Origin of the sequence: Bacillus sp. LK2, from assembly GCF_001043575.1 — a bacterium.
In the GTDB taxonomy this organism is placed as follows: Bacteria; Bacillota; Bacilli; order Bacillales; family Bacillaceae_G; genus Bacillus_A; species Bacillus_A paramycoides.
Genome location: NZ_LDUK01000021.1, coordinates 1 through 115343, shown reverse-complemented (window position 1 = coordinate 115343; position 115343 = coordinate 1). Strand labels below are relative to the sequence as shown.

General features: G+C 37.2%; 108 protein-coding genes and 1 other annotated feature (1 of these 109 running past the window's edge). Of the genes, 100 read left to right on the top strand and 8 right to left on the bottom strand.

What is annotated here, in order from left to right; translation table 11 throughout:
- Positions 1-238, bottom strand: partial view of a nucleotidyltransferase gene (locus tag VK90_RS15465; protein WP_048374015.1) — the start only. 944 nt of this gene lie to the left of the window's left edge; only the first 238 of its 1182 coding nucleotides appear in the window; the start codon lies at positions 236-238; the stop codon falls past the left edge of the window.
- Between the two features lie 213 nt (positions 239-451).
- On the opposite strand from VK90_RS15465, the gene VK90_RS15460 reads away from it, so the two are divergent.
- From VK90_RS15460 to VK90_RS15450, 3 genes are all read left to right on the top strand, one after another.
- Entirely contained in the window at positions 452-952 is a 501-nt protein-coding gene (locus VK90_RS15460; RefSeq protein WP_048374014.1) for a YceD family protein, read from the top strand.
- A gap of 61 nt (positions 953-1013) precedes the next feature.
- Complete coding sequence (gene rpmF / locus VK90_RS15455) at positions 1014-1187, top strand: 50S ribosomal protein L32 (RefSeq protein WP_001984764.1); 174 nt, start codon at positions 1014-1016, stop codon at positions 1185-1187.
- A 128-nt stretch (positions 1188-1315) separates the two neighbouring features.
- Entirely contained in the window at positions 1316-1834 is a 519-nt protein-coding gene (locus VK90_RS15450; RefSeq protein WP_048374013.1) for an RsfA family transcriptional regulator, read from the top strand.
- Positions 1835-1868: 34 nt separating this feature from the next.
- On the opposite strand, the gene VK90_RS15445 is transcribed toward VK90_RS15450, so the two are convergent.
- Complete coding sequence (locus tag VK90_RS15445) at positions 1869-2342, bottom strand: N-acetyltransferase (RefSeq protein WP_048374012.1); 474 nt, start codon at positions 2340-2342, stop codon at positions 1869-1871.
- A 301-nt stretch (positions 2343-2643) separates the two neighbouring features.
- Between VK90_RS15445 and panE the strand changes: the two genes are divergently transcribed.
- The 39 genes from panE to pyrE all read left to right on the top strand — a co-directional run bounded on the left by panE (position 2644) and on the right by pyrE (position 46315).
- Positions 2644-3525 (top strand): 2-dehydropantoate 2-reductase, encoded by an 882-nt coding sequence (panE, locus tag VK90_RS15440; RefSeq protein WP_048374011.1) that lies wholly within the window; start codon positions 2644-2646, stop codon positions 3523-3525.
- A 79-nt stretch (positions 3526-3604) separates the two neighbouring features.
- Positions 3605-5221: a bacillithiol biosynthesis cysteine-adding enzyme BshC gene (gene bshC, locus VK90_RS15435; RefSeq protein ID WP_048374010.1), complete on the top strand. Its 1617-nt coding sequence runs from the start codon at positions 3605-3607 to the stop codon at positions 5219-5221.
- A gap of 368 nt (positions 5222-5589) precedes the next feature.
- Positions 5590-6522, top strand: coding sequence for a 16S rRNA (cytosine(1402)-N(4))-methyltransferase RsmH (rsmH, locus tag VK90_RS15430; protein ID WP_002173165.1), 933 nt, complete (start codon positions 5590-5592; stop codon positions 6520-6522).
- Positions 6523-6537: 15 nt separating this feature from the next.
- Positions 6538-6900, top strand: a complete 363-nt coding sequence (gene ftsL, locus VK90_RS15425) for a cell division protein FtsL (protein WP_002173164.1) — start codon at positions 6538-6540, stop codon at positions 6898-6900.
- Between the two features lie 22 nt (positions 6901-6922).
- Positions 6923-9070 carry a penicillin-binding protein gene (locus tag VK90_RS15420; protein WP_082147939.1) on the top strand — a complete coding sequence of 716 codons (2148 nt, stop codon included), beginning with the start codon at positions 6923-6925 and terminating at the stop codon, positions 9068-9070.
- An 81-nt stretch (positions 9071-9151) separates the two neighbouring features.
- Positions 9152-11068 (top strand): stage V sporulation protein D, encoded by a 1917-nt coding sequence (locus VK90_RS15415; protein WP_048374008.1) that lies wholly within the window; start codon positions 9152-9154, stop codon positions 11066-11068.
- A 211-nt stretch (positions 11069-11279) separates the two neighbouring features.
- Positions 11280-12755 (top strand): UDP-N-acetylmuramoyl-L-alanyl-D-glutamate--2,6-diaminopimelate ligase, encoded by a 1476-nt coding sequence (gene murE / locus VK90_RS15410; protein WP_048374007.1) that lies wholly within the window; start codon positions 11280-11282, stop codon positions 12753-12755.
- A gap of 22 nt (positions 12756-12777) precedes the next feature.
- On the top strand, positions 12778-13752 hold the full coding sequence (gene mraY, locus VK90_RS15405; RefSeq protein WP_025147782.1) for a phospho-N-acetylmuramoyl-pentapeptide-transferase: 975 nt from the start codon (positions 12778-12780) through the stop codon (positions 13750-13752).
- Positions 13753-15105 (top strand): UDP-N-acetylmuramoyl-L-alanine--D-glutamate ligase, encoded by a 1353-nt coding sequence (gene murD, locus VK90_RS15400; protein WP_048374006.1) that lies wholly within the window; start codon positions 13753-13755, stop codon positions 15103-15105. It abuts the gene before it with no gap.
- 90 nt (positions 15106-15195) lie between these two features.
- Positions 15196-16287, top strand: a complete 1092-nt coding sequence (spoVE, locus tag VK90_RS15395; RefSeq protein ID WP_048374003.1) for a stage V sporulation protein E — start codon at positions 15196-15198, stop codon at positions 16285-16287.
- A gap of 102 nt (positions 16288-16389) precedes the next feature.
- The gene (gene murG, locus VK90_RS15390) at positions 16390-17484 is read left to right on the top strand and encodes an undecaprenyldiphospho-muramoylpentapeptide beta-N-acetylglucosaminyltransferase (RefSeq protein ID WP_025147785.1); all 1095 of its coding nucleotides are present in this window, start codon (positions 16390-16392) and stop codon (positions 17482-17484) included.
- A gap of 60 nt (positions 17485-17544) precedes the next feature.
- On the top strand, positions 17545-18450 hold the full coding sequence (gene murB, locus VK90_RS15385; RefSeq protein ID WP_033719437.1) for a UDP-N-acetylmuramate dehydrogenase: 906 nt from the start codon (positions 17545-17547) through the stop codon (positions 18448-18450).
- Positions 18451-18548: 98 nt separating this feature from the next.
- A complete protein-coding gene (divIB, locus tag VK90_RS15380) occupies positions 18549-19319 on the top strand; it encodes a cell division protein DivIB (RefSeq protein WP_048374001.1) in 771 nt (256 codons plus the stop codon).
- Between the two features lie 401 nt (positions 19320-19720).
- The gene (gene ftsA / locus VK90_RS15375) at positions 19721-21022 is read left to right on the top strand and encodes a cell division protein FtsA (protein WP_025147787.1); all 1302 of its coding nucleotides are present in this window, start codon (positions 19721-19723) and stop codon (positions 21020-21022) included.
- A 39-nt stretch (positions 21023-21061) separates the two neighbouring features.
- Complete coding sequence (ftsZ, locus tag VK90_RS15370) at positions 21062-22213, top strand: cell division protein FtsZ (protein WP_048373997.1); 1152 nt, start codon at positions 21062-21064, stop codon at positions 22211-22213.
- 295 nt (positions 22214-22508) lie between these two features.
- Positions 22509-23426 (top strand): sigma-E processing peptidase SpoIIGA, encoded by a 918-nt coding sequence (gene spoIIGA, locus VK90_RS15365; protein ID WP_048373994.1) that lies wholly within the window; start codon positions 22509-22511, stop codon positions 23424-23426.
- Between the two features lie 19 nt (positions 23427-23445).
- Positions 23446-24165, top strand: a complete 720-nt coding sequence (gene sigE, locus VK90_RS15360) for an RNA polymerase sporulation sigma factor SigE (protein ID WP_000976947.1) — start codon at positions 23446-23448, stop codon at positions 24163-24165.
- A gap of 158 nt (positions 24166-24323) precedes the next feature.
- Entirely contained in the window at positions 24324-25103 is a 780-nt protein-coding gene (gene sigG / locus VK90_RS15355) for an RNA polymerase sporulation sigma factor SigG (RefSeq protein WP_000197755.1), read from the top strand.
- A 250-nt stretch (positions 25104-25353) separates the two neighbouring features.
- The gene (locus tag VK90_RS15350; RefSeq protein ID WP_048373989.1) at positions 25354-25632 is read left to right on the top strand and encodes a YlmC/YmxH family sporulation protein; all 279 of its coding nucleotides are present in this window, start codon (positions 25354-25356) and stop codon (positions 25630-25632) included.
- A gap of 118 nt (positions 25633-25750) precedes the next feature.
- On the top strand, positions 25751-26560 hold the full coding sequence (gene pgeF, locus VK90_RS15345; RefSeq protein WP_048373986.1) for a peptidoglycan editing factor PgeF: 810 nt from the start codon (positions 25751-25753) through the stop codon (positions 26558-26560).
- A 5-nt stretch (positions 26561-26565) separates the two neighbouring features.
- Positions 26566-27240 (top strand): YggS family pyridoxal phosphate-dependent enzyme, encoded by a 675-nt coding sequence (locus VK90_RS15340; RefSeq protein WP_002173149.1) that lies wholly within the window; start codon positions 26566-26568, stop codon positions 27238-27240.
- Positions 27241-27259: 19 nt separating this feature from the next.
- The gene (locus VK90_RS15335) at positions 27260-27730 is read left to right on the top strand and encodes a cell division protein SepF (RefSeq protein ID WP_002173148.1); all 471 of its coding nucleotides are present in this window, start codon (positions 27260-27262) and stop codon (positions 27728-27730) included.
- A 6-nt stretch (positions 27731-27736) separates the two neighbouring features.
- Positions 27737-28000 carry a YggT family protein gene (locus tag VK90_RS15330; RefSeq protein WP_002173147.1) on the top strand — a complete coding sequence of 88 codons (264 nt, stop codon included), beginning with the start codon at positions 27737-27739 and terminating at the stop codon, positions 27998-28000.
- 15 nt (positions 28001-28015) lie between these two features.
- Positions 28016-28783: a YlmH family RNA-binding protein gene (locus tag VK90_RS15325; protein WP_048373984.1), complete on the top strand. Its 768-nt coding sequence runs from the start codon at positions 28016-28018 to the stop codon at positions 28781-28783.
- A gap of 89 nt (positions 28784-28872) precedes the next feature.
- Positions 28873-29379 (top strand): septum site-determining protein DivIVA, encoded by a 507-nt coding sequence (gene divIVA, locus VK90_RS15320; protein WP_001131611.1) that lies wholly within the window; start codon positions 28873-28875, stop codon positions 29377-29379.
- Between the two features lie 51 nt (positions 29380-29430).
- Positions 29431-29655: a binding site (T-box leader), on the top strand.
- A 72-nt stretch (positions 29656-29727) separates the two neighbouring features.
- The gene (gene ileS2, locus VK90_RS15315; protein WP_048373982.1) at positions 29728-32493 is read left to right on the top strand and encodes an isoleucine--tRNA ligase; all 2766 of its coding nucleotides are present in this window, start codon (positions 29728-29730) and stop codon (positions 32491-32493) included.
- A 157-nt stretch (positions 32494-32650) separates the two neighbouring features.
- Positions 32651-32980: a molecular chaperone DnaK gene (locus VK90_RS15310; RefSeq protein ID WP_048373980.1), complete on the top strand. Its 330-nt coding sequence runs from the start codon at positions 32651-32653 to the stop codon at positions 32978-32980.
- 124 nt (positions 32981-33104) lie between these two features.
- On the top strand, positions 33105-33563 hold the full coding sequence (gene lspA, locus VK90_RS15305; protein WP_048373978.1) for a lipoprotein signal peptidase LspA: 459 nt from the start codon (positions 33105-33107) through the stop codon (positions 33561-33563).
- Between the two features lie 4 nt (positions 33564-33567).
- The gene (locus VK90_RS15300; RefSeq protein ID WP_048373976.1) at positions 33568-34476 is read left to right on the top strand and encodes an RluA family pseudouridine synthase; all 909 of its coding nucleotides are present in this window, start codon (positions 33568-33570) and stop codon (positions 34474-34476) included.
- Positions 34477-34680: 204 nt separating this feature from the next.
- Positions 34681-35223, top strand: a complete 543-nt coding sequence (gene pyrR, locus VK90_RS15295) for a bifunctional pyrimidine operon transcriptional regulator/uracil phosphoribosyltransferase (protein ID WP_025148299.1) — start codon at positions 34681-34683, stop codon at positions 35221-35223.
- Between the two features lie 146 nt (positions 35224-35369).
- Positions 35370-36653: a uracil permease gene (uraA, locus tag VK90_RS15290; RefSeq protein WP_048373975.1), complete on the top strand. Its 1284-nt coding sequence runs from the start codon at positions 35370-35372 to the stop codon at positions 36651-36653.
- Between the two features lie 148 nt (positions 36654-36801).
- Positions 36802-37716, top strand: coding sequence for an aspartate carbamoyltransferase (gene pyrB, locus VK90_RS15285; protein ID WP_000018850.1), 915 nt, complete (start codon positions 36802-36804; stop codon positions 37714-37716).
- Positions 37700-38986, top strand: coding sequence for a dihydroorotase (gene pyrC, locus VK90_RS15280; RefSeq protein WP_001108374.1), 1287 nt, complete (start codon positions 37700-37702; stop codon positions 38984-38986). The genes pyrB and pyrC overlap by 17 nt, the downstream gene beginning before the upstream one ends.
- Positions 38983-40080: a carbamoyl phosphate synthase small subunit gene (locus VK90_RS15275; RefSeq protein WP_000828670.1), complete on the top strand. Its 1098-nt coding sequence runs from the start codon at positions 38983-38985 to the stop codon at positions 40078-40080. Before pyrC ends, VK90_RS15275 begins: the two co-directional genes overlap by 4 nt.
- Positions 40065-43283: a carbamoyl-phosphate synthase large subunit gene (carB, locus tag VK90_RS15270; protein ID WP_048373970.1), complete on the top strand. Its 3219-nt coding sequence runs from the start codon at positions 40065-40067 to the stop codon at positions 43281-43283. Before VK90_RS15275 ends, carB begins: the two co-directional genes overlap by 16 nt.
- Positions 43280-44059, top strand: a complete 780-nt coding sequence (gene pyrK, locus VK90_RS15265; RefSeq protein WP_048373967.1) for a dihydroorotate oxidase B electron transfer subunit — start codon at positions 43280-43282, stop codon at positions 44057-44059. The genes carB and pyrK overlap by 4 nt, the downstream gene beginning before the upstream one ends.
- Positions 44056-44985, top strand: a complete 930-nt coding sequence (pyrD, locus tag VK90_RS15260; protein ID WP_001081053.1) for a dihydroorotate oxidase B catalytic subunit — start codon at positions 44056-44058, stop codon at positions 44983-44985. Before pyrK ends, pyrD begins: the two co-directional genes overlap by 4 nt.
- Positions 44970-45686 (top strand): orotidine-5'-phosphate decarboxylase, encoded by a 717-nt coding sequence (pyrF, locus tag VK90_RS15255; protein ID WP_002173136.1) that lies wholly within the window; start codon positions 44970-44972, stop codon positions 45684-45686. The genes pyrD and pyrF overlap by 16 nt, the downstream gene beginning before the upstream one ends.
- Positions 45683-46315: an orotate phosphoribosyltransferase gene (gene pyrE, locus VK90_RS15250; RefSeq protein WP_000711455.1), complete on the top strand. Its 633-nt coding sequence runs from the start codon at positions 45683-45685 to the stop codon at positions 46313-46315. Before pyrF ends, pyrE begins: the two co-directional genes overlap by 4 nt.
- A gap of 43 nt (positions 46316-46358) precedes the next feature.
- On the opposite strand, the gene VK90_RS15245 is transcribed toward pyrE, so the two are convergent.
- The 4 genes from VK90_RS15245 to VK90_RS15230 all read right to left on the bottom strand — a co-directional run bounded on the left by VK90_RS15245 (position 46359) and on the right by VK90_RS15230 (position 49200).
- Positions 46359-47036, bottom strand: a complete 678-nt coding sequence (locus tag VK90_RS15245; RefSeq protein WP_048373965.1) for an HAD family hydrolase — start codon at positions 47034-47036, stop codon at positions 46359-46361.
- Between the two features lie 22 nt (positions 47037-47058).
- Positions 47059-47313: a YbeF family protein gene (locus VK90_RS15240; protein ID WP_048373963.1), complete on the bottom strand. Its 255-nt coding sequence runs from the start codon at positions 47311-47313 to the stop codon at positions 47059-47061.
- A 207-nt stretch (positions 47314-47520) separates the two neighbouring features.
- Positions 47521-48045: a DinB family protein gene (locus VK90_RS15235; protein ID WP_048373961.1), complete on the bottom strand. Its 525-nt coding sequence runs from the start codon at positions 48043-48045 to the stop codon at positions 47521-47523.
- An 84-nt stretch (positions 48046-48129) separates the two neighbouring features.
- Complete coding sequence (locus tag VK90_RS15230) at positions 48130-49200, bottom strand: M24 family metallopeptidase (RefSeq protein WP_048373960.1); 1071 nt, start codon at positions 49198-49200, stop codon at positions 48130-48132.
- Positions 49201-49659: 459 nt separating this feature from the next.
- Between VK90_RS15230 and VK90_RS15225 the strand changes: the two genes are divergently transcribed.
- Complete coding sequence (locus VK90_RS15225; protein ID WP_048373958.1) at positions 49660-50841, top strand: lysozyme inhibitor LprI family protein; 1182 nt, start codon at positions 49660-49662, stop codon at positions 50839-50841.
- Positions 50842-50892: 51 nt separating this feature from the next.
- Here VK90_RS15225 and VK90_RS15220 read toward each other — a convergent pair whose 3' ends face one another.
- Positions 50893-52602: an Rqc2 family fibronectin-binding protein gene (locus VK90_RS15220; protein WP_048373957.1), complete on the bottom strand. Its 1710-nt coding sequence runs from the start codon at positions 52600-52602 to the stop codon at positions 50893-50895.
- Between the two features lie 105 nt (positions 52603-52707).
- Between VK90_RS15220 and VK90_RS15215 the strand changes: the two genes are divergently transcribed.
- From VK90_RS15215 to spoVM, 17 genes are all read left to right on the top strand, one after another.
- A complete protein-coding gene (locus VK90_RS15215; protein WP_048373955.1) occupies positions 52708-55431 on the top strand; it encodes a calcium-translocating P-type ATPase, SERCA-type in 2724 nt (907 codons plus the stop codon).
- Between the two features lie 99 nt (positions 55432-55530).
- Positions 55531-56406 (top strand): YicC/YloC family endoribonuclease, encoded by an 876-nt coding sequence (locus tag VK90_RS15210; RefSeq protein ID WP_002173129.1) that lies wholly within the window; start codon positions 55531-55533, stop codon positions 56404-56406.
- Between the two features lie 67 nt (positions 56407-56473).
- Positions 56474-56737, top strand: a complete 264-nt coding sequence (gene remA, locus VK90_RS15205; RefSeq protein ID WP_002173128.1) for an extracellular matrix/biofilm regulator RemA — start codon at positions 56474-56476, stop codon at positions 56735-56737.
- Positions 56738-56750: 13 nt separating this feature from the next.
- Entirely contained in the window at positions 56751-57368 is a 618-nt protein-coding gene (gene gmk, locus VK90_RS15200; RefSeq protein ID WP_002173127.1) for a guanylate kinase, read from the top strand.
- Positions 57369-57370: 2 nt separating this feature from the next.
- Positions 57371-57583 carry a DNA-directed RNA polymerase subunit omega gene (gene rpoZ / locus VK90_RS15195; RefSeq protein WP_000933964.1) on the top strand — a complete coding sequence of 71 codons (213 nt, stop codon included), beginning with the start codon at positions 57371-57373 and terminating at the stop codon, positions 57581-57583.
- Between the two features lie 200 nt (positions 57584-57783).
- Entirely contained in the window at positions 57784-58989 is a 1206-nt protein-coding gene (gene coaBC / locus VK90_RS15190) for a bifunctional phosphopantothenoylcysteine decarboxylase/phosphopantothenate--cysteine ligase CoaBC (RefSeq protein WP_048373951.1), read from the top strand.
- Positions 58986-61391 carry a primosomal protein N' gene (priA, locus tag VK90_RS15185; RefSeq protein WP_048373949.1) on the top strand — a complete coding sequence of 802 codons (2406 nt, stop codon included), beginning with the start codon at positions 58986-58988 and terminating at the stop codon, positions 61389-61391. Before coaBC ends, priA begins: the two co-directional genes overlap by 4 nt.
- 11 nt (positions 61392-61402) lie before the next feature.
- A complete protein-coding gene (gene def / locus VK90_RS15180; RefSeq protein WP_002173124.1) occupies positions 61403-61873 on the top strand; it encodes a peptide deformylase in 471 nt (156 codons plus the stop codon).
- A gap of 23 nt (positions 61874-61896) precedes the next feature.
- Entirely contained in the window at positions 61897-62841 is a 945-nt protein-coding gene (fmt, locus tag VK90_RS15175; RefSeq protein ID WP_048373946.1) for a methionyl-tRNA formyltransferase, read from the top strand.
- Positions 62838-64172: a 16S rRNA (cytosine(967)-C(5))-methyltransferase RsmB gene (rsmB, locus tag VK90_RS15170; RefSeq protein WP_048373943.1), complete on the top strand. Its 1335-nt coding sequence runs from the start codon at positions 62838-62840 to the stop codon at positions 64170-64172. The genes fmt and rsmB overlap by 4 nt, the downstream gene beginning before the upstream one ends.
- 4 nt (positions 64173-64176) lie before the next feature.
- Positions 64177-65265 carry a 23S rRNA (adenine(2503)-C(2))-methyltransferase RlmN gene (gene rlmN / locus VK90_RS15165; protein ID WP_025148315.1) on the top strand — a complete coding sequence of 363 codons (1089 nt, stop codon included), beginning with the start codon at positions 64177-64179 and terminating at the stop codon, positions 65263-65265.
- Between the two features lie 4 nt (positions 65266-65269).
- Positions 65270-66022: a Stp1/IreP family PP2C-type Ser/Thr phosphatase gene (locus VK90_RS15160; protein WP_048373939.1), complete on the top strand. Its 753-nt coding sequence runs from the start codon at positions 65270-65272 to the stop codon at positions 66020-66022.
- An 8-nt stretch (positions 66023-66030) separates the two neighbouring features.
- A complete protein-coding gene (gene pknB, locus VK90_RS15155) occupies positions 66031-68004 on the top strand; it encodes a Stk1 family PASTA domain-containing Ser/Thr kinase (RefSeq protein ID WP_048373937.1) in 1974 nt (657 codons plus the stop codon).
- 270 nt (positions 68005-68274) lie between these two features.
- Positions 68275-69156 (top strand): ribosome small subunit-dependent GTPase A, encoded by an 882-nt coding sequence (gene rsgA / locus VK90_RS15150; RefSeq protein WP_002173118.1) that lies wholly within the window; start codon positions 68275-68277, stop codon positions 69154-69156.
- A gap of 2 nt (positions 69157-69158) precedes the next feature.
- Complete coding sequence (rpe, locus tag VK90_RS15145; RefSeq protein ID WP_002111395.1) at positions 69159-69803, top strand: ribulose-phosphate 3-epimerase; 645 nt, start codon at positions 69159-69161, stop codon at positions 69801-69803.
- 100 nt (positions 69804-69903) lie between these two features.
- Positions 69904-70584, top strand: a complete 681-nt coding sequence (locus VK90_RS15140) for a thiamine diphosphokinase (protein ID WP_048373934.1) — start codon at positions 69904-69906, stop codon at positions 70582-70584.
- A gap of 66 nt (positions 70585-70650) precedes the next feature.
- The gene (gene spoVM / locus VK90_RS15135) at positions 70651-70731 is read left to right on the top strand and encodes a stage V sporulation protein SpoVM (RefSeq protein ID WP_001213599.1); all 81 of its coding nucleotides are present in this window, start codon (positions 70651-70653) and stop codon (positions 70729-70731) included.
- Positions 70732-70804: 73 nt separating this feature from the next.
- Here the strand turns inward: spoVM and rpmB are convergent, their stop codons facing one another.
- Positions 70805-70993 carry a 50S ribosomal protein L28 gene (gene rpmB, locus VK90_RS15130; RefSeq protein WP_000124776.1) on the bottom strand — a complete coding sequence of 63 codons (189 nt, stop codon included), beginning with the start codon at positions 70991-70993 and terminating at the stop codon, positions 70805-70807.
- Positions 70994-71370: 377 nt separating this feature from the next.
- Here rpmB and VK90_RS15125 point away from each other — a divergent pair, with 377 nt between their 5' ends.
- The 40 genes from VK90_RS15125 to VK90_RS14930 form a co-directional block, all read left to right on the top strand.
- Positions 71371-71733 (top strand): Asp23/Gls24 family envelope stress response protein, encoded by a 363-nt coding sequence (locus tag VK90_RS15125; protein WP_002173116.1) that lies wholly within the window; start codon positions 71371-71373, stop codon positions 71731-71733.
- A 22-nt stretch (positions 71734-71755) separates the two neighbouring features.
- Positions 71756-73432 (top strand): DAK2 domain-containing protein, encoded by a 1677-nt coding sequence (locus tag VK90_RS15120; protein WP_048373932.1) that lies wholly within the window; start codon positions 71756-71758, stop codon positions 73430-73432.
- Positions 73433-73745: 313 nt separating this feature from the next.
- Positions 73746-75794 carry an ATP-dependent DNA helicase RecG gene (gene recG, locus VK90_RS15115; RefSeq protein ID WP_048373930.1) on the top strand — a complete coding sequence of 683 codons (2049 nt, stop codon included), beginning with the start codon at positions 73746-73748 and terminating at the stop codon, positions 75792-75794.
- Between the two features lie 88 nt (positions 75795-75882).
- Positions 75883-76476 (top strand): transcription factor FapR, encoded by a 594-nt coding sequence (gene fapR / locus VK90_RS15110; protein WP_000747352.1) that lies wholly within the window; start codon positions 75883-75885, stop codon positions 76474-76476.
- Positions 76473-77465, top strand: a complete 993-nt coding sequence (gene plsX / locus VK90_RS15105) for a phosphate acyltransferase PlsX (protein WP_048373928.1) — start codon at positions 76473-76475, stop codon at positions 77463-77465. The genes fapR and plsX overlap by 4 nt, the downstream gene beginning before the upstream one ends.
- A 14-nt stretch (positions 77466-77479) precedes the next feature.
- Entirely contained in the window at positions 77480-78424 is a 945-nt protein-coding gene (fabD, locus tag VK90_RS15100; RefSeq protein WP_025148324.1) for an ACP S-malonyltransferase, read from the top strand.
- Positions 78424-79164, top strand: a complete 741-nt coding sequence (gene fabG, locus VK90_RS15095; RefSeq protein ID WP_048373926.1) for a 3-oxoacyl-[acyl-carrier-protein] reductase — start codon at positions 78424-78426, stop codon at positions 79162-79164. The genes fabD and fabG overlap by 1 nt, the downstream gene beginning before the upstream one ends.
- Positions 79165-79233: 69 nt before the next feature.
- A complete protein-coding gene (gene acpP, locus VK90_RS15090) occupies positions 79234-79467 on the top strand; it encodes an acyl carrier protein (protein WP_000786062.1) in 234 nt (77 codons plus the stop codon).
- A gap of 57 nt (positions 79468-79524) precedes the next feature.
- The gene (gene rncS, locus VK90_RS15085) at positions 79525-80262 is read left to right on the top strand and encodes a ribonuclease III (protein ID WP_048373923.1); all 738 of its coding nucleotides are present in this window, start codon (positions 79525-79527) and stop codon (positions 80260-80262) included.
- Between the two features lie 148 nt (positions 80263-80410).
- On the top strand, positions 80411-83980 hold the full coding sequence (gene smc / locus VK90_RS15080; RefSeq protein WP_048373921.1) for a chromosome segregation protein SMC: 3570 nt from the start codon (positions 80411-80413) through the stop codon (positions 83978-83980).
- Between the two features lie 14 nt (positions 83981-83994).
- Positions 83995-84984 (top strand): signal recognition particle-docking protein FtsY, encoded by a 990-nt coding sequence (gene ftsY / locus VK90_RS15075; RefSeq protein WP_002173107.1) that lies wholly within the window; start codon positions 83995-83997, stop codon positions 84982-84984.
- Between the two features lie 133 nt (positions 84985-85117).
- The gene (locus VK90_RS15070) at positions 85118-85450 is read left to right on the top strand and encodes a putative DNA-binding protein (protein WP_000891061.1); all 333 of its coding nucleotides are present in this window, start codon (positions 85118-85120) and stop codon (positions 85448-85450) included.
- Positions 85451-85462: 12 nt separating this feature from the next.
- Complete coding sequence (gene ffh, locus VK90_RS15065; RefSeq protein WP_002173106.1) at positions 85463-86812, top strand: signal recognition particle protein; 1350 nt, start codon at positions 85463-85465, stop codon at positions 86810-86812.
- Positions 86813-86913: 101 nt separating this feature from the next.
- Positions 86914-87186: a 30S ribosomal protein S16 gene (rpsP, locus tag VK90_RS15060; RefSeq protein ID WP_000268750.1), complete on the top strand. Its 273-nt coding sequence runs from the start codon at positions 86914-86916 to the stop codon at positions 87184-87186.
- 14 nt (positions 87187-87200) lie between these two features.
- Positions 87201-87428 carry a KH domain-containing protein gene (locus VK90_RS15055; protein WP_000737397.1) on the top strand — a complete coding sequence of 76 codons (228 nt, stop codon included), beginning with the start codon at positions 87201-87203 and terminating at the stop codon, positions 87426-87428.
- Positions 87429-87549: 121 nt separating this feature from the next.
- Positions 87550-88065, top strand: coding sequence for a ribosome maturation factor RimM (gene rimM, locus VK90_RS15050; RefSeq protein WP_002173105.1), 516 nt, complete (start codon positions 87550-87552; stop codon positions 88063-88065).
- The gene (trmD, locus tag VK90_RS15045) at positions 88065-88799 is read left to right on the top strand and encodes a tRNA (guanosine(37)-N1)-methyltransferase TrmD (RefSeq protein ID WP_002173104.1); all 735 of its coding nucleotides are present in this window, start codon (positions 88065-88067) and stop codon (positions 88797-88799) included. Before rimM ends, trmD begins: the two co-directional genes overlap by 1 nt.
- A gap of 146 nt (positions 88800-88945) precedes the next feature.
- Entirely contained in the window at positions 88946-89290 is a 345-nt protein-coding gene (rplS, locus tag VK90_RS15040) for a 50S ribosomal protein L19 (RefSeq protein ID WP_001186517.1), read from the top strand.
- 101 nt (positions 89291-89391) lie between these two features.
- Positions 89392-89943, top strand: coding sequence for a signal peptidase I (gene lepB / locus VK90_RS15035; protein WP_025148333.1), 552 nt, complete (start codon positions 89392-89394; stop codon positions 89941-89943).
- Between the two features lie 20 nt (positions 89944-89963).
- Positions 89964-90854 (top strand): ribosome biogenesis GTPase YlqF, encoded by an 891-nt coding sequence (gene ylqF / locus VK90_RS15030; protein WP_002173102.1) that lies wholly within the window; start codon positions 89964-89966, stop codon positions 90852-90854.
- A 56-nt stretch (positions 90855-90910) separates the two neighbouring features.
- On the top strand, positions 90911-91684 hold the full coding sequence (locus VK90_RS15025; protein WP_002173101.1) for a ribonuclease HII: 774 nt from the start codon (positions 90911-90913) through the stop codon (positions 91682-91684).
- A 194-nt stretch (positions 91685-91878) separates the two neighbouring features.
- Positions 91879-93039, top strand: a complete 1161-nt coding sequence (sucC, locus tag VK90_RS15020; RefSeq protein WP_002173100.1) for an ADP-forming succinate--CoA ligase subunit beta — start codon at positions 91879-91881, stop codon at positions 93037-93039.
- A 19-nt stretch (positions 93040-93058) separates the two neighbouring features.
- On the top strand, positions 93059-93961 hold the full coding sequence (gene sucD / locus VK90_RS15015) for a succinate--CoA ligase subunit alpha (protein WP_000115186.1): 903 nt from the start codon (positions 93059-93061) through the stop codon (positions 93959-93961).
- A gap of 88 nt (positions 93962-94049) precedes the next feature.
- Complete coding sequence (gene dprA / locus VK90_RS15010; protein ID WP_048373916.1) at positions 94050-94919, top strand: DNA-processing protein DprA; 870 nt, start codon at positions 94050-94052, stop codon at positions 94917-94919.
- 144 nt (positions 94920-95063) lie between these two features.
- Positions 95064-97142 (top strand): type I DNA topoisomerase, encoded by a 2079-nt coding sequence (gene topA, locus VK90_RS15005; RefSeq protein ID WP_002173098.1) that lies wholly within the window; start codon positions 95064-95066, stop codon positions 97140-97142.
- Between the two features lie 48 nt (positions 97143-97190).
- Positions 97191-98495, top strand: coding sequence for an FADH(2)-oxidizing methylenetetrahydrofolate--tRNA-(uracil(54)-C(5))-methyltransferase TrmFO (gene trmFO / locus VK90_RS15000; protein ID WP_048373913.1), 1305 nt, complete (start codon positions 97191-97193; stop codon positions 98493-98495).
- 71 nt (positions 98496-98566) lie between these two features.
- On the top strand, positions 98567-99466 hold the full coding sequence (gene xerC / locus VK90_RS14995; RefSeq protein ID WP_082147959.1) for a tyrosine recombinase XerC: 900 nt from the start codon (positions 98567-98569) through the stop codon (positions 99464-99466).
- A gap of 42 nt (positions 99467-99508) precedes the next feature.
- Positions 99509-100051 (top strand): ATP-dependent protease proteolytic subunit HslV, encoded by a 543-nt coding sequence (gene hslV / locus VK90_RS14990; RefSeq protein WP_002173095.1) that lies wholly within the window; start codon positions 99509-99511, stop codon positions 100049-100051.
- Positions 100052-100073: 22 nt separating this feature from the next.
- Entirely contained in the window at positions 100074-101465 is a 1392-nt protein-coding gene (gene hslU, locus VK90_RS14985) for an ATP-dependent protease ATPase subunit HslU (protein WP_048373910.1), read from the top strand.
- A 77-nt stretch (positions 101466-101542) separates the two neighbouring features.
- On the top strand, positions 101543-102322 hold the full coding sequence (gene codY, locus VK90_RS14980; protein ID WP_000421290.1) for a GTP-sensing pleiotropic transcriptional regulator CodY: 780 nt from the start codon (positions 101543-101545) through the stop codon (positions 102320-102322).
- Between the two features lie 351 nt (positions 102323-102673).
- Positions 102674-103375 (top strand): 30S ribosomal protein S2, encoded by a 702-nt coding sequence (rpsB, locus tag VK90_RS14975; RefSeq protein WP_000111485.1) that lies wholly within the window; start codon positions 102674-102676, stop codon positions 103373-103375.
- A gap of 103 nt (positions 103376-103478) precedes the next feature.
- On the top strand, positions 103479-104366 hold the full coding sequence (gene tsf / locus VK90_RS14970; RefSeq protein WP_001018579.1) for a translation elongation factor Ts: 888 nt from the start codon (positions 103479-103481) through the stop codon (positions 104364-104366).
- Positions 104367-104432: 66 nt separating this feature from the next.
- Positions 104433-105155 carry a UMP kinase gene (gene pyrH / locus VK90_RS14965; RefSeq protein WP_002173093.1) on the top strand — a complete coding sequence of 241 codons (723 nt, stop codon included), beginning with the start codon at positions 104433-104435 and terminating at the stop codon, positions 105153-105155.
- A 2-nt stretch (positions 105156-105157) separates the two neighbouring features.
- Positions 105158-105715, top strand: a complete 558-nt coding sequence (gene frr, locus VK90_RS14960; protein ID WP_000531505.1) for a ribosome recycling factor — start codon at positions 105158-105160, stop codon at positions 105713-105715.
- Between the two features lie 85 nt (positions 105716-105800).
- Complete coding sequence (gene uppS, locus VK90_RS14955) at positions 105801-106577, top strand: isoprenyl transferase (protein WP_002173092.1); 777 nt, start codon at positions 105801-105803, stop codon at positions 106575-106577.
- Between the two features lie 17 nt (positions 106578-106594).
- Complete coding sequence (cdsA, locus tag VK90_RS14950; RefSeq protein ID WP_002173091.1) at positions 106595-107386, top strand: phosphatidate cytidylyltransferase; 792 nt, start codon at positions 106595-106597, stop codon at positions 107384-107386.
- Positions 107387-107409: 23 nt separating this feature from the next.
- Positions 107410-108552, top strand: coding sequence for a 1-deoxy-D-xylulose-5-phosphate reductoisomerase (gene dxr, locus VK90_RS14945; RefSeq protein WP_002173090.1), 1143 nt, complete (start codon positions 107410-107412; stop codon positions 108550-108552).
- A gap of 17 nt (positions 108553-108569) precedes the next feature.
- Positions 108570-109826 carry an RIP metalloprotease RseP gene (gene rseP / locus VK90_RS14940; protein WP_002173089.1) on the top strand — a complete coding sequence of 419 codons (1257 nt, stop codon included), beginning with the start codon at positions 108570-108572 and terminating at the stop codon, positions 109824-109826.
- A 109-nt stretch (positions 109827-109935) separates the two neighbouring features.
- Positions 109936-111636 (top strand): proline--tRNA ligase, encoded by a 1701-nt coding sequence (locus tag VK90_RS14935; RefSeq protein ID WP_002173088.1) that lies wholly within the window; start codon positions 109936-109938, stop codon positions 111634-111636.
- Between the two features lie 124 nt (positions 111637-111760).
- Positions 111761-115343 (top strand): PolC-type DNA polymerase III (locus VK90_RS14930; protein ID WP_048373902.1); only part of this gene is annotated, 3583 nt, incomplete at its 3' end.

The window sequence follows — 115343 nt, the reverse complement described above, 5'->3', positions numbered from 1 at the left end:
AACAAATTTCAGAAACACGAAGGGCGTTTAAAATGGAAATTGCGCCATTTGCGAATGTTTCAGCCTTTTGTGTTGCAAATGCATAAGGAAGCTCTACAACAAGGTCTACGCCGCTTGCTAAGGCCATTTTGGTACGATACCATTTGGAGGTGAGTGCAGGCTCACCACGCTGTAAAAAAGGACCGCTCATAACGGCAATAATAATATCAGACTGTGTTAACTTTTTTGTTTGTTGCACATGATAAGCATGACCGTTATGAAAAGGGTTATATTCAACAACAATACCACTGGCTTTTATGGTAATCTCTCCTTTCGATGTAGCATCTTTTTGGAAAACGTGATAATCTATATATTATTTCCTATGATGACTTCATTATAGTGTAAAGAAAAAACATTGACAAATATAAAATGGCTAGCTATAATTTTGTTTGTTGCCTTGAGGTGATATGATATGAAATGGTCCATCCATCAATTGAATAAATTGAGAAATAAAGGATTGACATTGGATGAGATGGTAGATGTAAGTGAGCTAAAAGAGGTCGAGAAAGATATTCGTGAAATTAATCCTGTTCATGTAACAGGAAGAGTTGATTTTGGCTCCGGTAAGTTTACGTTTCATCTACATATAACTGGAAGCATGGTTTTACCATGTTCTCGCTCTTTAGTAGATGTGACATTACCATTTGACATTAAAACAACTGAGGTGTTCCAAACTTCTGAAGAGGAGTTTGAAACAGAAACTGAAATTCATTGTTTAGAAGGAGAAGTACTTGACTTACTGCCCGTAATCAAGGAAAATATACTTTTGGAGATTCCAATGCAAATTTTCAGTGATGATGTTTCTGGTGGAGCACCGACGCAAGGTCAAGACTGGCAAGTGATTTCGGAAGAAAACAAAGAAAAGCCTGTTGATCCAAGATTGGCAGGACTTGCAAAGTTTTTTGACAAATAATCGGAAGACTGGTTCAGGCCTTCATATGAAAATAACTATTTCTTTTAAGGAGGTGGGAAGAATGGCTGTACCTTTTAGAAGAACTTCTAAAACAGTAAAAAGAAAGCGTCGTACGCATTTCAAATTATCAGTACCTGGTATGGTAGAGTGCCCAAGCTGTGGTGAAGCGAAATTAGCTCACCGTGTATGTAAAGCATGCGGTACTTACAAAGGTAAAGAAGTAATCAGCAAGTAATTGCAAAAAATAAACGTAGAAGATATCTTCTACGTTTATTTTTTTTGTCTTATTCTTTATTTGTTGTATTCTATCTTTTCTAGTAACTGCATATGCTTAATAAAAAATGCATAGGGAGGACTAGAGAGATGGCGACAACAAGACAAGATGCTTGGACTGATGATGAAGATTTGCTTCTGGCAGAAGTAGTACTCCGGCATATTCGTGAAGGTGGAACGCAACTTTCCGCTTTTAAGGAGGTGGGAAGACATTTATCTCGTACACCTGCAGCGTGTGGATTTAGGTGGAATTCTTACGTTAGAAAGCAGCACAGAGAACGTATTGAAGAAGCGAAACAACTGCGTAAAGTGGAAAATTATGAAGTGAAAGAGACAAAGATAGTGGAGGCGCCTACGTCTCTTACATTAAATGATGTCATTGATTTCTTACAAAGTTATAAAAACGAAAAAGATTCAACTGTGTTGCAGCAACAAATTGAATCATTACAAACCGAAAGAGCGCGTCTTCTGGAGCGATTATCAGTATATGAGGAAGAGTATAGAACATTACTTGATTATATTGATCAAAAAAGAAGTGTAATGGTATTAGAGGGAAAAGAAAGAGATGTTGTTCGTACGAATGAAAAATTGGAGAAGTTAAAGAAATAAAAAAACAGCTGCATGACAGCTGTTTTTTTATTTCTTAAGCAGATTCTTCGTTTGTAACCGCATTCAAATTTGTTTCTGGTTGCCAAATGTAAAATTCACCATCGGTTACTGATACTTTTTGGAAATTTAATTTATCCCAAAAACCTGCTGATTGGACACGTGCTATCGTTTTAATCGGGAATTGTAGTTGCTTCGCGTAATTAACGAGCATTTGTCCAAATCCTTGTTTTTGAAAAGTTGGTAACACCTCGAGTTTATAGAGTTCTATATAAGGACCAGTGATTTCGAAATTTTCTCCACCGTTCCTTTTCATATATAGACTCATACGCGCGATTAGTGATCCTCCATAGTAAATACCATAAAATGGAGATTCGCTATCATTTTCAATAATATTTGCCTGTAATTCTTCAAGCATGGATAACTCTAAAGCTCCGCAGCCTTTAAACTTTTTAAATTCATCTAACGTTTTATAATTGATGAGCAAACGCTCAACTTTTGGGAATATCATGACATCACATCCCTTTCTTATCTTGTTGAATGCAGAAAAGTATAAATATTTATAATAATAGTATAACTCATTTTTTAATTTTTATGAAGAAGATAGAATATTTCTTTCATTATTTTTTTGAGGATTTGCTAAACTAAGAGTAGAACTATGTATATAAGTAGTATATACATAGTGAAAGAAGAGGTTGCATTAGTTACAAGATAATTGAATCCTCAACTATGTTATTGTAATTTAGTAAGATGTAAAGGGGGGGGGACAAGGAAACTTATGTAAATTACTATTATGAGTTCCTTGTGTAAAGATGAAAATTGGAATTGTTGGACCGGGGGCTATTGGTCTCCTATATGCATTTTATTTACAAAAAAGCAATCAAGATGTTACGTTGTTTACAAGGACCGCTAAGCAAGCGGAGGAATTAAGCTTAACGGGTGTAACTTGTATTAGGAATGGAGAACGTGAAACAGTGTTTCCGTCTATTTTACCGATAGAAAGTATGCTGAATAAAAAGTTAGATTATACATTTATTGCTGTAAAGCAATATCACATAACTGACATATTACCTTTTATGCAGGGAGAATCGTCATTAATCTTTTTACAAAATGGAATGTCCCACCTTCATGTTATGGAAAAATTAAGGAATGAACGTATAGCGGTCGGGATTGTGGAGCATGGTGCAAAAAAAGAGGATGGACATACAGTTCATCATACTGGAATAGGTGTTACAAAATTTGGTGTAGTGCGCGGTCAATCTAGTTGTTTTAAAAAGGTATTTAATTGTTTTCCTTTTGATTATTTTCCGATTCAGATAGAAGATGATTGGAAGGGGATTATGCGCAATAAATTAGTAGTCAATGTGTGCATTAATCCATTGACGGCATTATTGCAGGTTCAAAATGGAGAGTTAATTTCAAATCCTTATTTTTATCAAATGATGGAGCAAGTATTTCAGGAAGTTGCATTCCTTCTTAAAGAAGAAGAGAAAGAAACGGTATGGCAACTGGTACGCCGGGTATGTGAAAGAACATCTCATAATACATCATCTATGTTAGCGGATGTAAGAGCGAATAGACCAACGGAAGTTAATGCAATTATTGGATATGTATTAGAAGAAGCTAAGGAACAACAACAATCAGTTCCGACACTACAATTTCTGTTCAAGGCAATAAAAGGAATGGAAGCATAAGTGTTATTCTTTGCTTTTACGTGAAACATTGACTACAATGTGGGTTGGTGAGAGAACAGGATACGAAAGGAAGAATTATATGGAGATAAAAGAAATCTCTGTTCCACTACAAGGAGTTGTAGCGGACTATATGAACGGTAAAAAAGAGATACAGTCATGTTTTGACTATATGTTAACAGAAGATGCTTTTAAACAGCGTATACATGATTTGCGCGAGAGAAAGTTTTTCCGTCAAGATTTAGTAACGCATTTATTAGAATATAATACACAATTACAAGCCGGAGAATTTACAATTCAAAATATAAAAGCGCTTGAAGATGAAAATACATATGTAGTTATAGCTGGACAACAAGCGGGGTTATTAACGGGACCGCTTTATACAGTGCATAAAATTATTTCAATTTTACAGCTTGCGAAAGAAAAAGAAGAGAGCTTAGGGGTTCGAGTTGTTCCTGTCTTTTGGATTGCTGGTGAAGACCATGACATGGATGAGATTAATCACACTTTCGTAACGAAAAATAAAAAAATAAAAAAGACTATTTTTCATGATCGTCATCCGAAAAAGGCGAGTGCTTCTGAGTCTGAGCTTTCTATTGAAGACTGTAGAAAATGGATTGAGGAGATTTTTAAAACATATCCAGAAACTAATTTTACAAAGGATGTATTACAATTTATTGATGATGCTTTGAATAAATCGAATACGTATGTAGATTTCTTTGCTTACCTTATTATGAAATTGTTCGCGAATTCTGGTTTAATTCTTGTAGATTCACATCATCCTGCATTAAGAAAATTAGAAGTGCCGTTCTTACAACAAATTATAAGTAAATATAAAGAAATTCAAGTAGGACTTCATAATCAACAGGAAGTAATTAAGGAACTAGGATTTAAACCGATTATTGAAACGAAGTCTAACGCGGTGCATATATTCATGGAAATTGATAATGAGCGAGTATTGCTTGAAGAGGATCAAGGGAAGTTTGTTGGAAAAGATGGAGTACATTCATTTTCTTATGAAGAATTGATGGAAGAGATGGAAAGAAGTCCAGAGCGTTTTAGTAATAACGTTGTCACACGCCCTCTTATGCAAGAGTATATGTTTCCTACGTTAGCGTTTATTGGCGGGCCAGGGGAGTTAGCTTATTGGAGTGAATTGCAACAAGTGTTCCATACAGTCGGTTTCCAAATGCCGCCTGTTGTTCCGCGTCTTACAGTTACTTATATGGAGCGAGATATTGCGACAGATTTATACGATTTAGATTTGCAAGAAAGTGATCCGTTTTTTAATAATGTAGATAAACTGCGTGAAAACTGGTTGTCTAATCAAATAGAGGAACCGATTGATGATTGTTTTATAGAGGCGAAAAAAGAAATCATTGATATTCATACATCATTACAGCAATTTGTGAAGAAAATAGACCCAGGATTAAGTGCGTTTGCAGGAAAAAATGAACTGAAAATTAATGAACAAATTGAACTATTAGAAAGAATGTTGAAAAGAAATGTTGAGAAGAAACATGAGGTTCAGTTAAATAAATTCCGCCGTATACAATTTGCGCTTCGTCCGTTAGGGGCACCGCAAGAACGCGTGTGGAATGTATGTTATTATTTAAATCAGTTTGGTCTTGATTTTGTTGACCGAGTAATGAAACAATCCTTTTCGTGGGATGGAAAACATCATGTAATAAAACTATAGAATCTTGCTCTTTGGAGCAGGATTTTATTTTTATTCTGTTGAATTAACTGTGAAGTGAATTTTTTCTGAATTGTCACTCTTATATTAATGTACGGAATCGCTATGGAGCAGATTTATATATATGACAAAATAGCACAAAATGTAAACGGATTATTATCTTTTTCGACAGGTTTTTGTTTAAATTCCCGCAAAAGATGATAAAATTTAGTATATAATAAAATAAAATAGCGATTTGTATAGTATGCTGCCTTTGTTGGCAAGTTAAATGAGTCGTTTTTTAGTAGCATTTCGTTCTCTAATAGTAAAATATGCGTTTAGAGGAAGAGATGCATTCAACATAACTAATTGGAAAAAGAGTAGGTGCAACAATGTTTAAACACGTAACAGTACTTTTAAAAGAAACAGTAGATGGCTTAGATATAAAGCCGGGTGGTACATATGTAGATTGTACACTGGGTGGAGGAGGACATAGTTCTTATTTATTATCTCAGCTAACTGATGGCGGAAAATTAATAGCGTTTGATCAAGATGAAATAGCGATTCAAAATGCGAAGGAAAAGTTTTCTTCTTATGGTGAACAATTTGTAACAGTGAAGAGCAATTTCCGTTATTTATCTGAAAAACTACATGAATTAGGTATCACAGAAGTAGACGGGATTTTATTCGATTTAGGTGTTTCATCCCCACAATTAGATACACCAGAGCGTGGTTTTAGTTACCATCATGATGCGCCGTTAGATATGCGGATGGATCAAGATGCCCCATTAACAGCATATGATGTTGTGAACAGCTGGTCATATGAACAACTCGTAAGAATTTTCTTCCAGTACGGTGAAGAGAAATTTTCAAAGCAAATCGCAAGGAAGATTGAAGCGTATCGCGAGAATAAAGCGATTGAAACGACAGGAGAGTTAGTGGAATTAATTAAAGAAGGTATTCCAGCTCCGGCCCGTAGAACAGGTGGACATCCTGCGAAGCGAGTATTCCAGGCGATTCGTATCGCTGTAAATGATGAATTAAAAGTATTTGAAGAAGCGTTGGAATCTGCAATTGAGATGGTCAAGCCTGGTGGAAGAGTTAGTGTTATAACATTCCATTCTTTAGAAGATCGTATTTGTAAAACGACGTTTAAGCGAAATAGTACAACACCGCAATTACCACCAGGACTACCGATAATCCCAGATGAATTTAAGCCGAAATTAAAACTTATTACAAGAAAACCGATTTTACCTTCTGATATTGAATTAGAAGAAAATAATCGAGCGCGTTCTGCGAAGTTGAGAATCGCTGAAAAAAGATAAAAAGGAGAGAGAGGTATGACTAATTTAGCTGTTAAGTACAAACAACAAGCGCAAGAAGAGGTACAAATTCAAACGCCACCACAGCAGATGGTTAAGCCAAAGGTAAAAGCGAAAATTACAAGAATCGAAAAGCTGTTGTATGTAGCGTTTATTGGCTTTTTAATATATGCCTGTGTAGCTTTTATTGGCAATAAAGCGGGTCTTTATCAAGTTAATGTAGAAGCAGCGACGATAGAAGAACAGATTGTGAAGCAACAAAAAGAAAATCAAGAATTGCAGGCTGAAGTGGAGAAGTTAAGTCGTTATGAACGTATTGCTGAAGTTGCAAAAAAACACGGGCTAGAAATTAATGCGAATAATGTGAAGGGCCTGAAGTAAGGCAAGTAGGTGTGAAGAAAAGATGAAGAGAAATATGACCAAATTTCATACCAATAAAGGAGCAGGTTATTTTATGATATTTTTCCTCCTGCTCTTTTTGCTGTTATTAGCCCGATTTTTTTACATACAAGTAACAGGAACAGTGGATGATCATGATTTAAAGAAACTTGCTGAGCAAAAACATAGTAAAAAAGGAGTTCTCGAAGCGAATCGAGGAACAATTTATGATCAAAATGGCCATGTGTTAGCGCAAGATGCAAATTCCTATAAAATTGTAGCGGAATTAAAAGGTGCTAAACCTGTTGAGAATAAAGAAGACACTGCAAAGAAAATCGCTGGAGTACTCGGAAAAGGCGAAGATCAGATTTTAGCCGCTTTAAATAAAGATAAAAGTCAAGTGGAATTTGGAGCGTTAGGCAAGGACTTGACGAAAGAACAGAAAGAACAAATAGAAGCATTGAAATTGCCGGGGATTTCTTTTATTACGGAAAATGCGAGAGTGTATCCAAATGGAGATTTCGCATCTTACGTCATAGGTCATGCGAAACCGGATGAACACGGAATCTCAGTAGGTCAATTTGGCTTAGAGAAGAGTTTGGACAAGTATTTAGGTGCCTCTAATGGTGAGGTAGCCTATACAGGCGATCGTAAAGGAGTATCTCTTGACGGTGGAAAAGTGAATGTAAAGGCACCTAAAAATGGAGATAACGTATATTTAACGCTTGATCAACGTATTCAAAGTTATTTAGAAGACGCAATGAAAGAAGCGAGTAAACATTATGATCCAAAAAGTTTAATAGGAATTGTTGCGGATCCGAAAACGGGAAAAATATTAGCGATGTCTAGTAAACCTAGTTACGATCCAAATCAACGTAATATTGATTATTATTTTAATGATGCAATTGCAAATGCATTTGAACCTGGATCAACAATGAAAATTTTCACATTAGCGGCAGCTATTAATGAAGGTGTGTATAAGGGACAAGACTTTTATCAGTCTGGTACATATCAAGTGGGTAATCGCAAAATAAAAGATCATAATGGCGGCGCTGGATGGGGCTCTATCACATTTGATGAAGGGGTAGAGCGTTCTTCAAACGTAGCGTTTGCGATTTTAGGCGATCAAAAACTTGGTCCAGAACGTTTCCGAAAATATATTCATAGTTTTGGATTAGACGAAAAAACGAATATTGATTTACCTGGTGAAGGGTCAAATACAATTTTATTTGATCAACAAATACAGCAAGTAACAACAGCGTTTGGACAAGGTTCTACAGTGACACCAATCCAACTCGTGCAAGCTGCAACAGCGATTGCGAATGATGGGAAAATGATGAAACCTTATACAATTGATAAAATTGTGGATCCAATAACAGGTAAAGTACAGTTAGAGCATAAACCAGAAGAAGTAGGAAAACCTGTTTCAAAAGAGACAGCAGCGCAAGTAAGGCAATTACTAGAACGTGTTGTTACATCACCGAAAGGAACAGGAACTGCATATAAAGTTGATGGGTATTCAGTCGGTGGTAAAACAGGTACAGCACAAATTCCTGACGGAAAAGGTGGCTATATGACAGGAAGAGAGAATTATATATTCTCATTCCTAGGTATGGCACCGATGGACGATCCGCAACTTGTTGTGTATTTGGCCGTTAAACAGCCGAAATTAAAAGATGATGAAAACGGGGCTCAACCTTTAGCTGATATCTTTAAATATGTAACGAAAAATAGTTTAGAGTATTTAAAGATTAAGCCAAATGAAGTAAAAGATCCGAAAAAATATGTGAAAGAGCAACAAACTGTCGTTCCAGATGTAACCGGAAAAACGATGGAAGAAGCGAAAAAAGCAATTGATAAAGCAAAACTTCGTCCAATCGTATTAGGTGAAGGGAAAGTGCAGCAACAAGTGCCAAAAGCGACTGAACAAACATTGAAGGGTGATCGAGTCTTCTTAGTAGGAGATAAGCCTACAATGCCAAATATACAGGGATGGGCACTGCGTGATGTTATGAATTTAGCAAAAACATTAAAGCTTAACTTAAAACCTTCTGGTACAGGGTATGTAACGGAACAAAGTGTGGCGGAAGGAACATTGTTACAACCTGGTACAGAATTAGGTGTAACACTCGTACCACCACTTGAGCCGCAGCAAGAAGCAGAAAAGCCATAATGGTAATAGGGAAGAAGTTCTAATTAAATAAGTACAAGCATATATTGGAACAAGCTAGGCGTAAGGGAGGCTTGTTCCAATATGCGTGTATCAAATGTAACAGTTAGAAAACGACTTATTTTTATACTTATATCGGGAATACTCGTTTTCACCATCATCGATATTCGTCTTGGATATGTGCAATTTTTTCTTGGGAATATGTTAACGGATCGTGCGAAAGATTCATGGAGTCGTAATATTACTTTTGAACCAGAGCGAGGGAAAATTTTAGATCGAAATGGTGTGGAGCTTGCTACGAATAAAAGTGCACCGACCGTCTTTGTTGTGCCGAGGCAAATTGAAAAACCAGCAGAGACTGCAGAGAAGTTAGCTGCAGTATTAGGTGTGGAAAAAGATGATATTTATAAGCGGATTACAAAAAAAGAGTCGATTGTAAGGCTTGATAAAGGCGGAAGGAAAATATCGCATGATAAAGCGAAAGAAGTACGAGGGTTAAGCTTAAAGGGTGTTTATATCGCAGAGGATTCTATCCGGTACTATCCATTTGGTAACTTTTTATCACACGTATTAGGATTTGCGGGCAGTGATAATCAAGGGCTTATGGGACTAGAGAAATATTATGACAAAGAGCTAAATGGTGATAAAGGTCATGTGCGATTTTTTGCAGATGCGAAAGGGCAGAGAATGCCTAACGTTGGTGATGATTTTAAAAAACCAGAAGCCGGCTTGAATTTAGGATTAACAATTGATTCACGCATTACAAGGATTATGGAAAGAGAAATGAATATTGCGGAATCGACGTATAATCCAGACGGTATGATAGCAATTGCGATGAATCCGAAAAATGGTGAAATTTTAGGTATGTCAAGTCGACCAAGTTTTGATCCAGCAGACTTTCAAAGTGTTTCTCCGGAAGTATATAACAGAAACTTACCTGTATGGAGTACGTATGAGCCTGGGTCAACATTTAAGATTATTACATTAGCCGCAGCCTTGAATGAAAATTTAGTAGACTTAGAGAAAGATACGTTTTATGATGATGGAGCAGCTGAAGTTGGTGGAGCTAGGTTGCGATGTTGGAAAGCTGGAGGTCATGGTAGCCAAACGTTTTTAGAGGTAGTTCAAAACTCTTGTAACCCGGGATTTATTGAACTCGGTGATCGTCTTGGTAAAGACCGATTGTTTAAATACATTCGCAATTTCGGATTTGGACAGAAGACCGGAATTGACTTGCAAGGTGAAGGTAGCGGGATTTTATTTAACTTAGATAAAGTTGGTCCAGTCGAGCAAGCAACGACTTCATTCGGGCAAGGTGTTTCGGTTACACCAATTCAACAAGTAGCGGCAGTAGCGGCTGCTGTAAATGGTGGAACTTTGTATCAACCATATATAGCGAAGGAATTTATTGACCCGAAGAATAATCAAGTTGTCAGCAAAAAAACGCCTGTTGCGAAAAGAAAAGTTATTTCCAAGGAAACTTCAGAGAAAGTTCGTTATGCATTAGAGAATGTTGTAGCGAAAGGGTCCGGTAAAGGTGCTTATATTGATGGATATCGTGTAGGTGGAAAAACCGGAACTGCTCAAAAGGTGAAAGATGGAAAATATTTAGATAATAACTATATTGTATCTTTTATCGGTTTTGCTCCAGCAGATGATCCACAAATTGTTGTTTACGTTGCTGTTGATAATCCGAAAGGAGTCACTCAATTTGGTGGAGTTGTTGCGGCTCCAATTGTTGGGAATATTCTTCGAGATGCACTTCCTGTTATGGGAGTGGAGCCGAGAAAAGAGCAAGTTGAGAAAGAATATAAATGGGGCGATACACCAACTGTGGAAGTTCCAAATTTAATTGGTATGAAGAAGAAAGATTTACAAACACAACTTGTCGATTTGAAGCTTGATATAAGTGGTGATGGAGAGAAAGTAATTAAACAATCACCAGAAGCTGGAGCGAAAGTTAAAGAAGGTTCGAAAATTAGAATTTACTTCGGGAATTAAAGGTAACCGATTGTGTTTTATGGTACAATTGGTGGAAGTGAGTTCTTTTTAGAAGAGTTGCTTTATTTGAGACGAAAAGTGTCTCGATAATAAACAAGTCTATTTATTAGACTGTAGTAGCACTTACCTCCAGTTTTTATATAACTAGGAGGTAACGTGTTACTTACTTAAAATAAGAGATAAATAAACAATGTAGAGAGGGTTTAGTGAAATGAAGTTGCATACACTTGTATCATGTTTGCATGATTTTCCAGTTGTTCCAAAAGAAAATCCAGAAATAACATCTATTGAAGCTGATTCACGTAAAGTGAGAGAGGGAAGCTTATTTGTATGTATGAAAGGATATACGGTTGATAGCCATGACTTTGCTAAGCAAGCAGCCGCACAAGGAGCGGCTGCTATTGTTGCGGAAAGACCAATTGATGTTGACGTTCCAGTTGTACTTGTGAAAAATACTTTTCGTTCGTTAGCGGTTTTAGCTGATTACTTTTATGGCCAACCAACACACAAGTTACATTTAATCGGTATTACAGGTACAAATGGAAAGACAACAACATCGCATATTATGGATGAAATTATGCGCGCACATGGTCATAAAACAGGGCTAATTGGAACGATTAATATGAAAATCGGTGATGAAACATTTGAGGTGAAAAATACAACACCAGATGCACTAACACTTCAACAGACGTTTTCAAAAATGGTTGAACAAGGTGTGGATAGCACAGTAATGGAAGTTTCGTCTCATGCTTTAGATCTTGGTCGTGTACACGGATGTGATTATGATGTTGCAGTATTTACGAATTTAACACAAGATCATTTAGACTATCATAATACGATGGAAGAATATAAACATGCGAAGGGATTGCTTTTTGCACAGCTTGGCAATAGTTATAATCATAATCGTGAAAAGTACGCTATATTAAACAGCGATGATCCAGTCACGGAAGAGTATATGAGAAGTACAGCAGCTACGGTCGTTACATACGGTATAGAGGTTTCGAGTGATATTATGGCAAAAGATATCGTTATGACGAGCGGTGGCACGACATTTACACTTGTAACACCTTATGAAAGTGTAAATGTTACGATGAAATTAATTGGTAAGTTCAACGTATACAATGTATTAGCTGCTACAGCAGCGGGGCTTGTTTCAGGCGTGAACTTACAAACAATTATTGATGTAATTAAAAAGCTAGCTGGAGTTCCTGGCCGTTTTGAAGTTGTTGATGGCGGACAGAATTATACAGTTATTGTCGATTATGCACATACACCGGATAGCCTGGAGAACGTACTGAAAACTGCGAAACAGTTCGCAAAAGGTGATGTATATTGTATTGTTGGTTGCGGTGGTGATAGAGATCGGACGAAAAGACCGGTGATGGCAAGTGTCGCAACAAAATATGCAACTCACGCAATCTACACATCAGACAATCCAAGAAGTGAAGATCCAGTGGCTATTTTAGATGATATGATAGACGGTGCAAAAGGGAATAATTATGAAGTAATTGTTGATCGGAAAGAAGCGATACGCTATGCGATTTCGAAAGTGAAAGCAGAAGATATTATTATTATTGCTGGTAAAGGGCATGAAACGTATCAAATTATTGGTAAAGAAGTTCATCATTTTGACGATCGTGAAGTCGCTAAAGAAGCAATCACGGAGCGTTTAAACAACGAAGAGTAACAGCATGAGAGGAGGACTACATGTGCTTGAACAAGGTTTATTAGTAACGGCTGGGGTAGCATTCTTAATTTCGGTTGCCCTTTCGCCATTATTTATTCCATTTTTAAGAAAGTTAAAGTTCGGACAGAGTATTCGTGACGAAGGACCGAAGTCACACCAAAAGAAATCAGGAACACCAACGATGGGTGGTATTGTCATATATGTATCTATGATGGTGACTACGCTTATTATGGCGATTAAATTTAATCATTTAGGTGCAGAAGTATCATTGTTATTATTAGTTACATTCGGGTACGGGTTAATCGGATTTTTAGATGACTACATAAAAGTAGTTAAGAAAAGAAATCTTGGTTTAACATCAAAACAAAAATTGATTGGTCAACTTGTAATTGCTATTGCGTTCTTTTTAATTGGAAAAGGGCAAGCATTTCACACGTATATCATGATTCCTGGAACTGATGTTAAATTCGAACTGGGCTGGGCATATTTTGTTCTTGTATTATTTATGCTTATTGGTGGATCGAATGCGGTTAACTTAACAGATGGTTTAGATGGTTTATTATCAGGGACAGCTGCTATTGCATTCGGAGCATTTAGTATTATTGCTGTAGCTCAAGAACAATTTGGGGTAGCGATTTTCTGTATGGCAGTTGTAGGAGCTGTACTTGGCTTTTTAGTATTCAATGCGAATCCAGCGAAAGTATTTATGGGGGATACGGGTTCTCTAGCTTTAGGTGGTGCAATTGCAGCTGTAGCGATTTTGTTAAAACAAGAATTGCTACTTGTTATTATTGGCGGCGTATTCGTAATGGAGACTTTATCTGTTATTATCCAAGTTATTTCGTTCAAAACAACAGGAAAGCGTGTCTTTAAAATGAGTCCATTACATCACCATTATGAATTATGTGGTTGGTCAGAGTGGCGCGTTGTTGTGACGTTTTGGTCTGTAGGATTTTTATTAGCTGTGCTAGGAATTTATATCGGGGTGTGGATGTAATTGAAAACTGTAACTGAATATCAAAATAAAAATGTTCTTGTATTAGGTATTGCTAAAAGTGGTTATGCAGCAGCTACTTTATTAAAAAAATTAGGGGCAAACGTCATTGTAAATGATGGGAAACCATTAGCGGGTAATGTACTTGCAGCTGAGTTACAAGCGGAAGGAATGGATGTTGTATGTGGTGGACATCCGTTAGAATTGCTGGAGAGAAACATTTCACTTGTCGTAAAAAATCCAGGAATTCCATATTCTAATCCACTATTAGTAGCGGCGAAAGAAAAGCAAATTCCAATTGTAACTGAGGTTGAATTAGCATATCGTATTTCAGCAGCACCGTTTGTTGGGATTACAGGATCTAACGGTAAAACAACAACGACTATGTTAACGTTTGAAATGTTGAAAGAAGGACAAAAGCACCCAGTTATTGCGGGGAATATCGGTACTGTAGCTTGTGAAGTTGCGCAATCCGCGATAGAAAATGAAGTTGTCGTTACAGAACTTTCATCGTTCCAATTGATGGGAGTAGAATCGTTCCAACCAAAAATTGCAGCCTTTTTAAATTTATTTGAGGCTCACTTAGATTATCATGGGACGAAGAAAGAGTATGGTTTAGCGAAAGCAAATATTTTCAAAAACCAAACTGAAACAGATTATAGTGTAATTAATGCAGATGATGCAGATGTGATGGCTTTATCTGCTTATAGTAAAGGTCAAAAAATACTATTCTCGACAACGAAAGAAATTGAAGATGGTGCGTGTATAAAAGATAACGCTCTTTATTTTAAAGGTGAAAAAGTTGTTGAAGTAAGTGATATCGTTTTACCTGGTAAGCATAATTTAGAAAATATTTTAGCGGCAATGAGTATTGCTAAATTACTAGGTGTTTCTAATGAAGCAATTATTGCTGTATTAAAACGTTTTACAGGCGTAAAACATCGTTTAGAATATGTAACAACTATTAATAAACGTAAGTTTTATAATGACTCAAAAGCAACGAATATGTTAGCGACTGAGAAAGCTTTATCTGCGTTTACACAACCGATTGTGTTATTAGCAGGCGGGCTTGATCGTGGAAATGAATTTGATGATTTAATTCCGTATTTCAAAAATGTAAAGGCGATTGTAACATTTGGACAAACTGCACCTAAATTAGTAAGAGCGGCAGAAAAAGCGGGATTAGATGTAATTGAAAGTGTCGATACTTTAGATGAAGCAGTAGTGAAAGCTTATGCTCATTCTACAGATGGCGATGTAATTCTTCTTTCTCCAGCATGTGCAAGCTGGGATCAATTTAAAACATTTGAAGAAAGAGGAGACATTTTTATACAAGCTGTGCATAAACTTATATAAAGTAAATCAAAACATCAGTAGGCTAACACCTACTGATGTTTTGTTACATAGGGCAAAAGGTTCTGCCCAAAGAGGTGGTGTTCATGGGTAATGAAGAAAACGCCTGATTTTATTCTCATCATCGTTACACTTGCGTTGTTAACAATCGGAATGATTATGGTTTATAGTGCGAGTGCGGTTTGGGCCTCTTATAAAATGGGGGATTCATTCTTTTTTGCAAAAAGACAATTGCTGTTTGCAGGTCTTGGTGTAGTGGCTATGTTTTTTATAATGAAAATTGATTATTGGGTGTGGCGTACTTATTCAAAAGTAATTTTGCTAGTTTGCTTCATTCTACTTATTCTCGTTCTTATCCCTGGAGTAGGTCTTGTTCGTGGTGGGGCACGAAGTTGGATTGGAATCGGGGCATTTTCCATTCAGCCGTCAGAATTTATGAAGTTTGCGATGATTATTTTCTTAGCAAAATTTTTAGCGGAACGACAAAAATTAATTACATCTTTTAAACGTGGTTTACTACCAGCTCTTAGTTTTGTATTTCTTGCTTTCGGGATAATTATGTTACAACCAGACCTTGGTACGGGAACAGTAATGGTTGGGACATGTATTATTATGATTTTTGTTTCGGGAGCGAGGGTCTTTCACTTTGCAATGTTTGGTTTGCTTGGTGTAGCAGGGTTTGTAGGGTTAATTGCATCGGCACCCTATCGAATGAAGCGGATTACATCTTATTTAGATCCATGGTCAGATCCGCTTGGAAGCGGATTTCAAATTATCCAATCGTTACTCGCAATTGGACCTGGTGGTTTATTTGGGCTTGGACTTGGACAAAGTAGACAAAAATTTCTTTATTTGCCTGAACCACAAACAGATTTTATATTTGCAATCTTATCCGAGGAATTAGGTTTTATTGGCGGTTCATTTGTGTTATTATTATTTAGTCTATTACTATGGCGCGGGATTCGTATAGCATTAGGAGCGCCAGATTTATATGGTACGTTTTTAGCAGTAGGTATTGTGGCGATGATTGCGATTCAAGTAATGATTAATGTTGGTGTTGTAACAGGACTAATGCCTGTTACGGGTATTACTTTGCCGTTTTTAAGTTATGGTGGATCAAGTTTGACCTTAATGTTAATGGCAGTAGGTGTATTATTGAATATAAGTCGCCATTCTCGCTATTAAACCCTGTTTATAAGACAGGGTTTTTCGTATGTGTGTGAAAATACAATATGTATATAGAAATAAATACGATTGAATAAGAACAGGGAAGTGGAGGAATTTGTAGTGCGAGTATTAGTTAGTGGTGGGGGGACTGGAGGACATATTTATCCAGCTCTTGCTTTAATTAGAGAAATAAAAAAATTAAATCCGGAAGCAAGGTTTTTATACATTGGTACGGAAAATGGGTTAGAGAGTACTATCGTACCGAAAGCAGGTATACCGTTTCAATCTATTGTTATCAGTGGATTTAAACGAAAAATATCTCTCGATAATGTAAAAACAGTGATGCGTTTCTTAAAAGGTGTTCAAGATAGTAAACGATATATTCGTCGTTTTAATCCTGATATTGTTATTGGCACTGGTGGATATGTATGTGGTCCAGTTGTTTATGCTGCGGCCAAATTAGGTATTCCAACTATTGTACACGAACAAAATAGTGTACCTGGTGTAACGAATAAATTTTTAAGTCGTTATGTTGATAAAGTTGCTGTTTGCTTTGAAGCAGCTGCAGAGCATTTTCCTGAGTCAAAAGTGGTTATGACAGGTAATCCACGTGCATCAGAAGTAATGGATCAAAATGGAATGAAAGGGAAACGTTCAGTAGGACTATCTCTTCCTAAAAAATCCGTACTTATTTTTGGTGGGAGTCGCGGAGCTAGACCGATTAATGATGCTTTTGTAGAAGCGATTGAACAATTTGGGAATAAAAGTTACGAAGTATTATATGTAACCGGTGAAGTACATTATGATAAAGTTATGGAAGCCGTGAAACAAAAAGGGAATCCGAATAATGTTATTATTAAACCTTTCATTCATAATATGCCGGAGGTACTGACTGGTGTAGATCTTGTTGTTTCAAGAGCAGGAGCTACAACGCTTGCGGAATTAACAGCATTAGGAAAGCCGAGTGTATTAATTCCAAGTCCGTACGTAACAAATAACCATCAAGAAAAAAATGCACGTTCAGTTGTTGATAAAGGAGCAGCTAAAATGCTACTTGAAAAAGATTTAACATCTGAAACGCTTATTCGTGATATTGATGAAATTTTATTAGATGCACAAACATTACAAAACATGAAACTGGCTGCTAAGCAACTAGGTATTCCAGATGCAGCAAATAAGCTGTATGAAGTAATGAACAAGCTTATTAAAAAATAACATTAGGTGAACGCCCTGCATATTACTGTAATAAGGAGACTTAATATGGGGGAGATTGTTATGGAACAATTAGTAAAAGAGCTTTTAGAAGCAAATGTTGGTCGCGTGTTAGTTAACGAACCGTTAGCGCGTTACACGACTATGAAAATAGGTGGACCAGCTGATATTTTAATTGTGCCAAAGCATGTTGCCGGTATTGAGAAAACGCTAGAGTTAGTAAAGAAATATAAGAAAGAGTGGACTGCAATTGGTCGCGGTTCAAACCTTCTCATATCTGATCAAGGTATAGAAGGTGTCGTTATTCGTTTAGGAGAAGGATTAGACCACTTAGAAGTCGAAAAAAATAGAGTAAGAGTTGGTGGTGGATATCCCCTTATTAAATTGTCAACTTTACTTAGTCGCCAAGGATTAGCTGGATTGGAATTTGCAAGTGGTATTCCAGGAAGTGTTGGTGGTGCAGTATATATGAATGCAGGGGCTCATAACTCAGAGATATCGAATATATTAACGAAGACTCGTATTTTGTTTGAAAATGGTACAATTGACTGGCTGACGAATAATGAAATGGAATTTTCCTATCGTACATCTGTATTACAAAGGAAACGTCCTGGTATTGTTTTGGAAGCTGAGTTTCAATTACAGGCAGGAGAGCGTGAGGAAATTATAAGTAGCATGCAAAAGAATAAAGATTACCGCCGTGAAACGCAGCCGTGGAATCATCCTTGTGCAGGAAGCATATTTCGAAACCCAATCCCGTATTTTGCAGGAAATTTAATAGAAAAAGCAGGGCTTCGTGGTTATAAAATAGGTGGGGCTCAAATTTCTGAAATGCATGGGAATTTTATTATTAATACTGGGGCTGCATCAGCGCAAGATGTATTAGATTTGATTGCATTGATAAAGCATACAATTAAAGATAAATTTGGTGTAGATATGCATACAGAAGTAGAAATCATTGGAAGATAACGGTTATTCGTTCCGCTCATTATCATTTATGTTATAATAAGAAGATAAGAACGGCATGAAGAACATGCCGTTCTTTATGTTACGTAGGGGGATCGTACATGAAAAATAGTAAAGTGATTAAACTACAAGATCGTGTACCAAAATTAAAGAATCAAAAGAAAAAGAATAAAAAACCTGTTAATCATCGTTTAATTTTATACATATCAATTTTATTTTTATTAGTACTCTTTTTAATTTATTTTCGGTCTCCGCTTAGTAATATAAAAAAGATAAGTGTGTTTGGAAATCATTATATGACAGATGAACAAGTTATGAAGGAATCTGGTGTGACCTATGATACAAGTTATTTCCGAGTAACAGCACATAAAGCAGAAGAAAACTTAACGAAACGAAAAGAAATTAAAGCGGTAAATGTAAAAAAACGTTTTCCTAACAAAATTGACGTTCATATTGAAGAATATTTAACGATTGGTTATATAAACAAAGATGGAAAATTACAACCGTTGTTAGAAAACGGGAAAACACTCGATGTACTTCCGAATGGTAAACTTCCTGTTGCAGCACCAATTTTTGAACCTTTTAAAGAGGAGAAAATGAAGGAGTTAATTGCAGAACTAGAAAAATTAACACCGGCTATTTTAAGGTCTATTTCTGAAATTCGTTATACACCAACGAGCGCAAATGAAGACCATCTTACTTTATATATGAATGAAGGATATGAAGTAAGCACCACTATTCAAAATTTCGCAAAGCGAATGGAAGCTTATCCACTTATTATAAAAACAATTGAACCTGGTAAGAAGGTTTTAATTGACTTAGAAGTAGGCGCATATACGAAGGATTTAGGTGCTGAAGAAAAAAAAGAATAGAATGGTAGTTTTCACGACGTTATTACGGATAAAATGAAACGAATGTTCTTTTATATGCATACTAATTTACGAGAATGCTTCATTTGATGAAAAATATGTAAATTTTCTTAGATTCATACTAGGATTGGTACAAGTTTCACTTTTCTACAAGTACATCTTAGTGTAGACTTATACTTGGCGGTAAACTTTACGCTTGAAATAGAATTATTTCAAGATAAAGCAGTTATTCACAGTTTACTGAGATATTCTTAAATGAATGTTAAATAAAAATAAGAAAAATATAGGGTTAAAAAAGGGAAACGTATAAAGACGTTGAATATTTTTCTTATAAATAGCAAAGTTGCGATTGTTGTTCCATATATCGAGTTGTATGGTATAAATAAAGAAGGAGGTGCCAAAGAATGAACAGCAATGAAATATATGTTAGTCTTGACATCGGTACATCCAATGTTAAAGTCATCATTGGTGAAATGGTTAATGACAGCTTAAACATTATTGGTGTTGGAAACGTAAAATCAAATGGTTTGAAGAAGGGATCGATAGTTGATATAGACGAGACTGTTCGATCAATTAAAAAAGCAATTGAACAAGCTGAGCGCATGGTGGGGATCCACATTGAGCAAGTTGTAGTAGGTGTCAATGCAAACCAGGTACAGTTGCTCCCTTGTCACGGAGTAGTCGCTGTATCAAATGAAGATCGTGAAATCGGGAATGAAGATGTCTTACGCGTTCTAGATGCAGCACAAGTTGTGTCGATTGCTCCTGAACGTGAATTTATTGATGTGGTACCTCGACAGTTCATTGTAGACGGTCTTGACGAGATTAACGATCCACGCGGGATGATCGGTGTAAGATTAGAAATGGAAGGTACACTTATTACAGGCTCGAGAACTTTACTACATAACCTACTTCGTTGTGTAGAAAAAGCAGGTCTTGAAATTGTTGATATTTGTCTGCAACCTTTAGCTGCTGCGACAGTTGCCTTATCTTCGGATGAAAGAAATAGAGGAGTAGCCCTTGTTGATATTGGTGGAGGATCTACTACGTTATCTATTTTTAAAGATGGAGAGCTGCAAGCAACGAGCGTATTGCCATTAGGTGGAGATCATATAACGAAGGATATAGCGATTGGGCTGAAAACTTCGACAGAAAATGCAGATCAAATTAAGCTGAAATATGGACATGCTTTTTATGATACAGCATCTGAAGAAGAGATGTTTACGGTTCCTATTATGGGAAGCGATCAAACAGAACAATATTCTCAATTGGAATTATCGGATATCATCGAGGCTCGTGTAGAGGAAATTTTAATGTTTGTTCAAGATGAAGTGCGTAAGCTAGGAGTAAAACAAGTAGCTTCTGGATATGTACTAACTGGTGGAATTGCTTCTATGCCAGGTGTTCTTGATCTTGCGTATGATATTTTACATGAAAATGTTCGTATAGCAACTCCTGATTATATTGGTGTTCGTGAGCCTCAATATACAATTGGAGTTGGATTAATTAAACACTCTTATCAAAAAGCTAAATTACGTGGGAAAAATGTGCAGGAAAAGCAAGAGCATTTTGAACCAGTACCAGCGCCAACGCCGGTACAACAGCAACCTGCAAAGCAAAAAACTCGTAATCAAAACAATAATAATCAAAATGATGACCGTATGATGTCAAAAGTAAAACGTGTATTCCGTTATTTATGGGATTAAAATTGGACACGAAAAATGAGGTTCTAGGGGGATTTCGACATGTTAGAGTTTGATACTACTCAAGATCAATTAGCGAATATAAAAGTTATCGGTGTCGGCGGTGGCGGAAACAATGCTGTAAACCGTATGATTGAACACGGTGTACAAGGTGTAGACTTTATCGCTGTGAATACTGATGCACAAGCATTAAATCTATCAAAAGCTGAAACAAAAATGCAAATTGGTGGAAAATTAACGCGTGGACTTGGTGCAGGCGCAAACCCTGAAGTAGGGAAAAAAGCTGCAGAAGAAAGTAAAGAACAGATCCAAGAAGCACTTCGTGGTGCGGATATGGTCTTCGTAACTGCTGGTATGGGCGGCGGAACTGGAACTGGTGCAGCTCCAGTTGTTGCTCAAGTTGCAAAAGAATTAGGTGCGTTAACAGTTGGTGTTGTAACACGTCCATTTACATTTGAAGGACGTAAGCGTGCAACGCAAGCAGCATCTGGTATTGCGGCATTTAAAGAAAATGTAGATACACTTATTGTAATTCCAAACGATCGCTTATTAGAGATTGTTGATAAAAATACGCCAATGTTAGAAGCATTCCGTGAAGCTGATAACGTATTACGTCAAGGTGTTCAAGGTATTTCTGATTTAATTGCTACACCAGGTCTTATTAACTTAGACTTTGCAGACGTAAAGACAATTATGTCTAATAGAGGTTCTGCTTTAATGGGTATCGGTTCTGGTAATGGTGAAAATCGTGCTGCTGAAGCTGCGAAAAAAGCGATCTCTAGTCCATTACTAGAGACATCTATTGATGGAGCTCAAGGTGTTATTATGAACATTACGGGTGGAGCAAACTTAAGTTTATATGAAGTGCAAGAAGCGGCAGATATTGTAGCTTCAGCTTCGGATCCAGAAGTAAATATGATCTTCGGTTCTGTTATTAATGAAGGGTTAAAAGATGATATCGTTGTAACTGTAATTGCAACTGGTTTTGATGATAGCGCTGCGACGCAGCCACCAAAACCAATTATCCGTCCGAATGTGAATCATGCACAACAGCAACAACCAGTAGCTCAACCTTCAAAACAGCGTGAAGTAAAACGTGAAATGAAACGTGAAGAGCCGATTGTACATGAGCGTCATACAGATTCAGATGATATCGATATTCCAGCATTTTTACGTAACCGTCGTAGACGATAAAAAAAAGGAGCTTTCATGCTCCTTTTTTTGTTGTCTAAATGCAAAAGATCTGCTAAGCAGGTCTTTTTTTATTGCTTGTCAATGGAGACCTTTATATTTTTGTGTACATATAGTTCACTTCATATGTATACAAGTAAGAAATCTATATTATTCTATGAAAAAAATATTTTTATTTATTACCGACAGATTATGTCTAGAAATCACAAAATAACAAAAAAACCCCTCCGCAAATTGACACACTTTCCTAGTGGATATGCATTATACTAGTCTCAACTTAAAAAAAGAGGTGAATTGTTTGGTTGTTTACGCCGACGTTGTTTGGTTGTTAAACGCCTGCATTGATTTTCTTTTACTTTTATTAACAGCTACCGTGTTGAAAAAGAGGATCAAAAGATGGAGGCTAGTGTTAGGGGCATTTATAGGTTCGACCATTGTTATTTTCGCCTTTACTCCCTTTGCTTCTATGATGACACATCCAATTATGAAACTACTGTACTCGTTACTTATTGTGTATACAGCATTTGGATTTTCAACGTTTAGAAATTATGCACAAACTGTTTTTACTTTTTACTTTGTAACTTTTATGGTTGGCGGAGGATTAATTGGAACTCATTTCTTTTTGCAAACAAATGAAATGGTAAATGGATTAGTTCAAGCGAAATCGATTTCTTATGGAGATCCTGTCAGTTGGTTATTCGTTTTTCTTGGTTTTCCGATTATTTATTATTTCTCCAAGAAACGTATTGAAAGTGTAGAAGTTACAAAAATACATTATGATCAAATTGTAAAGGTAAAGATCCAATTAGCAGAGTATGAATTGGAATTAGACGGTCTAATTGATAGTGGGAACCAACTTCACGATCCTTTAACCAAAACACCTGTTATGATTATGCATATTTCATCATTAGAGCATTGTTTACCAACTTGGTTGACAGCGCAGATTTATTCCAAAACAGAAATCCCTCAAATACCAGAAAATGATTCTGGATGGGCGACAAGGTTGCGTTTAGTTCCTTTTCGGGCAGTAGGGATAGAGCATCAATTTTTATGGGCGATTAAGCCAGATAGTGTTCAAGTTTATCACGAAGGAAATGCTGTGGTTGTAAATAAGGTTCTGATTGGGCTAAACACACAGCAATTGTCCACGAATGGAGAGTATCAATGTATTGTACATCCGAAAATGTTGATTTCACAAAAAGTGGTAATCGCTTAATTATGAGAGGCGGGATAATATGATGAAATTGAAATTTTATTTAGTATACCTTTGGTATAAAGTATTATTGAAACTAGGAATTAAGACCGATGAAATTTATTACATAGGTGGAAGTGAAGCACTGCCACCTCCTTTAACGAAAGAAGAAGAGGAAGTTCTTTTGAATAAATTGCCAAAAGGAGATCAAGCGGCGAGGTCACTGCTTATTGAACGTAATTTACGTCTTGTTGTATATATAGCGAGAAAGTTTGAAAATACAGGGATAAATATCGAGGATTTGATAAGTATAGGAACAATCGGCCTTATTAAAGCAGTGAATACATTTAATCCAGAAAAGAAAATAAAATTAGCAACATATGCATCTCGTTGTATAGAAAATGAGATTTTAATGCATTTGCGTCGAAATAATAAAAATCGTTCGGAAGTTTCTTTTGATGAACCACTTAACATAGATTGGGATGGCAATGAATTGTTGTTATCAGATGTTTTAGGTACAGATGATGACATTATTACAAAAGATTTAGAAGCTACTGTAGATCGTCATCTTTTGATGAAAGCATTGCATCAATTAAATGATCGTGAAAAACAAATTATGGAGCTTCGATTTGGGCTCGCTGGTGAAGAAGAAAAGACACAAAAAGACGTGGCGGATATGCTCGGAATTTCGCAGTCTTATATTTCTCGTTTGGAAAAAAGAATTATAAAAAGATTACGAAAAGAATTTAATAAAATGGTGTAAAGAATAAGACCAGCTTGGGATCCAAGCTGGTCTTATTCTTTTTTGTTGCATTAGGAAATGAAACGTTTATGAAAAATGATGAGAAAACCATATGCATAAAATCCCCTTCAAAGGAAATACTTTACACTGTACAGCAACTCCCGATAGGAGGGAACACTTTGACGAGAAACAAAGTAGAAATTTGCGGTGTTGATACAGCTAAACTTCCAGTACTAAAAAATGAAGAGATGCGTAAATTATTTCGTGAAATGCAAAGTGGAGAGATAAGCGCAAGAGAGAAATTAGTGAATGGAAACTTACGTCTTGTACTGAGCGTCATCCAAAGATTTAATAACAGAGGAGAATATGTTGATGATTTATTTCAAGTTGGCTGCATTGGACTTATGAAATCCATTGATAACTTTGATTTAGGCCAAAATGTTAAATTTTCAACATATGCTGTGCCGATGATTATTGGGGAAATACGCAGATATTTGCGTGATAATAATCCAATTCGCGTATCTCGCTCATTGCGCGATATTGCGTATAAAGCATTGCAAGTAAGAGAAAAGTTGATTGCTGAAAATTCAAAAGAACCAACAGCAATGGATATTGCAAAAGTTCTCGAAGTGACACATGAAGAGATTGTTTTTGCGCTAGATGCGATTCAAGACCCAGTTTCATTATTTGAACCAATTTATAACGATGGAGGAGATCCTATCTTTGTTATGGATCAGTTAAGTGATGAAAAACAAAAGGACGAGCAGTGGGTTGAAGAACTAGCGTTGAAAGAAGGGATGAAGCGTTTAAATGATCGTGAGAAAATGATTATTCGAAAACGTTTCTTCCAAGGAAAGACACAGATGGAAGTTGCTGAAGAAATTGGGATTTCTCAAGCGCAAGTATCACGTTTGGAGAAGTCTGCTATTAAGCAAATGAATAAGACGATTCAAGGATAAGGCCCTCACCAGTTATGGTGAGGCCTTTTTATATGTAATGGAGTTGACGCTCATAGTAGGGGGGACGGATTCATATAATGAAAACGATATGGAGTTTCTCTTAGTAGCGGTTACTTCCTGTAAAAGCCCGATTGGTGAGGGCTAATAATCAGTGGGGGATGAACAAAACCCCCACTGATTAAAGTTTTACTTTATGTGAGAAATAATGGTCTACGTACTTACAATTTGCGATATAAGGGAGAAGATGAATATGATACGGATTTCGGAGTTTCAAATGAAGGATGTTGTAAATGTTTCAGATGGAAAGAGACTTGGGAATATTGGAGATATTGATATTGATATAGACACAGGAAAGATTAGGGCGGTTATTATTTTTAAACAGGCACGAATGCTTGGACTCTTTGGGAAGGAAGTAGAATTTGTAATTCCCTGGGAACAAATTATGAAAGTTGGGGAAGATGTCATACTTGTAAAAGTAGATCATGTTAATTCTGTAACAGAATCAATACAAATACCGACAATTTCTTAAAGAATATTACAAATTCCTCTTTTTTTTCTGTTGTCATTATGAAAAAATAAAAGTATGGTAAAATAGACAGGAAGTACCATGCTTTTTTTCTGTTATTTTAATTAAAAGGAGCCGCTTTATGAGAGAACCATTTAAATATGTGGACGGTATACTGTATTTACAAGCGTGGAAAGAACTTGGAAACATTACTGCTGGATTTACGACAAAAGATGGTGGGGTAAGTACAGGCTCCTTTCATGCGATGAATTTAGGATTACATGTGAATGATATCGTGGAGAATGTTCATGAAAACAGACGCATTTTAGCGAATAAGTTACAAAAACCATTAGAAAAATGGATTTGTTCTGAACAAGTTCATGATCATCATGTTGAAAAAGTAGGGCAACAAGAAAAAGGAAAAGGCGTCTATTTATATGAAGACGGTATTCCAAAAACGGATGGCATTTATACAACTAATACAGATGTACTCTTAACATCTTGTTACGCGGATTGTGTTCCACTCTACTTTTATGCACCATCACGTGGTATGATAGGACTTGCACATGCTGGATGGAAAGGAACTGTAAAAGAGATTGCGAAAGAAATGATTCAAAAGTGGAATGCAGAAGGTGTTTCAAGTGATGAAATTCATGTTGCAATTGGGCCAGCAATCGGATCATGTTGTTATGTTGTTGATGATCGAGTATTAACAGCAGCTCAGCAAGTAGTAAACGGTCCTGTTCCTTATAAAGTAATTTCTGATGGACAGTATGCAATTAATTTAAAAGAAGTTAATCGTATATTATGTGTACAAGCAGGTATAAAAGAAGAACATATTGTAATGTCATCTCTTTGTACAAGCTGTGAAGAACAATTCTTTTTCTCTCATCGTCGTGATCAAGGTAAGACAGGGAGAATGTTGAGTTTCATAGGTTTTAAGGAGGAGTGAAGCAAGTGACAGTACAAGGAAATCTAGCAGTTGTAAACGAGGCGATTACAAAATCTTGTGCACGAGCTGGACGTTCGGTGAAAGATATTAAGCTCGTTGCAGTTACAAAAACTGTAGGAATTGAAAAAACAAACGAAGTAATTGAAGCTGGAATTATCGATTTAGGTGAAAATAGAAATGAAGGTTTTTTACAAAAATATGAGCATTTCGGCTCAAAAGTGAATTGGCATTTTATTGGCTCATTGCAAACGAGAAAAGTAAAAGAAATCATTAATGAGATTGATTATTTACATTCATTAGATCGTCTTTCGCTTGCAAAAGAAATTCAAAAACGTGCTGAAAAGAAAATTCAATGCTTTATTCAAGTGAAAACATCATCTGAAGAATCAAAGCAAGGATTGGCGATAGAAGAAACAATTTCTTTTATTCAAAGTTTGCAAGAATTGGATAAAATTGAAGTGGTAGGATTGATGACAATGGCTCCGTTTACAGAAGAAGAGGAAGAGATTCGTCGCTGCTTTAAGGAATTGCGCATGCTACAAAAGCAAGTTCAGGAGCTAGAATTATTACATGCACCATGTAAAGAATTATCAATGGGAATGTCCAATGATTACACGATTGCAATTGAGGAAGGTGCTACATATATTCGTTTGGGAACGGTTCTAGTAGGAAAAGTGTAAAAGGAAGGAGAGAGTTATTATGAGTTGGTCAAAAGTAAAATACTTCTTTTTTGACACACCGGAAGAAAAAGAAGCAGCTCAATATGGTTATGAAAAGGAGCAAACAGACATGAAAAAACAACAAGATCCCCCAGAACAACAAGATGTTCCGTTTGCGAAAGTGCAACCGAAGCAAAATGTTGTGAGTATTGAAACAGCAAAGCAACCTTCAAAAGTTGTTTTACTAGAACCACGCACATATTCGGAAGCACAAGGCATTTCGGATCACTTAAAAGGTAGACGAGCTGTTGTAATTAATTTGCAGAGAATGTCTACAGATCAAGCTGTACGTATCGTTGACTTTTTAAGTGGTACTGTATACGCTATAGGCGGGGATATTCAAAAAATAGGCCCGAAAACATTTATGTGTACACCTGAAAATGTAGATATTGTTGGTGCAATTTCAGAGTTGTTCGGTGAAGAAGAAGAGACGAATATAAAGAGGTGGTAATACGCCATGATAACAGTTCTAACAGTATTGCATTATGCTATTCAAATTTATTCCTATGCGCTTATCATTTACATTCTTTTGTCTTGGTTCCCAGGTGCAAGAGAATCAGCATTTGGTGATTTTCTTGCACGCATTTGCGAACCTTATTTAGAGCCTTTTAGGAGATTTATTCCACCGCTTGGTATGATTGATATTTCTCCAATTGTCGCGATTTTCACATTGAATCTTGCTGGTAGAGGATTGGCGAGTTTATTTCTTTATTTTGTTTAGCGAGAGGTTACATGCATGAGCATCTACGAGCATTTTAGACCTGATGAAGAGGTCTTTGTGGATAAAGTATTAGAGTGGAAACAGGCAGCTGAGTACCATCAAGTCAAGTTAACGGACTTTCTTGATCCAAGACAGCAACAAATTGTTTCTATGGTAATAGGACAAGGAGATGTAGCTGTACGGTTTGATGGTGCGATGCCTGAAGCCGAACGGAAAAGAGCACTAATTTATCCAGACTATCTAGAATTAAATGAAGAGGAATTTCAAGTAGAAGTATTAGAAATTGACTATCCTTCCAAGTTTTATACGCTAGAACATAGGCAAATATTAGGTGCATTCATGTCGCTTGGTTTAACAAGGGAAAAATGTGGTGATATTTTGCTGCAAGAAGATCGTGCCCAAATTGCAGTTGCGAAAGAAGTTGTATCGTATATTGAAATGAACTTACAATCAATAGGGAAAATGAAAGTCACACTTTCTCCTATACAAGTAGAGCAAATTTTGCAGGTAAGTGAAAAATGGGGAGAAAAATCTGGTACTGTTTCGTCACTTCGTCTAGATGTTTTATTAGCTGAAATGTTACATATATCTAGGCAAAAAGCACAACCCCTCATAAAAAATGGTCTAGTAAAAGTCAATTGGAAAACAGTAGAGCAAACTTCGTATGAATGTTTTCCAGGGGATGTTTTCTCGATTAGAGGGTATGGACGAAGTAAATTATTTTCCGTAGAAGGTAGAACGAAGCGCGACAAATGGAGAGTTTTGTATGGTATACTAAAATGATTGGTTTTTTAGAAGGAAATTCTCTTATTTTGTCGAAGAAAAGATATAATTGAAAGAGGAAATTTAGATAACTACTTGGAGGTGGCGTTGTGCCGTTAACACCATTAGATATTCATAACAAAGAATTTGGTCGCGGATTCCGTGGCTATGATGAAGATCAAGTAAATGAGTTTCTTGATCAAATCATCAAAGATTATGAATTAGTCATTCGTGAGAAAAAAGCTTTAGAAGAAAAGGTTGCACAATTAGAAGGAAAGTTAGATCATTTTTCTAATATTGAAGATACGCTGAACAAATCTATCGTTGTCGCACAAGAGGCTGCTGAAGAAGTGAAGCGTAATGCACAAAAAGAAGCAAAATTAATTGTACGTGAAGCAGAAAAAAATGCAGATCGTATCATTAACGAAGCGTTAGTGAAATCAAGAAAAGTTGCTTTTGATATTGAAGAGTTGAAGAAACAAGCGAAAGTATTCCGAACTCGTTTCCGTATGTTATTAGAAACACAACTTGAAATGTTAAACAACGACGATTGGGATAAACTAATTGAGTTAGAAGACGAAGTAGACGAGCTGTTGAAAAAAGAAGAAACAGTGTAAGCTTGACGTTTTTCTCATTATTACATATAATTTTAAACAACATATTTATTAAGAAAAACGAAGATAGGGATAAGTACCTTTTTCATACCTTATATAGCGAACTGAGGATGGTGTAAGCTCAGGATAAGGAGATAATGGGAATATCACCCTGGAGTTCCACGCTGAACATTTGTAGTAAGCGTAGGCGTATATTCGCGTTAAGAATATAAAGAGGATCCTATACATTTGTATATGGTCTACTAGGGTGGTACCGCGGGAGACTTTCTCGTCCCTTTTTGGGATGAGAAAGTCTCTTTTTTATTCCGTTTTTTAAGGTCTTTCTTTTATACATTCAAGGAGGAATTGAGCATGGAGTACAAAAATACATTACTAATGCCAAAAACAGAATTCCCTATGCGTGGGAATTTACCAAAACGTGAGCCTGCAATGCAAGAAAAATGGGCTGAAATGAACATTTATGAAAAAGTGCAAGAGCATACAAAGGGTCGTCCTTTATTTGTACTGCATGATGGACCTCCATATGCGAATGGTGACATTCATATGGGACACGCGTTGAATAAAGTGTTAAAAGACTTTATCGTTCGCTTTAAATCAATGACAGGATACTGTGCACCGTATGTACCAGGTTGGGATACACACGGTTTACCAATTGAACAAGCTTTAACGAATAAAGGTGTAAAGCGTAAAGAAATGACAGTTGCTGAGTTCCGTAAGTTATGTGCAGAGTATGCATATGAACAAGTAGAACGTCAACGTGAACAATTTAAGCGTATAGGTGTACGTGCAGATTGGGACAATCCATATATTACTTTAGAGCCAGCTTATGAAGCACAACAAATTAAAGTGTTTGGTGACATGGCGAAAAAAGGTTATATCTATAAAGGACAAAAGCCAGTTTATTGGTCTCCAACGAGTGAATCAGCTTTAGCAGAAGCTGAAATTGAATATCAAGATAAAAAATCAGCATCTATTTACGTAGCATTCCCTGTAAAAGACGGAAAGAACGTATTAGAAGGCGACGAAAAATTCATTATCTGGACAACAACACCTTGGACGTTACCTGCAAACTTAGGTATTTCTGTTCACCCAGAACTTGAATACAGCATTGTAAAAGTAAATGATGAAAAATATATCATTGCTTCTGAACTATTTGAGACAGTTGTAAAAACGTTAGAGTGGGAAAGTGCTGAAGTTGTGAAAACGGTAAAAGGTAGCGAACTTGAGTATACAGTTGCAAAACATCCATTCTACGATCGTGATTCATTAGTTATGCTAGGAGATCACGTAACAACAGATGCAGGTACAGGTTGTGTTCATACAGCACCAGGACACGGGGAAGATGACTTCGTTGTTGGTAAAAAGTATGGATTAGAAGTACTTTGCCCAGTTGATGATAAAGGTGTATTAACAAATGAAGCACCTGGATTTGAAGGCTTATTCTATGATAAAGCTAACAAGCCAATTACAGAAAAATTAGAAGAAGTAGGCGCGTTACTGAAACTAACATTCATTACGCATTCATATCCACATGATTGGAGAACGAAAAAACCAATTATTTTCCGTGCGACAGCACAGTGGTTTGCATCTATTGAAGCATTCCGTAAAGAGTTATTAGAAGCTGTTGCGGAAACAAAATGGGTACCAGCATGGGGAGAAACTCGTCTTCATAATATGGTTCGTGACCGTGGTGACTGGTGTATTTCTCGTCAGCGTGCATGGGGTGTGCCAATTCCTGTATTCTATGCAGAGAATGGTGATCCAATTATTACGGATGAAACAATTAACCACGTAGCAGATTTATTCCGTGAACACGGTTCTAACGTATGGTTCGAGCGTGAAGCGAAAGATCTATTACCAGAAGGATTTACACATCCAGGTAGCCCAAATGGTGAATTCCGTAAAGAAACAGACATTATGGATGTATGGTTCGATTCAGGTTCTTCTCACCAAGCGGTATTAGAAGAGCGTGATGACCTACAACGCCCAGCAGATTTATATTTAGAAGGATCTGACCAGTATCGTGGTTGGTTTAACTCTTCATTATCAACAGCGGTTGCTGTAACAGGTAAAGCTCCATATAAAGGCGTACTAAGCCATGGTTTCGTATTAGATGGTGAAGGACGTAAAATGAGTAAGTCGATCGGAAACATCGTCGTACCGAAGAAAATTATGGATCAATTAGGTGGAGATATTTTACGCTTATGGGTATCTTCTGTTGACTATCAATCTGACGTACGTATTTCAGATGATATTTTAAAACAAGTAGCAGAAGTGTATCGTAAAATCCGTAATACATTCCGTTTCTTATTAGGAAACTTAGATGACTTTAAGCCAAGTGAAAATACAGTAGCGGTAGCTGAACTTCGTGAAGTAGATCGTTACATGTTAGTGAAATTAAATGACTTAATAACAAAAGTAAAAGAAGCATATGAGACATACGACTTCGCTGCTGTATATCATGCAATTCATAACTTCTGTACAATTGATTTAAGTTCATTCTACTTAGACTTTGCAAAAGACATTTTATACATTGAAGGTGCAAACCATGAAGATCGTCGTGCAATTCAAACTGTATTATATGATGTTCTTGTTGCATTGACGAAACTTGTAACACCAATCTTACCGCATACGGCTGATGAAGTATGGCCATACATTCCAGGTGTAACAGAAGAAAGTGTACAATTAACTGATATGCCAGAAGCTGTACAATTAGATGGTGCGGAAGAATTAAAAACAAAATGGGATGCATTTATGACATTGCGTGATGACGTATTAAAAGCGTTAGAAGTGGCTCGTAATGAAAAAGTAATCGGTAAGTCATTAAATGCAAGTATTACGCTATATCCAACTGCAGAAATGAAAACTATGTTAGAGTCTATTAGCGAAGACTTAAAGCAATTATTCATCGTTTCTGAGTATAAACTTGGTGGCATGATGGAAGAAGCGCCAGCAGATGCACCGAAGTATGAGCATACAGCGGTTGTTGTTGCTCAAGCAACTGGTGAAACATGTGAACGTTGTTGGGTAGTTTCAGAAACAATTGGTAAAGATGCTGAACATGAAACATTATGTGAGCGTTGTGCAACAGTTGTTAAAGAAAACTATGTAAAATAATAAAAAAACTGACTGTGCGTAAGTGCAGTCAGTTTTTTTATTGATGATATATTAGAATAACTTTCACTCTCTTTCCTATGAAGGAAAAATGTGTGTGAGGTAAGCATAGAAATTTCGGACACACTAATCGTACATTGCAGCTGGGAGGAATGTACACGTGAATGAAATTTATATGGAAATAAAAGAAGAATTACAATTGATGAGAAAAGAGTTGCAAGAGAGATTGGCTAAAGAAGTAATGCACACATATTATATGGAATTTGGGCAAGAACTTGGATATGAAATAAAGGAAGAGACAAAGAAAAAATTGCTATTACATGATATAAAAGAGGATTTAAAAGATGTAGAACGTGCATTGTTTAAAATGGAAATAGATATGTACGCTATTTGTGAAGAAACTGGGAGAGTGATTCCTGCAAAACAAATGAAAACGATGCCGACTGCCCGTACCATTCATGAATTTTTCTATGAAAAAGTAAATGTATGAATGTGCACAACGATATTATATTACCTTTTTTTAATTTATTTTATTCTTCTATAAAGGTTCATTGTGAAAAGGTTGCAGCTATGCTAAAATTTTGAGGTACACTGTCTTTGTGGGGGAAATGAAAATGATATATTATGTAATAGCGTTATTTGTCATTGCCATCGATCAAATATCGAAATGGCTAATTGTAAAGAACATGGAATTGGGTACGAGCATTCCGATTATCGATAATGTATTATACATAACATCACATCGAAATAGAGGAGCTGCCTGGGGGATTTTGGAAGATAAAATGTGGTTCTTCTACATTATTACAGTCGTTTTTGTAGCATTTATCGTAATTTATATGAAAAAATATGCGAAAACAGACAAACTTCTAGGGATTTCATTAGGTCTAATATTAGGCGGAGCAATTGGTAATTTCATTGATCGTGTATTTAGACAAGAAGTAGTGGATTTCATTCACGTGTATATTTTCTCGTACAACTATCCAGTATTCAATATAGCTGATTCAGCATTATGTATTGGTGTTGTATTAATTATTATTCAAACATTATTAGAAGGCAAGAAAACGAAGGAGTAATTGAATGAGTGAAGTAGTACAAGTAACAGTTGCAGAAGAACAAAAAAGCGAGCGAATTGATAAATTCGTTGCAGAAATAAACAGTGAATGGTCACGTTCACAAGTACAGCAATGGATTAAAGATGATGTTGTAACAGTTAATGGGAAATCGGTAAAAGTAAATTATAAAGTTAAAGAAAATGATGAAATTACAGTAACGATTCCTGATCCGGAAGAGTTAGATATTCAAGCAGAAGATATGAACTTAGAAATTTATTATGAAGATGCAGATGTACTTGTTGTAAATAAGCCACGTGGTATGGTTGTACATCCAGCACCAGGTCATACAAGTGGTACACTTGTGAACGGTCTTATGCACCACTGTACAGATCTATCAGGCATTAACGGTGTAATGCGTCCTGGTATCGTGCATCGTATTGATAAAGATACATCTGGCCTATTAATGGTTGCTAAAAATGATATGGCGCACGAATCACTTGTAAATCAACTTGTAGCAAAAACAGTAACAAGACGTTATAAAGCGATTGTGCACGGTGTTATTCCGCATGATAAAGGAACTATCGATGCTCCGATTGGTCGTGATAAAAAAGAACGTCAAAGTATGACAGTTGATGAAAATGGTAAGAACGCTGTTACACATTTCCAAGTATTAGAGCGATTTAAAGATTTCACACTTGTAGAATGTCGCTTAGAAACAGGACGTACACATCAAATTCGTGTTCATATGAAATATATTGGCTATCCACTTGCAGGAGATCCAAAGTATGGTCCGAAGAAAACGTTAGATATGAATGGACAAGCACTTCATGCAGGTATTTTAGGGTTTGACCATCCTCGTACTGGTGAATATATTCAGTTTGAGGCACCGATTCCAGAAGTATTTGAAGAAACACTAAATATTTTACGAAAATAGTATTGACAAATCATAAGAAAACTGAGATACTGACAACAGTTAAATAATGATCCTTTAACACAGCCCCGTGAGGTTGAGAAGGTAACGGTTTGAAATACTTAGGGTATGCTGTACCCTTTTTTCAAAAGTCCTCTCGCACACGCTGAGAGGACTTTTTTTATACCATTACTCTCACGCAAGAAAAAGAGCTTGGAGGTGTAGAGCATGCAAGAGAAAGCTGTAGTTTTAGATGACCAAATGATTCGCCGCGCTTTAACACGAATTAGTCATGAAATCGTGGAACGAAATAAAGGTGTCGATAATTGTGTTCTTGTCGGAATTAAAACACGTGGAATTTTTATTGCACAACGTTTGGCAGAACGAATTGGTCAAATTGAAGGAAAAGAGATGGAAGTAGGAGAGTTAGATATTACGTTATATCGTGATGATTTAACACTACAATCCAAAAATAAAGAACCACTTGTAAAAGGTTCTGATATCCCTGTAGATATTACGAATAAAAAAGTTATCCTTGTGGATGATGTATTATATACAGGAAGAACAGTTCGAGCAGCAATGGATGCTCTTATGGATTTAGGTAGACCATCGCAAATCCAACTGGCTGTCCTTGTTGATAGAGGACATCGTGAATTACCAATTCGCGCTGATTATGTAGGAAAGAACATTCCAACATCAAGTGAAGAGCGTATCGAAGTTGATTTGCAAGAGACAGATCAACAAGATCGAGTAAGCATATACGATAAGTAAAGCCCTTTTAAATGTAGTCCTGTGAGGCTGCCAAAGGGTCTTGGCTTTCATATGTCAAATTTGGCATACGAAAGTATAGGACTCTTTGTGCACAGGCACAAAGAGTTTTTTTATTGCAAAGAATTAGACTGAAGGAGGATGTAACAATGGAACAAAAGCCAGTGTTAGACGTTAATGAAGTACCGAAACCGGGAAAATGGTTATTTTTAAGTATACAACATTTGTTCGCGATGTTTGGATCAACAGTGCTTGTTCCGTTTTTAACAGGATTGAATCCGTCAGTGGCGTTAATATCAAGTGGATTAGGAACGCTAGCGTTTCTTCTTATAACGAAAGGTCAAGTACCAGCCTATCTAGGATCATCATTCGCCTTTATTGCACCAATTATTACAGCAAAAACAGCAGGTGGACCTGGAGCGGCAATGCTTGGTGGCTTGCTAGCCGGACTTGTGTACATCTTAATCTCAATCGGAATTAAGAAGTCTGGATCAGAGTGGATTATGAAATTACTCCCACCAATCGTAGTTGGTCCGGTAGTAATGGTAATCGGTCTAGCTTTAGCACATACAGCAGTTAATATGGCGATGAACGGTGCGGATGGTAAGTATAGCTTTACACACTTTTCAGTAGCGCTAGTAACATTAGCGATTACAATTATCTGCTCTATATTCGGAAGAGGATTTTTCAGTATCATACCAGTGTTACTTGGCATTATCGGCGGATATATCTTCGCTTACTTCCAAGGGCTAGTAGACTTAAAGCCGGTAGCTGAGGCAAAATGGTTTGTTGTACCAGATTTTACAGTACCGTTTGTAACATACACTCCAGAGTTTTCATGGAAGATTGTACTTTTAATGGTACCAGTTGCACTAGTAACAATTTCAGAACATATCGGACATCAAATTGTACTTGGAAATGTTATTAAAAGAGATTTAATTGAAAAACCAGGCTTACACCGTTCAATCTTCGGTGATGGTATAGCAACATTGATCGCATCACTAATAGGTGGACCACCGAATACAACATACGGTGAAAACATCGGTGTGCTAGCAATTACGAGAGCATACAGTGTATACTTATTCATCGGCTCAGCAGTGTTCGCAATCATGTTCGGATTTATCGGTAAGATTTCTGCACTGATTCATTCGATCCCAACACCAGTTATGGGTGGTGTATCAATCTTACTATTCGGTGTAATCGCATCAAGTGGATTACGCATGATGGTAGATGATAAAACAGACTTAAGTGACAAACGAAACTTAATGATTGCATCAGTAATACTAGTAATCGGTATTGGTGGAGCGGTACTTCACGTAGGAGAATCGTTCCAAGTAGAAGGAATGGCACTAGCAGCAATTGTAGGCGTACTGTTAAATCTACTACTACCGGAAACGAAACAAATAAAACAATCTAAGCAGATTGCTTCATAATAATAACCTTTTAATTCAGTCCTGTGAGACCGGAAAGGGTGGCTTCTTTCTTGCACCCTAGTCTCACATGACTAGGGTATTTTTATGCAAAGGTTGTTATAAAAATACAAAAGTGGTAACATAAAAATCAGAAAGATGAGGGATGACGATGAGCCATTTGTTAACGATGAGTGAATTATCGGAAGTAGAAATTTCAGAAATCCTAAAAGACGCAGAAGATTTTGCGAATGGGAAAGAGAGCAAAACGACAGAGCAAACTTTTGTTGCGAACTTGTTCTTTGAGAATAGTACGAGAACGAGATTTAGCTTTGAAGTTGCTGAGAAGAGATTAGGACTTGATGTTTTAAACTTTTCAGCTGATGCATCTAGCGTACAAAAAGGAGAAACTTTATACGATACGATAAGAACACTAGAATCAATCGGAACAAAAGCGGTGGTCATCCGCCATGAGCAAGATCGCTACTTCGATGAGCTAAAAGATCAGGTGAATATCCCGATCTTAAACGCTGGAGATGGATGTGGAAACCACCCAACGCAGTGCCTACTCGACCTTCTTACAATTAAACAAGAGTTTGGAAGATTTGAAGGTTTGAAGATTGCAATAGTAGGAGATGTTCGTCATAGCCGAGTAGCACGTTCTAATGCAGAAGCATTAACGAAGCTGGGTGCAACAATTTACTTTGCAAGTCCAGAAGAGTGGAAAGATGAAGACAACACATTTGGAACATACAAACCATTAGATGAACTAGTTCCAGAAGTGGATGTAATGATGTTACTTCGTGTACAACATGAGCGTCATGATCATTATGAAACAGACATTATGAAAGAGTATCATGAAAAACACGGATTAACAGTAGAAAGAGAAAAGCGTATGAAAGAAGGAAGCATTATTATGCATCCAGCTCCTGTAAACCGTGATGTTGAAATTGCAAGTGAACTTGTTGAGTGTGAGCGTTCACGCATATTTAAACAAATGGAAAATGGAGTTTACGTAAGAATGGCTGTACTAAAACGCGCCTTACCAAATGTATTAGGAGGAATGAAACATGAATTACTTGTTTAAAAATGGTCGTTATATGAATGAAGAAGGAAAAATCGTAGCAACAGATCTTCTCGTACAAGACGGTAAAATCGCTAAGGTGGCAGAAAATATTACGGCAGATAATGCTGAAGTAATCGATGTGAACGGAAAGTTAATCGCACCTGGATTAGTAGATGTACACGTACATCTTCGTGAACCAGGTGGTGAACATAAAGAAACAATTGAAACAGGTACACTAGCAGCGGCAAAAGGTGGATTCACTACAATTTGTGCAATGCCAAATACACGCCCAGTACCAGATTGCAGAGAACATATGGAAGACTTGCAAAATCGTATTAAAGAAAAAGCGCATGTCAACGTACTACCATACGGAGCAATTACAGTACGTCAAGCAGGTTCTGAAATGACAGATTTCGAAACATTAAAAGAACTTGGAGCATTTGCTTTCACTGATGACGGTGTAGGCGTACAAGATGCTAGCATGATGTTGGCTGCTATGAAGCGTGCAGCGAAATTAAATATGGCAGTAGTTGCGCACTGTGAAGAGAATACTCTTATTAATAAAGGTTGTGTACATGAAGGGAAGTTTTCTGAGAAACACGGATTAAACGGTATCCCATCAGTATGTGAATCTGTACATATTGCAAGGGATATACTGCTTGCTGAAGCGGCAGATTGTCACTATCACGTATGTCACGTAAGTACGAAAGGCTCTGTACGCGTAATCCGTGATGCAAAGCGCGCTGGAATTAAAGTAACAGCAGAAGTAACACCTCATCACCTAGTGTTATGTGAAGATGATATCCCATCAGCTGATCCTAACTTTAAAATGAACCCACCGCTTCGTGGAAAAGAAGATCACGCAGCACTAATTGAAGGTTTATTAGATGGAACGATTGATATGATCGCAACTGATCATGCACCGCATACAGCGGAAGAGAAAGCACAAGGAATTGAAAGAGCACCATTCGGAATTACTGGTTTTGAAACAGCATTCCCACTGCTATACACAAACCTTGTGAAAAAAGGAATTATTACATTAGAGCAGTTAATTCAATTCTTAACAGAAAAGCCAGCTGATACATTCGGCTTAGAAGCAGGTCGCCTGAAAGAAGGTAGAACAGCTGATATTACAATCATTGATTTAGAACAAGAAGAAGAGATTGATCCAACAACATTCTTATCAAAAGGAAAAAATACACCATTCGCAGGTTGGAAATGCCAAGGATGGCCGGTAATGACAATCGTTGGTGGTAAGATCGCATGGCAAAAGGAGAGTGCATTAGTATGAAAAGACAACTTATCTTAGAAGATGGAACAGTATTAATTGGAAAAGGTTTCGGAGGAGAAATCGAAAAGTCAGGTGAGGTTGTATTTACAACAGGAATGACTGGATATCAAGAAACATTATCTGATCCATCATATTGCGGTCAAATCGTAACATTCACGTACCCATTAATCGGAAACTACGGCATCAACCGTGACGATTTCGAATCGATTCACCCATCTGTAAATGGTTTAATCGTAAACGAAATTTGTGATCACCCATCAAACTTCCGTAATGAAATTTCGTTAAATGATTACTTAAAAGAAAGAAACATCCCAGGGTTAGCAGGAATTGATACGAGAAAATTAACGAGAAAAATTCGTCAATACGGTACATTACGTGGACGTCTATGTAACATGGATGCAGATGTAGAATACATCGTGAGCCAATTAAAAGCGACAGTATTTACAGATCACGTGAAACGCGTATCAACGAAAGATCCATACCCAAGTCCAGGCCGTGGACACCGAGTTGTACTTGTAGACTTCGGAATGAAACATGGTATTTTACGAGAATTAAATAAGCGTGACTGTGATGTAATTGTAGTACCTTACAATACAACAGCAGAAGAGATTTTACGCCTTAGCCCAGATGGAATTATGTTAAGTAACGGACCTGGGGATCCAAAAGATGTACCAGAAGCAATTGAAATGTTAAAAGACATTATCGGTAAAGTTCCTTTATTCGGAATTTGCCTAGGACATCAATTGTTCGCTCTAGCATCTGGTGCGAATACAAGTAAGTTAAAATTCGGTCACCGTGGTTTAAATCATCCAGTAAAAAATCTTGCAACTGGAAAAGTAGCAATTACATCTCAAAACCATGGTTACGCAGTAGAAGAAGAATCAGTTGAAAATACAGAGCTTGAAATTACACATGTTGCTTTAAATGATGGAACAGTAGAAGGTCTTCGTCATAAGAAGTTCCCAGCATTTACAGTACAATACCATCCAGAAGCTTCAGCAGGACCAGAAGATGCAAATGATTTATTCGAAGATTTCTTAGCAATGATTGAAAACTTCAAGAAAGAAGGGGAAGAGTTATGCCAAAACGCCTAGACATTAACACAATTTTAGTAATCGGATCAGGACCAATTGTAATTGGGCAAGCAGCAGAGTTTGATTACTCTGGTACACAAGCTTGTCAATCTCTTAGAGAAGAAGGTTACAAAGTAATCCTTGTTAACTCTAACCCAGCAACAATTATGACAGATACTGCAACAGCAGATAAAGTATATATAGAACCATTAACATTAGAATTCGTAAGCCGTATCATTCGTAAAGAACGTCCAGATGCAATCCTACCAACATTAGGTGGTCAAACAGGGTTGAATATGGCTGTTGAACTTGCGAAATCAGGCATACTTGAAGAGTGCGGAGTTGAAATTTTAGGAACAAAATTATCAGCAATCGAGCAAGCGGAAGATCGTGATTTATTCCGTACATTAATGCAGGAATTAAATGAACCAATTCCATCTAGCACCATTATTCATACGCTAGAAGAAGCACATGAATTTGTAAAAGAAATTGGTTATCCAGTTATTGTTCGCCCAGCATTTACAATGGGGGGAACAGGTGGCGGAATCTGTAGTAATGAAGAAGAACTAATTGAAATCGTATCAGGTGGATTAAAACATAGTCCAGTAACACAATGTTTATTAGAAAAGAGCATTGCTGGTTGTAAGGAAATTGAATATGAAGTAATGCGTGATTCGAATGATAACGCGATTGTAGTATGTAACATGGAAAACATCGATCCAGTTGGTGTTCATACAGGTGATTCTATCGTTGTAGCACCGAGCCAAACATTAAGTGATCGTGAGTATCAAATGTTACGAAATACTTCATTAAGAATTATTCGTGCACTAGGAATTGAAGGTGGATGTAACGTTCAGCTTGCACTAGATCCATATAGCTTCCAATATTATGTAATCGAAGTAAACCCGCGTGTAAGTCGTTCATCTGCACTAGCATCTAAAGCAACTGGATATCCAATTGCGAAGCTAGCAGCGAAAATTGCAGTCGGTTTAACATTAGATGAAATTGTAAACCCAGTAACACAAAAAACATACGCTTGCTTCGAGCCAGCATTAGACTATGTTGTTTCAAAAATTCCACGTTGGCCATTTGATAAGTTTGAATCAGCAAACAGAACACTTGGTACACAGATGAAGGCAACTGGTGAAGTTATGTCAATCGGACGTAATCTAGAAGAATCATTATTAAAAGCGGTTCGTTCTTTAGAACTTGGTATCTATCACTTAGAATTAGATCACTTAAAAGAGCTTGACAAAGAAACAATGAAAAAACGCATTATTAAAGCCGATGATGAGCGACTGTTTATTGTAGCAGAAGCAATTCGTCAAGGTGTAACGAAAGAAGAAATCAACGAATGGTGTGAGATGGACTTCTTCTTCTTACAAAAAGTTGAAAACATCGTAAACATGGAACGTGAAGTAAAAGCGAATGTAGGAAATATGGAAGTACTACAATCTGCGAAAGAAATGGGCTTCAGTGACCATTACATCGCAGCTGCTTGGAACAAAACAGAGCGTGAAATTTACGATATGCGTAAAGAAAGCAATATGACTCCTGTTTATAAAATGGTAGATACTTGTGCGGCAGAGTTTGAATCTGCAACACCATACTACTACAGCACATATGGTGACGAGAATGAATCGATTGTAACAGATCGTAAGAGTGTAGTTGTACTAGGATCTGGTCCAATCCGTATTGGTCAAGGTGTTGAGTTTGACTATGCAACAGTTCACTCTGTATGGGCAATTAAAGAAGCTGGATATGAGGCAATCATTGTTAATAACAACCCAGAAACAGTTTCAACAGACTTCAGTATTTCTGACAAATTATACTTTGAACCACTAACAATCGAAGATGTAATGCACATTATCGATTTAGAAAAGCCAGAAGGTGTTATCGTCCAATTCGGTGGACAAACGGCAATTAACTTAGCTGCTAAATTAGAGGCTCACGGTGTGAAAATCTTAGGAACATCACTTGAAGATTTAGACCGTGCAGAAGATCGTGATAAGTTTGAAGCAGCGTTAACGCTGCTTGGTATCCCGCAACCAGTTGGTAAAACAGCAACGACTGTAGAGCAAGCGGTAGCAATCGCTGACAAAATTGGTTACCCAGTATTAGTAAGACCATCTTACGTACTTGGTGGACGTGCGATGGAAATTGTATATCGTCAAGAAGAACTACTGCACTATATGAAGAACGCGGTTAAAGTTCATGCGGATCATCCAGTATTAATTGACCGCTACATGGTTGGTAAAGAAATTGAAGTAGATGCAATTTCAGACGGTGAAAATGTATTCATTCCAGGTATTATGGAACATATTGAACGCGCTGGAGTTCACTCTGGAGATTCAATTGGAGTATATCCACCACAAAGCTTATCTGAAAAACTAAAAGAACAAATTATTGAACATACAATTGCACTTGGAAAAGGTTTAAACATTGTTGGATTACTAAATATCCAGTTTGTAGTATTCAAAGATGAAGTGTATGTAATTGAAGTAAATCCACGTGCGAGCCGTACAGTACCATTCTTAAGTAAAATTACAGGCGTACCGATGGCGAATGTTGCAACGAAAGTTATTTTAGGTCAAAACCTTGTAGAACAAGGGTATGGAACTGGCTATCACCCAGAAGAGAAGGAAGTGTATGTAAAAGCACCAGTATTCTCATTTGCGAAACTACGCTCAGTTGATACAACATTAGGACCTGAAATGAAATCGACAGGGGAAGTAATGGGTAAAGATTTAACGCTTGAAAAAGCATTATACAAAGGGTTAGTTGCTTCTGGAATTAACATTCCGACGCACGGATCAGTAATCATTACTGTAGCGGATAAAGATAAAGAAGAGGCAATGGAAATTGCAAAACGTTTCCACGAAATCGGTTATAACTTATTAGCAACAGCTGGAACAGCACAAACGTTAGCAGAGCAAAATATTCCAGTGCAAGTTGTAAACAAAATTGATTCTGAAGACTACAACTTACTTGATATTATCCGTCAAGGAAAAGCACAGTTTGTAATCAATACATTAACAAAAGGAAAACAACCAGCGCGTGATGGTTTCCGCATTCGCCGTGAATCAGTAGAAAATGGTGTGGCTTGCTTAACATCACTTGATACAACGAGAGCAATATTACGAGTATTAGAATCTATGACATTCTCAGCGCATTCAATGAAAGAAATTACGCAAACGAAGCGTCACGAGGTGGTGCATGCATGATGCAAAAGCAAAATATGATCGTCGTTAACCAAAAAGAAATCGCAAAAAACATTTACGAATTAGTGCTTCAAGGGGATCTGGTGCAACAAATGAACGATCCAGGGCAGTTTGTACACATAAAGGTAGCAGAGGGCATTACGCCCCTTCTGCGCCGCCCAATTAGTATTTGTAATGTCGATCAAGACAAGAACGAATTTACAATGCTATATCGTGCGGAAGGACAAGGAACAAAAACATTAGCAAAAAGAAAACAAGGTGAACTTGTAGATGTGTTAGGACCACTTGGTCATGGATTTCCTGTAGAAGAAGCGGAAGCTGGACAAACGGCTTTATTAGTAGGCGGGGGAATTGGTGTACCACCACTATATGAATTGTCGCAGCGTCTTGTAGCAAAGGGAGTACGCGTTATTCACATCTTAGGTTTTCAAACGAAAGATGTTGTCTTCTATGAAGAGAAATTCGCAGAGCTTGGTGATACGTATGTTGCAACAGTTGATGGTACGCACGGTACGAAAGGGTTTGTAACAGATGTAATTGATAGCTATGGAATTGACTTTGACATTCTATACTCATGTGGACCTTTAGCAATGCTTCGTGCATTAGAAGGACGCTATAAAGAGAGAAAAGCCTACATTTCATTAGAAGAACGTATGGGCTGTGGCATCGGAGCATGTTTCGCATGTGTATGCCATTTGCAAGCAGATTCGAGTGGACATTCTTACAAGAAGGTGTGTAGCGACGGACCAGTATTTCCAATCGGGGAGGTTGTACTATGAACAGATTGCAAGTTGAATTACCAGGGTTATCATTAAAAAATCCAATCATCCCAGCATCTGGTTGCTTCGGATTTGGTCGTGAGTATGCACAGTTCTATGATTTAAGTGTACTTGGATCAATTATGATTAAAGCGACGACGGAACAGCCTCGTTATGGAAACCCAACGCCTCGTGTTGCTGAAACACCAGGTGGAATGCTAAATGCAATTGGGCTTCAAAATCCTGGATTAGAAAAGGTAATGAATTCTGAATTACCTTTTCTCGAGCAATTTGATCTTCCGATTATTGCAAATGTTGCTGGTTCACAAGCTGAGGATTACGTAGCGGTTGCGAAGGAAATCTCAAAAGCACCAAATGTTCATGCGCTAGAATTAAATATTTCTTGTCCAAACGTAAAAACGGGTGGTATCGCTTTTGGTACAAATCCTGAAATTGCTGCTGATTTAACGAAGCGAGTAAAAGAGGTTTCTGAAGTGCCGGTATATGTGAAATTGTCACCGAACGTGGCAAACATTGTGGAGATTGCAAAAGCAATTGAAAATGCAGGTGCGGACGGTTTAACGATGATTAATACATTGCTTGGTATGCGTCTAGATTTAAAAACTGCAAAACCAATTTTAGCAAACCGTACGGGTGGACTATCAGGGCCTGCGATTAAGCCAGTAGCAATTCGTATGGTACATGAAGTAAGTCAAGCGGTTAACATTCCGATTATCGGAATGGGTGGTATTGAAACTGCGGAAGATGTAATTGAATTCTTCTATGCTGGCGCAAGCGCAGTTGCAGTAGGGACAGCGAACTTTATTGATCCGTTCGTTTGTCCAACGATCATTGAAGAGTTACCTGCATTACTAGATGAGTTAGGATTTGACCACATTTCGGAATGTCAAGGAAGGAGCTGGAAGCAAACATGTCACAGTCGTTAATCGTTGCACTGGATTTTCCAGGTAAGAAAGAGGTAGAACAATTTTTACATCACTTTGAAGGGGAAGAGTTATTTGTCAAAGTTGGTATGGAGTTGTTTTATAAAGAGGGACCTGCAATTATTACGTACTTAAAGGAAAAAGGACATAAAATCTTTCTAGATTTAAAGCTTCATGATATTCCGAATACAGTAAAAAGCGCTATGCGCAGCCTAGCTAGTCTAGATGTTGATATGGTAAATGTTCATGCTGCTGGGGGAAGCAGTATGATGAAAGCTGCGATCGAGGGATTAGAGGAAGGTAAGCAAGAAGGAAAAGAGAGACCGATTTGTATTGCAGTTACACAACTAACAAGCACTTCGGAAGCTATGATGAAAAAAGAGATTGGTATTGAGAAAACGTTAGAAGAAGCGGTTGCTCATTATGCCAAATTAACGAAAGAAAGTGGACTTGATGGAGTTGTTTGTTCAACACTTGAAGTACCAAAATTACGTGAAGTATGCGGGGAAACATTTGTAACAGTAACACCGGGGATTCGTCTTGCAAGTGATGATGTGAATGACCAAGTGCGCGTTGCAACACCGAAACGTGCGAGGGAACTTGGTTCAAGCTACATCGTAGTTGGACGTAGTATTACAAAAGCAGAAAATCCGCTTGAAGCGTATAAAACAGTAAAACAACAGTGGGAAGGTGTAACAGTATGAAAAAAGAAATTGCATCGCATTTATTAGAAATTGGAGCAGTATTTTTACAACCGAATGATCCATTCACTTGGTCTTCTGGTATGAAATCACCAATTTATTGTGATAATCGTTTAACTTTATCTTATCCAAAAGTACGCCAAGCGATTGCAGCTGGATTAGAAGAGTTAATTAAAGAGCACTTCCCAACTGTAGAAGTTATTGCAGGAACAGCAACTGCTGGTATTGCACACGCTGCATGGGTAAGCGATCGTATGGATTTACCAATGTGCTACGTACGTAGTAAAGCAAAAGGACACGGTAAAGGGAACCAAATCGAAGGAAAAGCTGAAAAAGGTCAAAAAGTAGTTGTAGTAGAAGATTTAATTTCAACTGGTGGTAGTGCAATTACATGTGTAGAAGCACTTCGCGAAGCTGGTTGTGAAGTATTAGGAATCGTATCAATCTTCACATACGAGCTTGAGTCAGGAAAAGAGAAACTAGAAGCAGCAAACGTAGCATCATATTCTTTAAGTGATTACAGTGCATTAACTGAAGTTGCAGCAGAAAAAGGTATGATCGGACAAGCTGAAACGAAAAAATTACAAGAGTGGCGTAAAAATCCAGCTGACGAGGCTTGGGTTACAGCGTAACACGAAAAAAGACGATCGCGGGGGGGGAACGCGGTCGTCTTTTTTATATCATTGTTAAAATTTCATGTAAAGAACATATAGTAGGAACATCGCACTTGAGCTGCGAGTTATCCCGATTTAACCATATCCCTTGCATTCCAGCTATTGTACTACTAATTGCATCTGTTTCTAATCGATCGCCAATATAATAGCAATCTTTTAGTTCAAAATTAGATTGTAATCCGGCCATTTGAAAAATTGCTGGATCGGGTTTTGAAATCCCGATTTTACTAGAAGTAAAAATATAGCTGAAATATTGTAGAATATTTAAAGCGGTCAACTTTTCAATTTGTTGTTCATAATCGCCGTTACTAATGATACCTAATGAATATCCTTTTTGCTTTAAGGATTGTAATGTATATAGTACATCTTCAAATGCAATCCAGTTTTTTTTATACAGTTCGATATATTGATTGAATCTTTGCTTAGATTCCTTAAGTGATAAATGTACTTCATATGCTTTAAATAAATGATACATTCGCAATGCTTGTTGCTCACGAAAGGATAATTGATTGGATAAAAATTTATTGAAGTATTGTTCGGATAATTCATGCCACAGTTTCGTAGCCTCTAATTCGTTTCCTAGAAAAATATCATTATACTTCTGGAAGAAATGTGAAATGCCATTTCTCTCAGCGGCTTCATAATCAAGTAGAGTTCCATCGATATCAAAGAAAATCATATTAAAATCTCCTTACTACTAACTACTTATTGCTTTCTGCAACTTCATATCCTCGCACAAATAATAGAGTCATATAAGAAACGATAAATGAGAAGATGCTGTACATACCAACCCAAAAGAAAAATTTTGGAGTAAAGGCGATAACACCTATTATTAAAAAACTAGCAAACGTTACAATTGGCATTACGTAATACGTTCTTGTTCTACGAGTTCCAATTATTGAAACAATAAAGATAAGTACTGGACAAATTAATAAGACGAAAATCAATTCATTCATAGTTATGTCCCCTTTTTTAGTAGAAGTTATTTGTTTCTCATAAACGTTTTGAATAATTGCTCTCCTAAAATAATTTCGCTAAGTGACAAAAAACACCTTTTGCAAGTCGTATCTTTTCTAAGAATAAAAAAAGTAATGATAGTGAGTAAATAAAATAATATTTGCTAATGAATAGAAGAAAGTGCCACCGGATAAGGTGGCACTTTCTTACTTTACTGAATGAGCTTTTTGCATCTTTTTAATCATACGAATCTGTCCGCGATGATTGATTTCATCTTCAAATACGTGAAACCATTTAAAGTAGTTATTTGCTGGTTTGTCATACCAAAAGTCTGTCTTTTTAAATAACCATTCGTTAGGTAAAGACTGAAATGTTTCGATCGTTTTAGAGCGTACTTCTTGTAGTGTGTTGATGTAATAATCTATGGAGTTTCCTTTTATTTTTTGGCGGCCTAAATTACCTAATTCAATTCCTGGTAACCAACGTTCTAATTCAGCCTCCGTTGGTTCTCGATCTTCAAAAGTATGAATTTGATAAAAATATTCGACAGCCGCCATGTGATACAATAGCATACCAATTGAATTTGCTTCATCATCAAATAAATAATCAAGTTCTTCAATTGTTAAGCCTTCCACCGCTTGCATTGTTGTATAACGGGCGTAATTCATCATGGAAACAAGTTTTGAAAATTCAATTTGTAAACCATCTATCTTATCGATTACAAAGTTCAATTAAAATTCCCCCTCTTTAAACAATTGCTCCAGAGAAAGAATTCTATGTGCAAAGAAAAACTCCTGTTAAAAAGATTGTGATTTTTAACAGGAAATAACAATTAGCTCCCTATTTGCTTTTGTAATAACTTCATAACCGTCTTTTGTAATGACGATATCGTCTTCAATTCTACAACCGCCCCAGTTTGGTATATAAATGCCTGGTTCCACTGTAACAACCATACCTTCTTCTAAAGTAGCTTTACTTTCTTGTGATAGGCGAAGAGGCTCATGTATTTCTAGACCAAGTCCATGTCCAGTAGAGTGGCCAAAATATTGACCATATCCGTGTTCTGTAATGTAATCTCTTGTTATATCATCGATACTTTTCGCAGTTTCGCCGGGCTTAATTGCTTCGGTTCCACGTTTTAATGCTTCTCGTACAACATTGTATATTTTTTTGAATTCTTCGGATGGCTCGCCAATCGCTACAGTCCGTGTTATATCGGAACAATAGCCATTGTAAAGTGCACCGAAATCTAATGTAACGATATCGCCGCGCTCGATTATTTTATTTGATGCGACTCCGTGGGGGAGAGAAGAACGAACACCAGAAGCCACAATGATTTGAAATGATGAGGATGTAGCTCCTTTTTTTCGCATGAAAAATTCTAATTCATCTCGGACATCAGTCTCACTTATTCCTGGTTTTAGAAATTGAAGGATGTGGTGAAATGCTTCGTCAGCAATATGAGCTGCAAATTTCATTATCTCTATTTCGGGAGTGTCTTTAATAATACGAATATCTTCGATGATTTCACACACCTGAACTATTTCCGCATGTATATATTTTTGTAAGTTCTTATATTGTTGCAATGTCATGTTGTTTTCTTCAATTCCAAGTTTTTGAATGTTTAATTTCGATACTTGATTTGCAATTTCTTCTTCTAAATTTCCTTTATGCATAATAATTTCGGCTTCTTTTATTTGTGATTTCGCTTGATCTACATAGCGAAAGTCGGTTATAAAAATAGCTTTATCCGCAGAGATTAAGACGACGCCAGCGCTACCTGTAAAGCCTGTTGCATATTGACGATTTTCTTTTTTTGTAATAAGTAATCCATCAATTCCGTAGTTATGTAGTTGTTTTTGTATTTTATTAATTCTTAAAGTCATGTTAATGCCCCCTTTTCACAGTATTGAATAAAGCAAGTAGCGTGCCAAAATATATATTTAGAGAAAAGATAGTGGGAATTGCATATATTTTAGAGAAGGTAAGAAATTTAGCCCACTATTTGTGGAAGGTGGGCTGCTCGTGAAATACAGATTGCTTCAATTATCAGTGGGGGAATGAAAAATACATCGATTCAAGATTCACTTTCTTTACACACTGTAAAAAAATTTATACAAATACGAAATGACATGTCAAATTTTTTGACAATATTGAAGTTAGGAAAGAAAAGTATAAGTGATTTTTAGATTATATATTTGGAAAAGTAGTATGATTCCTTTTATATTTGAATATAAAATTTAATATATAAATAGATGATGATTATTGATATAATAGGTAATTGTTGGATTTCTCTCGAAGATAGGAATACGTAACGAATATAAATGAATAAGGAATGTGAGTACATGAAGAAATTAAGTAAATTAATGTCATTTTGTTTAGCGGCTAGTATGCTTGTTGTAACAGGCTGTGAAAAAAGTAATAACAACGTTCAACTCAATGAAAAAGTTGATCAGCTGGATGAAGCGCCAGAGGTGACAGAGAAAGAAGCTAAAAAGATCGTAAGAAAGAGTGTAGATGAAATTGCAAACTCTTTTAGTGAAATGGAAAAAGAAAATGGATGGAGTAGAAATAATCCTGGAGATTTGGATACAGCGAAAAAAGGGGTTAAGGGATTAGTTTCAAATAAGTTTGTAGAGAATCAGCTTCCTGGATTACTTGATACATTTAATAGGTCAAGAGAAACGGATATGTTGCCATTTCCTATTCATATTGAGCCAGAAGTGAGGCTAACTTATTCGCAGAAAAATGATGTTTTAAAGATTGAGACACTCACCCTTGCAAATGATATGGGGAATGAAGCGGAGACGTGGGAATTTATTTTAGTTTATAAAGATGGAAAATGGTTAATGGATAGATGGTCATCAAATACTCCAGCAGATTTAAAGTTAACTAAAGAAGAAGCTAACGAACTTCTTAGAGTTCAAGGTTTCAAGAATGTCTCTTTTGTTAGAGAAGAGAATAGTGGCGATAAGAAATATATTTTTAAAGAAGGTAACGGAGTAGTTGCTGTGGACGCCCAAACATCTGTTATTACATATAATGTAGATGATAAAAAACAAGAAAAGATAACGAAAGAAGATGTTATTCAAGAACAAGAAACAGCTAAGAGAAATGATTCCAGTACGTATACTAGCTCAAAAGAAGAGAAGCAGCTCAAAAAAGAATCTTCTTCAGCATTAGGTAAAACTAAGGTTCTAAATGAGTTAGCAGCTCTAGAAAATCAAGAAAAACATACGAACGTTATGACAACAAACGATATAGTAAATGAAATAGAAGGAAATTATCAATTGTGGGATAGTAAATTAAATGAAATTTATAACACATTAAAAAATACTATGTCCCCTGATGCATTTCAGTCGTTAAAAACGAAACAAATTGCGTGGGTTAAAGAAAAAGAAAGTAAAGTTAAAGCAATTGGTACTGATCCAAACAATGGAACGATGAGACGTATAGAAGCTTCAGAAGAGAAATATAAGATGACAAAAGAAAGATGTTACGAATTAGTTAATGGATATATGAACTAAACTAAAAACATAAAAAAATGCGTTGCTTACAAGCAACGCATTTTTAAGTATTTACGCTTTTAATTTCATTACTGTGTCGGCATCTGGCGTTACATATATTGTTTGTTGATTATCATATGTAACAAATCCCAGTTTTGCACCGCTCGGTTTTTTGACATGGCGTATTTTTGTGAAATCTACAGGAACAGAGCTAGAATCTTTTGCTTTACTGTAATAAGCGGCTATTTTAGCAGCTTCTAGTAAAGTTTCTTCAGCAGGCTCCAAAGAACGAATGACAACGTGAGACCCAGGTATGTCTTTCGTATGTAACCAAATCTCATCACGACGAGCGAATTTCGTTGTTAAATAATCATTTTGTTTATTATTTTTACCGACGAAAATTTCTGTGCCATCACTAGCCAAATATTTATCCAATATTGGTTTAGTTGGTTTTTTCTTTGCATTCTTCGTCTTACGACTACGCACATAACCTTCTTCAGCTAGTTCCTCACGAATTTCTTCAATGTCTTTTGAAGAAGCAGCTTCCATTTGTTGCAGTAAGCTATCAAAATAAAGAATTTCTTCATTTGTTTTTTCGATTTGTTCTTCTACAATAGCAACCGAATTTTTCGCTTTTTGGTACTTTTGGAAATAGCGCTGTGCATTTTCAGATGGTGATTTTAAAGGATCTAATGTGATTTTTACAGTTCCACTATTTTCGTCGTAATAGTTAACAACTTCAATATCTTTATCCCCTTTTTTTAAAGCATACATATTGGCTGTAAGTAGCTCTCCAAATAATTGATATTTATCTGCTTTTCCAGCGTCTTGTAATGTTTTTTCTAGTTTAATTAGCTTCTTTTCATTTTTTGACTTTTCATTTTGCATAAATCGTTCTAAATCGTGAGCTTGTTGTTTTACACGATCGCGCTCTGCTTTACCAAAGAAGAAACGATCCAACAATTCACTAACAGACGAAAATGCTTTTTCATTTCCTTGCAAGTGAGAAAGAGGGAATAGGTAAAAGAACTCTTTTCCATTTGCAGTTATCATTGTTGGCACGTACTGATGCGTTAGTAGGTTTTTTTGCAAGATGAAGAAAGCTTCAGATAATGCTTTTTCATTTACCATACCTGCTTTTTTCACTACTTCTTTTGCAAAGAGTGGGGAAATCCCCATAAAAGCTCCGACAAGCTGTTTATCCATATTTCCAGATAAAAAGTCTAGTGGTCTAATAAAATCATCCGCATTTTCAATGTGCAGTGGGTTGATTTTATGTTGGGCTGGTGGTGCAACATATTCAGCTCCCGCATATACAGTTCGATGACGGTTTACGGCTAAAGAAACGTGTTTTAAGCTATCTAAAATAACATTTGTTTTCGTATCTACTAAGATAATGTTACTGTGTCGTCCCATTATTTCGATTACTAATGTTTTTAAAGATTCGTCTCCGATTTCATTACGACTGCGAACTGTAATTTGAATAATACGTTCCAAGTCAATTTGTTCAATTTTTTCAATAAACCCACCTTCTAAATGTTTGCGAAGAAGCATACAAAACATCGGCGGTATCGCTGGTGAATCATAGTTTTGATTCGTTAAGTGCATACGCGCATATGTAGGATGAGATGAAAGAATCAGCTTTTGGTTTTTTCCGTTTGCTCGAATATGTAATAAAATTTCATATTTTGAGGGTTGATATATTTTTGAAATTCTTCCTGTTTGAAGAGAATTTGCAATTTCATGTGTAATCGCTCTTGTGAATAATCCATCGAATGCCATGAATGAACACTCCTTTCTAACTAAAAGTTAATTATAGCATTTTTTTGGACGAGGCTGAATAAGCTTTCATTAGAGTATGTCTGGAATCAGGAGGTCGATGGCAGAATGAACTGGTATGAAATGCGTGCACATGAAGTGGAGGAAAGAACGAATACGAATGTGGAGGTAGGTCTTACAGAGCAAGAAGCAGAGGGGCGATTAAAGAAATTTGGTACAAATGAATTGGAAGAAGCAAAGCGCCCTTCTGCGCTTATGGTGTTTTTAGCGCAATTTAAAGATTTTATGGTGCTTGTTTTATTTGGTGCTACAATTATTTCGGCTTTTTTAGGAGAGTATATCGACTCTATTGCAATTGTTGCAATCGTTATTATTAATGGTATCCTAGGTTTCTTTCAAGAGAGGAAAGCTGAAAAATCGTTGGAAGCTTTAAAAGAATTGGCCGCTCCTCAAGTTACTGTACTAAGAAATGGAAAGTGGATAAAGGCACCGTCTAAAGCGCTTGTACTAGGTGATATTATTAAGTTTTCAAGTGGTGACCGTATTGGCGCGGATGTTCGACTTGTGGAATCCTCAAGTTTATATATTGAAGAGTCGGCTCTTACAGGAGAGTCAGTGCCTGTGCAAAAGAAGGTAGAGGCGTTACAAGGTCAAGATGTTTCAATTGGGGATCAAAAAAACATGGCATTTATGGGGACGATGATAACGAGAGGTGCTGGAACAGGAGTAGTCGTAGCAACTGGAATGAATACAGCTATGGGGCAAATTGCAAATATGTTGCAAAATGCTGAGCAAATGGAAACGCCATTACAAAGAAGATTAGAACAGCTTGGGAAAATTTTGATTATTGTCGCTCTTATTTTGACAGCTCTTGTTGTACTAGCCGGTGTATATCAAGGGAATGAAGTGTATCACATGTTTTTGGCTGGGGTTTCGCTCGCTGTTGCGGCTATTCCGGAAGGATTGCCAGCAATCGTTACGGTTGCGTTATCACTTGGCGTACAGCGCATGATTAAAAAGAAGGCGATTGTGCGAAAGTTGCCGGCTGTAGAAACATTAGGCTGCGCCTCTGTTATTTGCTCAGATAAAACAGGAACAATGACACAAAATAAAATGATGGTAACGCATATGTGGTCAGGTGGAGAATTGTGGAAGGTAACAGGTCAAGGTTATGAGCCAACAGGTTCGTTTATGAAGGGTGAAAAAGTAATTGACCCTGCTAAGACGAAATCACTTTATCAACTACTTACATTTGGCTGTTTATGTAATAATGCGAATGTTATTCAAAAGAAAAAGACGTATGTGTTAGATGGAGATCCAACAGAGGGAGCTCTCGTTGCAGCAGCAATGAAGGCGGGGATATCACGTGAAGCTCTTAAAGGAAAGTTTGAAGTCATTCGTGAATTTCCTTTTGATTCAACTAGAAAAATGATGAGCGTTATTGTTCGTGATCGTGAAGGCAAAAAATTTGTTATTACAAAAGGAGCACCAGATGTTCTTTTGCAAATGAGCCAAACAATTTTATGGGGAAATAAACAGCAGCCTTTAAGTGAACTGTACCGAAAAGAAGTACAGGCAGCGATTCATAGTTTGGGAAGTCAAGCTTTACGAACGATTGCGGTGGCATTTAAACCGTTAAAAATTACAGATTCAATTGAACATGAAAGAGAAGTCGAGCAGGATTTTATGCTTGTTGGAATACAAGGAATGATAGATCCGCCAAGACCAGAAGTTGCACGAGCAGTGAAAGAGTGTAAGGAAGCTGGTATTAGAACGGTAATGATTACGGGAGATCATAAAGTGACAGCAATGGCAATTGCGGAACAGTTAGGGGTTTTACCACCGGGTGGACGCGTTGTAGAAGGAGTAGAACTTGCGAATATGGATGTGGAGGCATTAGAAAATATTGTAGAAGATACGTATGTATTCGCTCGTGTGTCTCCTGAGCATAAATTGAAAATTGTTAAGGCATTGCAAAATAGGGGGCATATAGTAGCTATGACAGGTGATGGAGTGAACGATGCTCCAGCTATTAAAACAGCCGATATAGGGATTGCGATGGGGATTACAGGGACAGATGTTGCAAAAGAAGCTTCTTCACTTGTGTTGTTAGATGACAACTTCGCCACGATTAAATCGGCGATTAAAGAAGGTAGAAACATATATGAAAATATCCGGAAGTTTATTCGGTATTTGTTAGCATCTAATGTTGGTGAAATTTTAGTTATGTTATTTGCGATGTTACTTGCTTTGCCATTGCCGATGGTTCCGATTCAAATTTTGTGGGTGAACTTAGTTACTGATGGTTTACCAGCGATGGCATTAGGGTTGGATAAAGCTGAAGGAGATGTGATGAAGCGAACGCCACGCCATCCGAAAGAAGGAGTATTTGCTAGAGGGCTTGCGTGGAAAATTATAAGTCGTGGTTTTCTAATCGGAGCAGTGACATTAGTAGCGTTTATTATTGCATTTAACCAGCATCCGAACGAATTGAAGTATGCACAAACGGTAGCATTCGCAACATTAGTACTTGCTCAGCTTATTCATGTATTTGATTGTCGCAGTGAACATTCTATATTTCATCGCAACCCATTTGGAAATATATATTTAGTAGGAGCGGTTATTATTTCCTTATTGTTAATGCTTGTAGTTATTTATTATCCGCCATTACAACCGATTTTTAGCACATTGCCGATACAAGCACGAGATTGGTTGTTAATTGGAGGGTTATCATCTATTCCGACATTCTTATTAGTAGGATCCTTATTAACAAGAAAAAAAGAGGAAAAGAAAAAACCACTGTTATATAAGAAGGGATTAAACTTGAAATAGTCAATAATATGAAAATGTGATATAATTTACAGAAGGTAGTAGAGTTGCATCTCTATTACCTTTTTCATTGAGTTATTTCATGGCTTGGATGTGATAAAGATGATTTGTAGTATGACAGGATTTGGAAGGTCGAAAGTAGAAAACGATACTTTTCAAATTACAGTAGAAATGAAGTCGGTGAACCATCGCTTTTTAGAAATGAGTATTCGACTTCCGAAGCAAATGATGGTGTTTGAAGATAAAATTCGTAAAATAATTGCAGAACAAGTTCGCCGTGGACGTATTGAAGTGTCTATTAGTATAACAGGTGAAGGGCTTGTTGAAAGAAAATTAAGTGTGAATTGGGAGCTTCTTGAACAGTACCAATCCATTATGGAAGATATAAAAGGAAAATTTCAATTACAAGATTCTATTACACTTCAACAATTAATGGGTATGCCAGAAGTAACGGCAATTGAAGAAATAGAAAATGTAAATGTACAATTTGAAAACAGTTTATATGAGGCTGTTCGCCAAGCTGCTCATATGTTGAAAACGATGAGAGAGGGCGAAGGAGAACGATTACATAAAGATATAGCGTATCGTTTGCAAGAGATTCACAATTGTGTAAATGCAATTATCCCACATGCGCCAATTGTTACACAAAAATATCGTGAACGATTAGAAAATCGCTTAAAAGAATTACATAATCAAGATTTAGATGAACAACGATTGCTAACAGAAGTGGCAATATTTGCAGAGCGTTCAGATATTCACGAAGAACTAGTACGCTTACAAAGTCATTTAGATCAATTTCGTGAAGCACTGCAAATTGAAGAGCCTGTTGGAAGGAAAATGGACTTCATCGTGCAAGAGATGCATAGAGAAGTTAATACGATTGGTTCTAAGGCAAATGACTTAACAATTTCAAAATATGTCGTAGAAATGAAAAATAACCTTGAAAAAATTCGTGAACAAGTACAAAATATTGAGTAGCTTTCAAAAAATATATAAAGTTATACGTGGTGGAGAAATCGGATAGACTTACTAGGAGGCGCAAACTATGGCCATGAGGTTTTTAAATATTGGATATGGAAACATTGTATCTGCTCATCGAATTATTGCTATTGTAAGTCCGGAGTCAGCTCCTATTAAACGAACAGTACAGGAAGCACGTGAACATAATGCTTTGCTTGATGCTACGTATGGGAGAAAAACAAGGGCGGTTATTGTTATGGATGATGGGCATATTGTATTAAGTCCAATTCAGCCAGAGACGATTGCACATCGTTTGAATAATAAAGAAGATTTAAGTGAGGAAGGGTAGGTTTTACATATTTATGAGAAGTAGAAGAGGATTGCTCATCGTTCTTTCAGGACCTTCTGGGGTCGGGAAAGGAACGGTTCGAAAAGAGCTGTTTAGCCATGAAGATACGCGTTTTCAGTACTCTATTTCAGTAACGACACGTAAACCGCGTGAAGGTGAAGTAGATGGTGTGGATTATTTCTTTAAAGAGAGAGAAGAATTTGAAGAAATGATTCGTAATGAGAGGTTACTTGAATGGGCTGAATTCGTTGGTAATTATTACGGAACACCAATTGATTATGTTGAAAAAACATTACAAGAAGGAAAAGATGTGTTCCTAGAAATTGAAGTGCAAGGAGCAATTCAAGTTAAAAAAGCCTTTCCTGAAGGTGTATTTATTTTCTTAGCACCTCCAAGTTTATCTGAACTAAAGAACCGAATTGTCGGTCGTGGTACAGAAACTGAAGATGTTATTGAAAATCGTTTAACGGTAGCGAAAGAAGAAATCGAAATGATGGACGCTTATGACTATGTAGTAGAAAACGATCAAGTTGAATTAGCTTGCGACAGAATTAAAGCAATTGTGGTTGGCGAACATTGCCGCCGCGAAAGAGTAGCAAAATATTATAAAGAAATGACGGAGGGTCTATAATTATGTTAAATCCATCAATTGATTCATTATTAACAAAAATCGATTCTAAATATACACTTGTAACAGTAGCTGCGAAGCGTGCTCGTGAAATGCAACTTGCTGACAACTGTGTTATTGAACAACCTGTTTCTCATAAATGTGTAGGTAAATCATTAGAAGAAATCGATGCAGAAGTATTAAAATATGTACCAAGCGAAGACAAAATAATTGATTAAGACCATCTTTTCGACAAATTAAAACATAGACATTATAATTTTCTATGTAACGGTAACAACCTATTTACAAGTAGGTTGTTATTTTTTTACGACAGAGCTGAAAAGAACTTGTATAAAGAAGAAACGAAATACTAGCACTGACGAGCTGGAAAAATTCCATTTCAGCAGAATAAGTTTGAAAAAGAAAGAGGACGAGTCATATGCTAAAAGGGAAAAAGATACTTCTATGTGTAACAGGAGGCATTGCGGTTTTTAAAGCAGCTGCGTTAACAAGTAAAATGACACAAGCGGGGGCACTTGTAAAAGTGATGATGAGTGAGTCAGCAATGAAGTTTGTTACTCCTCTTACATTTCAAGCCCTTTCTCGTCATGATGTATATACAGATACATTCGATGAGAAAGACTCGGCGGTTATCGCTCATATTGATTTAGCAGATTGGGCGGATGTTGTACTTGTTGCACCTGCTACAGCCAATTGTATTGGAAAGTTAGCTGGTGGTATTGCTGACGATATGATTACAACTACTTTGTTAGCTACTACAGCGCCAGTGTGGATTGCACCTGCTATGAACGTGCATATGTATGAAAATAAAATTGTTCAAAAAAATATGATGACGTTAAAAACTTTAGGATATACATTCATTGAGCCTGGGGAAGGTTTTTTAGCATGTGGTTATGTAGCAAAAGGAAGATTAGAAGAGCCTGAAACGATTATTGCGCGTTTAGAGGCATCTTTCTCAGAGAAAAAGCCATTGCAAGGAAAGCGAATATTAATAACAGCTGGACCGACACGTGAAAAGATTGATCCGGTTCGTTTTATGACGAATTTTTCTTCTGGAAAGATGGGATATGCAATTGCGGAAGTGGCAGCAAACTTAGGAGCTGAGGTTATACTTATTTCAGGACCGACATCGCTAACTCCACCATTACATGTAACAACTGTACAAGTGGAATCTGCACAAGATATGTTAGAAGCTGTACTTAAGTATTATTCCAATACGGATGTTGTTATTAAAACAGCTGCAGTTGCAGATTACCGCCCGAAATATGTTCATGATAATAAAATGAAAAAGAAGAATGGCGATGCTGTTATTGAATTAGAAAGAACAGTGGATATTTTAAAAACGTTAGGTGAGAAGAAGGACCAACAGTTACTTATTGGATTTGCAGCCGAAACGACAAACATAGAGGAGTACGCAACGAGAAAATTACGTGAGAAAAATGCAAATATGATTGTTGCGAATGATGTGAAAGCCCAAGGAGCTGGATTTGGTACAGATACAAATATTGTGACAATATATAGAAAAGATGGAGAGATTATTGAGTTGCCACTTTTAACGAAGAAAGAAGTAGCTCGTGAAATATTAAAGCAAATTGAAATGATGTTAGAAGATGATCGTTTATGAAGTTTGCGAGTGTGATTGTTGATGTACCTGCACGTCAAACAGATCGACCGTTTGATTATATTATCCCTAAAAAATGGGAAGATATTGTGCAAACAGGAATGCGTGTAGTAGTCCCATTCGGCCCGAGGAAATTGCAAGGCTTTATTATTGGCATAAAGGATTCGGTTGACGTAGAAAGTAAAAAATTAAAGGTACTCTATGAAATACTAGATGTCACTCCAGTTTTAAATGAGGAGTTATTAAAGCTTGGGTATTGGCTTACAAGTGAAACGTTATGTTATATGATTTCAGCTTTTCAAGTGATGCTGCCGACAGCGATAAAAGCAACGTATAAAAAGCGTCTGCAGCTTCGTAAACAAGAAGAAGTTACGCCAGAAATTCTTTGTTTATTTCAGGGGAAGGAAACGATAGATTGGGAAGCTATCGAGGCGCAGCCACACCTATATCGCACTATTCAACAAGAAATTAAAAATGGTACGATTGAAGTAGTTTATCAAGTAAAGGATAAAGTACAAAAGAAGAAACAAAGAGTAGTTCAACCAGAATTGCCGGAAGATAAACTAGAATTAGCGGCGTTTGAACTGAAAAGTAAAAAACAACAAGATGTACTTTATTATTTTGTAGAAAATTATAAAAGTGTACCGTTGAAAATTTTAACAGAAGAATTACAAATAACAGATGCACCAATAAAAGCACTTGTTAAGAAGGGGCTAATCTCAGAAAAGTATGTAGAAGTATACCGGAATCCGTATGACGATGATGATTTTGAACAAACGAAACCATTTCCGCTTACGGAGGAACAAAAACAAGTAATTACACCGATTTTGTCATCGATTATAAATGAAACTTACAATCCATTTTTACTATATGGTGTTACAGGAAGTGGTAAGACAGAAGTGTATTTACAATCTATAGCAGCGGTGCTGAAAAAGGGAAAAGAAGCTATTGTGCTTGTTCCTGAAATCGCGTTAACGCCCCAGATGGTAGATCGCTTCAAAGGTAGGTTCGGTTCGCAAGTTGCGGTTCTTCATAGTGCGCTTTCTGTCGGAGAAAAATATGATGAATGGCGCAAGATTTTAAGAAAAGAAGTGAAAGTTGTAGTTGGTGCGCGTTCAGCTATTTTTGCTCCATTTGAAAATTTAGGGATCATTATTATTGACGAAGAGCACGAATCGAGTTATAAGCAAGAAGATAATCCGAAGTATCATGCAAGAGATGTAGCAGTATGGAGAGGGCAATATCATAAGTGTCCAATCGTTCTAGGAAGTGCAACGCCGACACTTGAATCGTTTGCTAGAGCAAAAAAAGGTGTCTATGGGTTGCTTACAATGGAAAAACGTATGAATGAACAAGCCTTGCCGACGGTAGAAATTGTTGATATGCGGGAAGAGCTTCGTGATGGAAATCGCTCAATGTTTTCAAAGGCACTGCATGAAAAAATAGCAGATCGATTAGAAAAGAAAGAACAAATGGTTCTCTTTTTAAATAGAAGGGGTCATTCTACGTTTGTGATGTGCCGTGATTGTGGGTATGTCGTACAATGTCCGCATTGTGATATTTCGCTGACATATCACAAAATGAACCATCGTTTAAAATGTCATTATTGTAGTTATGAAGAAAATATGCCAACAGAGTGTCCTGCTTGTAATAGTACTTATATTCGTTTCTTTGGTACAGGGACGCAAAAGGTTGAAGAAGAAATCACAAAACTATTTCCAGAAGCGCGAGTCATTCGAATGGATGTGGATACAACAAGCCGCAAAGGAATGCATGAAAAATTATTAAAGGCATTTGGTGAAGAGAAAGCAGATATATTACTTGGAACACAAATGATTGCAAAAGGACTTGATTTTCCGAAGGTGACGCTTGTTGGTGTTTTAACGGCGGATACGATGCTTCACCTACCTGATTTTCGGGCGAGTGAAAAGACCTATCAGCTATTGACGCAAGTGAGTGGACGTGCAGGAAGACATGAATTGCCAGGGGAAGTTGTAATTCAAACGTATACGCCGGAACATTACAGTGTAGAATTAGCAAAGAATCAACACTATGATGTATTTTTTGAACAAGAAATGCAAATGAGGCGAATGAGGCAATATCCGCCATATTACTATGTTGTACTTGTCACTGTATCTCATCCAGAATTATTAAAGGCAGTCCAAGTGACGGAAAAAATTGTCGGTCATTTACGAATGCATTGTTCACAGCAAACGATGGTATTAGGGCCAGTTGCTTCAGCAATTCCAAGGATAAAAGATAGATATCGTTACCAATGCATGATAAAATACAAACGGGAACCAAACTTAAAGAACGTGCTCAAAATGGTAAATGAACATTATCAAGCAGAAATGCAAAAAGAGCTACAAATCTCAATTGATTTTAATCCAACAATGTTAATGTAGCGGAGGGAAATATGGCAGTTTTAGAAATTGTAAAGCATCCAAATGAAGTGTTAGAAACACCATGCGAAAGAGTAATTAACTTTGATAAAAAGTTAGTGAAATTGTTAAAAGATATGCATGAAACAATGTTAATTGCAGACGGCGTTGGTTTAGCTGCGCCACAAGTAGGTGTAAGCTTACAAGTAGCTGTTGTTGATATCGGTGATGATACGGGGAAAATCGAATTAATTAATCCGGTTATTTTAGAAAAACGTGGTGAACAAGTAGGTCCCGAAGGCTGCTTAAGCTTTCCGGGACTTTATGGTGAAGTGGAGCGTGCAGATTATATTAAAGTGCGTGCGCAAAATCGCCGCGGGAAAATATTCTTATTAGAAGCGAAAGACTTCTTGGCGCGTGCAATTCAGCATGAAATCGATCATTTACATGGTGTTTTATTCACATCTAAAGTGACGAGATATTATGAAGAAAACGAATTAGAATAGGTGTTAAAAGGAGCGGTTTTTGAATGATAAAAGTAGTATTTATGGGAACACCGGACTTTTCTGTGCCGGTGCTTCGTCGTCTTATCGAGGATGGATATGACGTAGTGGGTGTTGTAACGCAACCAGATCGTCCAGTAGGTAGAAAAAAGGTTTTAACACCTACTCCTGTTAAAGTAGAAGCGGAGAAGCATGGTATTCCGGTGTTACAGCCACTGAAAATTCGTGAAAAAGACGAATATGAAAAAGTATTAGCGCTAGAGCCGGATTTAATCGTAACAGCTGCGTTCGGTCAGATTGTACCGAATGAAATTTTAGAAGCGCCAAAGTACGGATGTATTAATGTCCATGCTTCATTACTTCCAGAACTTCGCGGTGGTGCACCGATTCACTATGCAATCATGGAAGGTAAAGAGAAAACAGGTATTACAATTATGTATATGGTAGAAAAATTAGATGCTGGTGATATTTTAACGCAAGTAGAAGTAGAAATTGAAGAGCGTGAAACAACAGGTTCATTATTTGATAAGTTAAGCGAAGCGGGAGCGCACCTTTTATCTAAAACGGTTCCTTTACTAATTCAGGGTAAACTAGAACCAATTAAACAAAATGAAGATGAAGTGACGTTCGCATATAATATAAAACGTGAGCAAGAGAAAATTGATTGGACAAAAACAGGTGAAGAAGTATACAATCACATTCGCGGATTGAATCCGTGGCCAGTTGCTTATACGACTTTAGCAGGACAAGTTATTAAAGTATGGTGGGGAGAGAAGGTCTCTATTACAGAGAAAGCTGAACCAGGTACAATAGTAGCTCTTGAAGAAGATGGATTTGTTGTTGCAACAGGGAATGAGACAGGTGTTAAAATCACTGAATTGCAACCGTCTGGTAAAAAACGTATGAGTTGTTCACAATTTTTACGTGGAACAAAACCTGAAATTGGTACGAAGTTAGGAGAAAATGCATGAGACAAAATGTTCGTGAGTTAGCTCTTGATGGTTTAATTCAAGTAGAAAAAAGTGGTGCATATAGTAACTTACTTTTAAATAATTTGATTGAAAAAAGTACAATTGACAGAAAAGATATTGGTTTATTAACTGAAATTGTATATGGAACGATTCAACGTCGTGACACACTAGATTTTTACTTACAACCATTTTTAAGAAAAAAGGTTGAGGCGTGGGTAAGAGTGTTGCTTCGCTTATCTTTATATCAAATGCTATATTTAGACCGAGTTCCAGAAAGAGCTGCTATTCATGAAGCTGTTGAGATTGCGAAGCGTCGTGGGCATAAGGGGATTTCAGGCATGGTGAACGGAGTATTGCGTTCGATTCAGCGAGAAGGTGTACCTTCTTTAGAAGAAATCAATAATCCGGTAGAACGTCTTGCGATTGCAACAAGTCATCCAATGTGGCTTGTACAAGACTGGGCATCTGAATATGGTTTAGAGACAGCAGAGAAAATGTGTGAAGTAAATATGATACCACCTGTACCGACAGCACGTGTGAATGTTGATAAAGTTACGGTAGAAGAAGCGATTGGACTATTAGCAAATGAGGGTATAGAAGCGAAACGTGGCGATTTGTCAGATGATGCAATTCAAATTGAAAGAGGGAATGTAGCGCATACAGAAGCGTTCAAAAAAGGATTTCTTTCTATTCAAGATGAAAGCTCTATGCTTGTTGCACGTGCTTTAGAACCGAATGAGGGAGATACAGTTCTTGATAGCTGTGCCGCTCCTGGTGGTAAAACAACGCATATAGCCGAGCGTTTAAAGGGAACGGGTAAAGTAATGTCACTTGATTTACACGCGCATAAAGTACGTTTAATTAGACAACAAGCAGATCGACTTGGTCTAGAAAATGTAGAAACAAAGGCATTAGATGCTAGAAAAGTTCAAGAGCATTTCGAAAATGAAACTTTTGATAAAATATTAGTAGATGCACCATGTTCTGGGTTTGGTGTTATAAGACGTAAACCTGATATTAAGTTAGGCAAAGATAAGGGCGATAGTGAACGATTATCAACGATTCAACTTGCGATATTAGAAAAAATAGCACCATTGTTAAAACAAGGTGGTCGCCTTGTTTATAGTACGTGCACAATTGAAAAAATAGAAAATGAACAAGTAATAGAGCAATTTTTACAAGAGCATCCTGAATTTGAGTGGGATACTACGATTAAAGAGCGTATGCCAGAAAAATTAAGTCCGTATATTAATGAAGGTCAAATACAAATTTTACCGCATTATTTTGCAACAGATGGCTTTTATATTGCTTGTTTAAGAAAGAAGGTGTAGCATCATGGAAACGACTGTAAAAAAACAAAAGAAAAATGTAGAAACAAAGAAACCATCAATTTACTCTTTACAACTTCATGAAATGCAAGATTGGTTAAAGGAACAAGGGGAACCTAAATTCCGTGCAGGACAAATTTTTGATTGGTTATATAAAAAACGTGTAAAAAATTATGAGGATATGTCAAACCTTTCTAAAGGATTGCGCGATAAATTGTCGAATTCCTTTGATATTACTACTTTAAATACGTTAGTAAAACAAACGTCTTCGGATGGAACAATTAAATTCTTATTCCAGTTATACGATGGGTACTCTATTGAAACGGTATTAATGCGACATGAATATGGAAATTCCATTTGTGTAACAACACAGGTTGGTTGCCGTATTGGATGTACGTTCTGTGCATCTACACTTGGTGGGTTAAAACGAAACCTAGAGGCTGGAGAAATTGTAGCGCAAGTAGTAGAAGTTCAGCGTGCGCTTGATGAAACAGAAGAACGTGTAAGTTCTCTTGTTGTTATGGGAATTGGAGAACCGTTTGATAATTATGACAACTTAATGTCATTCTTACGCATTGTAAATCATGAAAAAGGAATTCATATTGGTGCAAGGCATATGACAGTTTCAACAAGTGGAATTGTTCCGAAAATTTATAAGTTCGCTGAAGAAGATATGCAAATCAATTTTGCGATTTCATTGCATGCTGCAAATACAGAGCTACGTTCAAAATTAATGCCGATTAACCGTGCTTATAAGCTACCTGATTTAATGGAAGCTATTAAATACTATGTAAATAGAACAGGGCGTCGTATTACATTTGAATATGGCTTATTTGGAGGAGAAAACGACCAAGTTGAGCATGCTGAAGAACTTGCTGCGCTCTTAAAAGGTGTAAAATGTCATGTGAACTTAATTCCGGTAAACTACGTGCCAGAACGTGATTACGTACGTACGCCACGTGAGCAAATTTTCTTATTTGAAAAGACGCTAAAAGATCGTGGAGTGAATGTAACAATTCGCCGTGAACAAGGTCATGATATTGATGCAGCCTGCGGTCAGTTGCGTGCGAAGGAGCGCAAAGAAGAGACGAGGTGACGAGATGAAAGCCGTGTTTCTATCGGATAAAGGGAAAGTTCGTCAACATAATGAAGATAGTGCAGGAGTTTTTCACAATTTAGATGGAAATATTTTAGCGGTAGTAGCAGATGGAATGGGAGGTCATCGAGCTGGCGATGTAGCCAGCTCGATGGCCATTCAATTATTCCATGATTATTGGAAGCAAACGCATAATATGAATGAGCCTAAAAAGATAGAAAAGTGGTTACATACTAACGTTGGAATTATTAATGAGCGCATATATGCGTACTCTAAGCAACATGTAGAGTGTAATGGCATGGGAACAACGGTTATCGTAGCGATTTGTACACCTAGTTTTGTAACAATTGGTCATATAGGAGATAGTCGTTGTTATATGGTATCAGAGGGAGAGATAGCGCTTGTAACGGAAGATCACTCACTTGTAAATGAACTTGTTAGGCACGGTGAAATTTCAAAAGAAGATGCAGAATATCACCCGAAAAAGAATGTTCTGTTAAGAGCGTTAGGAACAGAAGAAAAGGTCGAACTAGATGTAAAAACATTGGTGCTCGAAGAAGACGATCAATTACTTCTTTGCTCTGATGGATTGTCTAACAAAGTACCTATGACTGATATGCAACAAATTTTACAATTAAATGAACAGCTCGAGGCGAAAGGAGAGCATCTCATTCAATTAGCAAATGATCGTGGTGGAGAAGATAATATCACCCTCGTTCTTATTGATTATGTGGATTCGACAAACGAAAGTAGGTGAAGTGCAACGTGCTGATTGGAAAACGCTTAAATGACCGTTATAAACTGCTAAAAATGATTGGCGGTGGAGGAATGGCCAATGTATATTTAGCTCATGATGATATACTCGGCCGAGATGTAGCGGTGAAAATATTAAGACTCGACTATTCAAATAACGAAGAGTTTATTAAACGTTTCCATCGAGAAGCGCAATCTGTTACAACGTTGTCGCATCCAAATATTGTGAATATGTATGATGTTGGGGAAGAGGATGGTATATATTATCTTGTAATGGAATATGTACCTGGACGAACATTGAAGCAATACATAATTGATCGAGGAATGTTACCGATAGGAGAAGCTCTTGATATTATGGAGCAGTTAACGTCCGCCATGGCACATGCCCATCATTTTGAGATTGTACATCGTGATATTAAACCGCACAATATTTTGATTCGAGATGATGGAGTGATAAAAGTCACAGACTTTGGAATTGCGACAGCTACAAGTGCAACAACGATTACACATACAAATTCGGTGCTCGGTTCGGTGCATTATTTATCACCAGAACAAGCGCGCGGCGGTATAGCGAATAAACAATCAGATATTTATTCACTTGGGATTGTTATGTTTGAATTGTTAACAGGAAGACAACCATTTTCTGGTGAATCTGCTGTTGCAATTGCTTTAAAACATTTACAAAATGAAATACCATCTCCGAAAAGATGGAATGAAAATATTCCACAAAGTGTTGAAAATATTATATTAAAGGCAACTGCGAAAGATCCGTTCCATCGATATCAATCTGCTAACGCGATGAAACGAGATATTGAGACAGCGCTATATCCAGAACGAATAAATGAACAACCATTTTACATACCAGAAGATATGGAAGCGACGAAAGCGATTCCAATTATTCAACAAGAACAATTATTTCAAAATGTAAGTGATGAAACGATTGTATTAAAAGGAAGTAAAGTAGATGAACAAGTAAGAAAAGAAGCGACCGAATCCGGTAAGAAGAAAAAACGAAGTAACAAATGGCTGAAGGTTTTAATTACAACATTTTTACTTTTAGCGATAGGGATAACATTAGCGCTTACTGTTATTCCAGGCTTCTTTATTCCGAAAGATGTGAAGGTTCCTGACGTGGCTGGTATGAAGTATACGACAGCTGTAAATGCATTAGTTGAAAAGGGGTTTGAAGTTACTGAACCTAATATTGTATATACAGATAATGTTGAAGTCGGAAAAGTGATAAAAACAGATCCTATAGCAGGAAGAGTAGTGAAAGAAAACTCTAAAATTACTATCTATCAATCAGGTGGAAAAAAGAAAAGTAAGATGCGCGATTTGACAGGAAAAGATTTTGAGAGTATAAGAGCTGAGCTAGAAGAGAAATATAAACAAGTTACACCAAATTATATTGAAAATGATAAACCTAAAGGTGAAATTGTAGAACAAATACCAACACCTGATCAAATGGTTGTAGAAGGAGAACAAGAAGTAAAGATTTGGATAAGTAAAGGACCTTATCAGATTAGACCAGGGGATTTTTCAAGCTGGACTGAAAATAGCGTGAAAAGTTATTTAAATGAAAGAAAACTTGTTTCTGATATAAAAAGGGAATATTCAGATACAATTGATAAAGGTCTTGTTATTTCACAATTTCCGAAGCCTGGGACAGCTTTAAAAGAAGGAGATAAAGTAACGGTTATTATCTCTGATGGTCCGAAGCCTAAAGTGACGAAAACGGTAAAAGTGGATAACATCTCTATCCCATATGAGCCTCCTGCAACAGGTGAGAAAAAGCCACAAACAATAGAAATTTATAAAGAAGATATGCAGCAAAAAATGGATAGACCAGTTGAAACGAGAACAATTACTGAGTCGGCCACTATTTCTTTAGAATTTGTAATTCAAGAAGGTGCAAAGGGACACTATAAAATTGTTCGGGATGGAGTAACGATTATCGACAAAGAAGTGCCGTATCCAGCTCAATAATAGTGAATTCCAATTTCTTCTTATAGAGAATGGGATGTATTACTCTTGCCTGTTATGCTGTCTACATAGTGGACGGTATAACAGGCAAAAATATATGATTCAAAAAGCTGTAAAAGTGATACTGTTGTAAATAATATTTCAAATTTGATGGTAGATTAAATATATGAACCTGGATATATATTTGGTGGGCTTTGAAATAATTGTTTAAAGAACTCTAGTCTATTCATATTTAATTGCAGTTTCATTTTATACAAAATAAAGGAGAATTATATGCCAGAAGGAAAAATTGTAAAAGCTTTAAGTGGGTTTTATTATGTGCAGAATGAGGAAGGGATTACACAATGTCGCGGGCGTGGTGTATTTAGAAAGAATAAAATTACGCCACTTGTAGGAGACCAAGTTGTTTTTCAAGCGGATAATCCGAATGAAGGTTATGTGTTAGAAGTATTTGATCGGAAAAATGAACTTGTTAGACCTCCTATTGCTAATGTTGATCAAGCTATTCTTGTTTTCTCTGCAGTAGAACCAGATTTTAATCCAGGACTGTTAGATCGATTTTTAGTATTGATTGAATATCATAACATTAAACCGATTATTTGCATTAGTAAGATGGATTTAGTAGATGAAAAAATGAGAGAAACTGTTGAATCTTATGCAAATGATTATCGTGAAATGGGTTATGATGTGTTGTTTACTTCTATAAATACATCGGAAAGTATTGATATTCTGAAACCATTCTTAGAAGGTTGTATTTCCGTCGTTGCAGGCCAATCTGGTGTTGGGAAATCTTCAATGCTAAACGTATTACGCCCAGATTTAGAATTGAAAACAAATGATATTTCTTCACATTTAGGGCGTGGAAAGCATACGACAAGACACGTGGAATTAATTACAGTTGGAAGCGGACTTGTTGCGGATACACCTGGTTTTAGTTCACTGGATTTCATAGATATAGAAGTAGAAGACCTTACATATTGTTTTCCAGAGTTGAAAGAAGCGAGCCGATACTGTAAATTTAGAGGGTGTACACACCTTGTTGAACCGAAATGCGCGGTGAAAGCTGCGGTTGAAGAAGGAAAGATTACCGAATATCGTTATAAGAATTACAAACAATTCGTAGAAGAAATTAGAGAGAGAAAGCCGAGGTATTAGTCATGATTAAAATTGCACCATCGATTTTATCAGCAGATTTTTCAAGATTAGGGGAAGAGATTAAAGATGTAGAAAAAGGCGGAGCTGACTACATTCACGTCGATGTAATGGATGGACATTTCGTACCAAATATTACGATTGGACCATTAATTGTAGAAGCAATCCGTCCGATTACATCATTACCGTTAGATGTACATTTAATGATTGAAAATCCTGATAACTATATCCCAACTTTCGCAAAAGCGGGAGCTGATATTATTACTGTCCATGTAGAAGCTTGTCCACATCTACATCGTACAATTCAGTTAATTAAATCTCATGACATTAAAGCGGGAGTTGTATTAAATCCACATACTCCAGTTTCAACGATTGAGCATGTATTAGAAGATATAGACATGGTATTACTTATGACAGTAAATCCTGGATTTGGCGGACAGAAGTTTATTCATTCTGTATTACCGAAAATCAAACAAGTTGCAGAAATGGTTAAAGAGCGAAATCTACAAGTGGAAATTGAAGTTGATGGTGGTGTCAACGCTGAAACGGCAAGACTTTGTATTGAAGCAGGAGCGAATGTTCTTGTAGCGGGATCAGCAGTATACAATCAAAAAGACCGCGGTGAAGCAATTCGTGTAATTCGCGGATAAAGAATGAACGAACCTTTATCCTAGTGAAGCTTCTAGTTCATTAAGACTTCACTATTTATACATGTTAGAGTGGCAAATAAGGAGAAAGGCAATCTACCGAATGGCAGATTGCCTTTTTACAATAGAAGGGGAAGGAAAAATGATTATTCATATTTTAGCGGGAGGACCTGCAGAATACTGCGCAGATTTTTCTCGGTATGAAAATGAAGAAGTAGTTTGGGCGGCCGTTGATAGAGGAGTGTACCGTTTGTTGAAAAGAGGAATCACTCCGGCTGTTGCGTTTGGAGATTATGATTCAGTTACTGATGATGAATTAGCATGGATGGGACAGCAGACAAATGAATTACATATTGTCCCACGAGAAAAAGATCAAACAGATTTAGAAATTGCAATTAGCTGGGCTTTAGAACAGAAACCAAAATTAATTCGTATTTTTGGTGCTACTGGTGGAAGGCTTGATCACGGTTTAGCAAATATTCAGATGCTTTTAAAGGGATTAGAAGTAAATATAGAAATGTGTATTGTGGACAATAAAAATGAAATAATGGTGAAAAAGCTTGGTACGTATATAATTGAAGGAAATGAACATTTTCCATACGTATCATTTGTACCAGTTACTGAAAGGGTGGAAGGCATTACACTTCACGGTTTTAAGTACCCTCTTACTAATAAAACAATAGAGTGGGGATCGACACTTTGTATTAGTAATGAACTCATTAAGGAAAAAGGTACTTTTTCATTTACTTCTGGCATATTAATGATGATAAGAAGCACTGATTGAAGAAACAATTTTGCTCCTTGCATCATATAGTGAACAAGTGGAGTAATGGGGATTAGGAGGGAAACCATGAGATTTTATACAATTAAGTTACCTAAATTTCTTGGTGGAATTGTTCGTGCGATGTTAAATACCTTTAAAAAAGACTAAAAAAAGCACCTATTACCGGTGCTTTTTCCATTGGTATAGTAAAAAAAGAGCCTAGCGGCTCTTTTTTTTATTATTAAACACGTTCGATTTTGCCAGATTTTAATGCTCTAGCAGAAACGTAAACACGTTGAACTTTACCGTCGATGCGTACGCGAACTTTTTGAAGGTTAGCGCCCCATTTACGTTTTGTAGCGTTCATTGCGTGAGAACGAGAGTTACCAGAACGAGCTTTTCTTCCAGTGATAGCACAAACACGAGCCATTTATATTTCCCTCCCTTGATACCTTACCATGCGTAATTTTTCAATGTTAGTCTTTTATGCGATGCTAAAAACACTACTATAATTTAACACAACTAAAAAGAGAATGCAACACCGTAGGAAAAAGAAATCAAGAAAAATTACTTGACACTATATATCAATGAAGAAAAGTTGAAATCAAGAAAAATTGCTTGACATATTATAGTGGTACATGTTGTATAATAACAATGGACTATTTTGCTCATCATAAAAAAATGTAATTTAAAACATAAAATATGAGAGTGAAAAAGAAAGAACGATGGAATTTTCTTTAAAAAGATTATATGATAGTAACTAAAGTAGTCTAGCTCACTTTCACCATTTATGAAGGGGGAAACGAGATGTCAATTGAAATTAAAACGAAGTACGGTCAAATTGATATTAGTACAGATGTAATTGCAACAATTGCTGGAGGTGCCGCAGTAGATTGCTACGGTATCGTAGGTATGGCATCAAAAAATCAATTAAAAGATGGATTAACAGACATTTTACGAAAAGAAAACTTCACTAGGGGCGTAATTGTTCGTAAAAATGAAGATGAAGTACATATTGATATGTATATTATTGTGAGCTATGGTACGAAAATTTCAGAAGTAGCACATAACGTGCAGACGAAAGTGAAATATACATTAGATCAAACTGTAGGACTAGCAGTAGATTCTGTAAACATCTACGTACAAGGAGTTAAAGTAATAAACTTGTAATGTGCATTAAGGAGGAAAATCTGTGTCAATTCAAAAAATTGATGGGAAACGTTTATCACAAATGATCATTCAAGGAGCGAATAATTTAACAAATAATGTTCAGCTTGTTGATGCATTAAACGTATTTCCAGTTCCAGATGGCGATACCGGTACAAACATGAACTTATCAATGACTTCAGGCGCACGTGAAGTGAAAGCAAATCCTTCACAGCATGCTGGTAAAGTCGGCGTAAGTTTAGCCAAAGGATTATTAATGGGAGCACGTGGTAACTCTGGTGTTATTTTATCTCAATTGTTCCGTGGTTTCTCTAAATCCATTGAACAAAAAGAAGAATTAACAACAGTTGATTTTGCTGCAGCTTTAGAAGCTGGAGTAGAGGCGGCTTACAAAGCGGTTATGAAACCGATCGAAGGAACGATTTTAACGGTTGCAAGAGAAACGGGTAAATATGCAGTGACAGTTGCGAAAAAACAGCGCGACTTTGTTTTGTTTATGGAAGACGTTGTGAAAGAAGCAAATGCATCGTTAAATCGTACGCCAGATTTATTACCTGTATTAAAACAAGTTGGCGTTGTAGATAGCGGTGGTAAAGGTCTTGTTGTTGTATACGAAGGATTTTTAGCTGACTTAAAAGGAGAAACGATTTCTTCTGATGCGCCTGCACAACCATCTATGAATGAAATGGTACGCGCAGAACATCACCGTAGTGTACAAAGCCAATTGAGTACAGAAGATATTAAGTATGGATATTGTACGGAATTCATGGTGAAATTAGAGCCTGAAAAAATGAAGGAACATAATTTCTCTGAACAAAAATTCCGTGAAGATATTAGTGTGTACGGAGATTCACTACTTGTTGTATCGGATGATGAGGTTGTAAAGGTTCATATTCATGCGGAACATCCTGGAGATCCTATGAACTACGGACAGCGTTACGGTAGTCTAATTAAGATCAAAGTAGAAAATATGCGTGAACAGCATACTGCTTTATTAGATGAACCTACTCCGATGCCTGAACAAACGAATCAGCCAAAAGAGAAACAACCGTATGGTATTGTAACTGTAGCTATGGGATCTGGTATTAAAACTTTATTTGAGAGCATTGGCGCAACAAAAGTTATCGAAGGTGGCCAAACGATGAATCCAAGTACGGAGGATATCGTGAAGGCGATTGAAGAGGCGAATGCTGAAAAAATTATCATTTTACCAAATAACGGAAATATCGTGATGGCAGCAGAACAAGCAGCATCAGTGGTAGATCAAGAAGTTATTGTTGTTCGTTCAAAAACAGTTCCTCAAGGTATGGCTGCTATGTTAGCATTTAATCCAGTTGGAACGTTAGAAGAGAATGAAGAACACATGAAAGAAGCTTTATCCCATGTGAAAACAGGTCAAATTACGTATGCTGTTCGTGATACGGAAATTGATGGTGTAGCAATTCAAAAAGATGATTTCATGTGTATTGCAGATGGTAAAATTGTATCTACAAATGCTGAAAAAGTAGGAGCTGCGAAGCAATTACTAGAAGCGCTAATTGATGAGGATTCTGAAATCGTAACGATTCTACAAGGTGAAGATGCAACAGATGAAGAAGTGGCTGAATTAGTTACGTTTGTAGAAGAGAGCTTTGAAGATGCAGAAGTAGAAGTACATGCAGGGAACCAACCGGTGTATTCTTTCATCTTCTCTGTAGAATAAGAAAAGATTCGTTTTGAAAATAAATGGATTACTTACTTGCTAATGGATAAGAAGTAGTGATATGAAATTTATTACTAGTTTTTATTCAAAAGGCTAGCATATTGATGATAGAAAAGAGCCTTGCTGCTAAAAGTGAGGCTCTTTTCTTACGTGTTGTATAACTTTGTTTTATATAGAGGGATTAGAGTAGTTTCTCTTAGAATGCCTATGATAGAATATATAGGGTGAAAGAGAGCGATTACAGATGTTAATGATGTTAATGGTTAATCAATAGAGTGAAACAAAGAAAATAATGTGACGGAGCGTGAGAATCTTGAATGAAGTTGTACAAGTTCCTGTTACGGGTGTAAAGGGAATCGGAGGAGAAACATCTGAGTTATTACACGAGATGGGAATTTATACAGTTTCTCATCTATTAGAACATTTTCCGTACCGTTATGAAGACTATGCGATGAAAGATCTTGCTGAAGTAAAGCATGATGAGCGTGTGACAGTTGAGGGGAAAGTTCATAGTGCTCCTTTACTGCAATATTATGGGAAGAAGAAGTCGCGTCTAACAGTTCGTGTCCTTGTTGGTCGTTATTTAATTACAGCTGTATGTTTTAATAGACCATACTATAAACAGAAGTTAAAGTTAGAGGAAACGGTAACAATTACTGGTAAATGGGATCAGCATCGCCAAACAATTGCTGTATCAGAACTTCATTTTGGACCAGTTTTACGTCAACAAGAAGTAGAGCCTGTATATTCAGTGAAAGGAAAATTGACAGTAAAACAGATGCGCCGTTTTGTTGCGCAAGCATTTAAGGAGTATGGAGATTCCATAGTCGAAGTATTACCAGACGGTTTGTTAAGTCGGTATAAATTATTACCACGCTATGAAGCGCTGCGAGCGTTACATTTTCCAGTGGGACAGGAAGACTTAAAGCAAGCGCGACGCCGTTTTGTATATGAGGAGTTTTTCTTGTTTCAGTTGAAAATGCAAACACTTCGGAAGATGGAAAGGGAAAATTCGAAAGGGACGAAGAAAGAAATTTCGTCAGTAGAATTACAAGAGTTTACCGATGCACTTCCATTTCCGTTAACTGGCGCACAACGCCGAGTTGTAGATGAAATTATGAAAGATATGACATCTCCTTATCGAATGAATCGATTATTACAAGGTGATGTAGGGTCTGGGAAAACAGTTGTCGCTGCGATTGCTCTTTATGCGGCGAAATTGGCTCATTACCAAGGTGCTTTGATGGTTCCTACAGAAATTTTAGCTGAACAACATTATCAGTCGCTCGCTGAGACATTTTCGCATTTCGGTATGAAGGTTGAATTACTAACAAGTTCTGTAAAGGGTGCGAGACGTCGAGAAATTTTGGCGAAATTAGAACAAGGAGAAATAGATATCCTCGTTGGGACGCATGCTTTAATTCAGGATGAAGTTATATTTCATAGGTTAGGTCTCGTTATTACCGATGAACAACATCGATTTGGTGTAGCGCAGCGCCGGGTTTTACGGGAGAAAGGTGAAAGTCCAGATGTGTTATTTATGACGGCGACCCCAATTCCGCGTACGTTAGCAATCACTGCATTTGGAGAGATGGACGTTTCTATTATCGACGAAATGCCAGCTGGTAGAAAGGTAATTGAAACGTATTGGGCAAAACATGATATGTTAGATCGTGTTCTCGGTTTTGTGGAGAAAGAGATAAAAAAAGGAAGACAAGCATATGTTATTTGTCCTCTTATTGAAGAGTCTGAGAAGCTTGATGTGCAAAATGCTATCGATTTACATAGTATGCTGACTCATCATTACGAAGGGAAATGCCAAGTTGGATTAATGCATGGAAGGCTATCATCTCAGGAAAAAGAAGAGATAATGGGACAGTTTAGTGAAAATAAAGTGCAAATTCTTGTATCGACAACAGTTGTTGAAGTAGGTGTGAACGTACCAAATGCGACTGTTATGGTTATTTATGACGCAGAGCGTTTCGGTTTATCACAGCTCCATCAGCTGAGGGGGCGTGTTGGACGTGGTAGTGAACAATCATATTGTTTATTAATCGCGGATCCGAAATCGGAAACGGGAAAAGAGCGAATGCGTATTATGACTGAAACGAATGATGGATTTGTATTGTCAGAAAAAGATTTAGAGTTACGAGGTCCTGGGGATTTCTTTGGAAGTAAGCAAAGTGGTCTGCCAGAATTTAAGGTTGCTGATATGGTACATGATTATCGGGCGTTAGAAACTGCTAGACAAGATGCGACAATATTGGTAGAATCAGAAGCATTTTGGCACAATGATCAGTATGCTTCGCTGCGTACTTATCTTGATGGAACAGGTGTGTTCCAAGGAGAGAAGCTCGATTAAAGGGAGTCAACAAAAGTTTTTGTTGCATTCTACTTTTAATGATTATATACTACTGTTAGTACCTAGTCATAAAAATGGATGGTGCGGTATGAAAAAAAGAAGAAGTAAAAAAGAAAGACAAGAATTATTACAACAAACAATAGAAACGAATCCTTTTATTACGGATGAAGATTTAGCTGAAAAATTTCAGGTGAGCATACAAACTGTTCGTCTTGATCGTATGGAATTATCTATTCCTGAATTAAGAGAGCGAATTAAGCATGTAGCTACAAAGCAACATGAAGAAGATGTGAAATCTTTACCGTTAGAAGAGGTTGTCGGAGAAATTATCGATATAGAATTAGATAGACATGCTATTTCTATCTTTGAAGTAAAGGTAGAACATGTATTTAAAAGAAATCAAATTGCTCGTGGGCATCATTTGTTTGCACAAGCAAACTCACTAGCTGTTGCGGTTATTGATGAAGAATTAGCTTTAACTGCAAAGTCTACCATTCGATACATTCGTCCTGTAAAATTAGGAGAGCGTGTTGTTGCAAAAGCGCGTGTTGAGGATGTAGAGAATGATAAAGGACGGACGGTTGTCAAAGTGCGAAGCTTTGTTGGAGAAGAACTTGTTTTTACAGGCACTTTTGAAATGTATCGATCTAGTAATTATAGTGAGGAAGGTAACAACTTATGAAAATCGCAATAGATGCAATGGGAGGCGATCATGCTCCAAAGGCTGTAGTATTAGGAGCAATGAAAGCTATTAAGGAATATTCAGATATACATATTACGTTAGTAGGGAAAGAAGAGGAAATTCGTCAATACTTAACGATTGAAGAGCGAATTACTATACTTCATACAGATGAAAAAATCGAAGCGACAGATGAACCAGTAAGAGCGGTTCGTCGAAAGAAACAAGCTTCAATGGTACTTGCAGCGCAGCAAGTAAAAGATGGTGTTGCGGATGCTTGTATATCAGCAGGAAGTACAGGAGCTTTAATGGCGGCTGGATTGTTTGTTGTCGGTCGTATGGAAGGGATTGAAAGGCCAGCTTTATCACCTACAATGCCAACTGTTGATGGAGAAGGTTTTGTTATGTTAGATGTTGGAGCAAACGTTGATGCAAAACCAATTCATTTATATCAATATGCAGTAATGGGATCTGTTTACGCAGAGAAGGTAAGAGGGATTAAAAACCCTCGCGTTGGACTTTTGAACGTTGGAACAGAGGATGGTAAAGGAAACGAGCTTTCAAAACAAGTATTTGCTATGCTCAAGGATGCGCCAATTAATTTCGTTGGAAACGTTGAATCAAGAGACTTATTGCAAGGTGTAGCAGACGTTGTTGTATGTGATGGTTTTACGGGTAATGTAGCGTTGAAATCATTAGAAGGAACAGCACTTGCGTTATTCTCTATGTTAAAAGAGCAACTAATGAGTTCATTTACGAGCAAATTAGCAGCAGCAGTATTAAAACCAAAACTTATGGTATTAAAAGATAAAATGGATTATTCGGAGTATGGAGGAGCGGCGTTATTTGGATTGAAAGCTCCTGTCATTAAGGCTCACGGTTCTTCTAATGACCAATCGATATTTAGTGCGATTCGTCAAACGAGAGAAATGGTAGCGAAAGAAGTAATTCCTACAATTTCAAGTGTAATGGAGAAGGAGCCGCTTCAATAAGAGGAGGATTTGAAATGGGAAAAATAGCATTTCTTTTTCCGGGCCAAGGTTCACAGGCAGTTGGAATGGGTAGACAGTTAGCGGAGAATAATAAAGAGGTTGCAAAAGTATTTGCAAAAGCGGATGAAGTTTTGCATGATTCTCTTTCAGAAGTGATTTTTGAAGGACCGCAAGAAAAGTTAACATTAACGACAAATGCGCAACCTGCATTATTAACAACGAGTTTTGCAATTTTAACAGCTTTGAAGGAGTATGATATTATACCTGACTTTGTCGCAGGACATAGTTTAGGTGAATATAGCGCTCTTGTAGCGGCGGGTGCATTAACTTTCGAAGACGCTGTATATGCTGTAAGGAAACGTGGCGAATATATGGAAGAAGCAGTTCCAGGCGGGGAAGGTGCAATGGCAGCTATTTTAGGTGCAGATCCGGATATGCTGAAACGAGTTACAGAAGAAGTAACAAGTGAAGGATATGCAGTACAAATTGCTAATATGAATAGCACGAAGCAAATTGTTATTTCTGGAACAAAGCAAGGAGTAGAACTTGCTTCTCAGAGAGCGAAAGAAAATGGTGCTAAAAGAGCAATTCCGCTAAAAGTAAGTGGACCGTTTCATTCCTCGCTTATGAAGCCAGCTGCTGATAGGTTCCAAAGTGTTTTAAATGAAATTACAATTCAAGACACGGATATTCCTGTTATTGCAAATGTTACGGCAGACGTTATTACACGTGGTACAGATATTCAAGAAAAGCTAATTGAACAGCTCTATTCGCCTGTATTATGGTACCCATCTATTGAGAACATGGTGAATCAAGGGGTAGATACATTTATTGAAATCGGACCTGGAAAAGTACTTGCTGGTCTTATGAAGTCAATTGATTCTTCAGTGAAAGCATATGCGATATATGATGAAGAGACATTAAAAGATACCATTTCAAATTTGAGAGGAGAAAGCTGATGTTAAAAGGGAAAGTAGCATTAGTAACTGGTGCATCACGTGGAATTGGTCGTGCAATTGCGATTGATTTAGCGAAACAAGGGGCAAATGTTGTAGTGAATTATGCTGGTAATGAGCAAAAGGCGAATGAAGTCGTTGATGAAATAAAGAAATTAGGTTCGGATGCAATTGCAGTAAGAGCAGATGTTGCAAATGCTGATGATGTTACAAATATGGTAAAACAAACTGTAGATACGTTTGGACAAGTTGATATTCTTGTAAATAACGCAGGTGTAACAAAAGATAATTTATTAATGCGTATGAAAGAAGAGGAATGGGATACAGTTATTAATACAAACTTAAAAGGTGTTTTCTTATGTACGAAAGCAGTATCTCGTTATATGATGCGTCAACGTCACGGTCGAATTATAAATATTGCTTCAGTTGTTGGGGTTATCGGAAACCCAGGGCAAGCAAACTATGTTGCTGCTAAAGCTGGTGTGATTGGATTAACAAAAACATCGGCAAAAGAGTTAGCGAGCCGAAGTATTACTGTAAATGCAATTGCTCCAGGGTTTATTGCGACTGATATGACGGATGTTTTGGATGAAAAAATAAAAGAAGAAATGTTAAAAGTAATTCCTGCTGCTCAGTTTGGTGAAGCGCAAGATATCGCAAATGCTGTAACGTTTTTTGCTTCTGATCAAAGCAAATATGTTACAGGCCAAACGTTAAATGTTGATGGCGGTATGGTAATGTAATAAAAGAATGGATTTCACCTAGTTTTTTTGGACAATATTTAATATAATATTTGAGGGGAGGTGAATGGAATGGCAGATGTATTAGAGCGTGTAACAAAAATCATCGTTGATCGTTTAGGTGTAGAAGAGACTGAAGTAGTACCAGCTGCAAGCTTCAAAGAAGATTTAGGCGCAGACTCCCTAGATGTAGTAGAACTTGTAATGCAATTAGAAGATGAATTCGAAATGGAAATTTCTGATGAAGATGCTGAAAAGATTGCTACTGTTGGCGATGCTGTGACTTACATAGAGAGTCATCTATAATGTTGAGTGAAGTCCCGTTTTTTAACGGGGCTTCTCGGCTTATATCTGGAGGGACCTATGCCGTACCGAAAACATAGAGAAAAAAAATACGAAGCAAAATATCGTGAAGCTTTTAAAGTATTTCAAGAAAAGATAGGTATTACGTTTACAGATGAAAAATTATTGATTCAAGCATTTACGCATTCATCGTATGTGAATGAGCATCGAAAAAAACCGCATGAGGACAATGAGCGTCTTGAATTTCTTGGTGATGCTGTATTGGAACTCACTGTATCACAGTATCTGTTTCAAAAATATCCGACAATGAGCGAAGGAGAGTTAACAAAACTACGTGCAGCTATTGTATGTGAGCCATCTCTTGTTCGTTTTGCAAACGAAATGTCATTTGGTAGCCTTGTTTTATTAGGAAAAGGTGAGGAAATGACGGGTGGACGTGAACGACCAGCCTTATTAGCGGATGTCTTTGAAGCGTTTATTGGTGCCCTTTATCTTGATCAAGGGCTAGAAACAGTTTGGGGATTCTTAAAAGAAGTTGTATATCCAAAAATTAATGAAGGTGCTTTTTCTCATGTGATGGATTATAAGAGTCAATTGCAAGAATTGATTCAGCGTGATGGTAGTGGCAATATTGAGTATCAAATTTTGCAAGAAAAAGGACCGGCCCACAACCGAGAATTTGTGTCACGTGTTACATTAAATAACGTGGCGTTAGGTCTTGGGAGTGGTAAGTCAAAAAAAGAGGCAGAGCAACAAGCTGCTGCAGAAGCATTGAAAAAATTAAAAGAACAATCATAAGGAATCCCCCTTTGAATGAGGGGGATTCCTTATGCATAGAATGAAACTTTCCTTTTATTTGTAAATAAAAGGATGGGGAAATCCGTATAGTAGCTTGTTTTCGTACAGACAACGTTTATAACAACGGAGAATAGGAGGAAGGCCTTTCGTGTTTTTAAAAAGATTAGAAATAGCAGGATTTAAATCTTTTGCTGAGCGTGTATCTGTCGATTTTGTTCCAGGTGTAACGTCTGTAGTAGGACCTAACGGGAGCGGGAAAAGTAATATTACTGATGCAATTCGCTGGGTACTTGGTGAACAATCTGCAAAATCATTACGCGGTGCAAAGATGGAGGATATTATTTTTGCTGGCAGTGATACGAGAAGAGCGGTTAATGTTGCTGAAGTTACATTAACTTTAAATAATGAAGACCAACGCTTACCGATTGAGTATAACGAGGTGTGTGTAACGCGTCGTGTATCTCGTTCGGGTGATAGTGATTTTTATATTAATAAACAATCTTGTAGATTGAAAGATATTATTGATTTATTTATGGACTCTGGTATGGGAAGGGAAGCTTTTTCAATTATTAGCCAGGGGAAAGTCGAAGAGATTTTAAGTAGTAAATCAGAAGAACGTCGTGGTGTATTTGAAGAAGCTGCGGGTGTGCTGAAATACAAACTTCGTAAAAAGAAAGCTGAAGGGAAATTGGCGGAAACACAAGAAAACTTAAATCGTGTACAAGATATTATTCACGAATTAAGTAGTCAAGTAGAACCACTAGAAAGACAAGCTTCTATTGCGAACGATTATCTTGAGAAAAAAGAAGAATTAGAGAAAGTAGAAGCTGCGCTTATTGTGCATGAAATTGAAGAATTACATGAAAAGTGGGAAGCGCTTCGAAATCAATTTGGGCATAATAAAGATGAAGAAGCCAAAATGTCGACGAACTTACAAAAAAGTGAAGAAGAACTTGAGGAATTACGTGGGCAATTACAAGCGGTTGATGAATCTGTAGACTCCTTACAAGAAGTTCTCCTTCTTTCTAGTAAAGAGCTAGAAAAACTAGAAGGACAGCGTGAGTTGTTAAAGGAAAGAAAGCAAAATGCAACGACGCATTGTGAGCAACTTGAAAAACTAATTGTTGAGTTGGCAGAGAAAGCTAAAAGTTATGATGGTGAAATTGAAACAAGTACAGAAGCGTTAATGCAATTTGTGAATCAAGTAAAAGAGTTGGAGACAAAATTGCATGATAACGAGCAACTACTTGCAACTTTTGCCGAGAATTTAGAGGAACAGATTGAGAATTTAAAAGGTGATTATATTGAACTTTTAAATCAACAAGCAAGTCATCGAAATGAATTATCTATGATTGAAGAACAATCTAAACAGCAAAACTCTAAAAATGAACGACTTGATGAAGAAAATGAAAAATATGTACAGATGCGTATGGAAATTACAGCGAAAAAGGCGAAACTTGTAGAAAGTTATGAGCAAGTGAAAGAGAAAGTAGCTGGCATTATTTCCGACATACAGAAGACAGAAGCTGCGCTTGGGAAATGTAAGTCGCAGTATAGTGAAAATGAAACGAAACTGTATCAAGCGTATCAATTTGTGCAACAGGCGCGCTCACGAAAAGAAATGCTAGAAGAGATGCAAGAGGACTATTCTGGTTTCTATCAAGGAGTACGTGAAGTATTAAAGGCTAGAGAAAATAGGTTACAAGGCATTGAAGGAGCGGTTGCAGAACTTCTGACTGTGCCGAAAGAATATGAAATCGCAATGGAAATCGCCCTTGGGGCAGCGATGCAACATATCGTAGTACAAACAGAAGAACATGCTCGTAATGCAATTGCATTTTTAAAGCAAAATAAACATGGCCGTGCAACGTTTTTACCTCAAGCTGTTATTAAAAGTAGATCGTTATCATTTGATCAATTACGCATTGTGAATCAGCATCCATCGTTTGTTGGTGTGGCGGCAGAACTTGTGCAGTACAATAATAAATATGAGAATGTAGTTTCAAATTTATTAGGTACTGTTGTTGTTGCGAAAGATTTACGCGGAGCAAATGAATTAGCGAAACAACTGCAATACCGCTATCGTATTGTAACGCTCGAAGGTGACGTAGTGAATCCGGGCGGTTCTATGACTGGTGGAGCTGTAAAACAAGCGAAATCCTCTATATTGGGGCGTCAACGTGAACTGGAAGAATGGACTAATAAGCTAGCTGATATGGAAGAAAAAACAACGAAGTTAGAAAACTTTGTTAAAGCAGTAAAGCAAGAGATTCAAGAAAAAGAAGTACAAATACGCGAACTACGACAAGGTGTAGAAACAGAGCGTGTAGATGAACAGAAATTAAGAGAAGAAATTAGTCGTTTAGAATTAGAAGAACATCGTATTAATGATCGTTTATCTATTTACGATTTAGAGATTGAAGGATTTTTACAAGATCAAGTAAAAATGCAAGGGCGTAAAGAAGAGTTAGAAAAGATTTTAGCGACTCTTCAAGCAGAGATTACGGAATTAGATAGCAAAATCGTCGCTTTAACGAAACAAAAGAGTGAGCAACATTCTTCGAAAGAAAAAGTTCAGAAGGAAATGACTGAGCTAAAAGTACAAGCGGCTGAACAACAACAGCGTTTGTCTAATCAAAAAGAAAAAGTTGAACGATTGACGAAGGAAAAAGAAGAGACAGATGCGACGCTTGTAAAAACGAAAGAAGATTTAGCATTCTTAAAACAAGAGATGACATCTAATTCAAGTGGTGAAGAACAAATTACGAATATGATTGAGAAGAAAGCGTATGATCGTAATCAAACTTCGGAGTTAATTCGTTCTCGCCGTGAACAACGCGTAACATTACAAGAGAGAGTAGAGTATTTAGAACGCAATGTGAAAGAAACAATAGGTAAACATAAATATATTCTTGAGATGTTGAAAGATCAAGAAGTGAAGATTAACCGACTTGATGTAGAGTTGGAAAATAGATTGCAACATTTGCGTGAAACATATACTATTTCATTTGAAGCTGCAAAACTGAAGTATACAATGACGATGCCTGCAGAAGATGCACGTAAAAAGGTGAAACTAATTAAACTATCCATCGAAGAGTTAGGCACAGTAAACTTAGGGGCAATTGATGAATATGAGCGTGTAGCAGAGCGTCACACATTCTTGCTAGAGCAAAGAGATGACCTAGAAGAAGCGAAATCGACATTGCATCAACTTATTACGGAAATGGATGAAGAGATGAAAAAACGCTTTTCTACCACGTTTGAAGGCATTCGAACGGAGTTTCAATCTGTATTCTCTGAATTATTCGGAGGCGGAAGAGCGGATTTAGTAATGACAAATCCAGAAGATTTATTAAATACTGGTATTGATATCGTAGCGCAACCGCCAGGGAAGAAATTACAAAACTTAGGTTTACTTTCAGGTGGAGAGCGTGCTTTAACGGCAATTGCGCTCTTATTTGGTATTTTAAAAGTACGCCCAGTTCCATTCTGTGTGCTAGATGAAGTGGAAGCGGCTCTTGATGAGGCAAACGTTGCTCGTTTTGCACAGTATTTAAAGAAATTTAGTGATGAAACGCAGTTTATTGTAATTACACACCGGAAAGGTACAATGGAAGAGTCTGATGTACTGTATGGTGTAACAATGCAAGAATCAGGGGTGTCTAAGCTTGTTTCTGTTCGTTTAGATGATGGAGAAGAACTTGTGGCAAGTAAATAGGAAGGATGGGAAGTATGAGCTTTTTTAAAAAATTAAAAGAAAAAATTTCAAAACAAACAGATACGGTAACAGAGAAGTTTAAACAAGGATTAGAAAAAACGAGAAATTCATTTGCTGATAAAGTAAATGACTTAGTGTATCGTTACCGTAAAATAGACGAAGATTTCTTTGAGGAATTAGAAGAAATTTTAATTAGTGCAGATGTCGGAGTTTCGACGGTGATGGAATTAATTGATCAGCTGAAAGAAGAAGTGCAACGTCGTAACATTCAAGATCCGAAAGAAGTACAGGCTGTTATTTCTGAGAAGTTAGTGGGAATTTACAAAGGTGACAGCGATTTTAGTAATGAAGTTAATATACAAGAGAATCAATTAACAGTTGTTTTATTTGTTGGTGTTAATGGTGTTGGGAAAACGACGACAATTGGTAAGCTTGCACATAAATTTAAATCGGAAGGTAAGTCTGTCCTATTAGCGGCAGGAGATACATTCCGTGCTGGGGCGATTGAACAATTAGAAGTATGGGGCGATCGTGTTGGTGTAGAAGTAATTAAACAAGGATCAGGATCTGACCCAGCTGCGGTTATGTACGATGCTGTACAAGCGGCAAAGGCTCGTAAAGTGGATGTGTTGCTATGTGATACAGCAGGACGCTTACAAAACAAAGTAAACTTAATGAAAGAGTTAGAGAAAGTGAAGCGTGTAATTGAGCGTGAAGTACCAGGGGCTCCCCATGAAGTATTACTAGTTATAGATGCAACAACAGGACAAAATGGTTTAAGCCAAGCGAAAACATTCCGTGAAGCAACGAATGTTACTGGTATTGTTTTAACAAAGTTAGATGGAACAGCTAAAGGTGGTATCGTATTAGCAATTCGTAACGAAATGGATGTTCCGGTGAAGTTTGTAGGATTAGGAGAGCAAATGGATGATCTGCAGCAGTTTGATCCAGAGCAATATGTTTATGGTTTATTTGCGAACTTAGTAGAAACAGAAGAAGTGTAAGCGAAAGAAGCGGTATTTCCGCTTCTTTTTCTATAAAAAACATGTGATGTTAAGAAAAAAACTTGACACTCTTTTATACTCCATGTAAACTAATTCATGTAAAGGGAAATCACTTAACAAAGGATGATCCAACATGCTCGAAAAAACAACGAGAATGAACTATTTATTTGATTTTTATCAATCGTTGTTAACGCAAAAACAAAGAAGTTATATGTCGCTTTATTATCTAGATGATTTATCTCTTGGTGAAATTGCGGAAGAATTTGATGTAAGTCGCCAAGCCGTGTATGATAACATTAAACGGACTGAAGCGATGCTTGAAGAATATGAAGATAAATTAGTATTACTTCAAAAGTTTCAAGAGCGACAGCGACTTGTTGCAAAGCTAAAACAGCTAATCAGCGAAGAAGAGCATGTGAATGAAGAAATGAAACAAGTTGTTGAAGCTATCGAAAAATTAGATTAGGAGGGCGGCAATATGGCATTTGAAGGATTAGCCGACCGACTTCAACAGACAATGCAAAAAATCCGCGGCAAAGGAAAAGTTTCTGAAGCCGATGTGAAAGAAATGATGAGAGAAGTTCGTCTAGCTCTTTTAGAAGCGGATGTTAACTTTAAAGTAGTAAAAGATTTTATAAAGCGTGTGTCTGAGCGTGCTGTCGGACAAGATGTAATGAAAAGTTTGACACCTGGACAACAAGTAATTAAAATCGTACAGGAAGAACTTACAGAACTTATGGGCGGAGAGCAAAGCAAAATTGCTGTTGCTAATAAGCCACCTACTGTTATAATGATGGTTGGTCTGCAAGGTGCGGGTAAAACAACGACGACAGGTAAGCTTGCGAATTTGCTTCGTAAAAAGCATAATCGTAAACCGATGCTTGTTGCAGCGGATATTTACCGTCCAGCAGCGATTAAACAGCTTGAAACATTAGGGAAGCAATTGGACATGCCTGTTTTCTCCTTAGGAGATCAAGTAAGTCCTGTTGAAATTGCGAAACAAGCGATTGCGAAAGCAAAAGAAGATCATCACGATTATGTTTTAATCGATACAGCGGGTCGCCTGCATATTGATGAAGAACTAATGGATGAATTAGCGAAAGTCAAAGAAGTTGCGAAACCGGATGAAATTTTCCTTGTTGTCGATGCGATGACAGGACAAGACGCGGTAAATGTAGCACAAAGTTTCCATGAACAGTTAGGATTAACAGGTGTTGTATTAACGAAATTAGATGGTGATACGCGCGGTGGTGCGGCATTATCTATTAAGGCTGTAACAAATACACCAATTAAATTTGCTGGTATGGGTGAAAAACTAGATGCAATTGAAGCGTTCCATCCAGAACGTATGGCATCCCGTATTTTAGGGATGGGCGACGTCTTAACATTAATTGAAAAAGCGCAAGCTACAGTTGATGAAGAGAAAGCAAAAGAACTTGAGCAAAAAATGCGTACGCTTTCGTTTACGCTTGACGATTTCCTAGAACAACTTGGACAAGTGCGTCAACTTGGACCACTTGATGAATTGTTAGGAATGCTTCCTGGTGCAAATAAAATTAAAGGGCTGAAAAATGCGCAAGTTGATGAAAAACAAATTGGGCATATTGAGGCAATTATTCGTTCTATGACTAAATTAGAACGAGAACAACCGGAAATAATCAATGCTAGTCGTAAAAAGCGCATTGCCAAAGGTAGCGGTACAACAGTACAAGAAATCAATCGTCTAATCAAGCAGTTTGATGATATGAAAAAAATGATGAAGACGATGACTGGAATGCAAAAAGGTAAGAAAAAAGGACTAGGTGGATTGAAGTTTCCATTCATGTAAGGAAAAAAAGATGGCTCTGTTAAGAAAAAATACTTTACAAAGCAATAGTCTTTTTGCTAATATAATTATCTGTGTGAAATAAATTCGGAGGTGCTTTATAAATGGCAGTTAAAATTCGTTTAAAACGTATGGGAGCTAAAAAAACTCCTTTCTATCGTGTAGTTGTTGCAGATTCTCGTTCTCCTCGTGACGGACGTTTCATTGAGGAAATCGGTACTTACAATCCGGTTGCTCAACCAGCTGAAGTTAAGATCAACGAAGAAGCAGCATTAAAATGGTTAGGAAACGGTGCTAAACCATCTGATACAGTTCGTAACCTATTCTCTAACCAAGGTATCATGGAGAAATTCCACTTATCTAAACAAGGTAAGTAATTGAGGCAATGACTATGAAGAAGTTAGTCGAGACGATTGTCAAGCCTCTTGTCGATCATCCTGAAGATGTAAAAGTTACACAGGAACTTTACAACGGAGAGATAAAGTATCGATTAACTGTACATCCTGAGGATGTTGGAAAAGTCATTGGAAAGCAAGGGAAAGTTGCGAAAGCAATTCGAATGCTCTTGTATTCAGTGGGACATCATAATGATGAAAAAGTAACACTGGAAATTCAATAAACGTAAAAAGGGCGAGGAGTTATTTCCTCTCCCTTTTTTAACATTTAAAGAGAGATTGCATGTTCCGTATATGAAATGGAAATGCTTAATTTATATAGAAACCAGGGGTGACATACTATTTATGACAAAATGGTTTAACGTAGGGAAAATTGTAAATACTCATGGCGTAAGAGGAGAAATTCGTGTTATTTCTCGTACTGATTTTCCAGAAGAGCGATATAAGGTAGGAAACACGTTATACATATGGAATGAGAAAGGTACAGACTACCTTACTGTGAAGGTAACTTCTCATCGTCAACATAAGACATTTGATTTATTAACATTTGAAGGATACAACAATGTAGATGAAGCAGAGAAATTTAAAGGTTCTTTAATAAAAGTACCAGAAGAGCAGTTAGGCGAACTAGCTGAAGGTGAATACTACTATCATGAAATTATTGGTTGCAACGTTGTAACGGAAGAAGGAGAAGCGTTAGGGACAATCAAAGAGATTCTATCTCCTGGTGCAAATGATGTTTGGGTGATTAAACGTCCAAAGGGTCAAGATCTTTTAATTCCTTATATTGATGACGTTGTACTTCAAGTTAACATTGAAAATAAATTAGTAACCATTCATGTAATGGAAGGATTGCTATAATGAAAATTGACATTTTAACATTGTTTCCAGATATGTTTACGGGTGTGTTTGGGTCTTCAATTTTAAAGAAAGCACAAGAAAAAGAAGCGGTAGAGCTTCGTGTTGTCAATTTCCGTGATTATACAACTAGTAAGCATAATAGTGTAGATGATTATCCGTATGGTGGGGGCGCTGGGATGGTATTAACCCCGCAACCTATCTTTGATGCGGTGGAAGAGTTAACGAAGGAAACAGACCGTAAACCGAGAATCGTCTTAATGTGTCCACAAGGAGAGCGTTTCACGCAGAAGAAGGCAGAAGAGCTTGCTGGAGAAGAGCATGTTATTTTTGTATGTGGCCATTATGAAGGATACGATGAAAGAATTCGTGAACATCTTGTAACAGATGAGATTTCTATTGGTGATTACGTATTAACGGGTGGAGAATTAGCCTCTATGGTAGTTACTGATAGTGTTGTACGTCTTTTACCAGGAGTACTTGGGAATCAAACGTCACAAGTGGAAGACTCTTTTAGCACGGGTTTGTTAGAGCACCCACATTATACACGTCCTGCTGATTTTCGTGGTATGAAGGTACCGGATGTATTAATGTCAGGAAATCATAAAAACATTGATGAATGGCGCCATAAAGAATCGCTTCGTCGTACTTACACACGTAGACCGGATTTATTGGAAGAACGAGAATTATCTAAGCAAGAAGAGAAATGGCTGGAACAGATTAAAGAAGACCAATAAGGACTTGATATATTTTCTGTTGCAACAGTCCTAACAATATGCTATTATAACATTTGTGCTACTGAAATCAGTAGCCGTATTAACGATGTTCCGCTGTAATTTAATAAGACTTTATAAGAGCATCTGTTTAAAGGAGAGAATTTAATATGCAACAATTAATCGCAGAAATTACAAAAGGCCAATTAAAAACTGACCTTCCTTCATTCCGTCCTGGAGACACTTTACGTGTACACGTAAAAGTAGTTGAGGGAACTCGTGAAAGAATTCAGCTTTTCGAAGGTGTTGTAATCAAACGTCGTGGTGGCGGAATCAGTGAAACATTCACAGTTCGTAAGATTTCTTACGGCGTAGGTGTTGAGCGTACATTCCCAGTTCACACGCCAAGAATCGCGAACATCGAAGTACTTCGCCGTGGTAAAGTACGTCGTGCTAAGTTATACTACTTACGTAACCTTCGCGGTAAAAAAGCACGTATTAAAGAAATTCGATAAGACATGTATGGGAGCTTGTAAATACGCAAGCTCCCTTTTTCCAATCTATATGAAATTTTGATATAATACGAACAGCTTACATAACTGTGGAGGGGAAAAGCATGAAGAAAGAGAAGAGTTCACTTTGGGAATGGATTAAAGCAATTTTGATTGCCATTGTATTAGCGGGCGTAATTAGACAGTTTTTCTTTGCCCCAATTCTCGTAGATGGTGTATCGATGTCGCCGACTTTACATGACCGTGATCGAATGATTGTTAATAAAATTGGCTATCACATAGGTGATCCGAAGCGCTTTGATATTATTGTATTCCGAGCGACGGAAGAAAAAGATTATATTAAGCGTATTATTGGCCTACCAGGCGATGAAATCGAATACCGTAATGATAAACTATATGTTAACGGGAAACCTTATGAGGAGCCGTATTTAGATAAGCAGAAAAAACAACTTGCTGACGGACCGCTTACATATGATTTTACTCTTGAAGAAATGACAGGAAAGAAAACTGTTCCAGAAGGTCAATTATTTGTTTTAGGCGATAATCGTCGTTTTAGTAAAGATAGTCGCTCAATTGGTACAATTTCAATGGACCAAGTGATTGGTAAAGCAAATATGTTATATTGGCCGTTAAAAGATGCACGTATTGTGAAATAAAAGAAAAAGAAGGTGGCAACATGGTAATTCAATGGTTCCCGGGACATATGGCAAAGGCTAGACGCCAAGTAACCGAAAAATTAAAGTTAATTGATGTTGTAATTGAGCTTGTAGATGCTCGATTACCTTTATCATCTCGAAACCCAATGATTGATGAAATTATTACACATAAACCAAGACTTGTTGTTTTAAATAAAGCGGATATGGCGGATGACCGTCTAACGAAGCAGTGGATTGCATACTTTAAAGAAAAAGGTCATATGGCAATTTCAATTAACGCACAAGCTGGACAAGGGATGAAGGAAATTACAGCGGCTTGTAAAGTGTTGGTTAAAGAAAAATTTGACAAAATGGTTGCTAAAGGTATTAGACCGAGAGCAATTCGTGCATTAATTGTAGGTATACCGAATGTTGGTAAATCTACGTTAATTAATAAGTTGGCGAAGAAAAATATTGCTAAAACAGGAGATCGTCCAGGTGTGACAACAGCCCAACAATGGATTAAAGTTGGGAAAGAAATGGAACTGTTAGATACACCGGGTATTTTATGGCCTAAATTTGAAGATCAATTAGTGGGTCTTCGTTTAGCGACAACGGGTGCAATTAAAGATTCAATTTTAAATTTACAAGATGTAGCTGTTTACGCATTACGTTTTATGGAGAAACATTATCCAGAACGTTTGAAAGAGCGATATAATTTAAATGAGATTCCAGAAGATATCGTGGAGTTATTTGATGCAATCGGAAAAAACAGAGGTTGCTTAATGGGCGGCGGAATGATTGATTATGATAAAACATCTGAGCTTATACTTCGTGAACTTCGTGGTGGTAAACTTGGAAGAATGACGTTTGAGACACCAGAAGAGTTTGCAGAGCAGGTAGAAGAAGTGGAAAAAGTAGAAGAAGTATAAGACGTGCGTTTGTGCGTCTTTTCTTTTTGGTTACGTTTAAAAGGGAGTGTACATATATGCAAAAAATGACTATTCAAAAAGCTGAATGTTTACTGCAAGAAATTATGAGTGAAGAGGATGAACATTTTCAACTGTTATTGAAAGATGAGCGAAAAGGTGTTCAAAAACTAATTTTGAAGTGGTATAAACAAAAAGAATTAGCACAAAAAGAAAGAGAAAAATTTTTAGAAATGTCAAAGTATGAAAATGCCTTACGTGAAAAAGGTCTCACATACATTGCTGGCATTGATGAAGTGGGCCGAGGACCGTTAGCTGGACCGGTTGTGACGGCGGCTGTCATCCTCCCAGAAGATTTTTATATTCCAGGATTAAATGACTCGAAAAAATTAAGTGAAGCGAAGCGTGAGCGTTTTTATGATGAAATTAAAGACCATGCGATTGCGATTGGAGTTGGCATTGTATCACCACAAGTTATTGATGAAATAAATATTTATCAAGCAACGAAGCAAGCGATGTTAGATGCTGTTGCTAATTTATCATGTACACCAGAATATTTATTAATCGATGCGATGAAGCTTCCTACATCAATTCCGCAAACATCAATTATTAAAGGTGATGCGAAAAGTGTCTCTATTTCGGCTGCATCTATTATTGCGAAAGTGACGAGAGATCGTATGATGAAAGAATTAGGTGAAAAGTATCCTGCATATGGATTTGAACAACATATGGGATATGGGACGAAACAGCATTTAGAAGCGATTGAAGTGCATGGAGTACTAGAGGAACATCGGAAATCATTCGCACCAATTAAAGATATGATTCAAAAATAAGCTGTGAATATACAGCTTATTTTTTTATTTTGGTATATGAACATTATTATTTTCAAAAAAGAATAAAGCGATTTCAGTTTTCTGACACTTTATTGTAGACAGCGTGCCAATCATCTTATACAATGGCAATGTAATGTTTTTTAAACATTAAAAAACTTTTCGAGTAAAACAGGAAAACAGGGGAGGATGGGACCATGAATATCCATGAGTACCAAGGTAAGGCAGTCCTTAGAAGCTATGGGGTTAGCGTTCCGAACGGGAAGGTTGCATTTACAGTAGAAGAAGCTGTAGAAGCAGCGAAAGAATTAGGAACGGATGTATGTGTAGTTAAAGCACAAATTCACGCTGGTGGACGCGGCAAAGCTGGCGGAGTAAAAGTTGCGAAAAATTTAGAAGAAGTTCGTACATATGCGGAAAGCATTTTAGGAACTACACTTGTGACACATCAAACAGGTCCTGAAGGTAAGGAAGTAAAACGCTTACTTATCGAAGAAGGTTGCGATATTAAAAAAGAATATTATGTAGGTCTTGTATTAGATCGTGCAACTTCTCAAGTTGTTTTAATGGCATCTGAAGAAGGTGGAACAGAAATTGAAGAAGTAGCAGAAAAAACACCTGAAAAAATCTTTAAAGAATATATTGATCCAGCAGTAGGTTTACAAGGTTTCCAAGCGCGTCGAATCGCGTTTAATATCAATATTCCAAAAGAGCTTGTAGGACAAGCTGTGAAGTTTATGATGGGCTTATATAGTGCGTTTATCGAAAAAGATTGCTCTATCGCTGAGATTAATCCACTTGTTACAACAGGTGACGGTAAAGTAATGGCATTAGATGCAAAATTAAACTTTGATTCTAATGCGTTATATCGCCATAAAGACATTTTAGAACTTCGTGATCTTGATGAAGAAGATTCAAAAGAAATTGAAGCTTCTAAATATGACTTAAACTACATTCCTTTAGATGGAAATATCGGTTGTATGGTTAATGGTGCAGGTTTAGCAATGGCTACAATGGATATCATTAAACATTACCATGGTGACCCAGCTAACTTCTTAGATGTTGGTGGCGGCGCGACAGCTGAAAAAGTTACAGAAGCATTCAAAATTATCCTTTCTGATAAAAATGTAAAAGGTATCTTCGTTAACATTTTTGGTGGCATTATGAAGTGTGATGTTATCGCAGAAGGTGTTATTGAAGCAACGAAGCAAGTAGGTCTTGAGTTGCCTTTAGTTGTACGTCTTGAAGGTACAAACGTAGAGTTAGGTAAGAAAATTTTAAATGAGTCTGGTTTAAATATTGTTGCAGCAGAATCTATGGCAGACGGTGCACAAAAAATTGTTTCACTAGTGGGCTAATAGAAAGCGGGGGAGAAAAATGAGCGTATTAGTTAATAAAGATACAAAAGTTATTGTTCAAGGTATTACAGGTTCTCAAGGATTATTCCATACAAAACAAATGATTGAATACGGTACGAAAATTGTCGGTGGTGTAACACCAGGTAAAGGTGGCACTGATATTGAAGGTGTACCAGTATTTGATACAGTAGAAGATGCTGTGAAAGCAACAGGCGCAAACGCTTCAGTTGTATACGTTCCACCCGCTTTTGCGGCTGATGCAATTATGGAAGCTGTTGATGCAAAGATTGATTTAGTAGTATGTATTACTGAAGGAATCCCTGTATTAGATATGGTAAACGTTAAGAGATATATGGCGGGTAAACATACACGTTTACTTGGACCAAACTGCCCTGGTGTTATTACACCTGACGAATGTAAAATTGGTATTATGCCAGGATATATTCACAAAAAAGGTCATGTTGGTATCGTATCTCGCTCTGGTACATTAACGTATGAAGCTGTACATCAGTTAACACAAGAAGGTATTGGCCAATCTACTGCTGTAGGTATTGGTGGGGATCCTGTTAACGGTACAGACTTTATTGATGCGTTAAAAGCATTTAATGAAGATGAAGAAACGCATGCTGTAATTATGATTGGTGAAATTGGCGGTACGGCAGAAGAAGAGGCAGCTGAGTGGGTACAAGCTAATATGACAAAACCGGTTGTAGGCTTCATTGGTGGTCAAACAGCGCCAGAAGGAAAACGTATGGGCCATGCTGGGGCAATCATTTCTGGCGGCAAAGGAACTGCTGCTGAAAAGATTAAAACCATGGAAGCTTGCGGTATTAAAGTAGCAGAAACACCAGCTGTTATGGGTGAAACATTAATCTCTGTTTTAAAAGAAAAGGGATTATTTGAAACTTGTAAAAACTACTAATCTTTTTGAAAGGCACCTCCTTGTTTGAGGTGCCTTTTTACACTTTTTTCTGTTTACATAATAAAAATTATGGGTAAGGAGAATTAAGATGAAAAGAGAACGATTATTGCACCTTCATTACATATTGGCAGATCATTGGAAGGCAATGGAGAGGCTACTATATATTGATCCGGAATTGAATGGAATATACACTTTTAGTACGAAACAATTTGAATATTACGCTGGAATATCCTCGGAAAAATCTTCAGAACTAGTAAATTTTCTTCAGACTTCAAATCTCCTGCAATATATCTCCTATTTAGAAGAAAATCGAATATTTTATACGACTATTTGGGATAAGGATTATCCACAATTATTGCGAGAAATACAAGATCCCCCTTTTGTTTTATATGGAAAAGGGGAGAGGGATTTTCTTAGTAAAGTAAATAAATTAGCGATTGTTGGGACGAGAGAGCCGTCTTTATATGGAAAGGAGAGTATGAGGTTTATTTTACACCCGTTACTTGAAAAGGAATGGCTTATTGTTAGTGGGTTTGCAAGAGGGATAGATATAATTGCTCACGAAGTTACAGTAAGGCAGCATTGCCCGACAATCGCCATATTAGGACAAGGATTATCTTATATGTATCCAAAGGAGAATAGAAGTTTATATGACACGTGGAAAGACTATATATTGTTATTGACAGAGTATCCCCCACATTATGCACCGAAAAAATGGTATTTTCCAAAAAGAAATCGAATTATTAGTGGTATAAGTAAAGGTGTTTTAGTTGTAGAAGCAAAATCAAGAAGTGGATCACTTATTACTGCAGACCTAGCGTTAGAGCAAAATAGAGAGGTATTTGCGCTTCCTGGACCTATATTTATAAATAGTGCGTCGGGAACAAATCATCTTATTCAACAAGGTGCAAAACTAGTGCGAAATGCAGAGAATATCCTTGAAGAATTTATAAATTAACTTTATATTTTTATGTTTTTATTAAACAATTATTGACAAATGGTAGATTGGCACTGTATGGTATATTCATTCTTGATTGACAAAAACAAGAGAAATCAATAAGATTAATGAAGACTTGAATCCACCTCTTAAGGAGGCACTAGCATGTCAGATTACCTCGTAATCGTGGAGTCGCCTTCTAAGGCGAAGACCATTGAGAAATATTTAGGGAAAAAATACAAAGTCGTCGCGTCCATGGGACATGTCCGCGATTTACCTAAAAGCCAAATGGGGATAGAAGTAAAGAATAACTTCACCCCGAAGTATATTACCATTCGTGGTAAGGGTCCCGTTTTAAAAGATTTAAAATCAGCGGCAAAAAAAGCAAAGAAAGTCTATCTCGCGGCCGATCCGGATCGTGAAGGAGAAGCAATTGCTTGGCATTTAGCAAATACGTTAAATGTGGACGTTGAATCAGATTGCCGAGTTGTATTTAATGAGATTACAAAAGATGCAATAAAAGAATCATTTAAATACCCTCGTGCAATTAATATGGATTTAGTAGATGCACAACAGGCAAGGCGTATACTCGATCGTCTTGTTGGCTACAATATTAGTCCTTTATTATGGAAGAAAGTAAAAAAAGGATTAAGTGCAGGACGCGTACAATCTGTAGCAGTTCGTTTAATTATCGAACGTGAAAGAGAAATTCAAAGCTTTGAACCTGAAGAATTCTGGACAATTAAAACAGAATTTGTGAAAGGGAAAGACACATTTGAAGCAAGCTTTTACGGTGTAGATGGTGAAAAAGTTCAATTAACGAACGAAGCACAAGTGAACGAAATAATCGAAAAGATGAAAGACAATGCGTTTTCGGTTGAAAATGTAACGCGAAAAGAGCGAAAGCGTAACCCTGCATTACCGTTTACAACATCTTCCTTACAACAAGAGGCAGCGCGTAAATTAAATATGCGAGCAAAGAAAACAATGATGCTTGCACAGCAACTGTATGAAGGGATAGATCTTGGAAAACAAGGGACTGTAGGTCTTATTACGTATATGAGAACCGATTCAACACGTATCTCAGAAACAGCTCAAACAGAGGCTCGTAATTACATTACTGAGGCGTTTGGTGCGGAATACATAGGAACAGAGAAGAAGAAAGAAACGAAAAAGTCGAAAGCACAAGATGCGCATGAGGCGATTCGTCCTACTTCGGTAATGAGAAAGCCAGAGGAACTAAAAAGTTTCTTAAGTCGTGATCAACTCCGTTTGTATAAACTGATTTGGGAGCGATTTGTTGCAAGTCAAATGGCATCTGCTATAATGGATACTGTTACAGCGAGACTCATTAATAACAATGTTCAGTTCCGTGCAAGTGGATCAGTTGTAAAGTTCCCAGGATTTATGAAAGTGTACGTAGAGTCGAAAGATGATGGTGCGGAAGAAAAGGATAAGATGTTGCCACCGTTAGAAGTAGGTGAAACTGTATTTTCAAAAGATATAGAACCGAAGCAACATTACACACAGCCTCCGCCGCGTTATACAGAGGCTCGTCTAGTAAGGACACTTGAAGAGCTTGGAATTGGGAGACCGTCTACTTATGTACCGACACTTGAAACAATCCAAAAACGTGGATACGTTGCTTTAGATAATAAACGCTTCGTTCCGACTGAGCTTGGTGGAATAGTAATCGAACTTATTTTAGAGTTTTTCCCGGAAATTATTAACATTGAATTTACTGCCAATATGGAGCAAAGCCTTGATGAAGTAGAAGAAGGAAATGCGAATTGGGTGAAAATTGTTGATGATTTCTACGTAGGATTTGAACCGCGCTTAGAAAAAGCGGAAAAAGAAATGCGTGAAGTGGAAATTAAAGATGAACCAGCTGGGGAAGACTGTGAATTATGTAGTCACCCGATGGTCTTTAAAATGGGTAAATATGGGAAGTTTATGGCTTGTTCAAATTTCCCGGAATGTCGTAATACAAAACCGATTGTAAAAGAAATCGGTGTTACTTGTCCGAAGTGTGATAAAGGACAAATTATTGAACGCCGTAGTAATAAAAAGAAACGTCTTTTCTACGGATGCGGTACGTATCCAGAATGTGACTTTGTATCTTGGGATAAGCCGATTGGTCGTAAATGTCCGAAGTGTGAAGGTATGCTCGTAGAGAAAAAGTTGAAAAAAGGCGTGCAAGTACAATGTATTTCGTGTGATTATGAAGAAGAACAACAAATGTGAGCGTAACTGCTCACATTTTTTTCGGGAAGAAAAGGAAAGGTGATATATATGACAACACAAGTAGTAAACGTTATTGGCGCAGGTCTTGCAGGAAGCGAAGCAGCTTATCAAATTGCAAAACGTGGTGTCCAAGTAAAATTATATGAAATGAGACCAGTGCGACAAACACCAGCTCATCACACAGATAAATTTGCTGAATTAGTATGTAGTAACTCACTACGCGCAAACACATTAACAAATGCTGTTGGTGTTATTAAAGAAGAAATGCGCCTAATGGATTCTGTCATTATTCGTGCGGCTGATGAGTGCTCTGTACCAGCAGGAGGTGCTTTAGCTGTAGACCGTCATGAATTCGCGGCGAAAGTGACTGAATATGTGAAAAATCATCCGAACGTAACTGTAATGAATGAGGAAATCACTGAAATTCCAGAGGGACCAACTGTTATTGCGACAGGTCCACTTACGTCTCCAAATCTTTCTGCACAATTAAAAAAACTAACAGGTGAAGATTATTTTTATTTCTATGATGCTGCAGCGCCAATCGTTGAGAAGGACAGCATTGATATGAATAAAGTATATTTAAAATCTCGTTATGATAAAGGTGAAGCGGCATATTTAAACTGTCCAATGACAGAAGAAGAGTTCGATCGCTTTTATGAGGCTTTAATTGCTGCTGAGACAGTGCCTTTAAAAGAATTTGAAAAAGAAATTTTCTTTGAAGGTTGTATGCCAGTAGAAGTTATGGCAAGTAGAGGAAGACAGACGTTAGTATTTGGACCGATGAAGCCTGTTGGGTTAGAAGATCCGAAAACAGGGAAAACACCATATGCGGTTGTTCAGTTACGTCAAGATGATGCAGCAGGAACATTATACAATATTGTAGGCTTCCAAACACATTTAAAGTGGGGGCCACAAAAAGAAGTGTTACAGCTAATTCCAGGACTAGAAAACGCAGAGATTGTACGTTATGGTGTAATGCATCGTAATACGTTTATTAATTCGCCTAATTTGCTTCGTCCAACATATCAATATAAACAACGTGATGATTTATTCTTCGCTGGTCAAATGACTGGGGTAGAGGGTTATGTTGAATCAGCAGCATCAGGATTATTAGCGGGTATTAACGCTGCTCGACTTGTACAAGGTGAAGAGCCAGTTGTATTACCACCTGTAACTGCAATGGGAAGTATGGCAAATTATATTACTGCGACAAATGCGAAAAACTTCCAGCCAATGAATGCAAACTTCGGTTTATTTGCACCGTTAGAGAAGAAAATTAAAAAGAAACAAGAGCGAAATGAAGCATATGCTACACGCGCTTTAGAAACAATTCAAAATTTTGTAAATATTTAATTAAATTTCTTGCAAAGGCTACTAAGTTGTGATACGATTTAGTAGCCTTTATTGAGGTGAGTTATATGGATGTGAATGTGAAGAAATTGTTACAATTATTCGTTGGATATTTACAAATTGAAAGAAATTATTCAAAATATACAATTGCAAGTTATCAAAATGATTTAGAACATTTTGTGCAATTTATGGAGCGAGAAGGCATATCCTCTTTTTTAGATGTTACATACGCGGATGTTCGTTTATACTTGACGACGTTGCACGATGAAAAGTTAGCCCGTAAATCTGTCGCAAGGAAAGTATCAAGCTTAAGAAGTTTATATCGTTTTTTGATGCGTGAAGGTTATCAAAAAGATAATCCGTTTGCACTTGCGTCACTCCCCAAGAAAGAATTGTCAATCCCAAAGTTTTTATATGCTGAAGAGTTAGAGGAATTGTTTGAAGTTTCTGATACAGAGACGCCATTAGGTCAAAGGAATCAAGCTTTATTAGAGTTGATGTATGCAACTGGGATTCGTGTAAGCGAATGCGTTAATTTGCAACTTACCGACATTGACTTTGCAGTGGGAACAATTTTAGTGATGGGAAAAGGGAAAAAACAAAGATATATTCCGTTCGGAAGCTATGCACAAGATGCTTTAATTACTTATATAGAGAACGGGAGAAAACAGTTAGCTCAAAAGACTGAAGAACAATCTCATATGGTATTTTTAAATGCGAAAGGTAAGCCGTTAACAGATCAGGGTGTACGTTATGTTTTGAACGAACTCATTAAGAAGGCTTCACTTACAATGCGGATAAATCCCCATATGTTAAGGCATACATTTGCTACACATATGTTGGATGAAGGAGCGGATTTACGTACTGTGCAGGAGCTATTAGGTCATGAGAATTTGTCGACGACACAAATTTATACGCATGTCTCTAAAGAAAGATTGCGTTCTGTGTACATGAAGCATCACCCGCGGGCATAAATTGCTTTTAAAGCTATAAAAACATATAAAGGAGTTTTTTCTATGGGAAATTTCCACGCTACAACGATATTTGCAGTTCATCATAATGGAGAATGTGCAATGGCTGGAGATGGTCAGGTAACGATGGGGAATGCTGTTGTAATGAAACATACAGCTCGCAAAGTTCGCAAACTTTTCCAAGGGAAAGTTTTAGCTGGTTTTGCAGGCTCAGTTGCTGATGCATTTACTCTTTTTGAAATGTTTGAAGGAAAATTAGAAGAGTATAATGGCAACTTGCAGCGCGCTGCAGTTGAGATGGCGAAACAATGGCGTGGTGATAAAATGTTACGTCAGCTAGAAGCAATGCTCATTGTAATGGATAAAACAACGATGCTCCTTGTTTCAGGTACAGGAGAAGTAATTGAACCAGATGATGGTATTTTAGCAATTGGTTCAGGTGGACATTATGCACTTGCTGCTGGTCGTGCTTTAAAGCAACATGCAAGTGAACATTTAACAGCGAAACAAATTGCGAATGCCAGTTTAGAAATTGCAGGCGATATTTGTGTTTATACGAATCACAACATAATTGTTGAAGAATTGTAGAATCGTAAGGGAGGCATTTTATATGCATTTACATTTTACTCCGCGTCAAATTGTGGAAAAATTAGATCAATACATCATCGGTCAAAAAGATGCAAAGAAAGCGGTTGCTGTAGCTCTACGAAATCGATACCGTCGCAGTAAATTAGCTGAAAATTTACGTGATGAAATTGCACCTAAAAACATTTTAATGATTGGACCGACAGGTGTTGGTAAAACAGAGGTAGCACGGCGAATGGCGAAACTCGTTGGAGCACCTTTTATTAAGGTTGAAGCGACGAAATTTACAGAAGTTGGATATGTGGGTCGAGATGTAGAGTCGATGGTCCGCGATCTTGTTGAAACATCCGTTCGTATCGTGAAAGAGGAAATGGTAGTTAAAGTTCAAGATAAAGCGGAAGAGCAAGCGAATCAACGTCTTGTTGAAATTTTAGTGCCGAGTCCGGAGAAACAATCTGGATTTAAAAATCCATTAGAAATGCTTTTTGGTGGTAGCCAAAATTCAAACCAAACATCTGATGCACAGGAAGATGTTGAAATCGAAAAGAAACGTCAAGATGTGGAAAGAAAGCTTGCGGCAGGCCTTCTTGAAGATGAAGTGGTATCGATCGAAGTGACGGAACAACAGTCTTCTATGTTTGATATGTTGCAAGGAACTGGCATGGAGCAAATGGGAATGAATTTCCAAGATGCACTAGGAAGTATCATGCCGAAAAAAACGAAAAAACGTAAACTTTCTGTAAAAGAAGCAAGAAAACTCTTGACAAATGAAGAGGCACAGCGCTTAATTGATATGGATGAAGTTACACAAGAGGCTGTTTATCGTGCTGAACAGCTCGGGATTATTTTTATCGATGAAATTGACAAAATTGCTGGTAAGCAGTCGAATAGCGTAGATGTATCGCGTGAAGGTGTGCAACGTGACATTTTACCGATTGTAGAAGGATCGAATGTTGCAACAAAATACGGATCAGTAAAAACGGATTATATTTTATTTGTTGCAGCTGGAGCGTTCCATATGTCTAAACCGTCGGATTTAATTCCGGAATTGCAAGGGAGATTTCCGATTCGAGTAGAGTTAACAAAATTATCAGTAGATGATTTTGTTAAAATATTAATCGAACCTGACAATGCGTTAATTAAACAATATATGGCATTATTAGCGACTGAAGGTATAGAAATTGAATTTTCAGACGAAGCTATTCGTAAGATTGCTGAGATTGCTTATCAAGTTAATCAGGATACAGATAATATTGGAGCGAGAAGACTCCATACTATTATGGAGAAGCTCCTTGAAGATTTATCGTTTGAAGCATCTGAAATTACGTTAGAGAAAATAACGATAACACCTCAATATGTTGAGGAAAAATTAGCGACAATTGCTAAAAATAAAGATGTGAGCCAGTTTATTTTGTAATAGTGTCATCAGGTGACTCGCCCTAGTTTCCAAGTGATGAAAAAATATGTAAGTAACATGTAGGAGGAACTTTTGAAATGGAATTATTAGCAAAAACGAGAAAATTAAATGCGTTATTACAGAGCGCAGCAGGAAAGCCTGTAAACTTTAGAGAGATGTCTGACACAATGTGTGAAGTAATTGAAGCGAACGTGTTCGTTGTAAGTCGTCGCGGTAAATTATTAGGATATGCGATTCACCAACAAATCGAGAACGAACGCATGAAGCAAATGCTTGCAGAGCGTCAATTCCCAGAAGAGTACACACAAAGCTTATTCAACATTACAGAAACATCTTCTAACTTAGATGTGAACAGTGCTTACACAGCATTCCCAGTAGAAAATAGAGAATTATTCGGTCAAGGTTTAACTACAATCGTACCAATCGTTGGTGGCGGTGAGCGCCTAGGTACACTAGTCTTAGCTCGTCTGGGTCAAGAGTTCTTAGACGATGATTTGATTCTTGCTGAATACAGCTCAACTGTTGTAGGTATGGAAATCTTACGTGAAAAAGCAGAAGAAATCGAAGAGGAAGCACGTAGTAAAGCTGTTGTTCAAATGGCGATTAGCTCATTATCTTACAGTGAGTTAGAAGCAATCGAGCATATCTTCGAAGAATTAAATGGAACAGAAGGTTTACTTGTTGCAAGTAAAATTGCTGATCGCGTAGGAATTACTCGTTCTGTAATCGTAAATGCACTACGTAAATTAGAAAGTGCTGGTGTTATTGAGTCTCGCTCTTTAGGTATGAAAGGAACATACATTAAAGTGCTAAACGACAAGTTTCTACAGGAACTTGCTAAATTAAAAACAAACTAATTTATAAAAAAACTCTCCTCGGTTGAGGAGAGTTTTTTGTTTTTTAAGAGAATGATTTTGCTTACGTAAGGCGTCATGACAACGTTCATTAGAAAACTATTAATTAACCTTCAATTCCTTGCTTAAAGGAATTGAAGGTTGGTAATACTAGAATTTGAGCGTGAAAAAAAGAAAGTTTTACATTGTTCGCATTTTCGACTTGATTGTAATATTTCAGTATGATATAGTAAGCAGTGGTGTCAGTACAAAGTACACACGTTTACTGATTTAAGTGTTGGTGCTACGTTCGTAGTTTCGCTTAGAGATGAAGTAAACGGAGGATATCAAAAACCATTTAGGAGGAACTAAATTATGTCAGTAATTTCTATGAAGCAATTGCTTGAAGCTGGTGTTCATTTCGGACATCAAACTCGTCGTTGGAACCCAAAAATGAAGCGTTACATTTTCACAGAGCGTAACGGTATCTACATCATCGACTTACAAAAAACTGTGAAAAAAGTTGAGGAAGCTTACAGAACGATGCGTGACATCGCTGCTGAAGGTGGAGACATTTTATTCGTAGGTACTAAAAAACAAGCACAAGAAGCTATTAAAGAAGAAGCAACTCGTGCTGGTATGTACTTCGTTAACCAACGTTGGTTAGGTGGAACTTTAACAAACTTCCAAACAATCCAAAAGCGTATCAAGCGTCTTAAAGACATCGAAAGAATGCAAGAAGATGGTACTTTCGAAGTACTTCCTAAGAAAGAAGTTGTTCAACTTAAAAAAGAGTTAGAGCGTCTTGAGAAATTCTTAGGCGGTATTAAAGATATGAAAGGTCTTCCAAGTGCATTATTCGTAGTAGACCCTCGTAAAGAGCGTATTGCAGTTGCTGAAGCACGCAAATTACACATTCCAATCATCGGTATCGTTGATACAAACTGTGATCCAGACGAAATCGATCACGTTATCCCAGCAAACGATGATGCAATTCGTGCTGTAAAACTTCTTACATCTAAAATGGCAGACGCGATCCTTGAAGCAAAACAAGGTGAAGAAACTGTTACTGCGTAACAAATTTGGAAAGGTGATAAGGGGTTCGGCCTTTTATCACCTTTTTTAAGGTATAAACACCTTTATAAAAGGTATAAATACATATTTTAGGAGGATGAAAAATATGGCAATCACTGCACAAATGGTAAAAGAACTTCGTGAAAAAACTGGCGCAGGTATGATGGACTGCAAAAAAGCTTTAACAGAAACTAACGGCGACATGGAGAAAGCAATTGACTTCTTACGTGAAAAAGGTATTGCGAAAGCTGCTAAAAAAGCAGACCGCATCGCTGCTGAAGGTTTAACTTTCATCGAAACAAACGGTAACGACGGTTTAATCTTAGAATTAAACTCTGAAACTGATTTCGTTGCGAAAAACGAAGGTTTCCAAGCTTTAATTAAAGAATTAGCTGCTCACTTATTAGCTAACAAACCAGCTAACGTTGAAGAAGCTATGGCTCAAACAATTGAAGGTGGCAAAACAGTAGAAGAGCACATCAATGAAGCAATCGCTAAAATTGGTGAAAAACTTACACTTCGTCGTTTCGAAATCGTATCAAAAACTGATGCAGATGCATTCGGTGCTTACCTACACATGGGTGGACGCATTGGTGTATTAACAGTTCTTGAAGGTTCTACTGACGAAGCAGCTGCTAAAGATGTAGCAATGCACATTGCAGCAGTTAACCCTAAATACATCGACCGCGATGCTGTAACAGCTGAAGAAGTTGAGCATGAGCGTCAAGTATTAACACAACAAGCTTTAAACGAAGGCAAGCCTGAAAAAATCGTTGCAAAAATGGTAGAAGGCCGTCTTGGCAAATTCTTTGAAGAGATTTGCTTACTTGACCAAGCATTCGTTAAAAACCCTGATATGAAAGTTCGTCAATTCGTTGAGTCTAAAGGCGGAACATTAAAAGGATTCGTTCGCTACGCTGTTGGTGAAGGTATCGAAAAACGCGAAGACAACTTTGCTGAAGAAGTAATGAACCAAGTAAAAGGTAACAACTAATACAGATTAGGGAACACATTGTGTTCCCTTTTTTAAAATAAAGATGTAAGCAATTGGAGGTTCATTATGAGTACACCGAAATATAATCGTGTCGTTTTAAAGCTGAGCGGAGAAGCTTTAGCTGGCGAGCAAGGATTTGGAATTAACCCGGCTGTTATTAAGTCAGTTGCGGAACAAGTGAAAGAAATTGCAGAACTTGATGTAGAGGTTGCTGTTGTTGTTGGTGGCGGTAACATTTGGCGTGGGAAAATTGGAAGTGAAATGGGCATGGATCGTGCAGGAGCAGATTACATGGGCATGTTAGCAACAGTTATGAATTCATTAGCTCTTCAAGATAGCTTGGAGAACATTGGAATTCAAACTCGCGTACAAACTTCAATTGAGATGCGTCAAGTGGCAGAGCCTTACATTCGTCGTAAAGCAATCCGTCACTTAGAGAAAAAACGTGTTGTTATCTTTGCAGCAGGTACTGGTAACCCATACTTCTCTACAGATACAACAGCAGCATTACGTGCAGCGGAAATCGAAGCGGACGTTATTTTAATGGCGAAAAACAATGTAGATGGCGTATATAGTGCAGATCCATCTATTGACCCAACAGCTACGAAATACGAAACACTTACTTACTTAGATGTATTAAAAGAAGGTTTAGGTGTAATGGATTCTACAGCTTCTTCTTTATGTATGGATAATGATATTCCATTAATTGTATTCTCGGTTATGGAAAAAGGTAATATTAAACGTGCCGTTTTAGGCGAAAATATTGGAACAGTTGTAAGGGGGAAATAAATATGGGACAACAAGTATTGAAGTCTTCAAATGAAAAAATGGAAAAAGCAGTTGCTGCTTATTCTCGTGAATTAGCAACAGTTCGCGCTGGTCGTGCAAGCTCGTCTGTATTAGATAAGGTACAAGTTGATTACTATGGTGCACCAACACCAGTTGTGCAATTAGCGAACATTACAGTTCCAGAAGCGCGTTTACTTGTAATTCAACCTTATGATAAAACTTCTATCGGTGATATTGAAAAAGCAATTTTAAAAGCAGATTTAGGCTTAAACCCTTCTAATGATGGAACTGTAATTCGTATTGCATTCCCTGCATTAACAGAAGAGCGTCGTCGTGATCTTGTAAAAGTTGTGAAAAAATATGCTGAAGAAGCAAAAGTTGCTGTTCGTAACGTACGTCGTGATGGTAATGACGATCTTAAGAAGCTTGAAAAAGCTGGCGAAATTACAGAAGACGATTTAAGAGGATATACTGAAGATATCCAAAAAGAAACAGATAAATATATTGCAAAAGTTGACGAAATCGCAAAAAACAAAGAAAAAGAAATCATGGAAGTGTAATAGCGATAACTTCGCAAATATGACCCTCTTCTTAAGGGGGTCTTTTTACACTTTTAGGCATACGTCTGCTTGTTGGAGGGTATGAATGATGTTTAAAAAGTTTCCTTTTTTTAAAGCTAAAAAGGTCACATCGTTTGATCATCTCATTGAAGAAGTGAAAAAAGGATATATCCCAGAACATATTGCTATTATTATGGATGGTAATGGAAGATGGGCGAAGAGAAGAGCGATGCCTCGCATTGCTGGACATCATGAAGGCATGCAAGTTGTGAAGAAAATTACAAAATTTGCAAGTAAACTTGGTGTGAAAGTATTAACTCTTTATGCTTTTTCGACTGAGAACTGGAAAAGACCGAAAAAGGAAGTTGATTATTTGATGAAACTTCCAGAAGAATTTCTAGGTACATTTTTACCAGAATTGATTGAAGAAAACGTACAAGTCCGAGTAATAGGGCAAAAAGATCGTCTCCCTACGCATACGCGCAGAGCGATGGAAAAAGCCATGGAAGATACGAAAGAGAATACGGGATTAATTCTTAATTTCGCGTTAAACTATGGAAGTCGAGATGAAATCGTTTCTGCTGTGCAACATATGATGAAAGATAGTGAGGAAGGAAAAATTCGTACTGAAGAAATAAATGAAGAAATAATTTCTTCTTACTTAATGACGAGTTCTTTACCTGATCCAGAGTTGTTAATCCGTACAAGCGGAGAACTACGTATTAGTAATTTCATGTTATGGCAAATTGCTTATTCAGAATTTTGGTTTACAGATGTGTATTGGCCAGATTTTACCGAGGAACATTTGCTAAATGCGATTACAGACTTTCAGCATAGAGGGCGCAGATTCGGAGGCGTGTAGAAAGAGAGGGTTTGGTAGTGAAACAGAGAATTATTACTGGAGTGATTGCTGCCGCGCTATTCATTCCCATCGTAATTTACGGTGGTGTGCCTTTTACAGTTTTAGTGTATGCACTTGCTTCTATAGGTTTATATGAATTAATTCGTATGAACAAGCTTACGCTTATTTCGGTACCGACAGTTTTAGCTGCAGTATTATTGTGGGTTATTTTAATTCCAAGTAGTGCATCAGAGCTGTTTACATGGATTGGATTAGGTAAATTAGAAATCACATTTGTGATTGTTTTATTACTTTTATCATATACAGTCCTTTCTAAGAATACATTTACTTTTGACAATGCTTCATTTTTACTTATGGCAACGACATATGTTGGAATGGGATTCTTATATTTAAATGAAACGAGAATATTGGGAATCAAATATGTGTTCTGTGCACTATTTGTCATTTGGGCAACTGATTCAGGTGCATATTTCATAGGAAAAGCATTTGGAAAAAGAAAATTGTGGCCAGAAATTAGTCCGAATAAAACGATTGAAGGTTCATTAGGCGGTATTGTTTGTGGAATTGTTGTTGCACTTGTTTACAACATGTTCTTCCCAGTTGAAGCGAATATAGGAGTTTTAATCGTTCTGACGATTATCATTTCTATTTTTGGACAAATTGGTGATTTAGTGCAATCTGCATTTAAACGCCATTATGGTGTAAAGGATTCAGGTACAATTTTACCTGGGCATGGTGGTATATTAGATCGAACAGATAGTTGGTTATTTGTGTTACCAATTCTATACTTCTTATTACAATATAATTAATAAATGAACGAGGGGTTGGAGTCATGAAAAACATTAGTTTATTAGGTGCAAGCGGATCAATCGGTACACAAACATTAGATGTGTTACGCTCGCACCCAGACCAATTCCGTCTCGTTGCTTTTTCTGTAGGGAAAAATGTTGACTACGCAGTAAAGGTAATTCAAGAATTTTCTCCGCAAATTGTCTCTGTGCAAAGAGAGGAAGATGTTTTAAAATTACAAGCTGTTTCTGGTAATACAAAAGTCGTATATGGTAGCGAAGGCTTATTAGAAGTAGCGTTACACCCAGATACAGAAATTGTAGTGAATGCTGTAGTAGGTAGCGTAGGGTTGTTACCGACACTCCGCGCAATTGAGGCAAAAAAAACAATTGGAATTGCAAACAAAGAAACTTTAGTAACTGCAGGGCATCTTGTAATGGAAGCAGCACGAAAACATAACGTGTCGTTACTTCCGGTAGATAGTGAACATTCAGCTATTTTTCAATGCTTGAATGGTGAAAATGAAAAAAGGATCTCTCGACTAATTATCACTGCTTCAGGCGGAAGTTTTCGTGATAAAACGAGAGATGAATTGCATCATGTGACCGTAGAAGATGCGCTTCGTCATCCAAACTGGTCAATGGGTTCGAAAATTACAATTGATTCTGCTACAATGATGAATAAGGGGCTAGAAGTAATTGAAGCACACTGGCTTTTTGGTATCCCTTATGAGCAAATCGATGTTGTTCTACATAAAGAAAGTATTATTCATTCTATGGTTGAATTTGAAGATCGTAGTGTAATGGCGCAGCTTGGCTCACCTGATATGCGAGTACCAATTCAATACGCGCTTACATATCCCGATAGATTACCTCTTTCAGACACGAAACAGTTAAATTTATGGGAAATGGGAACATTGCATTTTGAGAAAATGAATCAAGAACGTTTCCGTTGTCTACGTTTCGCGTATGAAGCTGGAAAAACAGGTGGAAGTATGCCAGCTGTAATGAATGCGGCAAATGAAGTAGCTGTTGAAGCTTTTTTACAAAAGAGAATTGGTTTCTTAACGGTTGAAGACCTCATTGAAAAAGCAATGCACCATCACAATGTCATTGCGCGTCCGAGCTTAGAGGAAATTCAGGAAATTGATGCAGCCACAAGACGGTTTGTGATGGAACAAATTTAGCAAAGGTGGTTATGGAATTGAATACAGCGATTGCCTTTATATTAATTTTCGGTGCACTCGTATTTTTCCATGAGCTAGGGCATCTATATTTCGCAAAAAGAGCAGGTATTTTGTGCCGCGAGTTTGCGATTGGTTTTGGTCCGAAAATATTCTCATTTGAGAAGAATGAAACGGTGTATACGATTCGATTACTGCCCCTTGGTGGCTATGTAAGAATGGCTGGCGAGGATGCGGATACAGTTGAGTTAAAGCCCGGGAAAAAGGTTGGCCTTGTATTAAATGAAAAAGACGAAGTTGTGAAATTAGTTTTTGACGGACATGAAAAATATCCAAATGTTCGTGTCATTGAAGTCGAACAAGCTGATTTAGAACACAATCTTACAATTTCGGGATATGAAGAGTACGAGGAAGAGCAGCAAACATTCCGAGTGAATGAAAAAGCTCGTATCATTTCTGCGGGAGAAGAAATCCAAATCGCTCCGTATAATAGACAATTTGGCTCTAAAAAGTTGGGCCAACGTGCTCTAACAATTTTTGCAGGTCCTGCAATGAACTTTATTCTAGCATTTGTTATTTTTGTGATTCTTGGATTTGTACAAGGAGTTCCTGTTGACAAACCGATGGTCGGAAAAGTAATGGAGAATAGTGCTGCAGAACAAGCTGGATTAAAAGAAAATGATACAATTCAAGCGATTAATGGGAAGAACACTAGTACATGGAAAGATGTTGTATCAATTGTTCGTGAAAACCCAAATAAAGAAATTACGTTACAAGTAAAGCGTGATAGTGAGCAATTTAATGTAAAAGTAACACCAACGGTTGATAAAGAAGGAAAAGAAGAAGTTGGTAGAATTGGTGTTTACTCTCCTGTAGAGAAAACAGTGATGGGTTCTATTAAATCAGGATTTGAGCAAACGTACCAATGGACGAAACTAATTTTTGATTCTCTTGTGAAATTAGTAACGGGTCAATTTTCTATTAATGAGTTGTCAGGTCCAGTAGGAATTTATAATCTAACAGATCAAGTTGTAGAGTATGGATTTACGCGTGTACTAAGTTTAGCAGCAGTTTTAAGTATTAACCTTGGTTTATTTAATTTATTACCAGTCCCAGCTTTAGACGGTGGACGTTTGTTCTTCTTCTTAATTGAAGCGTTAAGAGGCAAACCGATTGATCGTCAAAAAGAAGGAATGGTTCACTTTATTGGTTTTGCATTATTAATGTTGCTTATGTTAGTTGTAACATGGAATGACATCCGTAAGTTTTTCTTGTAAAATAAGATGAAGTTTATAATGAAATAAAGCTCGTAGAATAAAATCCCTCACCTAACTCGAGGTGAGGGGTTTTACTGCGTGTAAGAGTAAAATGAAGAGGTGCGAATCAATGAAACAAAGTATGGTATTCAGTCCTACATTACGTGAAGTTCCAGCCGATGCTGAAATTAAGAGTCATCAATTATTACTTCGCGCAGGGTTTATGCGTCAAAATGCTTCAGGTATTTATAGTTTTCTACCATTTGGTCTAAAAGTATTACACAAAGTAGAACGTATTGTTCGTGAAGAAATGGAGCGCGCAGGAGCTGTAGAATTATTAATGCCAGCTATGCAAGCTGCAGAATTATGGCAAGAATCAGGCCGTTGGTATTCTTACGGATCTGAATTAATGCGTATGAAAGATCGTAACGCTCGTGAATTTGCATTAGGGGCGACACATGAAGAAGTAATTACTGATCTTGTACGTGATGAAGTAAAATCATATAAAAAATTACCGTTAACACTATATCAAATTCAAACAAAGTTCCGTGATGAGCAAAGACCACGTTTCGGTTTATTACGCGGAAGAGAATTTTTAATGAAAGATGCATATTCTTTCCATGCAACACAAGAAAGTTTAGATGAAGTATATAGCCGTTTATACGAAGCGTATTCTAATATCTTTGCTCGTTGTGGTTTGAATTTCCGTGCGGTTATTGCTGATTCTGGAGCAATGGGCGGAAAAGATACACATGAATTTATGGTATTATCAGATGTTGGTGAAGATACAATTGCATACTCTGATACATCTAATTATGCAGCGAACATTGAAATGGCTCCTGTTGTAGCTACGTATACGAAGAGTGACGAAGCAGAAAAGGCACTTGAAAAAGTAGCAACACCAGATCAAAAAGCAATTGAAGAAGTATCTGCATTCTTAAACATTGAAGCGGAAAAGTGCATTAAGTCTATGGTATTTAAAGTAGACGAGAAATTAGTAGTTGTACTTGTTCGTGGTGATCATGAAGTAAACGATGTAAAAGTGAAAAATGTATACGGCGCTTCAGTTGTTGAACTTGCTTCTCATGAAGAAGTAAAAGAATTATTAAATTGTGAAGTTGGTTCATTAGGACCGATTGGTGTGACAGGCGATGTAGAAATTATTGCTGACCATGCTGTAGCATCAATTGTAAACGGATGTTCAGGAGCGAACGAAGAAGGGTTCCATTATGTAAATGTAAATCCAGAACGTGACTTTAAAGTAAGTCAATATACAGATTTACGTTTCATCCAAGAAGGAGATCAATCTCCAGATGGAAACGGAACAATTCTTTTCGCACGTGGCATTGAAGTTGGTCATGTATTCAAATTAGGAACTCGTTATAGTGAAGCGATGAACGCAACATTCCTAGATGAAAACGGAAAAACAAAACCACTTATTATGGGTTGTTACGGTATTGGTGTATCTCGTACAGTGGCAGCAATTGCAGAGCAGTTTAATGATGAGAACGGTCTAGTTTGGCCAAAAGCTGTTGCACCGTTCCATGTGCATGTAATTCCAGTAAATATGAAATCTGATGCACAACGTGAAATGGGTGAAAACATCTACAACTCATTACAAGAGCAAGGATACGAAGTATTACTAGATGATCGTGCAGAACGTGCAGGTGTTAAATTTGCAGATGCAGATTTATTCGGCCTTCCAGTTCGCGTTACAGTTGGTAAAAAAGCAGATGAAGGTATTGTAGAAGTGAAAGTACGTGCTACAGGCGAGTCTGAAGAAGTGAAAGTAGAAGAACTTCAAACATATATTGCAAATATTTTAAAATAAGAAGAGGTACCTCGTAATGAGGTACCTTCTCTTTCTTTGTAAACGTATTTTGTAAAAGAAGAAGGTAGAAATCTTTCTTTGTAGTACGTTTCAATTTATAATAGCAAGTGGAAGGAGAGTGCTTATGTCATTAACAAATGAACAACAAGAGCGATTTCAAATTTTGCTCCAGCAGTTGCAAATACCAGAAGACCTTATAAATCAATATTTACATGGCGGTGGTATTGAAAAGCTAGTTATTGATAAAGCGAATAAAAGCTGGCATTTTGACTTACAAGTGCCACGTATTTTGCCGACAGAATTATATGAATTGCTAGAAACAAAGCTTAAGCAATCATTTTCTCATATTGCAAGAACAACATTTGCATTAGAAACAGAGAATAAACAATTTACAGAAGAAGAAGTTAAAGCGTATTGGCCGCTTTGTACGGAACGAATTACATTTTCACCTATGTTCGCATACTTAAAGAAGCAACTTCCGCAGGTCAATGGCGTGAAGTTACTATTAAATGTGAATAATGAACTGGAATCTACAGCCTTAAAGAAAAACGTTGCGAAACCAGTAGGTGATCAATACGAAGCTTTTGGATTCCCACGTTTTCAGTTAGACACACATATAAAGCAAAATGCAGAAGAGATGCAAAAGTTTCGTGAGCAAACTCAGCAAGAAGACCGTCAGCGTGTTATACAAGCTATGGAAGAAATGGCGAAGAAGCAGGCTGAAGAAAGCAGTGTTGTGCATGAAGGACCGATTGTACTCGGGTATCTTATTAAGCCAGATGAAGAGATTACACCGATGCGAGAAATTCAAGATGAAGAAAGAAGAAAAACGGTTCAAGGGTATGTCTTCCATGTAGAAACAAAAGAGCTTCGTAGTGGCCGTACGTTATTAACCTTAAAAATAACAGATTATACGGATTCTATTATGATCAAAATGTTCTCTCGTGATAAAGAAGATATTCCAATGCTACAATCCTTGAAAAAAGGAATGTGGGTGAAAGCACGTGGTTCTGTTCAAAATGATACATTCGTTCGAGATTTAGTAATGATTGCAAATGATATTAATGAAATAACAGGGCCGTCTCGTAAAGATAAAGCGCCAGAAGGCGAAAAACGTGTAGAGCTTCACCTTCATACTCCAATGAGCCAAATGGATGCTGTTACTCCTGTTTCTAGGCTTGTTGCTCAAGCAGGTAAATGGGGGCATGAGGCTATTGCAGTTACAGACCATGCTGTTGCGCAGTCATTCCCAGAAGCATATTCTGCTGGTAAAAAGGCTGGAGTTAAAGTTATATACGGTGTAGAAGCAAATTTAGTTAATGATGGTGTACCGATCGCTTATAACGAAGCACATCGTCTACTTGCAGAAGAAACATATGTTGTCTTTGACGTTGAGACAACAGGATTATCTGCTGTATATGACACAGTCATTGAGTTAGCTGCTGTAAAGGTAAAAGGTGGCGAAATTATTGATCGCTTTGAATCTTTCGCAAATCCTCATCAACCATTATCGGCGACGATTATTGAATTAACAGGTATTACTGATGATATGTTAACTGATGCACCAGAAGTGGCCGAAGTGTTTAAGAAGTTCGAGGAATGGATGGGTGACCATACACTTGTTGCTCATAACGCAAGCTTCGATATGGGATTCATTAATGTCGGCTTTAAAAAGGCCGGGCTAGAAAAAACGAAAAATCCAGTTATTGATACGTTAGAACTTGCACGGTTCTTATTCCCGGAAATGAAAAATCATCGGTTAAATACGATGTGTAAAAAGCTTGATATCGAATTAACGCAACATCACCGTGCGATTTATGATACAGAAGCAACGGGATATTTACTTGTGAAAATGTTAAAAGATGTGATTGAAAAGGGATTTGAATATCACGATCAACTAAACGATAGTATGGGGCAAGGGGATGCATATAAACGTGGGCGTCCAAGTCATATGACATTACTTGCCACATCAGACGTTGGATTGAAAAATTTATATAAACTTGTTTCCTATTCTCATCTGAATTACTTTTACCGTGTACCACGTGTACCACGATCATTATTAAAAAAATATCGCGAAGGTATATTAGTAGGCACGGCTTGTGATAAAGGTGAAGTGTTTGAAGCGATGATGCAAAAAGCACCTGAAGAGGTAGAAGAAATTGCACAGTTCTACGACTATATTGAGGTTATGCCTCCAGAAGTGTTACGTCATTTAGTAGAACGTGAGCTTGTCCGAGATGAAGGACAATTAAAAACAATTATTTCTAACTTAGTAAAACTAGGTGAGACGTTAGATAAACCAGTTGTTGCTACGGGGAATGTGCATTATTTAGATCCAGAAGATGCGATGTATCGTAAAATTTTAGTAAGTTCACAGGGCGGAGCAAATCCGTTAAATCGCCATTCATTACCGCCTGTACATTTCCGTACAACAGATGAAATGCTAGATTGTTTTTCATTCTTAGGTGAAGATACAGCGAAAGAAATTGTTGTAACAAATACACAAAAGATTGCATCATTAATTGGTGATGTTCATCCAGTAAAAGATGATTTATACACACCGAAAATTGAAGGTGCCGATGATGAAACACGTGAAATGAGTTATAAAATGGCGCGTAGTATTTATGGTGAAGAATTACCGGAAATTGTAGAGGCCCGTCTGGAAAAAGAATTGAAAAGTATTATTGGGCATGGATTCGCCGTTATTTATTTAATTTCGCATAAACTTGTGAAAAAGTCGTTAGTAGACGGCTATCTAGTAGGTTCGCGTGGATCGGTAGGATCATCATTTGTTGCAACGATGATGGAAATTACAGAAGTAAACCCATTACCACCGCACTATGTATGTCCAAAGTGTAAACAATCAGAGTTCTTTAATGACGGTTCTGTAGGTTCTGGTTTTGACTTGCCAGATAAAGAATGTCCAACATGTAATGTTTCATACGTGAAAGATGGACATGATATTCCGTTCGAAACGTTCCTTGGATTTAAAGGAGATAAGGTGCCCGATATCGATTTGAACTTCTCCGGAGAATACCAACCGCGTGCTCATAACTATACGAAAGTACTGTTCGGTGAGGATTATGTATACCGTGCTGGAACAATTGGTACGGTTGCAGAAAAAACCGCTTATGGGTATGTAAAAGGTTATGCTAATGATCATAACTTAACAATTCGAAATGCAGAGATCGATCGCTTAGTAGCGGGATGTACGGGAGTAAAGCGTACAACCGGACAGCATCCAGGTGGTATTATCGTTGTGCCAGATTACATGGATATTTTCGACTTTTCGCCAATTCAGTTTCCCGCTGATTCAATAGGGGCTGAGTGGAGAACAACGCACTTTGACTTCCATTCCATTCATGATAATTTATTGAAGCTTGATATATTAGGACACGATGATCCGACCGTTATTCGTATGCTTCAAGATTTAAGTGGTATTGATCCGAAAACAATTCCAACGGATGATCCGGAAGTAATGAAGATTTTCTCAGGTCCAGAATCTTTAGGAGTAACGGAAGAACAAATTAACTGTAAAACAGGTACACTTGGTATACCAGAGTTTGGTACGAAATTCGTAAGACAAATGTTAGAAGAAACGAAACCAACGACGTTTTCAGAGCTTGTCCAAATTTCTGGACTGTCCCATGGTACAGATGTATGGCTAGGTAATGCGAACGAATTAATTTATAACGGTACGTGTACAC

What these genes read in the sequence shown, in the direction of transcription:
- remA (WP_002173128.1), top strand. Translation starts at nt 56,474, where the DNA reads ATGGCCATGAGGTTTTTAAATATTGGATATGGAAACATTGTATCTGCT.
- VK90_RS15125 (WP_002173116.1), top strand. Translation starts at nt 71,371, where the DNA reads ATGTCAATTGAAATTAAAACGAAGTACGGTCAAATTGATATTAGTACA.
- def (WP_002173124.1), top strand. Translation starts at nt 61,403, where the DNA reads ATGGCAGTTTTAGAAATTGTAAAGCATCCAAATGAAGTGTTAGAAACA.
- VK90_RS14935 (WP_002173088.1), top strand. Translation starts at nt 109,936, where the DNA reads ATGAAACAAAGTATGGTATTCAGTCCTACATTACGTGAAGTTCCAGCC.
- pyrB (WP_000018850.1), top strand. Translation starts at nt 36,802, where the DNA reads ATGAGCCATTTGTTAACGATGAGTGAATTATCGGAAGTAGAAATTTCA.
- VK90_RS15220 (WP_048373957.1), bottom strand. Translation starts at nt 52,602, where the DNA reads ATGGCATTCGATGGATTATTCACAAGAGCGATTACACATGAAATTGCA.
- sigE (WP_000976947.1), top strand. Translation starts at nt 23,446, where the DNA reads ATGATGAAATTGAAATTTTATTTAGTATACCTTTGGTATAAAGTATTA.
- VK90_RS15230 (WP_048373960.1), bottom strand. Translation starts at nt 49,200, where the DNA reads ATGACTTTAAGAATTAATAAAATACAAAAACAACTACATAACTACGGA.
- rsmB (WP_048373943.1), top strand. Translation starts at nt 62,838, where the DNA reads ATGAGACAAAATGTTCGTGAGTTAGCTCTTGATGGTTTAATTCAAGTA.
- lepB (WP_025148333.1), top strand. Translation starts at nt 89,392, where the DNA reads ATGAAGAAAGAGAAGAGTTCACTTTGGGAATGGATTAAAGCAATTTTG.
- rpoZ (WP_000933964.1), top strand. Translation starts at nt 57,371, where the DNA reads ATGTTAAATCCATCAATTGATTCATTATTAACAAAAATCGATTCTAAA.
- rpmB (WP_000124776.1), bottom strand. Translation starts at nt 70,993, where the DNA reads ATGGCTCGTGTTTGTGCTATCACTGGAAGAAAAGCTCGTTCTGGTAAC.
- VK90_RS15420 (WP_082147939.1), top strand. Translation starts at nt 6,923, where the DNA reads ATGAAGAGAAATATGACCAAATTTCATACCAATAAAGGAGCAGGTTAT.
- VK90_RS15055 (WP_000737397.1), top strand. Translation starts at nt 87,201, where the DNA reads ATGAAGAAGTTAGTCGAGACGATTGTCAAGCCTCTTGTCGATCATCCT.
- coaBC (WP_048373951.1), top strand. Translation starts at nt 57,784, where the DNA reads ATGCTAAAAGGGAAAAAGATACTTCTATGTGTAACAGGAGGCATTGCG.
- ftsA (WP_025147787.1), top strand. Translation starts at nt 19,721, where the DNA reads ATGAACAGCAATGAAATATATGTTAGTCTTGACATCGGTACATCCAAT.
- VK90_RS15070 (WP_000891061.1), top strand. Translation starts at nt 85,118, where the DNA reads ATGCTCGAAAAAACAACGAGAATGAACTATTTATTTGATTTTTATCAA.
- rsmH (WP_002173165.1), top strand. Translation starts at nt 5,590, where the DNA reads ATGTTTAAACACGTAACAGTACTTTTAAAAGAAACAGTAGATGGCTTA.
- bshC (WP_048374010.1), top strand. Translation starts at nt 3,605, where the DNA reads ATGGAGATAAAAGAAATCTCTGTTCCACTACAAGGAGTTGTAGCGGAC.
- priA (WP_048373949.1), top strand. Translation starts at nt 58,986, where the DNA reads ATGAAGTTTGCGAGTGTGATTGTTGATGTACCTGCACGTCAAACAGAT.
- rpsB (WP_000111485.1), top strand. Translation starts at nt 102,674, where the DNA reads ATGTCAGTAATTTCTATGAAGCAATTGCTTGAAGCTGGTGTTCATTTC.
- dprA (WP_048373916.1), top strand. Translation starts at nt 94,050, where the DNA reads ATGAAAAGAGAACGATTATTGCACCTTCATTACATATTGGCAGATCAT.
- rlmN (WP_025148315.1), top strand. Translation starts at nt 64,177, where the DNA reads ATGGAAACGACTGTAAAAAAACAAAAGAAAAATGTAGAAACAAAGAAA.
- VK90_RS15300 (WP_048373976.1), top strand. Translation starts at nt 33,568, where the DNA reads ATGAGTGAAGTAGTACAAGTAACAGTTGCAGAAGAACAAAAAAGCGAG.
- topA (WP_002173098.1), top strand. Translation starts at nt 95,064, where the DNA reads ATGTCAGATTACCTCGTAATCGTGGAGTCGCCTTCTAAGGCGAAGACC.
- pyrC (WP_001108374.1), top strand. Translation starts at nt 37,700, where the DNA reads ATGAATTACTTGTTTAAAAATGGTCGTTATATGAATGAAGAAGGAAAA.
- VK90_RS15275 (WP_000828670.1), top strand. Translation starts at nt 38,983, where the DNA reads ATGAAAAGACAACTTATCTTAGAAGATGGAACAGTATTAATTGGAAAA.
- divIB (WP_048374001.1), top strand. Translation starts at nt 18,549, where the DNA reads ATGAAAAATAGTAAAGTGATTAAACTACAAGATCGTGTACCAAAATTA.
- murE (WP_048374007.1), top strand. Translation starts at nt 11,280, where the DNA reads ATGAAGTTGCATACACTTGTATCATGTTTGCATGATTTTCCAGTTGTT.
- ylqF (WP_002173102.1), top strand. Translation starts at nt 89,964, where the DNA reads ATGGTAATTCAATGGTTCCCGGGACATATGGCAAAGGCTAGACGCCAA.
- pyrH (WP_002173093.1), top strand. Translation starts at nt 104,433, where the DNA reads ATGAGTACACCGAAATATAATCGTGTCGTTTTAAAGCTGAGCGGAGAA.
- dxr (WP_002173090.1), top strand. Translation starts at nt 107,410, where the DNA reads ATGAAAAACATTAGTTTATTAGGTGCAAGCGGATCAATCGGTACACAA.
- codY (WP_000421290.1), top strand. Translation starts at nt 101,543, where the DNA reads ATGGAATTATTAGCAAAAACGAGAAAATTAAATGCGTTATTACAGAGC.
- ffh (WP_002173106.1), top strand. Translation starts at nt 85,463, where the DNA reads ATGGCATTTGAAGGATTAGCCGACCGACTTCAACAGACAATGCAAAAA.
- pyrE (WP_000711455.1), top strand. Translation starts at nt 45,683, where the DNA reads ATGAAAAAAGAAATTGCATCGCATTTATTAGAAATTGGAGCAGTATTT.
- sucC (WP_002173100.1), top strand. Translation starts at nt 91,879, where the DNA reads ATGAATATCCATGAGTACCAAGGTAAGGCAGTCCTTAGAAGCTATGGG.
- fapR (WP_000747352.1), top strand. Translation starts at nt 75,883, where the DNA reads ATGAAAAAAAGAAGAAGTAAAAAAGAAAGACAAGAATTATTACAACAA.
- VK90_RS15460 (WP_048374014.1), top strand. Translation starts at nt 452, where the DNA reads ATGAAATGGTCCATCCATCAATTGAATAAATTGAGAAATAAAGGATTG.
- VK90_RS15330 (WP_002173147.1), top strand. Translation starts at nt 27,737, where the DNA reads ATGATAACAGTTCTAACAGTATTGCATTATGCTATTCAAATTTATTCC.
- VK90_RS15350 (WP_048373989.1), top strand. Translation starts at nt 25,354, where the DNA reads ATGATACGGATTTCGGAGTTTCAAATGAAGGATGTTGTAAATGTTTCA.
- VK90_RS15215 (WP_048373955.1), top strand. Translation starts at nt 52,708, where the DNA reads ATGAACTGGTATGAAATGCGTGCACATGAAGTGGAGGAAAGAACGAAT.
- pyrD (WP_001081053.1), top strand. Translation starts at nt 44,056, where the DNA reads ATGAACAGATTGCAAGTTGAATTACCAGGGTTATCATTAAAAAATCCA.
- rpe (WP_002111395.1), top strand. Translation starts at nt 69,159, where the DNA reads ATGATTAAAATTGCACCATCGATTTTATCAGCAGATTTTTCAAGATTA.
- pyrR (WP_025148299.1), top strand. Translation starts at nt 34,681, where the DNA reads ATGCAAGAGAAAGCTGTAGTTTTAGATGACCAAATGATTCGCCGCGCT.
- rpmF (WP_001984764.1), top strand. Translation starts at nt 1,014, where the DNA reads ATGGCTGTACCTTTTAGAAGAACTTCTAAAACAGTAAAAAGAAAGCGT.
- VK90_RS15025 (WP_002173101.1), top strand. Translation starts at nt 90,911, where the DNA reads ATGCAAAAAATGACTATTCAAAAAGCTGAATGTTTACTGCAAGAAATT.
- tsf (WP_001018579.1), top strand. Translation starts at nt 103,479, where the DNA reads ATGGCAATCACTGCACAAATGGTAAAAGAACTTCGTGAAAAAACTGGC.
- rsgA (WP_002173118.1), top strand. Translation starts at nt 68,275, where the DNA reads ATGCCAGAAGGAAAAATTGTAAAAGCTTTAAGTGGGTTTTATTATGTG.
- VK90_RS15225 (WP_048373958.1), top strand. Translation starts at nt 49,660, where the DNA reads ATGAAGAAATTAAGTAAATTAATGTCATTTTGTTTAGCGGCTAGTATG.
- frr (WP_000531505.1), top strand. Translation starts at nt 105,158, where the DNA reads ATGGGACAACAAGTATTGAAGTCTTCAAATGAAAAAATGGAAAAAGCA.
- VK90_RS15140 (WP_048373934.1), top strand. Translation starts at nt 69,904, where the DNA reads ATGGCAGATTGCCTTTTTACAATAGAAGGGGAAGGAAAAATGATTATT.
- sucD (WP_000115186.1), top strand. Translation starts at nt 93,059, where the DNA reads ATGAGCGTATTAGTTAATAAAGATACAAAAGTTATTGTTCAAGGTATT.
- ftsY (WP_002173107.1), top strand. Translation starts at nt 83,995, where the DNA reads ATGAGCTTTTTTAAAAAATTAAAAGAAAAAATTTCAAAACAAACAGAT.
- ileS2 (WP_048373982.1), top strand. Translation starts at nt 29,728, where the DNA reads ATGGAGTACAAAAATACATTACTAATGCCAAAAACAGAATTCCCTATG.
- rpsP (WP_000268750.1), top strand. Translation starts at nt 86,914, where the DNA reads ATGGCAGTTAAAATTCGTTTAAAACGTATGGGAGCTAAAAAAACTCCT.
- spoVM (WP_001213599.1), top strand. Translation starts at nt 70,651, where the DNA reads ATGAGATTTTATACAATTAAGTTACCTAAATTTCTTGGTGGAATTGTT.
- VK90_RS15445 (WP_048374012.1), bottom strand. Translation starts at nt 2,342, where the DNA reads ATGATATTCCCAAAAGTTGAGCGTTTGCTCATCAATTATAAAACGTTA.
- fabG (WP_048373926.1), top strand. Translation starts at nt 78,424, where the DNA reads ATGTTAAAAGGGAAAGTAGCATTAGTAACTGGTGCATCACGTGGAATT.
- carB (WP_048373970.1), top strand. Translation starts at nt 40,065, where the DNA reads ATGCCAAAACGCCTAGACATTAACACAATTTTAGTAATCGGATCAGGA.
- fmt (WP_048373946.1), top strand. Translation starts at nt 61,897, where the DNA reads ATGATAAAAGTAGTATTTATGGGAACACCGGACTTTTCTGTGCCGGTG.
- VK90_RS15240 (WP_048373963.1), bottom strand. Translation starts at nt 47,313, where the DNA reads ATGAATGAATTGATTTTCGTCTTATTAATTTGTCCAGTACTTATCTTT.
- hslU (WP_048373910.1), top strand. Translation starts at nt 100,074, where the DNA reads ATGCATTTACATTTTACTCCGCGTCAAATTGTGGAAAAATTAGATCAA.
- ftsL (WP_002173164.1), top strand. Translation starts at nt 6,538, where the DNA reads ATGACTAATTTAGCTGTTAAGTACAAACAACAAGCGCAAGAAGAGGTA.
- VK90_RS15160 (WP_048373939.1), top strand. Translation starts at nt 65,270, where the DNA reads ATGAAAGCCGTGTTTCTATCGGATAAAGGGAAAGTTCGTCAACATAAT.
- rimM (WP_002173105.1), top strand. Translation starts at nt 87,550, where the DNA reads ATGACAAAATGGTTTAACGTAGGGAAAATTGTAAATACTCATGGCGTA.
- fabD (WP_025148324.1), top strand. Translation starts at nt 77,480, where the DNA reads ATGGGAAAAATAGCATTTCTTTTTCCGGGCCAAGGTTCACAGGCAGTT.
- plsX (WP_048373928.1), top strand. Translation starts at nt 76,473, where the DNA reads ATGAAAATCGCAATAGATGCAATGGGAGGCGATCATGCTCCAAAGGCT.
- VK90_RS15210 (WP_002173129.1), top strand. Translation starts at nt 55,531, where the DNA reads ATGATTTGTAGTATGACAGGATTTGGAAGGTCGAAAGTAGAAAACGAT.
- rplS (WP_001186517.1), top strand. Translation starts at nt 88,946, where the DNA reads ATGCAACAATTAATCGCAGAAATTACAAAAGGCCAATTAAAAACTGAC.
- pyrF (WP_002173136.1), top strand. Translation starts at nt 44,970, where the DNA reads ATGTCACAGTCGTTAATCGTTGCACTGGATTTTCCAGGTAAGAAAGAG.
- uppS (WP_002173092.1), top strand. Translation starts at nt 105,801, where the DNA reads ATGATGTTTAAAAAGTTTCCTTTTTTTAAAGCTAAAAAGGTCACATCG.
- hslV (WP_002173095.1), top strand. Translation starts at nt 99,509, where the DNA reads ATGGGAAATTTCCACGCTACAACGATATTTGCAGTTCATCATAATGGA.
- VK90_RS15335 (WP_002173148.1), top strand. Translation starts at nt 27,260, where the DNA reads ATGAGTTGGTCAAAAGTAAAATACTTCTTTTTTGACACACCGGAAGAA.
- gmk (WP_002173127.1), top strand. Translation starts at nt 56,751, where the DNA reads ATGAGAAGTAGAAGAGGATTGCTCATCGTTCTTTCAGGACCTTCTGGG.
- VK90_RS15325 (WP_048373984.1), top strand. Translation starts at nt 28,016, where the DNA reads ATGAGCATCTACGAGCATTTTAGACCTGATGAAGAGGTCTTTGTGGAT.
- murB (WP_033719437.1), top strand. Translation starts at nt 17,545, where the DNA reads ATGGAACAATTAGTAAAAGAGCTTTTAGAAGCAAATGTTGGTCGCGTG.
- ftsZ (WP_048373997.1), top strand. Translation starts at nt 21,062, where the DNA reads ATGTTAGAGTTTGATACTACTCAAGATCAATTAGCGAATATAAAAGTT.
- uraA (WP_048373975.1), top strand. Translation starts at nt 35,370, where the DNA reads ATGGAACAAAAGCCAGTGTTAGACGTTAATGAAGTACCGAAACCGGGA.
- VK90_RS15245 (WP_048373965.1), bottom strand. Translation starts at nt 47,036, where the DNA reads ATGATTTTCTTTGATATCGATGGAACTCTACTTGATTATGAAGCCGCT.
- VK90_RS15450 (WP_048374013.1), top strand. Translation starts at nt 1,316, where the DNA reads ATGGCGACAACAAGACAAGATGCTTGGACTGATGATGAAGATTTGCTT.
- panE (WP_048374011.1), top strand. Translation starts at nt 2,644, where the DNA reads ATGAAAATTGGAATTGTTGGACCGGGGGCTATTGGTCTCCTATATGCA.
- lspA (WP_048373978.1), top strand. Translation starts at nt 33,105, where the DNA reads ATGATATATTATGTAATAGCGTTATTTGTCATTGCCATCGATCAAATA.
- acpP (WP_000786062.1), top strand. Translation starts at nt 79,234, where the DNA reads ATGGCAGATGTATTAGAGCGTGTAACAAAAATCATCGTTGATCGTTTA.
- VK90_RS15415 (WP_048374008.1), top strand. Translation starts at nt 9,152, where the DNA reads ATGCGTGTATCAAATGTAACAGTTAGAAAACGACTTATTTTTATACTT.
- pgeF (WP_048373986.1), top strand. Translation starts at nt 25,751, where the DNA reads ATGAGAGAACCATTTAAATATGTGGACGGTATACTGTATTTACAAGCG.
- spoVE (WP_048374003.1), top strand. Translation starts at nt 15,196, where the DNA reads ATGAAGAAAACGCCTGATTTTATTCTCATCATCGTTACACTTGCGTTG.
- trmFO (WP_048373913.1), top strand. Translation starts at nt 97,191, where the DNA reads ATGACAACACAAGTAGTAAACGTTATTGGCGCAGGTCTTGCAGGAAGC.
- pyrK (WP_048373967.1), top strand. Translation starts at nt 43,280, where the DNA reads ATGATGCAAAAGCAAAATATGATCGTCGTTAACCAAAAAGAAATCGCA.
- rncS (WP_048373923.1), top strand. Translation starts at nt 79,525, where the DNA reads ATGCCGTACCGAAAACATAGAGAAAAAAAATACGAAGCAAAATATCGT.
- trmD (WP_002173104.1), top strand. Translation starts at nt 88,065, where the DNA reads ATGAAAATTGACATTTTAACATTGTTTCCAGATATGTTTACGGGTGTG.